General features: G+C 61.9%; 102 protein-coding genes, 1 tRNA gene and 2 pseudogenes (2 of these 105 running past the window's edge). 43 read left to right on the plus strand and 62 right to left on the minus strand.

What is annotated here, in order from left to right; translation table 11 throughout:
- The 7 genes from J7U39_RS00775 to J7U39_RS00805 form a co-directional block, all read right to left on the minus strand.
- Nucleotides 1-1157: the 5' portion of a TadE/TadG family type IV pilus assembly protein gene (locus tag J7U39_RS00775; protein WP_210629833.1), read on the minus strand. It extends 76 nt beyond the left edge of the window; only the first 1157 of its 1233 coding nucleotides appear in the window; it begins with the start codon at nucleotides 1155-1157; its stop codon lies beyond the left edge, outside the window.
- A 114-nt stretch (nucleotides 1158-1271) separates the two neighbouring features.
- Entirely contained in the window at nucleotides 1272-2159 is an 888-nt protein-coding gene (locus tag J7U39_RS00780) for a transglutaminase family protein (protein ID WP_210629834.1), read from the minus strand.
- Entirely contained in the window at nucleotides 2156-4573 is a 2418-nt protein-coding gene (locus J7U39_RS00785; RefSeq protein ID WP_210629835.1) for a circularly permuted type 2 ATP-grasp protein, read from the minus strand. Before J7U39_RS00785 ends, J7U39_RS00780 begins: the two co-directional genes overlap by 4 nt.
- A 38-nt stretch (nucleotides 4574-4611) precedes the next feature.
- Nucleotides 4612-7938: a transglutaminase family protein gene (locus J7U39_RS00790; RefSeq protein ID WP_210629836.1), complete on the minus strand. Its 3327-nt coding sequence runs from the start codon at nucleotides 7936-7938 to the stop codon at nucleotides 4612-4614.
- A gap of 105 nt (nucleotides 7939-8043) precedes the next feature.
- A complete protein-coding gene (locus tag J7U39_RS00795) occupies nucleotides 8044-9426 on the minus strand; it encodes a sensor histidine kinase (protein ID WP_210629837.1) in 1383 nt (460 codons plus the stop codon).
- Nucleotides 9423-10100: a response regulator transcription factor gene (locus J7U39_RS00800; protein WP_020922268.1), complete on the minus strand. Its 678-nt coding sequence runs from the start codon at nucleotides 10098-10100 to the stop codon at nucleotides 9423-9425. Before J7U39_RS00800 ends, J7U39_RS00795 begins: the two co-directional genes overlap by 4 nt.
- A gap of 93 nt (nucleotides 10101-10193) precedes the next feature.
- Nucleotides 10194-12062 (minus strand): tetratricopeptide repeat protein, encoded by a 1869-nt coding sequence (locus tag J7U39_RS00805; protein ID WP_210629838.1) that lies wholly within the window; start codon nucleotides 12060-12062, stop codon nucleotides 10194-10196.
- Nucleotides 12063-12403: 341 nt separating this feature from the next.
- Between J7U39_RS00805 and J7U39_RS00810 the strand changes: the two genes are divergently transcribed.
- The 5 genes from J7U39_RS00810 (at nucleotide 12404) to J7U39_RS00830 (ending at nucleotide 17107) form a co-directional block, all read left to right on the plus strand.
- On the plus strand, nucleotides 12404-13450 hold the full coding sequence (locus J7U39_RS00810) for an ABC transporter substrate-binding protein (protein ID WP_210629839.1): 1047 nt from the start codon (nucleotides 12404-12406) through the stop codon (nucleotides 13448-13450).
- Between the two features lie 291 nt (nucleotides 13451-13741).
- Nucleotides 13742-14686: a tripartite tricarboxylate transporter substrate binding protein gene (locus tag J7U39_RS00815; protein ID WP_210629840.1), complete on the plus strand. Its 945-nt coding sequence runs from the start codon at nucleotides 13742-13744 to the stop codon at nucleotides 14684-14686.
- Nucleotides 14683-15174 carry a tripartite tricarboxylate transporter TctB family protein gene (locus tag J7U39_RS00820; protein ID WP_210629841.1) on the plus strand — a complete coding sequence of 164 codons (492 nt, stop codon included), beginning with the start codon at nucleotides 14683-14685 and terminating at the stop codon, nucleotides 15172-15174. Before J7U39_RS00815 ends, J7U39_RS00820 begins: the two co-directional genes overlap by 4 nt.
- Before the next feature lie 87 nt (nucleotides 15175-15261).
- A complete protein-coding gene (locus J7U39_RS00825; RefSeq protein ID WP_210629842.1) occupies nucleotides 15262-16779 on the plus strand; it encodes a tripartite tricarboxylate transporter permease in 1518 nt (505 codons plus the stop codon).
- Nucleotides 16780-16936: 157 nt separating this feature from the next.
- Nucleotides 16937-17107, plus strand: a complete 171-nt coding sequence (locus J7U39_RS00830) for a hypothetical protein (protein ID WP_094299101.1) — start codon at nucleotides 16937-16939, stop codon at nucleotides 17105-17107.
- Nucleotides 17108-17226: 119 nt separating this feature from the next.
- Here the strand turns inward: J7U39_RS00830 and J7U39_RS00835 are convergent, their stop codons facing one another.
- Entirely contained in the window at nucleotides 17227-18318 is a 1092-nt protein-coding gene (locus tag J7U39_RS00835) for a DUF475 domain-containing protein (RefSeq protein WP_210629843.1), read from the minus strand.
- A 346-nt stretch (nucleotides 18319-18664) separates the two neighbouring features.
- Here J7U39_RS00835 and J7U39_RS00840 point away from each other — a divergent pair, with 346 nt between their 5' ends.
- The 3 genes from J7U39_RS00840 to J7U39_RS00850 all read left to right on the plus strand — a co-directional run bounded on the left by J7U39_RS00840 (nucleotide 18665) and on the right by J7U39_RS00850 (nucleotide 20007).
- Nucleotides 18665-18895, plus strand: coding sequence for a hypothetical protein (locus tag J7U39_RS00840; RefSeq protein ID WP_210629844.1), 231 nt, complete (start codon nucleotides 18665-18667; stop codon nucleotides 18893-18895).
- Nucleotides 18896-18956: 61 nt separating this feature from the next.
- Nucleotides 18957-19136 (plus strand): hypothetical protein, encoded by a 180-nt coding sequence (locus tag J7U39_RS00845; RefSeq protein ID WP_210631561.1) that lies wholly within the window; start codon nucleotides 18957-18959, stop codon nucleotides 19134-19136.
- A gap of 148 nt (nucleotides 19137-19284) precedes the next feature.
- Nucleotides 19285-20007: a hypothetical protein gene (locus tag J7U39_RS00850; protein ID WP_210629845.1), complete on the plus strand. Its 723-nt coding sequence runs from the start codon at nucleotides 19285-19287 to the stop codon at nucleotides 20005-20007.
- Between the two features lie 6 nt (nucleotides 20008-20013).
- On the opposite strand, the gene J7U39_RS00855 is transcribed toward J7U39_RS00850, so the two are convergent.
- The 5 genes from J7U39_RS00855 to cpdR1 form a co-directional block, all read right to left on the minus strand.
- Complete coding sequence (locus J7U39_RS00855; protein ID WP_210629846.1) at nucleotides 20014-20508, minus strand: hypothetical protein; 495 nt, start codon at nucleotides 20506-20508, stop codon at nucleotides 20014-20016.
- 386 nt (nucleotides 20509-20894) lie between these two features.
- Nucleotides 20895-21938 carry a porin gene (locus J7U39_RS00860; protein ID WP_210629847.1) on the minus strand — a complete coding sequence of 348 codons (1044 nt, stop codon included), beginning with the start codon at nucleotides 21936-21938 and terminating at the stop codon, nucleotides 20895-20897.
- 504 nt (nucleotides 21939-22442) lie between these two features.
- Nucleotides 22443-22637, minus strand: a complete 195-nt coding sequence (locus J7U39_RS32230) for a hypothetical protein (RefSeq protein ID WP_311043523.1) — start codon at nucleotides 22635-22637, stop codon at nucleotides 22443-22445.
- A 97-nt stretch (nucleotides 22638-22734) separates the two neighbouring features.
- Nucleotides 22735-22809, minus strand: a tRNA-Val gene (locus J7U39_RS00865).
- An 84-nt stretch (nucleotides 22810-22893) separates the two neighbouring features.
- Entirely contained in the window at nucleotides 22894-23256 is a 363-nt protein-coding gene (gene cpdR1 / locus J7U39_RS00870; RefSeq protein ID WP_003542883.1) for a response regulator CpdR1, read from the minus strand.
- A 188-nt stretch (nucleotides 23257-23444) separates the two neighbouring features.
- On the opposite strand from cpdR1, the gene J7U39_RS00875 reads away from it, so the two are divergent.
- Entirely contained in the window at nucleotides 23445-24326 is an 882-nt protein-coding gene (locus J7U39_RS00875; protein WP_210629848.1) for an N-formylglutamate amidohydrolase, read from the plus strand.
- Nucleotides 24327-24591: 265 nt separating this feature from the next.
- Complete coding sequence (gene hisN, locus J7U39_RS00880) at nucleotides 24592-25365, plus strand: histidinol-phosphatase (RefSeq protein WP_210629849.1); 774 nt, start codon at nucleotides 24592-24594, stop codon at nucleotides 25363-25365.
- Between the two features lie 70 nt (nucleotides 25366-25435).
- Here hisN and J7U39_RS00885 read toward each other — a convergent pair whose 3' ends face one another.
- Nucleotides 25436-26410 carry an alpha/beta hydrolase gene (locus J7U39_RS00885; protein WP_210629850.1) on the minus strand — a complete coding sequence of 325 codons (975 nt, stop codon included), beginning with the start codon at nucleotides 26408-26410 and terminating at the stop codon, nucleotides 25436-25438.
- Between the two features lie 399 nt (nucleotides 26411-26809).
- Here J7U39_RS00885 and J7U39_RS00890 point away from each other — a divergent pair, with 399 nt between their 5' ends.
- On the plus strand, nucleotides 26810-27280 hold the full coding sequence (locus J7U39_RS00890) for an Hsp20 family protein (protein WP_210629851.1): 471 nt from the start codon (nucleotides 26810-26812) through the stop codon (nucleotides 27278-27280).
- A gap of 76 nt (nucleotides 27281-27356) precedes the next feature.
- On the opposite strand, the gene J7U39_RS00895 is transcribed toward J7U39_RS00890, so the two are convergent.
- Nucleotides 27357-28361 carry a bile acid:sodium symporter family protein gene (locus tag J7U39_RS00895; protein WP_210629852.1) on the minus strand — a complete coding sequence of 335 codons (1005 nt, stop codon included), beginning with the start codon at nucleotides 28359-28361 and terminating at the stop codon, nucleotides 27357-27359.
- A gap of 88 nt (nucleotides 28362-28449) precedes the next feature.
- On the opposite strand from J7U39_RS00895, the gene J7U39_RS00900 reads away from it, so the two are divergent.
- Nucleotides 28450-29304 carry a LysR family transcriptional regulator gene (locus J7U39_RS00900; protein WP_210629853.1) on the plus strand — a complete coding sequence of 285 codons (855 nt, stop codon included), beginning with the start codon at nucleotides 28450-28452 and terminating at the stop codon, nucleotides 29302-29304.
- A gap of 54 nt (nucleotides 29305-29358) precedes the next feature.
- Here the strand turns inward: J7U39_RS00900 and J7U39_RS00905 are convergent, their stop codons facing one another.
- On the minus strand, nucleotides 29359-30411 hold the full coding sequence (locus J7U39_RS00905) for a low specificity L-threonine aldolase (protein ID WP_210629854.1): 1053 nt from the start codon (nucleotides 30409-30411) through the stop codon (nucleotides 29359-29361).
- Nucleotides 30412-30954: 543 nt separating this feature from the next.
- Here J7U39_RS00905 and gltB point away from each other — a divergent pair.
- From gltB to J7U39_RS00920, 3 genes are all read left to right on the plus strand, one after another.
- Nucleotides 30955-35676 carry a glutamate synthase large subunit gene (gltB, locus tag J7U39_RS00910; RefSeq protein WP_210629855.1) on the plus strand — a complete coding sequence of 1574 codons (4722 nt, stop codon included), beginning with the start codon at nucleotides 30955-30957 and terminating at the stop codon, nucleotides 35674-35676.
- 228 nt (nucleotides 35677-35904) lie between these two features.
- On the plus strand, nucleotides 35905-37359 hold the full coding sequence (locus J7U39_RS00915) for a glutamate synthase subunit beta (protein WP_210629856.1): 1455 nt from the start codon (nucleotides 35905-35907) through the stop codon (nucleotides 37357-37359).
- 213 nt (nucleotides 37360-37572) lie between these two features.
- Nucleotides 37573-38199 (plus strand): hypothetical protein, encoded by a 627-nt coding sequence (locus J7U39_RS00920; protein ID WP_210629857.1) that lies wholly within the window; start codon nucleotides 37573-37575, stop codon nucleotides 38197-38199.
- A gap of 24 nt (nucleotides 38200-38223) precedes the next feature.
- Here J7U39_RS00920 and J7U39_RS00925 read toward each other — a convergent pair whose 3' ends face one another.
- Complete coding sequence (locus J7U39_RS00925; protein WP_210629858.1) at nucleotides 38224-39468, minus strand: DUF459 domain-containing protein; 1245 nt, start codon at nucleotides 39466-39468, stop codon at nucleotides 38224-38226.
- A gap of 61 nt (nucleotides 39469-39529) precedes the next feature.
- Nucleotides 39530-40753 (minus strand): lytic murein transglycosylase, encoded by a 1224-nt coding sequence (locus J7U39_RS00930; RefSeq protein ID WP_210629859.1) that lies wholly within the window; start codon nucleotides 40751-40753, stop codon nucleotides 39530-39532.
- A 204-nt stretch (nucleotides 40754-40957) separates the two neighbouring features.
- Between J7U39_RS00930 and galU the strand changes: the two genes are divergently transcribed.
- The gene (galU, locus tag J7U39_RS00935) at nucleotides 40958-41845 is read left to right on the plus strand and encodes a UTP--glucose-1-phosphate uridylyltransferase GalU (RefSeq protein WP_210629860.1); all 888 of its coding nucleotides are present in this window, start codon (nucleotides 40958-40960) and stop codon (nucleotides 41843-41845) included.
- A gap of 57 nt (nucleotides 41846-41902) precedes the next feature.
- Here galU and J7U39_RS00940 read toward each other — a convergent pair whose 3' ends face one another.
- Nucleotides 41903-43435: an outer membrane beta-barrel protein gene (locus J7U39_RS00940; RefSeq protein ID WP_210629861.1), complete on the minus strand. Its 1533-nt coding sequence runs from the start codon at nucleotides 43433-43435 to the stop codon at nucleotides 41903-41905.
- A gap of 140 nt (nucleotides 43436-43575) precedes the next feature.
- On the opposite strand from J7U39_RS00940, the gene J7U39_RS00945 reads away from it, so the two are divergent.
- Nucleotides 43576-44571, plus strand: coding sequence for a KpsF/GutQ family sugar-phosphate isomerase (locus J7U39_RS00945; RefSeq protein WP_210629862.1), 996 nt, complete (start codon nucleotides 43576-43578; stop codon nucleotides 44569-44571).
- Here the strand turns inward: J7U39_RS00945 and J7U39_RS00950 are convergent, their stop codons facing one another.
- The 9 genes from J7U39_RS00950 to J7U39_RS00990 all read right to left on the minus strand — a co-directional run bounded on the left by J7U39_RS00950 (nucleotide 44572) and on the right by J7U39_RS00990 (nucleotide 53773).
- Nucleotides 44572-45027: an NfeD family protein gene (locus J7U39_RS00950; RefSeq protein WP_210629863.1), complete on the minus strand. Its 456-nt coding sequence runs from the start codon at nucleotides 45025-45027 to the stop codon at nucleotides 44572-44574.
- 3 nt (nucleotides 45028-45030) lie between these two features.
- Nucleotides 45031-46062 carry an SPFH domain-containing protein gene (locus tag J7U39_RS00955; RefSeq protein ID WP_210629864.1) on the minus strand — a complete coding sequence of 344 codons (1032 nt, stop codon included), beginning with the start codon at nucleotides 46060-46062 and terminating at the stop codon, nucleotides 45031-45033.
- Between the two features lie 143 nt (nucleotides 46063-46205).
- Entirely contained in the window at nucleotides 46206-47240 is a 1035-nt protein-coding gene (hemH, locus tag J7U39_RS00960; RefSeq protein WP_210629865.1) for a ferrochelatase, read from the minus strand.
- A 123-nt stretch (nucleotides 47241-47363) separates the two neighbouring features.
- Nucleotides 47364-49337, minus strand: a complete 1974-nt coding sequence (locus J7U39_RS00965; RefSeq protein WP_210629866.1) for a bifunctional metallophosphatase/5'-nucleotidase — start codon at nucleotides 49335-49337, stop codon at nucleotides 47364-47366.
- 202 nt (nucleotides 49338-49539) lie between these two features.
- Nucleotides 49540-49914 (minus strand): hypothetical protein, encoded by a 375-nt coding sequence (locus tag J7U39_RS00970; protein ID WP_210629867.1) that lies wholly within the window; start codon nucleotides 49912-49914, stop codon nucleotides 49540-49542.
- A gap of 173 nt (nucleotides 49915-50087) precedes the next feature.
- Nucleotides 50088-51539 (minus strand): homospermidine synthase, encoded by a 1452-nt coding sequence (locus tag J7U39_RS00975; RefSeq protein ID WP_210629868.1) that lies wholly within the window; start codon nucleotides 51537-51539, stop codon nucleotides 50088-50090.
- A 166-nt stretch (nucleotides 51540-51705) separates the two neighbouring features.
- A complete protein-coding gene (locus tag J7U39_RS00980; RefSeq protein WP_210629869.1) occupies nucleotides 51706-51990 on the minus strand; it encodes a YciI family protein in 285 nt (94 codons plus the stop codon).
- Nucleotides 51991-51992: 2 nt separating this feature from the next.
- Nucleotides 51993-52622 (minus strand): aminotransferase class IV family protein, encoded by a 630-nt coding sequence (locus J7U39_RS00985; protein ID WP_210629870.1) that lies wholly within the window; start codon nucleotides 52620-52622, stop codon nucleotides 51993-51995.
- Nucleotides 52619-53773: an aminodeoxychorismate synthase component I gene (locus J7U39_RS00990; protein ID WP_210629871.1), complete on the minus strand. Its 1155-nt coding sequence runs from the start codon at nucleotides 53771-53773 to the stop codon at nucleotides 52619-52621. Before J7U39_RS00990 ends, J7U39_RS00985 begins: the two co-directional genes overlap by 4 nt.
- Nucleotides 53774-53847: 74 nt before the next feature.
- Between J7U39_RS00990 and J7U39_RS31640 the strand changes: the two are divergent.
- A pseudogene (locus J7U39_RS31640) lies at nucleotides 53848-54000 on the plus strand (tRNA lysidine(34) synthetase TilS); the annotation flags it as partial.
- A 90-nt stretch (nucleotides 54001-54090) separates the two neighbouring features.
- Here J7U39_RS31640 and J7U39_RS00995 read toward each other — a convergent pair.
- Nucleotides 54091-55947 carry a M3 family oligoendopeptidase gene (locus J7U39_RS00995; RefSeq protein WP_210629872.1) on the minus strand — a complete coding sequence of 619 codons (1857 nt, stop codon included), beginning with the start codon at nucleotides 55945-55947 and terminating at the stop codon, nucleotides 54091-54093.
- A gap of 207 nt (nucleotides 55948-56154) precedes the next feature.
- On the opposite strand from J7U39_RS00995, the gene J7U39_RS01000 reads away from it, so the two are divergent.
- Together J7U39_RS01000 and J7U39_RS01005 are read left to right on the plus strand one after the other, a co-directional pair.
- Nucleotides 56155-57699 (plus strand): sigma-54 dependent transcriptional regulator, encoded by a 1545-nt coding sequence (locus J7U39_RS01000; protein WP_210629873.1) that lies wholly within the window; start codon nucleotides 56155-56157, stop codon nucleotides 57697-57699.
- 178 nt (nucleotides 57700-57877) lie between these two features.
- Nucleotides 57878-59719 (plus strand): DUF882 domain-containing protein, encoded by a 1842-nt coding sequence (locus J7U39_RS01005; RefSeq protein WP_210629874.1) that lies wholly within the window; start codon nucleotides 57878-57880, stop codon nucleotides 59717-59719.
- A 156-nt stretch (nucleotides 59720-59875) separates the two neighbouring features.
- Here J7U39_RS01005 and J7U39_RS01010 read toward each other — a convergent pair whose 3' ends face one another.
- The 3 genes from J7U39_RS01010 to J7U39_RS01020 form a co-directional block, all read right to left on the minus strand.
- Nucleotides 59876-60139, minus strand: coding sequence for a DUF2312 domain-containing protein (locus J7U39_RS01010; RefSeq protein ID WP_008533181.1), 264 nt, complete (start codon nucleotides 60137-60139; stop codon nucleotides 59876-59878).
- 91 nt (nucleotides 60140-60230) lie between these two features.
- Nucleotides 60231-60536: a DUF1244 domain-containing protein gene (locus J7U39_RS01015; protein WP_210629875.1), complete on the minus strand. Its 306-nt coding sequence runs from the start codon at nucleotides 60534-60536 to the stop codon at nucleotides 60231-60233.
- Nucleotides 60537-60563: 27 nt separating this feature from the next.
- On the minus strand, nucleotides 60564-61352 hold the full coding sequence (locus J7U39_RS01020) for an N-formylglutamate amidohydrolase (protein WP_210631562.1): 789 nt from the start codon (nucleotides 61350-61352) through the stop codon (nucleotides 60564-60566).
- Between the two features lie 199 nt (nucleotides 61353-61551).
- Here J7U39_RS01020 and J7U39_RS01025 point away from each other — a divergent pair, with 199 nt between their 5' ends.
- From J7U39_RS01025 to J7U39_RS01035, 3 genes are all read left to right on the plus strand, one after another.
- A complete protein-coding gene (locus tag J7U39_RS01025; RefSeq protein ID WP_011426762.1) occupies nucleotides 61552-62037 on the plus strand; it encodes a DUF1036 domain-containing protein in 486 nt (161 codons plus the stop codon).
- Entirely contained in the window at nucleotides 62037-63476 is a 1440-nt protein-coding gene (pyk, locus tag J7U39_RS01030) for a pyruvate kinase (RefSeq protein WP_210629876.1), read from the plus strand. Before J7U39_RS01025 ends, pyk begins: the two co-directional genes overlap by 1 nt.
- A gap of 122 nt (nucleotides 63477-63598) precedes the next feature.
- Entirely contained in the window at nucleotides 63599-64234 is a 636-nt protein-coding gene (locus J7U39_RS01035; RefSeq protein WP_210629877.1) for a LysE family translocator, read from the plus strand.
- 2 nt (nucleotides 64235-64236) lie between these two features.
- Here the strand turns inward: J7U39_RS01035 and J7U39_RS01040 are convergent, their stop codons facing one another.
- The 3 genes from J7U39_RS01040 to J7U39_RS01050 are packed head-to-tail and all read right to left on the minus strand — an operon-like array spanning nucleotide 64237 to nucleotide 65602.
- Nucleotides 64237-64788: a DUF4865 family protein gene (locus J7U39_RS01040; protein WP_210629878.1), complete on the minus strand. Its 552-nt coding sequence runs from the start codon at nucleotides 64786-64788 to the stop codon at nucleotides 64237-64239.
- On the minus strand, nucleotides 64785-65186 hold the full coding sequence (locus J7U39_RS01045) for a cupin domain-containing protein (RefSeq protein ID WP_207243468.1): 402 nt from the start codon (nucleotides 65184-65186) through the stop codon (nucleotides 64785-64787). Before J7U39_RS01045 ends, J7U39_RS01040 begins: the two co-directional genes overlap by 4 nt.
- A complete protein-coding gene (locus tag J7U39_RS01050; RefSeq protein WP_207243467.1) occupies nucleotides 65183-65602 on the minus strand; it encodes a tautomerase family protein in 420 nt (139 codons plus the stop codon). Before J7U39_RS01050 ends, J7U39_RS01045 begins: the two co-directional genes overlap by 4 nt.
- 119 nt (nucleotides 65603-65721) lie before the next feature.
- Between J7U39_RS01050 and J7U39_RS01055 the strand changes: the two genes are divergently transcribed.
- The gene (locus J7U39_RS01055; RefSeq protein WP_210629879.1) at nucleotides 65722-66618 is read left to right on the plus strand and encodes a LysR substrate-binding domain-containing protein; all 897 of its coding nucleotides are present in this window, start codon (nucleotides 65722-65724) and stop codon (nucleotides 66616-66618) included.
- 59 nt (nucleotides 66619-66677) lie between these two features.
- Here J7U39_RS01055 and J7U39_RS01060 read toward each other — a convergent pair whose 3' ends face one another.
- From J7U39_RS01060 to J7U39_RS01095, 8 genes are all read right to left on the minus strand, one after another.
- Nucleotides 66678-67652: a threonine/serine dehydratase gene (locus tag J7U39_RS01060; protein WP_210629880.1), complete on the minus strand. Its 975-nt coding sequence runs from the start codon at nucleotides 67650-67652 to the stop codon at nucleotides 66678-66680.
- 123 nt (nucleotides 67653-67775) lie between these two features.
- Nucleotides 67776-69512 (minus strand): gamma-glutamyltransferase, encoded by a 1737-nt coding sequence (gene ggt, locus J7U39_RS01065; protein WP_210629881.1) that lies wholly within the window; start codon nucleotides 69510-69512, stop codon nucleotides 67776-67778.
- A 124-nt stretch (nucleotides 69513-69636) separates the two neighbouring features.
- Nucleotides 69637-70692 (minus strand): alpha/beta hydrolase, encoded by a 1056-nt coding sequence (locus J7U39_RS01070; RefSeq protein WP_210629882.1) that lies wholly within the window; start codon nucleotides 70690-70692, stop codon nucleotides 69637-69639.
- Between the two features lie 115 nt (nucleotides 70693-70807).
- Complete coding sequence (locus J7U39_RS01075) at nucleotides 70808-71422, minus strand: hypothetical protein (RefSeq protein ID WP_210629883.1); 615 nt, start codon at nucleotides 71420-71422, stop codon at nucleotides 70808-70810.
- A gap of 108 nt (nucleotides 71423-71530) precedes the next feature.
- Nucleotides 71531-71656: a type B 50S ribosomal protein L36 gene (gene ykgO / locus J7U39_RS01080; protein ID WP_003582204.1), complete on the minus strand. Its 126-nt coding sequence runs from the start codon at nucleotides 71654-71656 to the stop codon at nucleotides 71531-71533.
- Nucleotides 71657-71820: 164 nt separating this feature from the next.
- A complete protein-coding gene (locus J7U39_RS01085) occupies nucleotides 71821-72897 on the minus strand; it encodes a 5-(carboxyamino)imidazole ribonucleotide synthase (RefSeq protein WP_210629884.1) in 1077 nt (358 codons plus the stop codon).
- Entirely contained in the window at nucleotides 72894-73388 is a 495-nt protein-coding gene (gene purE, locus J7U39_RS01090) for a 5-(carboxyamino)imidazole ribonucleotide mutase (protein ID WP_210629885.1), read from the minus strand. Before purE ends, J7U39_RS01085 begins: the two co-directional genes overlap by 4 nt.
- A 16-nt stretch (nucleotides 73389-73404) precedes the next feature.
- Nucleotides 73405-73608, minus strand: a complete 204-nt coding sequence (locus J7U39_RS01095; RefSeq protein ID WP_010028538.1) for a DUF465 domain-containing protein — start codon at nucleotides 73606-73608, stop codon at nucleotides 73405-73407.
- A 227-nt stretch (nucleotides 73609-73835) separates the two neighbouring features.
- Between J7U39_RS01095 and J7U39_RS01100 the strand changes: the two genes are divergently transcribed.
- Entirely contained in the window at nucleotides 73836-74009 is a 174-nt protein-coding gene (locus tag J7U39_RS01100; RefSeq protein ID WP_008533139.1) for a DUF465 domain-containing protein, read from the plus strand.
- A 195-nt stretch (nucleotides 74010-74204) separates the two neighbouring features.
- On the opposite strand, the gene J7U39_RS01105 is transcribed toward J7U39_RS01100, so the two are convergent.
- The gene (locus tag J7U39_RS01105) at nucleotides 74205-74465 is read right to left on the minus strand and encodes a metalloregulator ArsR/SmtB family transcription factor (RefSeq protein WP_003552646.1); all 261 of its coding nucleotides are present in this window, start codon (nucleotides 74463-74465) and stop codon (nucleotides 74205-74207) included.
- Nucleotides 74466-74532: 67 nt separating this feature from the next.
- Complete coding sequence (locus tag J7U39_RS01110; RefSeq protein ID WP_210629886.1) at nucleotides 74533-75297, minus strand: sulfite exporter TauE/SafE family protein; 765 nt, start codon at nucleotides 75295-75297, stop codon at nucleotides 74533-74535.
- Nucleotides 75298-75405: 108 nt separating this feature from the next.
- Between J7U39_RS01110 and J7U39_RS01115 the strand changes: the two genes are divergently transcribed.
- On the plus strand, nucleotides 75406-76059 hold the full coding sequence (locus J7U39_RS01115; protein ID WP_210629887.1) for a thiamine phosphate synthase: 654 nt from the start codon (nucleotides 75406-75408) through the stop codon (nucleotides 76057-76059).
- A 10-nt stretch (nucleotides 76060-76069) separates the two neighbouring features.
- The gene (locus tag J7U39_RS01120; protein ID WP_210629888.1) at nucleotides 76070-77152 is read left to right on the plus strand and encodes a tetratricopeptide repeat protein; all 1083 of its coding nucleotides are present in this window, start codon (nucleotides 76070-76072) and stop codon (nucleotides 77150-77152) included.
- 122 nt (nucleotides 77153-77274) lie between these two features.
- On the opposite strand, the gene J7U39_RS01125 is transcribed toward J7U39_RS01120, so the two are convergent.
- Nucleotides 77275-79017 (minus strand): chemotaxis protein, encoded by a 1743-nt coding sequence (locus tag J7U39_RS01125; protein WP_210629889.1) that lies wholly within the window; start codon nucleotides 79015-79017, stop codon nucleotides 77275-77277.
- Between the two features lie 340 nt (nucleotides 79018-79357).
- On the opposite strand from J7U39_RS01125, the gene J7U39_RS01130 reads away from it, so the two are divergent.
- The 13 genes from J7U39_RS01130 to J7U39_RS01190 all read left to right on the plus strand — a co-directional run bounded on the left by J7U39_RS01130 (nucleotide 79358) and on the right by J7U39_RS01190 (nucleotide 94243).
- Nucleotides 79358-79687 carry an STAS domain-containing protein gene (locus J7U39_RS01130; RefSeq protein WP_210629890.1) on the plus strand — a complete coding sequence of 110 codons (330 nt, stop codon included), beginning with the start codon at nucleotides 79358-79360 and terminating at the stop codon, nucleotides 79685-79687.
- Nucleotides 79684-80052 carry a response regulator gene (locus J7U39_RS01135; protein ID WP_210629891.1) on the plus strand — a complete coding sequence of 123 codons (369 nt, stop codon included), beginning with the start codon at nucleotides 79684-79686 and terminating at the stop codon, nucleotides 80050-80052. Before J7U39_RS01130 ends, J7U39_RS01135 begins: the two co-directional genes overlap by 4 nt.
- Nucleotides 80049-82103 carry a chemotaxis protein CheA gene (locus J7U39_RS01140; RefSeq protein WP_210629892.1) on the plus strand — a complete coding sequence of 685 codons (2055 nt, stop codon included), beginning with the start codon at nucleotides 80049-80051 and terminating at the stop codon, nucleotides 82101-82103. Before J7U39_RS01135 ends, J7U39_RS01140 begins: the two co-directional genes overlap by 4 nt.
- Complete coding sequence (locus tag J7U39_RS01145; protein WP_210629893.1) at nucleotides 82100-82609, plus strand: chemotaxis protein CheW; 510 nt, start codon at nucleotides 82100-82102, stop codon at nucleotides 82607-82609. Before J7U39_RS01140 ends, J7U39_RS01145 begins: the two co-directional genes overlap by 4 nt.
- Before the next feature lie 30 nt (nucleotides 82610-82639).
- A complete protein-coding gene (locus tag J7U39_RS01150; protein ID WP_210629894.1) occupies nucleotides 82640-84343 on the plus strand; it encodes a methyl-accepting chemotaxis protein in 1704 nt (567 codons plus the stop codon).
- A gap of 264 nt (nucleotides 84344-84607) precedes the next feature.
- Nucleotides 84608-86533: a methyl-accepting chemotaxis protein gene (locus J7U39_RS01155; protein WP_210629895.1), complete on the plus strand. Its 1926-nt coding sequence runs from the start codon at nucleotides 84608-84610 to the stop codon at nucleotides 86531-86533.
- 169 nt (nucleotides 86534-86702) lie between these two features.
- On the plus strand, nucleotides 86703-88520 hold the full coding sequence (locus J7U39_RS01160; RefSeq protein ID WP_210629896.1) for a methyl-accepting chemotaxis protein: 1818 nt from the start codon (nucleotides 86703-86705) through the stop codon (nucleotides 88518-88520).
- Nucleotides 88517-88999 (plus strand): chemotaxis protein CheW, encoded by a 483-nt coding sequence (locus tag J7U39_RS01165; protein WP_210629897.1) that lies wholly within the window; start codon nucleotides 88517-88519, stop codon nucleotides 88997-88999. The genes J7U39_RS01160 and J7U39_RS01165 overlap by 4 nt, the downstream gene beginning before the upstream one ends.
- A gap of 29 nt (nucleotides 89000-89028) precedes the next feature.
- Nucleotides 89029-89886, plus strand: a complete 858-nt coding sequence (locus J7U39_RS01170; protein ID WP_210629898.1) for a CheR family methyltransferase — start codon at nucleotides 89029-89031, stop codon at nucleotides 89884-89886.
- Between the two features lie 8 nt (nucleotides 89887-89894).
- On the plus strand, nucleotides 89895-90992 hold the full coding sequence (locus J7U39_RS01175; RefSeq protein WP_210629899.1) for a chemotaxis response regulator protein-glutamate methylesterase: 1098 nt from the start codon (nucleotides 89895-89897) through the stop codon (nucleotides 90990-90992).
- Between the two features lie 199 nt (nucleotides 90993-91191).
- A complete protein-coding gene (locus J7U39_RS01180; protein ID WP_210629900.1) occupies nucleotides 91192-91992 on the plus strand; it encodes an inositol monophosphatase family protein in 801 nt (266 codons plus the stop codon).
- A gap of 112 nt (nucleotides 91993-92104) precedes the next feature.
- A complete protein-coding gene (locus J7U39_RS01185) occupies nucleotides 92105-93208 on the plus strand; it encodes a MotA/TolQ/ExbB proton channel family protein (protein ID WP_210629901.1) in 1104 nt (367 codons plus the stop codon).
- 3 nt (nucleotides 93209-93211) lie between these two features.
- Nucleotides 93212-94243, plus strand: a complete 1032-nt coding sequence (locus J7U39_RS01190; RefSeq protein WP_210629902.1) for a peptidoglycan -binding protein — start codon at nucleotides 93212-93214, stop codon at nucleotides 94241-94243.
- A gap of 6 nt (nucleotides 94244-94249) precedes the next feature.
- Here J7U39_RS01190 and J7U39_RS01195 read toward each other — a convergent pair whose 3' ends face one another.
- The 5 genes and pseudogenes from J7U39_RS01195 to J7U39_RS01215 form a co-directional block, all read right to left on the minus strand.
- Nucleotides 94250-95494, minus strand: a complete 1245-nt coding sequence (locus tag J7U39_RS01195) for a DUF6596 domain-containing protein (protein ID WP_210629903.1) — start codon at nucleotides 95492-95494, stop codon at nucleotides 94250-94252.
- 6 nt (nucleotides 95495-95500) lie between these two features.
- Nucleotides 95501-95840: pseudogene (locus J7U39_RS01200) on the minus strand (YciI family protein).
- 247 nt (nucleotides 95841-96087) lie between these two features.
- The gene (locus J7U39_RS01205) at nucleotides 96088-96276 is read right to left on the minus strand and encodes a YegP family protein (RefSeq protein WP_064694384.1); all 189 of its coding nucleotides are present in this window, start codon (nucleotides 96274-96276) and stop codon (nucleotides 96088-96090) included.
- Between the two features lie 144 nt (nucleotides 96277-96420).
- Nucleotides 96421-97413: a tripartite tricarboxylate transporter substrate binding protein gene (locus J7U39_RS01210; RefSeq protein ID WP_210629904.1), complete on the minus strand. Its 993-nt coding sequence runs from the start codon at nucleotides 97411-97413 to the stop codon at nucleotides 96421-96423.
- 137 nt (nucleotides 97414-97550) lie between these two features.
- The gene (locus J7U39_RS01215) at nucleotides 97551-99350 is read right to left on the minus strand and encodes an ABC transporter transmembrane domain-containing protein (protein ID WP_210629905.1); all 1800 of its coding nucleotides are present in this window, start codon (nucleotides 99348-99350) and stop codon (nucleotides 97551-97553) included.
- Nucleotides 99351-99542: 192 nt separating this feature from the next.
- On the opposite strand from J7U39_RS01215, the gene rpmE reads away from it, so the two are divergent.
- A complete protein-coding gene (gene rpmE, locus J7U39_RS01220; RefSeq protein ID WP_009990270.1) occupies nucleotides 99543-99764 on the plus strand; it encodes a 50S ribosomal protein L31 in 222 nt (73 codons plus the stop codon).
- 135 nt (nucleotides 99765-99899) lie between these two features.
- Here rpmE and J7U39_RS01225 read toward each other — a convergent pair whose 3' ends face one another.
- The 3 genes from J7U39_RS01225 to J7U39_RS01235 all read right to left on the minus strand — a co-directional run bounded on the left by J7U39_RS01225 (nucleotide 99900) and on the right by J7U39_RS01235 (nucleotide 102436).
- Nucleotides 99900-100415, minus strand: a complete 516-nt coding sequence (locus tag J7U39_RS01225) for a DUF1465 family protein (protein WP_004679442.1) — start codon at nucleotides 100413-100415, stop codon at nucleotides 99900-99902.
- Between the two features lie 391 nt (nucleotides 100416-100806).
- A complete protein-coding gene (locus J7U39_RS01230; RefSeq protein ID WP_003582172.1) occupies nucleotides 100807-100998 on the minus strand; it encodes a DUF1192 domain-containing protein in 192 nt (63 codons plus the stop codon).
- A gap of 157 nt (nucleotides 100999-101155) precedes the next feature.
- Nucleotides 101156-102436 (minus strand): MFS transporter, encoded by a 1281-nt coding sequence (locus J7U39_RS01235; RefSeq protein WP_210629906.1) that lies wholly within the window; start codon nucleotides 102434-102436, stop codon nucleotides 101156-101158.
- 173 nt (nucleotides 102437-102609) lie between these two features.
- On the opposite strand from J7U39_RS01235, the gene J7U39_RS01240 reads away from it, so the two are divergent.
- Entirely contained in the window at nucleotides 102610-102774 is a 165-nt protein-coding gene (locus tag J7U39_RS01240; RefSeq protein ID WP_210629907.1) for a hypothetical protein, read from the plus strand.
- A 28-nt stretch (nucleotides 102775-102802) separates the two neighbouring features.
- On the opposite strand, the gene J7U39_RS01245 is transcribed toward J7U39_RS01240, so the two are convergent.
- The 8 genes from J7U39_RS01245 to tkt form a co-directional block, all read right to left on the minus strand.
- Complete coding sequence (locus J7U39_RS01245; RefSeq protein ID WP_210629908.1) at nucleotides 102803-103726, minus strand: PhzF family phenazine biosynthesis protein; 924 nt, start codon at nucleotides 103724-103726, stop codon at nucleotides 102803-102805.
- 262 nt (nucleotides 103727-103988) lie between these two features.
- Nucleotides 103989-105014, minus strand: coding sequence for a class I fructose-bisphosphate aldolase (locus J7U39_RS01250; RefSeq protein WP_210629909.1), 1026 nt, complete (start codon nucleotides 105012-105014; stop codon nucleotides 103989-103991).
- 223 nt (nucleotides 105015-105237) lie between these two features.
- Nucleotides 105238-106440 carry a phosphoglycerate kinase gene (locus J7U39_RS01255; RefSeq protein ID WP_210629910.1) on the minus strand — a complete coding sequence of 401 codons (1203 nt, stop codon included), beginning with the start codon at nucleotides 106438-106440 and terminating at the stop codon, nucleotides 105238-105240.
- Nucleotides 106441-106510: 70 nt separating this feature from the next.
- Nucleotides 106511-108385, minus strand: coding sequence for a potassium/proton antiporter (locus tag J7U39_RS01260; RefSeq protein ID WP_210629911.1), 1875 nt, complete (start codon nucleotides 108383-108385; stop codon nucleotides 106511-106513).
- A 326-nt stretch (nucleotides 108386-108711) separates the two neighbouring features.
- A complete protein-coding gene (locus J7U39_RS01265) occupies nucleotides 108712-108888 on the minus strand; it encodes a hypothetical protein (RefSeq protein ID WP_176439455.1) in 177 nt (58 codons plus the stop codon).
- A gap of 143 nt (nucleotides 108889-109031) precedes the next feature.
- A complete protein-coding gene (locus J7U39_RS01270) occupies nucleotides 109032-109346 on the minus strand; it encodes a hypothetical protein (RefSeq protein ID WP_210629912.1) in 315 nt (104 codons plus the stop codon).
- Nucleotides 109347-109473: 127 nt separating this feature from the next.
- Nucleotides 109474-110484 carry a type I glyceraldehyde-3-phosphate dehydrogenase gene (gene gap, locus J7U39_RS01275; RefSeq protein WP_210629913.1) on the minus strand — a complete coding sequence of 337 codons (1011 nt, stop codon included), beginning with the start codon at nucleotides 110482-110484 and terminating at the stop codon, nucleotides 109474-109476.
- An 83-nt stretch (nucleotides 110485-110567) separates the two neighbouring features.
- The gene (gene tkt, locus J7U39_RS01280; RefSeq protein WP_210629914.1) at nucleotides 110568-112541 is read right to left on the minus strand and encodes a transketolase; all 1974 of its coding nucleotides are present in this window, start codon (nucleotides 112539-112541) and stop codon (nucleotides 110568-110570) included.
- Between the two features lie 333 nt (nucleotides 112542-112874).
- On the opposite strand from tkt, the gene J7U39_RS01285 reads away from it, so the two are divergent.
- A protein-coding gene (locus J7U39_RS01285) for a DUF4164 domain-containing protein (RefSeq protein WP_184455048.1) crosses the window boundary here: on the plus strand, nucleotides 112875-113051 show its 5' portion. 99 nt of this gene lie beyond the right edge of the window; the window shows 177 of its 276 coding nt (coding positions 1-177); its start codon is at nucleotides 112875-112877; the stop codon falls past the right edge of the window.

Genomic DNA, 113051 nt, shown 5'->3' on the forward strand with positions numbered 1-113051 from the left:
TTTTCAGCTTGGAAATAATGGGAGTCGTCGGAGGCGCAATAATGCAGCAGCGTCTGTCCGCCAGCGGGTGCCATAAAGGCAATCGTATAGATTTCGATGCCCTTGGACTTCGCCGTGTCACATGTTGCCTTGGTCAGGGTGTCATATGAACGGCCGCCGCTGCTATCGTTGTTGTTGTCTCCGTCTGTCATGAAGACGATGTACTTTTTGGGTATTTGGCCAGTCTTCAGCTTATGGGCGGCGTCCTCGGCATCGTTCCCCGCGGCATTTTTTGCCGTCAGGGATGAATAGGCCGTGCTCATCGCGCCGCTCGAATTGGTGCCGCCTCCTGACTGAAGCGCATTGACGTAGCTCGATACACCGGCAGTCCCCCAGGCGAGACTACTGGGTGTATATTGAACGATATCGTAAGAGACTGCGCCAGTGCGTACGTATTGGGCGTTGGGATCGGCGCTGCTCAACTGGCCGAAGAGATTGCCGGCGGCGATCTTCAGCGCCTCTATTTTCGTATAGTAGTTCGTGCGGCTGCCCGTGCAGGTGTCGTAGATGGTCTTGCCGTGCTTGTTCAAATGAGGATTGCAGTCATAGGTGTACGATTCCGTCGGATCTTCCTCGTTAACTGTCGCGGTATCCTCTCCCATCGATCCCGATTTATCGAGCGCCAGATACATCGAGATGGAGCCCTGGGTCTGCGAATGGCCGCCAACAGTGGTGCCGGAAGCCGAGAGGTGTTGCGTGCTGAAGCCGACCGCCTGCATGAGTGGGTTGACCGTGAGGTCGTAACTCGGCGAAACCGTCACTTGGTAGGATGTCGATTTGCCCGAAGTCGTCGTTTGGACATTGACGCTCGTCGTGCTCTTGATGTCGGCACCGCTCTGCAGATAATTCGCCATCTGCCCCGCGACGAAATTCCGGGCGAAGGCTTCGGCCCCAGACGTTTGGATCGTGCCATTCGCCAGTGCGGTGGCGGTCGCAAGCGCGGCTGAGTCGGCCGCCTCCTGCAATTGCTGTTTCGAGAGGAGCATATCACCGACCTGGATCGCCATGCCGGCAGCGCCGAGAAGAACCGGCGCCAAGATCGCCGTCATGATACCGAAATTACCGCCTCGATCGCTGAACATGCGACGCAGGCAGGGATGCAAAATGGAGGTGCTCATCATGTTCACCCAACTGGAAACCCTGTGAGGTGATTTACGCACGCTGCTTCTTTACGCCGCCCTTACGGCGTCAATAGACTTTTAACGAATCGGCTGATTTTTCCAGTTTTGGGATCATTTCAGCGGGATTACGTCGACCGCCTGAACGGCACGTTGACCGCCGTAGCTTTTCAAAACGCCGATAACGGGAACCACGTCGGAATAGTCCCGGCCATAGGCGACGACGATATGATCCGTGCCGGCAGGGATGTCGTTGGTCGGGTCGAGCTCGATCCAGCCGATCGTCTCGCCGCACCAGGCCCGCACCCAGGCATGCATCGCATCTGCTCCTTCCAGCCGTTCCTTGCCGGGCGGTGGAATGGTACGCAGGAAGCCGGAGACGTAACCCGCCGGGATGCCGAGGCTTCTGAGCGCCAGAATCATGACGTGGGTGAAATCCTGGCAGACGCCGCGCTTCAGCCTGAACGCTTCGAGCGGGGTCGTGTCCACCGTCGTCGCGTCGGAATCGTAAGTGAAATCCTTATTGATGCGGGCGCAGAGCGCATGGGCGATCTGCACGACTGTCAGCCGGGGCGTGACGCAGCTTCGTGCATAATCGCCAATCTCGCGGGCCTGGGTCAGGCGCGGGCTGTCGCCGAGAAAGTGATGCGGTGAATCCGGCGCCAGTGACCAGACGCCTGATATTTCCTCCGGCAGCCCGGCAAGCAGCGGCGAGAAATCGGCGGCGATGGGCTGGCTTTCGACCTGCACACGGGCCTGCATGCGAATGTCGAGCGTCTCATGCGCCGTCCGCAGCATGAAGGAGGTGGCGGGGTGTTGAAAGAAGTCGACGAAATGCGACTGCTCGTCCGGCGTCGGCGAGACGGTGATCGAGCCGGCGACCAGGCGTTGCCGGTTGGCGAGCGACAACGGCATCAGGCGCATGATATGGCGAGCGCCGGAGGCCGGCACGTCGTAGCTGTAACCCATGCGGAGCGAGAGATCGTAAAGCACTGCCGTCACCCGAGATAGGTCTGGGCGAGCAGATCCGAAAGCTGCTCCAACTCGCGTTCGAGCCGCTGGTAGACCTCGACCCCCATGCCCTCGGGCGTCATCACCGCCAGACCGGAATGAAGCCGCATCGCCTCGCGGTAGAAGGGCGACATCTGCCCATTGATCAGGGCGTTCGGCAATTGCTCGACCTCATGATGGATCTCGTTCACCTGGAAGAGGACTGAGCGGGGGTTGAGAGGGTCGAGCGCCAACAGGTCGGTGACGGTCAGCCGCGCGGTGTTGACGTTGTAGCGGCGGCGATGGGTCATGACGCTGTCGCCGATCTCCAGCAGCATGTCCAGCGCGCCGTCGGGTGCTTCTGGTCCGGACATGTGGCCGAGCAGGCGCGTCATGTGCAGGCCGCGCTCGATATAGCGGCCGAGCGAGAGAAAACGCCAGCCCATGAAGCGGTACATGTTTTCGTGCACGAGGCCGGCAAAGCCGGCGAGCTTGCGCAAGAGAATTGTCATCGCATGACTGGCGTCATCGCCGGCAGTGACGGTGGCGTGAAAGCGGCGGGCGGTCTTGGCGAGATCGTTGAGGGCGAGCCAACCATCGGGCGAGAAGCGGTCGCGGATGTTGCTCGCCGAATAGACGGCGCTGTCGATGTTGCGCAGGAGCCTTTCGGGCACGGGCTCGGCGGTATCGATGTCGACGGCCGCGAGATAGGCGGAGACGTCGGCGAGCAGCGGCTGGCCCGGATCGGCGGCTTCGGCAAAACGCGCATGCCAGGCGCGCAGGATGCGCAGCGCCCCTTCGGCACGTTCGATGTAGCGGCCGAGCCAGAACAGGTTGTCGGCCGCCCGGCTCGGCAGGCTGCCAGGCATGTTGCGGGTGAAGCTGCCTTCTGCCGGCAGCAGCGTGTGGCGCTCGACCGGCTTGTCGCTGACGATCCAGACGTCGGCAGCTGCACCGCCAGACTGCATGGCGATCGCCGAGACGTCGGCGCCGGAGCCGATGCGGGCAAAACCGCCGGGCATGATCTGCCAGCCGTTTGCCGTGCGGGCAGCGAAAACGCGCAGCGACATCGGCCGCGGCACGAGTTTGCCATTCACCCAGGCGGGCGTCGTCGACAGCGTGACGACTTCCTGGCCGACCAGCTTCGGGCCGTCCGAATTCAGCCAGTCGGCGATGGAATCTTTGGCGGTCGCCCGCAGCGACGAGCCGAGCACGGATTCGCCGTTGTCGTCGAAGAAGGGCGCACGGGAATAGGCCGGGCCGATCACCATTTTCTCGATATTCTTGGCGACCTGCTCGCGCTCTTCCTTCTGGCCGCACCACCAGGTGGCGATCGACGGCAGTTTCAGATCCTGCCCCAGCAAATGCCGGCAGATGGTCGGCATGAAGGCTAGAAGCGCCCGGGTTTCCAGAATCCCCGTTCCGAGCGCGTTGACGATGGTGACGCTTTCAGCGCGCAGCGCCTCTACCAGACCGGGCGTGCCGATATGTGAATTCTGGTTCAGCTCCAGCGGATCGGCAAAGGCTGAATCGAGGCGGCGCCAGAGCACGCCGATCGGCTTCAGGCCGGCGACAGTGCGCACCATGACGCGGCCCTTGACGACAGCGAGATCCTCACCCTCGAGCAGCATGAAGCCGAGATAGCGGGCAATGTAGGCGTGTTCGTAATAGGTCTCGTTGGCCGGGCCTGGCGTCAACACTGCGATGCGGTCGTCGCCCGAATGTTTCATGTCCTGCAGCGCATCACGGAAGGCGCCGAAGAAGGAGGCGAGGCGGTGGACGGGCGTTTCGGCGTAGACATCCGAGAAGGCCCGGGTCGTCGCGACGCGGTTTTCAAGCGCAAAGCCCGCGCCGGAGGGAGCCTGGGTGCGGTCTGCCAGCACCCACCAGTTGCCGTCAGGGCCGCGGCCGATCTCGAAGGCGCAGAAGTGAAGATAGTGGCCGGATGCCGGCCGGATGCCGGCCAGCGGGCGCTGATATTCAGGATTGGCGGCGATCAGCGCCGGCGGCAGGAATCCTTCCTCCACCAGCCGGTTCTCGCCGTAGATATCGGCAATGATCGCCTCCAGCAGGTCGGCGCGCTGGACAAGGCCCGCCGACAGCGCCTGCCATTCGCGTTCATCGATCAGCACGGGAATATGCGAGATCGGCCAGGCCCGTTCGCCGGTGCCCTTGCTGCCATAGGCGCGATAGAAGACGCCGGCATCCCTGAGATAGCGGTCGGCGCGGGCGAAACGCTCGGCGAGATCCTTTTCCGGCATTGCGCCGAGATGCGAGAGGAAACGCTGCCAGACGGGGCGGACCGCGCCCTTATTGTCGACCATTTCGTCGGCGGAGCCGGGAAGCGTCGCATAGTCGAAGGCCGCATCCTTGCCGATGCGATCTCCAGCCTCTTCCCTGCGCTCCGCTGCCGGTCTCTTACCCATCAAAACCCAACCTCACCCTCGGCCTTTACCCCGGGGCCTCAAATGCCGGCGGGCCGCCTCAGATCCAGCGTCAGCGGGAATTCAGGCGAACCCGTCTCGGCGCGCGGAATAAACCCGCCCGCCGTATGCCCCCACGGCTCGAAGCGGGCGAGCCGCCTTGCTTCCGCCTCGTTGCCGTTGACCGGGAAGGTGTCATAGGTCCGGCCGCCCGGATGGGCAACATGATAGATGCAGCCGCCAATCGAACGCTTCGACCATGTATCATAAATGTCAAAAGTCAAAGGTGTGTTGATCGGCAACACCGGATGCAAGCCGGAGGCCGGCTGCCATGCCTTATAGCGGACGCCGGCGACCGATACGCCCGACGTGCCGGTCGGCGTCAGCGGCAGGACGCGGCCGTTGCAGGTGACGGTGTAGCGCGCGGTATTGCTGGTTTCGAAGCGTAGCTGCAGGCGTTCGACGGACGAATCGACATAGCGTACCGTGCCGCCGATCGCGCCTTGCTCACCCATGACGTGCCAGGGTTCCAGCGCCTGGCGCAGTTCCAGCTTCGAGCCCTCGTATTCGACTTCGCCGCAGAAGGGGAAGCGAAATTCGAGCTGGGCCTTGAACCATTCCGGGCTGACGTCGAAACCGTTTTGGCGAAGGTCGGCAAGCACGTCGAGGAAATCGGCCCAGACGAAATGCGGCAGCATGAAACGGTCGTGCAGGGTCGTGCCCCAGCGGACGAACTTGCCGTCGACCGGGTTGACCCAGAAGCGGGCGATCAGCGCGCGCACCAGCAACTGCTGGGCAAGCGACATGCGTGCGTTCGGCGGCATCTCGAAACCGCGGAACTCGATGAGACCCAACCTGCCGGTCGGGCCGTCGGGCGAAAACAGCTTGTCGATGCAGATCTCGGCGCGGTGGGTGTTGCCGGTGACGTCGGTCAAGAGATTGCGGAACAGCCGGTCGACGAGCCAGGGCAGCGGTGGCTGGCCGCGGCCGGGCGCGGCGATCTGCGCCATGGCGATTTCCAGCTCGTAGAGGCTGTCGTGACGGGCTTCATCGATGCGCGGCGCCTGGCTGGTCGGGCCGATGAACATGCCGGAGAAGAGGTAGGAGAGCGAGGGGTGGCGCTGCCAATGGAGGACGACGCTCTTCAAGAGATCGGGACGGCGCAGGAAGGGGCTGTTGTTCGGATTGGCGCTGCCGACGACGACATGGTTGCCGCCGCCTGTCCCGGTATGACGACCGTCGATCATGAACTTATCGGCGCCGAGCCGGGTGGCGCGCGCCTCCTCGTAGATCGCCGTGGTGATATCGACGCATTCCTTCCAGTTCGAGGCCGGATGGATATTGACCTCGATGACGCCGGGATCGGGAGCGACGCGGATGACATTGATGCGCTCGTCCTGCGGCGGCGGGTAACCTTCGATATGGACCGGAAGCTTCAGTTCGGCGGCGGCGTTTTCGGCCGCGGCGATCAGCTCAAGATAATCCTCGATGCGTTCGACCGGCGGCATGAAGACGCAGAGCCTGCCGTCGCGCGGTTCGACCGACATAGCGGTGCGCACGGCGCCGGCGATGTCGCCGAGCGTCTGTTCGATCCGGCTGCGATTGCTCTCGCCGGCTTGGAAGGAGGCTTCCGGCATGGCCCGACCGGCCGGTACAAAAACGTCCGGCAGCGGTTCACGCGGGATCGTCGGATCGGCGGGATAGATATAGGGATAACGCGCCGGGGGCACATAGGGCAGGGTGCCGAGCGGCAGACGATAGCCGATCGGACTGTCGCCTGGAACGAGGAAGATCCTGCCGCGGCGGGTGTTCCATCTCTCGCTGATCCACACACGGCTTTCAGCCGCCCTGGCGTTCCATGCCTGGACCGGAAGGACGTAACCTGTGGGGACGGTCAGGCCGCGGGCAAACACCCGGGCGATACGGTTGCGCTCCTCGGGATCCTTCAGCTTCGAATTCGCCGGATCGACGTTTTCGGGGAGGTTGCCCTCCTTGATGATCCAGTCGGCCGGATCCTCATAGGCCGGCTGCACCATGTCAGGCTTGATCGCCAATTCTTTTGCGATTGCCGTCAGAAACTTCTCGGCATCCTCTGCGGTGACGCCGGTGTCCTTGCCCTCGGCGGCGATCAGATCGAGGTTCTGCCAGACCGGTTTGCCGTCGCGGCGCCAGTAGAGCGAGAAGGTCCAGCGCGGCAGGCTTTCACCCGGATACCATTTGCCCTGGCCGTAATGCAGGAAGCCGCCGGGGGCGAAGCGTTCCTGCAGCCTGCGGATCAGGCTGTCGGCTTTTTCGCGCTTGGCCGGGCCGACGGCGGCGGTGTTCCATTCCTCGGACTGGAAATCGTCGATCGAGACGAAGGTCGGCTCGCCGCCCATCGTCAGATGCACATCCTCGGCTTCGAGGACACGGTCGACTTTCTCGCCGAGTTCGTTGAGCTCATCCCAGCTTTCATCGGAGAAGGGCTTGGTGATGCGCGGATGTTCGGCGACGCGCGAGACCTTCATATCGAAGGCGAATGCGGTTTCGGCCTCGCCGAAATAGCCGCCGGAAATCGGGGCGGCGTTGCGGTAATGCGGCGTTGCTGCAAGTGGGATATGGCTTTCGCCGGTCAGAAGGCCGGAGGTCGGATCGAGGCCGACCCAGCCGGCACCGGGCAGATAGACCTCGGCCCAGGCATGCAGGTCGGTGAAATCGACTTCGGTGCCGGAAGGGCCGTCGAGCGCCTTCAGGTCCGGGGTCAGCTGGATGAGGTAACCGGAGACGAAGCGGGCGGCAAGGCCCAGGTGGCGCAGGATCTGGACGAGCAGCCAGCTGGTGTCACGGCAGGAGCCCTTGGCGCTTTCCAGCGTCTCTTCCGGCGTCTGCACGCCGGTTTCCAGGCGGATGACATAGCCGATCTGCCGCTGCAGGCGGGCATTCAAACCGACGACCATATCGACCGTCGGCTGGCCCGGCGACCAGTCGAGAGTCGGCAGCAGCGCCTTGAGGCGCGGGCCGGCCGGCTCCGGCGTCATGTAGATCGACAGATCCTCGCGGATGGTTTCAGGATAATCGAACGGCCACCTGGTCGCCTCCTCCTCGACGAAGAAGTCGAAGGGATTATAGACCGTCATATCGGCGACGAGGTCGACCTCGATCTTAAACTCCGTCACGGGGTCCGGGAAGACGTAGCGGGCGAGGTAGTTGCCGTAGGGGTCCTGCTGCAGGTTGACGAAGTGGTTGGAGGGCGTGACCTTCAGCGAGTGGCTGAGCACGCGTGTCTTCGAATGCGAGGCCGGTTTCAACCGGATGATCTGTGGGCCGAGGCGGACCGGTTTGTCGTAGGTATAGTGCGTCAGGTGATAGATGCTGGCTTTGATCGACATATTGCTCTTTTTATCCGGCGCGCATCGTTGTGCGGCTTGCTGTTCCCGAAACCAGTGTGTGCAATGCAGCGAAAGAAAGCAAGGGCGCCCAGGACTCGGCGGCTTTTACCCCGCCTTGGCGAAGGTGACCGCCGCCTTCAGGCCCTTGCCGCCCGCACCCGGCTCCAGCGTCAGGGCGGCGTTGAAAAGATTGGCGATTTCTTCGACGATCGGCAGGCCGAGGCCGGCGCCGGGCGCGCCGGAATCATTGCCGCGCGAAAAGCGCCGGCGAACCGCCTCCAGCTTCTCGCTGGGAATACCGGGACCATTGTCCTCGACTTCGAGGCGAACCGTGTCGGCGGCTGCGATGATGCGGACGGTGACCTCAGCCCCCTTGCCGGCATAGGCGATGGCGTTGCCGGCGAGGTTGCGCAGCATCTCGCCGATCAGCAGCGGCTCGGCGCGGACCATGGCCGGGCTTTCGCCCTCGAAGCCGAGATCGATGCCGGCGACGGCGGCCGCCGGGATCTGCTCGCCGGTGATTTCCTGAGCGATTGCGGCAAGGTCGATGGCGGAGGCGGTCAGCGCCTCCTTGGCCGTGGCGGCGTCGATCTTCGCCATCAAGAGAAGCTGAGCGAGGATGCGTTCGGCATGCGCCACGGCCTGGTCTCCCTTCAGCGCCGCCGCCTGGGCTTCATCAAGCGAGCCGGCGCGGGCGGAAAGGGCAAGCTGGGTGCGGATGATCGCTAAGGGCGTGCGCAGCTGATGGCTGGCATTGCCGGTGAAATGGCGCAGCGCATCGAGGGCCGACTGCAGGCGGACCATGAAAGAGTTCACCGTATCGACCAGCGGCTCGACCTCGCTCGGCACGGTTTGTTCGATCGGATGCAGATCGTCAGGACTGCGCTCGCCGATGGCGTCGCCGAGCTTGTAGAGCGGGCGGAGCGCCACCGTGACCGATATCCAGACGATGACCGCCGCGCCCAGGATCATGAAGGCGAGACGCAGCGCCGAACGCACGAGAATCGCCTGCGTCAACTGCCGGCGGGCGATGGTGGTTTCGGCGACGGTCACGACGAACGGCACGGAGCGGATGCCCGTCGAGGCCGAGCGCTCGAGGGTGGCGATGCGGATGGGCTCGCCGCGGAAGCTGTCGTCGGCAAAGGCGGCGGCATTGCCGGGCGTCTTCTTCAGGACCGGCAGGGATTGATAGCCGGTGATGAATTGACCCGGAGGGCCGTCAACGCGGTAGAAGACCCGGTCCTGAGCCGCCGAGGTCAGCATTTCAAGGGCGACATAGGGAATGTCGACCTGCAATGTCCCGTCTTCGGCGACGACGACGCGTTCGGCAATTGCGAGAGCAGAGCCGGCGAGCACGCGGTCGGAGACGATATTCGACGTCTGGACCGCCTCGCGATAGGTATCGGCGAGTGCCAGCGTGCCGATGACGGCGGTCGAGATGAGCAGCCAGAAGAGCAGCCGCCGCCTGAGGGAATAGGCGGCTTTCATGAGGCTTCGGGCAGCTTGTCGAGATAGTAGCCGATGCCGCGGGCGGTCTTGACCGTCAGGCCGTGCGGCGAGAGGCGTTTCCTCAGCCGGCTGACATATTGCTCGATCGCGTTTGCGGAAATGTCGTCGTCGAAGGCTGTCAGCGACTGGATGATCGCCTCCTTGGCCACGACCTTGCCGGCCCGCATGAAGAGGATTTCGAGCAAGCCGAGTTCGCGGGCGGGAATATCAAGAGGAGTGTCGCCTGATGAAAAGGTGCGGGAATTAAGGTCGAAAGAAATGCCGCCGAAACCGACGGTCGCCGAACGCAGCCCGGCCTGGCGGCGCAGCAGCACGCGTACGCGGGCCTCGAACTCGGCAATATCGAAGGGTTTGATCAGATAATCGTCGGCACCGAGATCGAGACCCTTCACCCGCTCTTCCGGCGTGCCGCGCGCCGTCAGGATCAGTACGGCTGCCTGGTTCTGCCGGGCGCGCATGGCGCGCAGCACGTCGAGCCCGTCCATTTCGGGCAGGTTGAGGTCGAGTATGACCAGGTCGAAATTTTCCGCCGCGATAACCGCATTGGCGGATGCGCCGTCGTGGACGACATCGACGGCATGGCCGGTGCCGCGCAGGATCGCCGACAGACCGTCGGCCAACGCGATATTGTCTTCTGTGAGCAGGATGCGCACGAATGTTCCCTCTGTTTTCAAAGGAGATTACAGAGGTGGCGGAGCGATGTCATAGCGATTTTCAAAATTCGATGAATGGCCGGGGACGAGGTTTCAGCTCCCGGTCCTCTCGATCCGTTCACGTTCCGTCATTGCGATCGCCAACAATTTCCGGAAGCGCGGATCGTCGCGGATGTTGTCGAGGTCGGAATCATTGTTGAACCATTTGATGTGATAGACGGAGCTGTGCGGCAGCAGCTTCTCGAGCAGGTCGATTGCTTGGTCGGTATCGCCGAGGACGGAATAGACGCAGGCAAGATTATACTGGGCGACAATGTCGTCGGGATCGATGGCGATCGCACGGGCGGCCCAGTCGCGGGCCCGCGTCGCATCGCCGAGATGGGCAAGCGCCAGCGCGCCGCGATGGGCCGGGCCGGAGTTTTCGGGATTGAGATTGAGCGCACGTTCGGCGCGCAGCAGGCCGAGTCGTGCCCAGTTTTCTGTATCCACCGGACGGCCGAGCGAGCGATAGGCCGACATCAGATGGATCGGCGAGACGTAGTCGTCAGGGCGGATTTCAGCGGCGCGGGTGAAATATTGAACGGATTCGGCAAAGTTGCCGCGCATGAAGAAGAAACGGGCGTAATGAAAATTCGCCTCGAAGAGGTTCGGGTCGAGCGTGAGGGCACGTTCGAAGGCGGCCGCCGCCCGATCATCGAGGCCGCTCTGATGCAGGGCCAAGCCATGCGAGGCATGGGCCTCGGGAAGATCGGGATCGAGCTGAAGAGCCCGGGCGCTCATGTCGAGGAGGCGCCTCAGCGGCACATCGTCGGGCGCCCAGTCGCGGATCGCAGCGTCGCAATCGGCGATGCCGGCATAAGCCCGGGCATAATCAGGATCGAGTTCCACCGCCTTGCAAAACATGCGTCTTGCGAGTTGCAGGTAGGATTTCGTCCAGCTGTGCGAGAGCTGGCGGCCCCTGAGGTAATAGGTGTAGGCCTCGACATTGGCCGTCGGTTCGTTGGCGATCGCCTTCTTTTCCTCCGGCAGCAGGCGCACCTTCAGCTGGCTGACGATCGCCTGTGTGATCTCGTCCTGGATGGCAAAGATGTCGGTGAGGTCGCGGTCGTAACGCTCGGCCCAGAGGTGGTCGCCATTGGCAGTGTCGATCAGCTGGCCGGAGATGCGTACGCGCTTGTCGAAGATGCGCACGCTTCCTTCGAGCACATAGCGCACACCGAGTTCCTGGGCGAGGCGCTTCAACTTCACCGATATGCCCTTGTAGGTAAAGATCGTGTTGCGCGGCACGACGTGCAGGCTCGAGATCTTCGAGAGATCGGTAATGATGTCTTCGGTGATGCCGTCGGAAAAATAATCCTGATCGGCGTCGCCGCTCATATTTGTGAAGGGCAGCACGGCAATGAAGCAGGTATTGCGGTTCTCAGCGACCAGCCTGGTGGAGGAGGGCGGCGCCAAGGTGACGGTGTAGACCTGAACGGGCTGCCTGATATTCTTCAGCATGTGCTCGCCGATGAATTCGAAGCCGAGATTAAGGCGCGAGCCGATCTGGTCGCGCACGGAGGCCGACACGGCGATGCCGCCCGGTGCTGCGATACGCTCTAGCCTTGCGGCAAGATTGACGCCGTCGCCGAAAATGTCGCCGTTCTCGACCACGACATCGCCGAGATTGATGCCGATGCGGAATTCAACGCGCTCGTCCTTCGGCACGTTCTCGTTGCGGGCGGCCATGCTCCGCTGTATTTCGGCGGCGCAGGCCACGGCATTCACCACGCTCTGGAATTCGGCAAGGATGCCATCGCCGGTGAGTTTGACGATCCGGCCCTTGTAGTCCGAAATACGAACGTCAACCAGCTCGCAGCGATGGCGGTTCAGCGCCTGCAAGGTGCCTGACTCATCAATGCCCATCAGTCGGCTGTAGCCGACGACATCCGCAGCGAGAATAGCGCTCAGTCGTCGTTCCATGACCCCTCCCATGGATCACCCGGAGTATTCTAGTTTTTTATAGAGTTTTTGTTGCGCAGAGTCGTCCCCCGAATAGAAAATTCGGACGGCTTCGACGTTTTCACGCGGCAGCGCACCGTATATCGTCGCCAATCTTCTTCAATACTCTAAAGGGGCGAAGGACGAGATGAAAGCATAATCATTTATGGCTAAAACGTGTCGCCAGGCTCGTAACTACGCTATTGCTGCGCCATGCCAATACTTGCGTCGGGACAATTCACTCGCGGCCGCTGTCCGAATCCGGCGCCCTTGCTCCTCCAGGCATGCTCGGGCATTGTTGCGGTATGAGGAGTATTTTCATTTTGCTGCTGGCGTTCTGGCCGGGTTGCGTCCTGGCCGACCAAGCGTTCTATCCGGCGAAGTCGGGCGATGTCGCCGCACCGGTGCTGACGGTCTATTCTTCGCTCGACGAGCCCTTGGCACAGCCGATAATCCGGGGGTTCCAGGAGGCCAATCCTGATGTCGCAGTCAGATATGAGGACATGCTGACCGGTGAAATCTACGACCGGATCGTCAGGGAAACGGATGCCGGCGGCAAAACGGCGGATTTTGCCTTTTCCTCGGCGATGGACTTGCAGGTCAAGCTTTCCAACGACGGCTATGCGCAGGTCAGCAATCTCCCGATGAGTGCTGCCTGGCCGAAATGGGCGAATTGGCGCAATACCGCCTATGCGCTGACCTTCGAGCCGGCGGTGTTCGTCTATCACAAACCGAGCTTCGCGCACGAGCCGGTGCCGAGCTCGCGGGCCGAACTCGTCGACTATCTGAAGCGCAAGGGCAATGTGGTCTATGGCCGGATCAGCACTTACGATATCGAGCGCTCCGGTGTCGGCTTTCTCTTCATGGCGCGCGACCAGGAGCAATTCGGCGACATCTGGTCGGTGATCGGCGCGATGGGCGCGGCCGGCGTCAAACTTTACTCGACGAGCTCGGCAATTCTCGAACGCGTGGCCGACGGGCGTTTCGTGCTCGGCTATAATATTCTCGGCTCCTACGCCGCTGACTGGGCTTCGCGGCACCCCGATGTCGGCATCGTGCTGCCGAAGGACTACACGGTGGTGATGTCGCGCATCGGACTGGTGCCGCAGGCTGCGGCCGAGCCGGAACTCGGGCGCCGCTATCTTGCCTTTTTCATGTCGAAGGTGGGCCAGACGATCATGGCGCGCGAGCTGCAGATCCCGGCCGTCAGCCCGGAGGTGGCGGGGGAAAACACTGCCAATACCTTGCAGGAACTGCTCGGCGCCCAACTTCGGCCGGTGCCGGTCAGTCCCGGGCTGATGGTCTATCTCGACCAGGTAAAGCGTGCGCGGCTGATCGCGCACTGGAACGAGGTTCTGCGGGCGCAGTGAAGAAGGCCAGCCTTTGGCCGGTTCATGACCTCGATACCTGCTACACCTCGGCGGGCTGCTAGCCCAATTACGGCAAAAAAGCGGCTTCTCCTTCTGGATATCTTGCCGATGTCAGCTAGATGACAGGTTGTTGTGGTGGCTTTGGCTACTTCTTCTCCGTGGAGGCGGAGAATTGAAGCCTTGGGAGGCATTCCGCTCGTCATTCAGGACAACTGCGTCCATTGGCCGGCCCCCTCCCGATTCATTCGAGAATAACAGGCGGTTCGCTCAGCCGCCCACGGAGGACACATCGTGAAGCATACGTTCATCGCAACCATTCTCGCAGCCGCCATCGCGCTGCCGGCCTATGCGGCCGACTACACCATCATCGCGCCGGCCGCTCCCGGCGGCGGCTGGGACCAGACGGCCCGTTCGCTGCAGGCTGCGCTGCAGCAGGAGAAGATCGCCGGCAACGTGCAGGTCCAGAACGTTCCCGGCGCCGGCGGCACCATCGGCCTTGCACAGTTCAGCAGCCAGGCCGCCGGCAATCCGAATTCGCTGATCGTCGGCGGCTACGTCATGGTCGGCGCCATCCTCACCAACAAGTCGCCTGTGACGCTGAAGGACGTGACGCCGATTGCCCGTCTGACCGGCGAATATGAAGCCGTCGTCGTTCCTGCCTCGTCCGATATCAAGACGATGGCCGATCTGGTCGCGGCGCTGAAGAAGGATCCGGGTTCGGTTTCCTGGGGCGGCGGCTCGGCCGGCGGCACCGATCACATCACCGCAGGCCTGATCGCCAAGGCTTCCGGCGTCGACCCGACGAAGATCAACTATGTCGCCTTCTCCGGCGGCGGTGAAGCGCTCGCAGCCATTCTCGGCAACCAGGTCACAGCGGGCATTTCGAGCTACAGCGAGTTCGAATCGCAGGTGAAAGCAGGCATGCTCCGTCTCCTCGCCGTCTCCAGCGACAAGCGTATCGACGGCGTCGATGCCCCGACGCTGAAGGAAGCCGGTACCGACGTCAGCATCCAGAACTGGCGCATGGTCGCCGCAGCCCCTGGCCTGTCGGACGACGAGGTCGCCAAGATCACCGCCGACTTCGAGAAGCTGCACGGCTCTGCCACCTGGCAGGAAACGCTGAAGACCAAGGGCTGGGCCGACACCTATCTGTCCGGGGATGCCTTCAAGGCGCAGCTCGAAAAGGACGTCTCCGCCACCGAGGGCATTCTCAAAGAGATCGGACTTGTTCAATGAGCGAGGATAAGACCTCCTCGGCAACCGAGCGCCGCCCTGATCGGGCGGCGTTCATCATTGCCGTTTTCCTCTTCGCCATCGCGGGTGTGATGGCCTGGGATGCAACGCATCTGAAGGCGATCGCACAGTATGCCCGCATCGGTCCGGCAACGGTTCCGGAGGTAGTGGCGTTCGGGCTTTTCTGTCTTGGCGTCTGGACAGTCGCCGAAGCCTGGCGCGGCGAGTTCCCGGAACGAGACAAGCAAGAAGTGGCGCCCGTGATCTGGATCGTCGCCGGTCTTGTCTGCCAGATGCTGCTTCTGCGCATTGCCGGCTTCTCGATTGCGACCGGTATTCTGTTTGCGTTGACGGCACGCGGCTTCGGCAAACACAAGCTCTGGATCTCGCTGCCGATCGGCATCGTTTTCAGCTTCGTCGTCTGGGCGATCTTCTCGCAGCTCCTACAGCTGACGCTGCCGGCCGGCCCGCTCGAACATCTGTTCTTCTGACTGCGCGGGACGTGCTGTCAGCTCTTTTGATTTTTCGCGGCGACCGATTGCGAAGGCACGGACGGGAACGCCGCCTGGGACACCAAGATGAGCACATTCGAATTCCTATGGCAGGGTATCCTGGTTGCGATGCAGCCGATGAACCTGGTTTATGCGCTGGTCGGCGTGACGCTCGGCACTGCCGTCGGCGTCTTGCCCGGCATCGGCCCGGCGCTCACCGTGGCGCTGCTGTTGCCGGCCACCTACAAGCTCGATCCGGGCGGCTCGCTGATCATGTTCGCCGGCATCTATTACGGCGGCATGTATGGCGGTTCGACGACGTCGATCCTGCTCAACACGCCGGGTGAAAGCGCCTCGATCGTCACCGCGCTCGAGGGCAACAAGATGGCGCGGGCCGGGCGCGGCGGACCGGCACTGGCGACGGCGGCGATCGGCTCCTTCGTCGCCGGCCTTATCGCGACGCTCGGGCTCGCCTTCATCGCGCCCTATATCGTCAAGCTGGCGCTGGTCTTCGGGCCGCGTGAATATTTCGCGCTGATGGTGCTCGCCTTCGTCACCGTCTCCTCCGCCTTTGGGGATTCGGCGCTGCGAGGACTGACCGCGCTGTTCATCGGTTTCGCCCTTGCCATGGTCGGCATCGACCAGCAGACGGGCCAGGCCAGGCTTTCCTTCGGCATTCCCGACCTGCTCGACGGCGTCGAAGTGACGACGCTGGCAGTGGCGATGTTCGCGATCGGCGAGACGCTCTATATCGCAGCGCAGGGCAACCGAGCCGCGGAGCAAGTAGAGGCGGTCAAGGGTTCGCTCTGGATGAACGCACAGGACTGGTCGCGCTCCTGGAAGCCCTGGCTGCGCGGCACGCTGATCGGTTTCCCGATCGGAGCGATGCCGGCGGGCGGCGCTGAAATCGGCACCTTCCTGTCCTACTCGACCGAAAAGCGGCTGGCCAAGAACCCGGAAGAATTCGGCAATGGCGCGATCGAAGGCGTGGCCGGTCCAGAGGCGGCGAACAATGCGTCAGCCGCCGGCACGCTGGTGCCGCTCCTGACCCTCGGCCTGCCGACGACGGCGACAGCGGCGATCATGCTCGCCGGCTTCCAGCAATACGGGCTGCAGCCGGGGCCGCTCCTGTTTGCCACCAATCCGCAGCTCGTCTGGGGTCTGATCGCCAGCCTGCTCATAGCCAACGCGATGCTGCTCGTCCTCAACCTGCCGATGATCGGGCTCTGGGTGCGGCTGCTGACCATTCCGAAGCCGTGGCTTTATGCCGGCATCCTGCTATTTGCGACGCTCGGAACGATCGGCGCCAACCCTTCGGTGTTCGAACTCGGCATGCTGCTCGCCTTCGGCCTGCTCGGCTATGTGATGCGGCTCTTCGGCTATCCGATCGCGCCTGCCGTCGTCGGCCTGATCCTCGGGCCGCTGGCCGAGCAGCAGCTGCGCCGCGCGCTGGCGATCAGCCAGGGCGACGTGACGACACTGGTGATGTCACCGATCGCGGCAGGCCTGCTCATCGTTGCGGCGGCTGCCTTCCTGATCCCGCTGATCCTGCGCATTCGCGGTCGGGGCCAGGTGCTGTCGCAACTGGCGGCAAACGAAGACTAGAAGAAAAAGACAACCTTACCCCTGCCTCGAGGCCGGCCATGGAAACATGCGCCGGCCGCTTCTTTTTGCATGGCTGCGGTGATTTTCCGTGCATTGTCGATTCGCCGGCGCGCCGCCATCTATGAGTGGTCAATCATAGAGCAAGAGGAACAGGATAATGTCCGCCATCCGCAATTCAGTCCACGCCGGCTTCCTGGGCCGCGCATTCGCTGCGCTGAGCGCCGCCAACGCCGTCAGCGCCGCTGTCGAGGCCGGCCGTCGTCCGCGCGCCCGCGACCTCAAGGAGCTTGGCATCGACCCGGCCTCCTTCGGTCAGGTCATCCGCTAAGCCCTTCAAGGCATGCACGAATGAAATAGCCCGCAACCGGATGGTCGCGGGCTTTATTTTTTTGTCGGAGCAATAGCCGCAACGCTGAAGCGCGTTGCGACCTTCCATCGCCTGCCACGTCAGGCGTGCAGTTCTTCCCGCCGGTCGGCGTGATCATCCGCCCTCTCGCGCCTGTTGTGGCGAATGGACGACCAGAGCGACAGACCGATCAAGACCGCGCCGCCGAGGCCGGTGATAACCTCGGGAATGTGCACCAGGGTCTGCGCATACATGATCACCGAGAGGATCAGGATGGCGTAGAAGGCGCCATGTTCGAGGTAGCGGTATTCTGCAAGCGTTCCCTTCTCCACCAGCATGATGGTCATCGAGCGCACATACATGGCGCCGATGCCGAGGCCGATCGCGATGACGAAGAGATTCTGCGTCAAGGCGAAGGCGCCGATGACGCCGTCGAACGAGAAGCTGGCATCCAGCACCTCCAGATAGACGAAGGCGCCGAGGCCGCCCTTGGCGGCTGCGCTCATCGTCTGCTGCGACGCATCGAGTAACTCGCCGACGACCTCGACCGCGAGGAAGGTGAGCAAGCCGTAAATGGCGCAATGGACGAAGACGCTGGCGTCCTCGCCGCCGATCAGCCAGGAGAATACAAGCATCAGCGCCAGCACGAAGGCGATTTCGATGCCCCTGATGGTGGCCGAGCGCGCCATCACCTTTTCCAGGCCGCGAAGCCAATGGATCGTCTTCTCTTGGTCGAAGAAATAGCTGAGGCCGACCATCATCAGAAAGGTGCCGCCGAAGGCTGCGATCGGCAGATGCGCATCGTTCATGATGCGGGCATATTCCTCGGGTTCGCGGGAGGCGAGCACCAGAGCGTCCCAGGGGCCGATGCGTGCGGCGATGGCGACGATCGCCAGCGGAAAGACAATACGCATGCCGAAGACGGCAATGATGATGCCCCAGGTGAGGAATCGTTTCTGCCAGACCGGCGTCATCTCCTTCAGCTTGTTGGCATTGACGATGGCATTGTCGAAGGAGAGCGAGATCTCCAGCACCGCAAGCACGGTGCAGATGAAGAAGACGGTCGCCATGCCGCCGATCGTGCCGGTGGTCTGCCAACCGAGCACGGCGCCGAGAATGAGCCCGAGGGCCGTGACGATGAAAGCCCAGCGGAAATAGCCGAGCGAGGATTTATTGGTCTGGGACTGGTTCATGGCCGCACCTCGCGGCCGCAAAGCTTGGAGGGGATGGAGGTATTATAAAAACGCGGCATACCACAACGGGCATGCTGACGAGGCATGGTGAGCTTTTTCATCGATGAAAAATCCGCCGGCTGAGCTGCAGGCGGTACCGACATCACGAGAGCGCCGTAAAAACTCTCGCCAGAGGGGCCCGGCACCAATGTTCCCCGTAGCCGATGTCTGGAAGGCTGCGGGATAGGCCCTAGGTAATCTACTTCCCCAACCAGTCAAGGCCAAACGCGCCACAGAAAACGGCAAATTTTCGGGAACCATTGGGGGCCTCCGCTCGTTAAACCCTGGTTGAGCTGAAAGGAGGCCGATGATGCACACTTCGACCCATGTTCCCGACAAGCGCACGGAGGCATCCGACCGCATGAAGCGGGCGAGACCAAATCGCATGCAGAAGGCACAGGTACTGCCTCCGCATCATGTCGACCTGACGCTGACGCCCGGCGTCATCCACGACATTCACGTGCCGGCGCATGTGACCGGCGCGGACCTTTCCAAAGGGGGGCCTGACATCAAAGCTCATACGAACACGAAGAAATAACGGCTCTTCCGAAGGCCTCTTCGGCGTGCTGACGGTCGATCTGAAACAGGGTGAGAAACATATGGCAATGAACTTTGTGGCCCGGGATATTGTGATCCGGCACGAAAATGAATGGCAGGCCATCCGCGAGGGGGCCGACAAGCGCATCGAGATCGGCAAACGCAAACAGTCGATCGCTTCGCCCAGCAGCGGCGCTGCATCGGCGGGGAAAAACGAGCCTTCGGCCCAACGTCCGGACTAGGCGAAAGACAAACCTGTGGAGATAGGCGCCCGGCGATGCCGGGCGTTTTGCTGTCCAGAGTATCGGCCCACGTCAAAGATAACGGCCCGCGCCAACCTTTCGGAAAGGATTGGGCAGCGATAATCCCGGCCTCACGGGATTCGGACAGATGGCCAAGACAGCGACACGCGGCCGCCGCAAGGCGCCGGCGAGAGGAAAGAGCAGAGCGCGCGGCGGCGGGTTGCTGCCCTGGGCGGTGATCGGCATTGCCGCGATCGGCGGCATCGTCGCTCACGACAATTGGAAGAGCCTTCAGCCTATGCTTGAACGGCACTCGGCGCCGATCGCAACGGAAATGGCGGAGCCGAGACCTGTCACCAGGAAGGATGTGCCGCCGAAGCAGGTGGCGCTTGTCGCACCGACGCCGAGAGCCGCGCCGCCGACGCTGCAGGCGCAGCCGCTGCCGCCGGCTGCAATCCCGACGCCGGCCATCCAGCCGGTCAAGGCGGTGCCGGCCCCGGCCTCTCCCGGGGCTCAGCAGACGGCAACGGGCGCCTTCGGCTATTGCGGGCAGGGCGCGCACATCAATTGCGTCGGCGACGGCGGCGTCTTCTGGTACAAGGGCGAAAAGATCGTCATTGCCGATATGGCAAGCCCGGTGGCCGACCAGGCGCGCTGCGATGACGAACGCAGAGTGGCCTTTGCCGCGAAGCTGCGCCTGCTGGCGCTTCTGAACGCCGGCCCCTTCGCCATCGACGCGGCTGGAACGACCGAGCCCTCAGGCGCGCAGCGGATCGTCTCGCGCGACGGGCGCTCTTTTGGCGCGCAGCTGATCAAGGAAGGGCTGGCGCGCAAGCCAGGGGCGGCCGGCGGCGCGTGGTGCGCCGCCTGACGGGAGCTATTTTCCCTTTTTCACCAGCTGGCCGCCGGTGCGGAAGCTGCCGGTGAAGGAGGAGTCCTTGCTTTCGGCGGTGCATTCGATCGCAATCGGCTTGCCGGCGTAGGGATTGCCGAAGGTGCAGAAGCCGGCGACCTTGACCTGGCCGGTCATCTTGTTGCCGACGCCCGTCGTTACCAGGCTCAACGGCAGGCGAGCATTGCCGTTGGAGGCTGGCTTGATGCCGCTGCCATCGCCCTGGAAGCCGAGCGCTTTTCCGTCTGAAGTGAAGATGAAGGTCACCGAACCGTTGGCCAGCGTGACGCTGGCAAGCTCGTTTTTGCAGCCCTTGGTGGCGTCGAATTTGGCGACGACCAGTCTGGCGCATTTGCCGGAAAGCGTAATGACGCCGGGAGCGCCGGGAAATGTCTCCGGCGGGGAGGCCGGCGCGGCAGAGGCTGGCAAGGCGAGGACGGCGGCAACAAAGCCGGCGGCTGCAAGCGCGGATAACTTCATTTCAATCTCAAATCCCATGTCCTGGCGAGGCGAATCACCGCTTCACCTTCGATTGGCCATGGCACGGCTCTGTGTCCGAAATTTGGTTCCATGTAGCATAAAGATTCTGCCGTTCGCCGGGCCAGCCCGCGGAAGGGCGGAACGTCGGTTTGGCTTGCCGGTTAAAAGGTCCGGCAACGGCATGATCTTCCGGACATCGGCAAGGTTCGTGCGTCCGATAGGACGCACGACGATCTAATGGCCGTGCTCGTCGAGCGCCTGCCGTCTGGACGCACTTCTGGTCAAGGCGGAATGGGCCTAGGCAGGGAAGTCCAGGCCCATTCTTTCCCGATCGGAGGTCAGTCAGATCAGGAATTTATAGCTGCCGGTCTGGCCGGCAGCCTTGATCAGAACGCGCGCTGCAGGCGGAAGTAACCCGAGGTTACGTCGTCGGCATTGTCCGGATCGAGGTACTGAACCGAGACCTTTGCGGAGAAGTTGTCGACGATCTGATAGTCGATCGTTACGCCAGCCTTCCAGGCGCTGACGTCGTCGTTGAACTCGCCGGCAGTGATGCCGTAGTTGTCGTAGTACTGAACGGCCGGAGTGATCTTCAGCTTGTCAGTCGCCTTGATGGCGTATTCGGCAGCGATCGCCCATTCAGCCTTGTTGTAGTAGGCGTTCGGGTTGGATGCGTAGACGACTGCGAGGCCTAGCGTGCCGGGCCCGACGGCAACCGTACCCATGGCGCGGACGGCGCCTTCTTCGTTGTCAGTGTCGTAACCCGCAGTGATCTGGTAGCTGAAGATACCGGCCTTGCCGCCGAGACCGACGGCAACGCCGACGTTGTTGGCGGTTTCGCCGTTGTAGAACGGGCTGTCTTCCAGCTCGTCGACGCTGATGCCAGCATAGAAGGCGTCGGTTTCGTATTGATAACGCAGCGAGTTATGCAGCGTTACCGGAGAACCGATATCGTCGGTTTCGCCGGAGAGGCCGTCGTCCCACCAGGAGTAGAACAGACCAGCACGGAAGCCTGCGATGTCGATGTAAGCGGAGTCGAGCTGGGCCTTCTGGGCCGAAGCATTGTCAGCATTGAACTGCATGACGATAACACCGGTCAGCGGACCATATTCGGTGTCGCTCTTGGCGGTGAACTGAACCTGGCCGCGGGTGCGGGCGTCCCAGTCCGAGTCGTTGGCGACGGAACCGCCGCCGCCGGCGCCGATCGAGCTGGCGTTCGGAGCAACGTCAACCTGGAAACGGACGTAGCCGTTGATCTTCAGGCAGGTCTCGGTGCCGGGGATGTAGAAGTAGCCGGTGCCGTAAGCGTCGCAGACGCGAACATAGTCAACCGGTTCCGGTTCGGCGGCGACGATAGCGTCAGCGGCCTGAGCACCGGATACTGCTGCGAGAGCAGCAGCGGAGCCGAGAAGAAGGCTCTTGATGTTCATGGAATAACCTCCAGTTCAGATGCGAGAGGATGAAGACCGTTGCCATCGGCAGTCCCTACGTGTCTTCACCCCGTGTGATCGAAGCGGCACCTTTTTAGCTCGGTGTCTGCCTCGCCGCGGAAGTTACATAAGGGATGTTGGACCGCAACGTCGTTGTCGATCATGACAGCAGGCTACACCGGCTATGTTGCTGAAATAACACGCATTTTGTCACAAGCTTGTCATCTGCTTGTCACAAAAATCATACTTCTGAATTCCGAGCAACGAGGGGCTGAGCACTCAGCAATGGTATGCAATTGACGCTCGAATGAGCGCCTCCTCATATGAGGGCGGCCATAACTGCAATCTACGCGAGTCGGCGCAAGGCCAGGCGACCGGATTGCCTGGACACCGATCAATCGGAGCAAGGGACGGATCTCAATGACTGCGACATCCTCAAGCGGAGACAGAAATCGCCTCGCTCGCTAAAGCACATCGCATGAACCAGCTTTGATGCGACGTGCTTTAAGGACTTTTGAAGTCGTCCCAGAGGATCGCTACCCCAGCCGCGAATATCGTGATCGGAATCAGCCAAAACTTGATGCTGATCGGTTCAACGACATGAAACTGCATGTAACCGAAACCGAAGAGGCCAACACCAGCCAGGGCGAGGCCCAGAATTATGGATATCGCTTTACGTGTCCGCGTCCTTTGCGTCATACGCCCCCTGCGCCAGAGGTCGGATTCGGGCGTACGCCGGTCTTGATAAATAAAATCCCCGAGTCGGAGATCTGTCAATGATGTCAGGGAGATCGGATGGTGGGCGTGACAGGGATTGAACCTGTGACCCCTACGATGTCAACGTAGTGCTCTCCCGCTGAGCTACACGCCCATCCGATGGCGGCGCATAGATCACAAAACCTTCGGAGCCGTCAATAGGCTTTTTTCAGTTTTGTGACGCGCCGCCCGACAAGCCTTACGCGGCAAGCATTTTATTGACCTCGTCGACGAGGTCGCGCAGGTGGAAAGGCTTGGAAAGGACCTTGGCATCCTTCGGCGCCTTCGAATCGGGGTTCAGCGCCACGGCGGCAAAACCGGTGATGAACATCACCTTCAGATCCGGATCGAGTTCGGTGGCCCGGCGCGCCAGCTCGATGCCATCCATTTCGGGCATGACGATATCAGTCAGCAGCAGGGAAAATGGCTCCTCGCGCAGCCGGTCATAGGCGCTGGCGCCATTGTCGTAAGAAAGGACCTTGTAGCCGGCCTTTTCGAGCGCTTTCACCAGGAAACGGCGCATGTCGTTGTCGTCTTCGGCGAGAAGTATCTTCTGAGTCATCAATCCAGACCGCTAATCAATAGGTTTTGGGTGGGCTGCCAGCCGTCTACACTAGTCTTTGCCCGGTAAACAACCGGTGAATTGCCTGTGCGTGATGGTCATCCCTTCTACATAGTATGGACTTGAGGGCGGGCAACTGGCAACATGAACAAAGCAGTCAGTTCATGACATGGTAAAGAGGGCCGAAAGTGCCGGAAATCCGCGAATACGAGCTTTTTGAGGTCCATGAGCCCGTGTCGCAGACCATTCCCTTCGTCTACAACTCCCCCCATAGCGGCCGAATTTATCCACCGGAATTCATCGCCCAATCGAGGCTGGAAGGCATAGCGATCCGCCGTTCGGAGGACCACTATGTCGACGAGCTGTTCGGCTCGGCCGTCGAACTGGGCGCGCCACTGCTCGCCGCCAATTTTCCGCGGGCCTATCTCGACGTCAATCGTGAGCCCTACGAGCTCGATCCCAGGATGTTCGACGGGCTGCTGCCGCCCTATGCCAACATCAATTCCCTGAGGGTTGCCGGCGGACTCGGGACCATTCCGCGCATCGTTGCCGAGAACATGGAGATCTACGCACGGCGGCTGCCGGTGCAGGAGGGGCTCGATCGGGTCGAGGCAGTCTACAAACCCTACCACGCGGCGCTGCGCCGGCTGATCGCCCGCACCCATGTGCAGTTCGGCTTCGGCGTTCTGATCGACTGCCACTCGATGCCCGGCAATGTGCGGGTCGCGGGCTGCACCACGCGGCCCGATTTCATCGTCGGCGACCGGTACGGCACCAGCGCTTCGGCCGAACTTTCACGCGCCGCCATCGCCATCCTCGAGGAAATGGGGTTCGCGGCGATCCGTAACAAGCCTTATGCCGGCGGCTTCATCACCGAGCATTACGGCCGCCCCTCGCGCGGTCTGCACGCGCTGCAGATCGAAGTGAACCGGGCGATCTATGTCGACGAGGTGACGCTGGAGAAGCGCGAGGATTTCGCCGCGGTGGCCGACGCCGTCGCGGCCTTCATGCGGCAGATGGCGGATTATGTCGAAAAATTCGCCGGCGATCGAGCGCTGGCCGCCGAGTAAACTGCTTTCCTGATTCTCGACCTGCCTCCCCAGGTCAAAAAAAACCGCGCTTGTCAGCGCGGCTAAGTCTAGGGAGGAAACACCCAAGGAGGGTATTTACAGTCAGAAGACTGTAACGACGACGCTACTATTGCATTGCACAAACGTCAAGCAATATATTGCGCTGCGATATCTTTGGGCAATTCGCCTCACGTTGCCCGCTTCGTTTGCATTCCCGCTCGTTTTCGCTATGAAAGCGCATTCCCGCCAGCCAAACGGTGTCACAATGCTTCCTGACCGTTCATTCTTCAATCGTCTGGCGGAGGTCGCCCGCGCCGAGACGCTGCCGCGCTTCCGCTCCGGCCTTGATGTCACGAATAAACTTTCTTCCGGCTTCGATCCGGTGACGGAAGGCGATCGGGCGGCCGAGTTCGCCATCCGGGCGCTGATCGAGGAGAATTTCCCCGACCACGGCATTCTCGGCGAGGAGCACGGCGATGTCGGGCTCGACCGGGACTATGTCTGGGTGATCGATCCGATCGACGGCACGCGCGCCTTCATATCGGGCGTGCCGGTCTGGGGAACGCTGATCGGCCTGCAGAAGGAAGGCCGGGCCATCATGGGCATGATAGAGCAGCCCTTTACCGGAGAACGTTATTTCGCCGACGAGAACGGCTCGATCTATACCGGGCCGGAGGGTGAGCGGCGGCTGGTGACCCGCCAGTGCGAGGCGCTTTCGAGCGCCATTCTGTTCACGACCTCGCCACATCTCTTCGCCGGCGGGGAGATTGAGAAGTATCGGGAGATCGAGGGGCAGGTGCGGCTCTTCCGCTATGGATGCGACTGTTATGCCTATGCGCTGCTTGCCGCCGGCCATATCGATCTCGTCATCGAAAACGGGCTGAAGCCCTATGACGTCGGCGGCATCATTCCCGTCATCGAGGGGGCGGGCGGCATCATCACCACCTGGGACGGCGAACGGCCGGAAAACGGCGGCTCGATCATCGCCGCCGGCAGCCGCGCGGTCTACGAGCAGGCAATCGCCATCCTGCAGCGCTGAACCCGGGCTCGGCAAAGCCGATGCCCCAGGCCGGCAAGGCCGATTCCACTGGCGGCTCGGTTGATCCGGCTCACGTGCCGAGGGCGGCGACATCATGATTTTCCTCGGCATCGCTGCCGGGGATGAAGGCGTGGAAGGCCGCCAGCGCCGCGGCGCGATAAATATCCCGTTCCTGGAAGATCTCATGGCGGGCGCCGTTGATCGGCACCAGCTGGCCGGCGCGGAAATAACGCGAGAGCCGCTCCTGTGCCGTGTAGGGCACGACGCCATCACGTGTCGGGGCGATGACGATGGTCGGGATGGTAATCGAGAAGAGATGGTTGGGCGAGGTGACCCGGTCCATGGTCCGGAAGGCTTCGGTCAGCCAGCGGGCCGTCGGCGGCCCGAGCGTCAGTTCCGGATGGGCCTTCATCATCGCAATATTGCGCTCGAAGCGGGTTTCGTCTGAGGTCAACGGATTGTCGCGGAATTCCGACTCCTTCAGCTTCGAGGTCAGCGGCATGAAGCCGAGGCCGGCGGCCGTCAGCGCGCCGGCGAGGGTGCGGATGACGCGGGGCGAGGCCGACTGGCCGGTCAGGCCGATGAAGGGAGCCGATAGCACCATGCGGTCGATGCGGGTGGTGAGATAGGGGGCGGCCGACAGCGCGATCAGTCCGCCGGTGGAATGGCCGAGCAGGTAGAACGGCAGGCGGGTATCCGGCAGCACTATCTTTTCGAGGAAGGTGTCGAGATCGCGCTCGTAATCGGAAAAGCGGCGGATATGGCCGTGATTGCGGCGCTTCAGGAGCCGCGACGAACCGCCCTGGCCACGTAGGTCGAAGGTCGCGACCCAGAGGCCTTTGCCTGTCAGGTCGCGGATCGTCTCGAAATATTTTTCGATATATTCGTTGCGGCCATGGATGATGACGACCGTGCCCTTGGCGACCTGGGCGCCAGAACGGAAAACGGCGTAACGCAGCCGGTGACCGTCATGGGTTTCGAAGAACCCTTCGGTGCGGTTTTCCGGGGCAGGATTGTCGGGCGTCGAATAGAGAACCTGATCCATCACTTACCTATGCGCCGCTGCTGAATGCTTCCCTATCAGGGATAGCGCATGGCGCCCAGCTTGGAAAGCGGGGGAAAAAGGGCCGGCGGGAGCGTGAGGGCGCTCGCGGCCGGCCCAAGTTTAGACTGAAGAAGAAGGGACGATGCACTTCAGTCATCGGGGCCAGTGTCACCCGACATCGTCATTTCTAGGCAGGCATGTCTGAACGCCTTCCGAACCGGCCGTTCACGCGCGGTTCACGGCCGGCCGAGGGGGCCTCGAAAAGGTCTTGAACTCCTCGAATCGCGTCACCATCTCCATCCTGCGGGTGCCAAAGGGGCCCGCGCAACCGTCCCGAGACCGCCAAGATGGGGTTTCAGGGCACCTTATCGCAACACGTCGCTTCCCTAGGAGGACATCATGCGTCACGTAGACTTCTCTCCCCTCTATCGTTCGACGGTCGGTTTCGACCGCCTCTTCACCATGCTCGACAGCCTTGCTCAGCCGGAGCAGGCGCAGACCTATCCGCCCTATAATATCGAGCGCACCGGTGAAAACACCTATCGCATCACCATGGCGGTCGCCGGCTTCGACGAGACCGAGCTTTCGATCGAAGCTCATGCCCATGTGCTGTCCGTGAAGGGTGAAAAGAACGAGGAAACCGCTGAAGGCGGCGAATTCCTCTATCGCGGCATTGCCAAGCGCGCCTTCGAGCGCCGCTTCCAGCTTGCCGATCACGTCGAGGTGTCAGCCGCTTCGCTGAAGAATGGCCTGCTTCACATCGATCTTCTGCGCAACATTCCCGAGGCCATGAAGCCCCGCAAGATCACGATTGCCGCCGAGCCGGTCGAGGCTCCGAAGGCGATCGAGGCGCAGGTCGTCAACGGTTAACAGCTGTCCTTCAGGGACAATGGACGGCGCTCCGATCGGGGCGCCGTTTTTTTATTGCCGAACATCTTATTGGCGTTCAGGCCGGGCTGGCGGCGTCCTTCATTTGCTGTTCCGTTACGCGCCGGGCTGCTGCTGCGGCATATTTCTGGGCGATGACGGCGCAGACCATCAGCTGAATCTGGTGGAAGAGCATCAGCGGAAGCACGATCGCCCCAATCGATTGGCCGGCGAAGATGACGTTTGCCATCGGAACGCCGCTTGCCAAGCTCTTTTTCGAGCCGCAGAAGGTGATGGTGATCTCGTCAGCCTTGTCGAATCCCAGCCAGCGGCTGCCAAACATCGTCAAGACAAGAACAAACGCCAGAAGCACGACGTCGGCGACGACGACAACGGCGATGTCGGCAATCGAGAAAGTGTGCCACAGTCCTTCGACGATCGCCGTCGAGAAGGCGAGATAGACCACCATCAGGATCGAGCCGCGGTCGACCGGCATGAGAATCTTCTTCTTGGCGCGAATCCAATCGCCGATCCAGGGCTGCAGGATCTGGCCAACGATGAAAGGCGCAAGCAGCTGCAGCAGGATCTGCCGAAGCGCGTCGAAGGAGAAGCCGCCATGGCCGCCGACGGAAAAGAGCAGGCCGACCAGCAGCGGCGTCAGGAACATGCCGAAAATGTTCGAGGCCGAGGCCGAGCAGATCGCGGCGGGCACATTGCCGCCCGCCATCGAGGTGAAGGCGATCGACGACTGCACCGTCGACGGCAGCACGCAAAGGAAGAGGATGCCGAGGTAAAGCGGCCGTGGCAGGATCGCGTCGGGGATGAAGCCGAGTCCGAGCCCGAGCAGCGGGAAGATGCCGAACGTCGTCAGCAGGATGACGAGATGCAGCCGCCAGTGCAGCAGACCAGCAATGACGACGTCACGGGAAAGGCGCGCGCCGTGCAGGAAAAACAGCGCCGCGATGGCCATATCGGTGGCGACGCCGAAATAATCCGCAAAACTGCCGCTCGCCGGAAACAGGGAGGCGAGAATGACGGTGCAGACGAGCAGGATCGTGAACGTATCTGGCAGAAAGCGGCGCATGACGGTCTCGCAGCAATAAAGTAACCGTTGTTCTGTCGTCCATTATGATCCAGGATGCAAGAAATAACAGTTATCGAGATGCTGGATTATGCTGGACCTCGCGCAGTTGCGCAGTTTCGTTACCGTCGAACAGATGGGCAGTTTCACGCTTGCTGCGGAAAGACTGGGCCTCGGGCAATCGACGGTCAGCCAGCATATCCAGCGGCTGGAGGCGGCGCTCGGACGCAAGCTGCTCGCGCGCGACACCCACAAGGTGATGCTCACCGGTGACGGCGAGGCGCTGCTTTCGCATGCGCGCGCCATGCTTTCGATCGAGGGGCAAGTGCAGGCGCTGTTCAAGAGCAACAGCCTGCGCGGCAGCCTCCGGCTCGGCGTGTCGGAGGATTTCGTCACCAGCCAGCTGCCAGCAGTGCTGGAGGATTTCGTTCGCTCGCACCCGTCCGTCGACCTGGAACTGACGGTGGCGCTTTCAGGCGTGCTTTATGAGATGCAGGATAATGGCGAAATCGATCTGGTGCTCGCCAAGCGCCGGCTTGGCGATGCGCGCGGAAAACTGGTTTATCGCGAGCCGCTCGTCTGGCTGGCGCGCGATCCTGAACGAGTGCTCGCCTCCGGTCCATTACCGCTGATCGCTTTCCCACCGCCGAGCGTGACACGGGCGATCGCCCTGGAAGCACTTGGGCGCAATGGCGTGCCGTGGCGGATCGTCTGCACTTGCGGCAGCCTGAGCGGGCTGACGGCAGCGGCGCGAGCCGGAATGGGCATGCTGGTGCAGCCGCGCAGTATGGCTCCGTCCGGGCTGAAAGAAGTTGCTGCGGGAAAATTGCCGGTGCTCGAGGATGTGGAATTCGTATTGGTGCCGCGCAAGGGTGCGGATCAGGCGCTGGTCTCGGCACTGTCCGACGATATTCTCCAAAAGGTCAGGGGGCTGAGGTCCGCATGACCCACAGCCGTCACGGGGAAACCTGACCGGCAGGCAGGCTCGTCCGGTCGTCGATCAGGCGGCCAGGCACCTCAGGAAGCCATCCACGTCTGCTTCCGTGGTTGCGAAGCTGGTGACGAGGCGGATCAAGCTCTCGCTTTCAGAAACGAGTTCGGGTGCTGCCGCAGGCGCCGGCCATTCATAAAATTTCGCGCCTTTTTCCTCTGCTGTTCTTGCAGCAATCTTGCTGATGACGGCAAAGACCTCGTTGGTCGCGGTCCGCCAGGCGAGGCGCCCGGCGCTGCTGGCGGCAATACCGGCGCGCAGCCTGTCGGCCATGGCGTTCGAATGGCGGGCGAGATCGAGCCAGAGGACATTTTCGAAATAGGCGTCGAACTGGGCTGCGATGAAGCGCGACTTGGAGAAGTGCTGGGCAGCGCGCTTGCGGATGAAGGGCATTTCCTTTGCCTGATCCGGATTGAAGAAGACGATCGCCTCCGCGCACCAACAGCCGTTCTTGGTGCCGCCGAAGGACAGCATGTCGACGCCGCGCTTCCAGGTCATCTCCGCAGGGGTGGCATCGAGTGCGATCAGCGCGTTGGCGAAGCGGGCGCCATCCATGTGGAGCGGCAGGTTGCGCTTCCTCGAGATGGCGGCGATCTCGCCGATCTCCGGCAGTGAATAGACGGTGCCGATCTCGGTCGACTGGGTGATGGTCACAGCGCTGGCGCGGCCATGACGGAGGGCATCCTCGGGAAAGTGCGCGATTTTTGCCGAAAGCTTTGCCGGATCGATCTTGCCGGCTTCGCCGTCGACGGCCATGAGGCGGGCGGAGCCGGAGAAGAATTCCGGCGCGCCGCATTCATCTTCGATCACATGGGCTTCCGAATGGCAGAAGGTAATCCCGCCGGGGCGCTGGACGCTCGCCAGCGCCAGGGAGTTGGCGGCCGTGCCGGTGGCGACGAAGAAAACGGAAACCTCACGCTCGAAGATCTCGCAGAAGCGGGCCTCGACCTTTTTGTCGAGATCACCGGCGCCATAGGCCGGAGCAAAGCCGGCCGATTCCGCAAGCAGGCGTTCGGCAATGGAACGGTGGGCGCCGGCCCAATTATCGGAAGCAAAGAACATGGCTAAGACCGTGGGGGAGTGGACGGAGAGTTGGGAGGTTTCGAAGCGGACCTTACGCCAAAGCTTCACGGGATCAAGGCTATCGCCCCTGATGCATCACGAAAATTGAATTACGCAATCAATAAAAAGAATGACGCGTCGGTGCGTAATTTTATTTCTCTAATGGGGTTTATCTGGCAATCTTCCTTCGCAAAATCACGTTTTTTAACGTAACGCTCTTGCGGACCGGGATCGTTTCTGGCATAGAACTGGTGAATTAGGACAGTGTTGCTGTCCTATTTTGGCCCCTGGGGCCGAAGAGGCGCCGAAAACCCTGGCAGCGACGGGCTTTCACGCTATAGTTCTTCCAAGCGTCAAGCCCCAGGCGGCGCGCGGAGGCGAATGGCAGGCGCGGAACGCGGCGGTTTGCTTTCCCTTAAAGCAGATGTCTGCGGCCGATCTTCACAATGCAACAGCGCTGTCATGCGACGGGCCTATTTTCGGGTTGCGGCGCGAGACGAAGAGCCGCCCGCGGCCCCGCGGGCTTCGACAGGAGGAAAGACGATGACGAAGACGCCATCCATGGAATTTGACCGGTTTGCTGCTGCAGAGGTGCGCGCGACGGCCAAGACGTCCAAATCCGCGTCCGGCCTGCCGAAGAAGCAGGGGCTTTACGATCCTGCCAACGAGCATGACGCTTGCGGCGTTGGCTTCGTCGCCCATCTGAAGGGCGAGAAGTCGCACCAGATCGTCAAGGACGGCCTGTTCATCCTCGAAAACCTGACGCATCGCGGCGCCGTCGGCGCCGATCCCCTGATGGGTGACGGCGCCGGCGTCCTGGTGCAGATCCCCGACCGTTTCTTCCGCGAGGAGATGGCGGCGCAGGGCATTACCTTGCCGCCGGTTGGCGAATATGGCGTCGGCCATATCTTCATGCCGCGCGACCAAAAGCAGATCGAGCACTTCAAGAAGGTGATCAAGGACGTCATCGTCGAGGAAGGCCAGGTCTTCATCGGCTTCCGCGACGTGCCGGTCGACAATTCCTCGCTTTCCAAGGCGCCTGATATTGCCGCGACCGAGCCGCATCATGTGCAGGTCTTCATCGGCGCTGGGGAAGATGCCGAAAACAACGACGAATTCGAACGGCGGCTGTTCACGCTGCGAAAGGTCATCTCCAACCGGATCTATGACGAGTTCGAGGGTGAGGAGAGCAATTTCTACCCGGTGTCGCTGTCGTCGGCGACGGTGGTATACAAGGGCATGTTCCTGGCCTATCAGGTCGGCGCCTATTATAAGGACCTGTCGGATCCGCGTTTCGAAAGCGCGGTCGCTCTCGTGCATCAGCGCTTCTCGACCAACACCTTCCCGTCGTGGAAGCTCGCCCACCCCTATCGTATGGTCGCCCATAACGGCGAGATCAACACGCTGCGCGGCAACGTCAACTGGATGGCGGCGCGCCAGGCCTCGGTCTCTTCGCCGCTGTTCGGCGAGGACATCTCCAAGCTCTGGCCGATTTCCTACGAGGGACAGTCGGACACGGCCTGTTTCGACAATGCGCTGGAATTCCTGGTGCGCGGCGGCTACTCGCTCGCCCATGCCGTCATGATGCTGATCCCGGAAGCTTGGGCCGGCAACCAGTCGATGGCGGCCGAACGCAAGGCATTTTACGAATATCACGCCGCGCTGATGGAGCCGTGGGACGGACCGGCGGCGGTCGCCTTCACCGACGGCCGGCAGATCGGCGCCACGCTTGACCGCAACGGCCTCAGGCCGGCGCGCTACCTCGTCACCGATGACGACCGTGTCATCATGGCGTCCGAGGCCGGCGTGCTGCCGGTTCCGGAAGAAAAGATCATCCAGAAGTGGCGCCTGCAGCCGGGCAAGATGCTGCTGATCGACATGGAAGAGGGCCGCATCATCTCCGATGACGAGGTGAAGTCGCAGCTTGCGACGGCGCATCCCTATCGCAGCTGGCTCGACCGCACCCAACTCATCCTCGAAGACCTGAAGCCGGTGGAACCGCGGGCGCTGCGCCGCGATGTATCGCTGCTCGACCGCCAGCAGGCCTTTGGCTATACGACCGAGGATACCAAGATCCTGATGTCGCCGATGGCGACGACCGGTCAGGAAGCGATCGGTTCGATGGGCACCGATACGCCGATCTCGGCGATGTCAGAAAAGCCCAAGCTGCTCTACACCTATTTCAAGCAGAACTTTGCGCAAGTGACGAACCCGCCGATCGATCCGATCCGCGAAGAGCTCGTCATGAGCCTCGTCTCCTTCATCGGCCCGCGTCCGAACATTCTCGACCATGAGGGTATGGCGAATGCCAAGCGCCTGGAAGTGCGTCAGCCGATCCTGACCAATGGCGATCTCGAAAAGATCCGCTCGATCGGCCATACGGAAGACCGTTTCGATACCAAGACGCTCGATTTCACCTATGATATCGAACGCGGCGCTGCCGGCATGCCGGAGATGCTCGACCGACTCTGCGAACGCGCGGAAGCGGCCGTCAAGGGCGGCTACAACATCATCGTGCTTTCCGATCGCCAGATCGGACCTGATAGAATCGCCATTCCGGCGCTGCTCGCAACGGCTGCCGTCCACCATCACCTGATCCGCAAGGGGCTTCGCACGTCGGTCGGCCTCGTCGTCGAAACCGGTGAGCCGCGCGAAGTGCATCATTTCTGCCTGCTCGCCGGCTACGGCGCCGAGGCGATCAACCCCTATCTCGCCTTCGACACGCTGCTCGACATGCATGCCAAGGGCGAGTTCCCGAAGGAAGTGGATGCCTCCGAAATCGTCTACCGCTACATCAAGGCGGTCGGCAAAGGCATCCTCAAGGTCATGTCGAAGATGGGCATCTCGACTTACCAGTCCTATTGCGGCGCGCAGATCTTCGACGCCATCGGCCTCTCGTCCGACCTGGTCGACAAGTATTTCTTCGGAACGGCGACGATGATCGAAGGCATCGGCCTCGAAGCGATCGCCGAAGAGACCGTCGCGCGCCATACCGCAGCCTTCGGCAAGGATCCGTTGCTGGCGACAACGCTCGATATCGGCGGCGAATATGCCTACCGCATGCGCGGCGAAAGCCATGCCTGGACGCCGGATGCGGTTGCAGCTCTTCAGCATGCCGTGCGCGGCAATGCCGAGGATCGCTACCGCGAATTCGCCGAGATGGTCAACAATTCGGCGCTGCGCATGAACACGATCCGCGGGCTCTTCAGGATCAAGAGCGCCGAGGCGCTCGGCCGTAAGCCGGTCTCGATCGATGAGGTCGAGCCGGCCGCCGATATCGTCAAGCGGTTCTCGACGGGGGCAATGTCCTTCGGCTCGATCTCCCGCGAGGCGCATACGACGCTGGCGATAGCCATGAACCGGATCGGCGGCAAGTCGAACACCGGCGAGGGCGGCGAGGAGTCCGACCGCTACATGCCGCTCTCCGATGGTTCGATGAACCCGGAGCGTTCGGCGATCAAGCAGATCGCCTCGGGCCGCTTCGGCGTCACCACCGAATATCTGGTCAATGCCGACGTGCTGCAGATCAAGGTGGCGCAGGGCGCCAAGCCCGGCGAAGGCGGTCAGCTGCCGGGCCACAAGGTCGACGCGACGGTCGCCAAGACCCGTCATTCGACGCCGGGTGTGGGCCTGATCTCACCGCCGCCGCATCACGACATCTATTCAATCGAGGATCTGGCGCAGCTGATCTACGATCTGAAGAACGTCAATCCGACGTCCGACGTGTCGGTCAAGCTGGTCTCCGAAGTCGGTGTCGGCACGGTTGCGGCGGGTGTCGCCAAGGCGCGCGCCGACCACATCACCGTCGCCGGCTTCGACGGCGGCACCGGTGCCTCGCCGCTGACCTCGCTCAAGCATGCCGGCAGCCCCTGGGAGATCGGCCTTGCCGAAACCCAGCAGACGCTGGTGCTGAACGGCCTGCGGTCGCGTGTCGCACTGCAGGTGGACGGCGGCCTCAAGACCGGCCGCGACGTCATCGTCGGGGCGCTGCTCGGCGCAGACGAGTTCGGTTTCGCCACCGCGCCGCTGATCGCGGCCGGCTGCATCATGATGCGCAAGTGCCATCTCAACACCTGTCCGGTCGGCGTAGCGACGCAGGATCCGGTGCTGCGCAAGCGCTTCAAGGGCACGCCGGAGCACGTCATCAACTACTTCTTCTTCGTCGCCAACGAAGTGCGCGAAATTCTCGCCTCGCTCGGGTTCACCCGGCTTGACGACATCATCGGCGCATCCGAGCTGCTGGAGAAGGATGAGATGCTGGCGCACTGGAAGGCCAGGGGCCTCGATTTTAGCCGCATCTTCCACAAGGTCGATGCCGCCAAGGAAGAGACTTTCTGGACGAGCCGGCAACAGCATCCGATCGACGATATTCTCGACCGCGTTCTGATCGACCAGGCACAGCCGGCGCTGACGGACAAGACGCCCGTCGCCTTCGAGGTCGGCATCAAGAACGTCGACCGTTCGGCGGGCGCGATGCTGTCGGGCGAAGTCGCCAAGCGTTACCGCCATCGCGGGCTGAAGGAAGATACGATCAACGTGACGCTTCGCGGTACGGCGGGGCAGAGCTTCGGCGCCTTCCTGGCGCGCGGCGTCACCTTCAACCTGATCGGCGACGGCAACGACTATGTCGGCAAGGGACTTTCGGGCGGCAAGATCATCATTCGGCCGCCGGAGAACTCGCGGATCGTCGCCGAAAATTCGATCATCGTCGGCAACACCGTGCTTTATGGCGCGACCGAGGGCGAATGCTATTTCCGCGGCGTCGCCGGCGAGCGTTTTGCCGTGCGCAACTCCGGTGCGATCGCCATTGTCGAGGGGGTCGGCGACCATGGCTGCGAATACATGACCGGCGGCGTTGTCGTCGTGCTCGGCGCCACGGGCCGCAACTTTGCGGCCGGCATGTCCGGCGGCGTCGCCTATGTGCTCGATGAAGCCGGCGATTTCGCCAGCCGCTGCAACATGGCGATGGTCGAACTCGAGCCAGTGCCGGAGGAGGACGACATGCTGGAGAAGCTGCATCATCACGGCGGCGATCTCATGCACAAGGGACGTGTCGACGTCTCAGGTGACATGACGCGCCACGATGAGGAGCGGCTCTACCAGCTGATCTCCAATCATCTGCACTATACGGGCTCCGCCCGCGCCAAGCAGATCCTCGACAGCTGGGCCGACTACCGCCCGAAGTTCCGCAAGGTCATGCCGGTCGAATACCGTCGTGCGCTCGAGGAAATGGAGCGCAGCCGGATGGGCATCGCCGCGGAATGATTTGAACCGGAGCATCCGCCACCTGCCGATCCGCAGGTGGCGGATGACGGAAACATCTCGATGACTCGTGATGATCATGACGACGGCGGAAAGCCGTCCCAATCGCGCGGCGTCCTTCAGGAGATCTGTTCCAATGACGGTCAAGAGAAGCAACCCGCCCGGATTGCCGGGGACTGACGACAGACAACTGGCCGCAGTGAGGCGGTCATGAGGGTAAGGGACGAAGAAATGGGTAAGGTTACAGGATTTCTGGAAATCGACCGGCAGGTGGCGAAGTACCAGCCGGCGTCGGATCGCATCCGGCATTTCCGCGAGTTCACGATCCCGATGTCGGACCCGGAAGTGCAAAAACAGGCCGCGCGCTGCATGGACTGTGGCATTCCCTATTGTCACGGGCCGACCGGCTGCCCGGTTCACAACCAGATTCCGGATTGGAACGACCTCGTCTACAACAACAACTGGGAAGCGGCGATCCAGAACCTGCATTCGACCAACAACTTCCCGGAATTCACCGGCCGCGTCTGCCCGGCTCCCTGCGAGGAAGCCTGCACTTTGAATCTCGAGGATGCGCCGGTCGCCATCAAGACGGTCGAGCAGGCGGTCGCCGACAAGGCCTATGAACTCGGCTTCATCAGGCCGCAGCCGGCCACGGTCCATACCGGCAAGAAGGTCGCCGTCGTCGGCTCCGGCCCCGCCGGCATGGCGGCTGCCCAGCAGCTCGGCCGCGCCGGCCACGAGGTGCATGTCTATGAGCGCGAGACCAAGCCGGGCGGCCTGCTGCGCTACGGCATTCCCGATTTCAAGATGGAGAAGAACTTCATCGACCGCCGCGTCGAGCAGATGAAGGGCGAGGGCGTGACCTTCCATTGCGGCGTCAATGTCGGCGTCGACGTCAAGGTCGAACAGTTGCTGGCCGACCACGAGGCCGTCCTTTATTGCGGCGGCTCCGAGACGCCGCGCGAGGCGGGCATTCCGGGCGCCGACCTCGCAGGCGTGCATGATGCGATGCCCTATCTGGTGCAGCAGAACCGCCGTGTCGGGCGCGAGAATATCGACAGTGTCGGCTGGCCGTCGGACCCGATCCTGGCCGGCGCCAAACATGTTGTCGTCGTCGGCGGTGGCGATACGGCTTCGGATTGTGTCGGCACGGCCTTCCGCCAGGGGGCGGTCAAGGTCACCCAGCTCGACATTCGGCCGCAGCCGCCGGAAAAGGAAGACAAGCTCGCTGTCTGGCCCTTCTGGGCGACGAAGATGCGCACCTCCTCCTCGCAGGCCGAGGGCGCCGTGCGCGAGTTCCAGGTCGCGACGCTCGAATTCATCGGCGAAGACGGCGTGCTGACGGGCGTCAAGTGCTGCGAGGTCGACGAGCGCCGGCGGCCGGTTGCCGGCACGGAATTCGTCATCCGCGCCGATCTCGCCTTCATCGCCATCGGTTTCCGCGGCCCGTTCACGACAAGCGTGCTGAAGGAGCTCGAAGGCAAGCTGACGCTGAACACCGACAAGCGCGGCTCGACCAATGTCGTCGCCAACGACCGCGACTACAAGACCTCGGTCGACAAGCTCTGGACGGCGGGCGATGTGCGCCGTGGCCAGTCGCTGGTGGTCTGGGCGATCCGCGAAGGTCGCCAGGCGGCACGCGCCATCGACGAGGCGTTGATGGGCTCGACCGTCCTGCCGAACTGATCGCGCCTCAGATAGCTGATGAAGAGACGAACTCCGCCCCTTCCGGCGGAGTTTTTTATTGTGCGCGGCGCGTCCGGCGGGACCTCCTTTGCCGGTGCGACCGCTTGACGCGGCGGAATGCGACGCAAGCCTTGAGCAATGCCGGAGGGTGAAGCTTAAGCCGGACGCGGGCTCAGGAGGAGCCGCCGCGAATGATCGACAAGGATTATTCAAATGGTTTCTGCACTCGATAATACCAGGATGGTTTCGGCTCAATACGCCTTGAAGAATCTTCGGAGCTCCGATGAAAGCTCGGAGGATACGCGGAGTTCGTCGGCCGCCAGCATTCTGAGCAGCTACGGACTCGATTCGAGCTCAGCGTCGCTTCTTTCCAATCAGGCGCTGTCGGGGCTGCTCGACACGCTTTCCTCCAAAAGCGATACTTCCGACGAGACCGACACGACCGACGACCGCGCCGATGTGACCAGCGCCTCCTTCATGTCGATGCTGAAGCACCAGTTGCAGGAAGCGGCCGCGGCCGAAGGCGAAAGCGGCAAGGCTCATGACATGCTGGCTGCGCTCGAAACAGGCACGCTCTCCATCTCCGATCCGAAGCAGGGCGTGTCGATCCGCGCCTGGGACGTCGATGATCCGGATGAGGCCGACACGGAAAGCGAGGCCGGCAAGGCGATCAATGTCAGCGGCTGGAGCGATTTCCTCGATGCGCATCTGGAGCGCGGCTCCGACGGCGCCTTTGTCAAGGAGAACGGCAGCTATGTCGATCAGACGAACGACAGCAATGCCTTCTTCGGGCTGATCGGCTCGAACTACTATTATCTGAGTTGGCCAAAGGCGGCGTAAGAAAGCCGCCTCGCGTAGCCTTTTTCATTTCACCGAGACTTCGGCCGGCGTCTTGGCCGCCGGCATGCGGTAGTCGTCGACGCGACCGACAGGTGCCGGCGTCATCTCGCCCTGCTCGACCAGGAGATCGCGCGGCGATTTCGTCAGCGTCACCGGTGGCGGTCTTGCGCCAAGGAGCTCGGCGCCGCCATCGAGATTGGGATCGGAGAGGCTGATCGGCACGGTGTGCTCGACCGGATTGGTGGGAAGGCCGAGACCCGGCAAATTGCTTTCATCGAGGCGCACCAGATCAGGGCTTGCCTGGGTGCCGAGAATCCGGCGGGCGGGCTTTTCCACATAGAAGGCAAGTTTGCGCCGGCCGGCCTGCGTGAGGTTGATGCCGTCGGAGGTGCGCAAGCGCACCTGCTGCCCCTTCACGTCGGAACCGGTGACGATGAAGGTGCCGTTTTCATCGACAAAACCATCCCAGATATCGACGAATTCACCGCCGATGCTCTCGACCTGGTTACGATAGAGCTGGTTCATCTGGACGGCATCGGCCGTCATCTGATCGGATTCGAAGGCGGGAAGACCGACCCAGAGCAGCGGTATCTTGCGGCTGGTGACTTCCTTGCCGAAAGAAAGGACACGGCGGCGATATTCGGCAAACCAGCCGTCGGTGCGGAACTTCTCCTTGGCAGTGTCGGTCACCATCTGCTGGCGGTCATTGGCGCCGATCATGACGACGACCATTGCCGGCTTCAGCTCGTCGATCATCTTCGGTAACTGTTCCGGCCAGTCATAATAATCATCGCGGACAAGACCCGAGGAAACATTGCCGCGGGCTTCGACGATGACGCCCGGCGATGTCTCGAAGGCGGCGGTCAGGCCGTCGCCGAGGCCGCTAGCGAGAAAATCACCGACGATCAGGATCTTGCGGGCGTCGGGGAGCTTCTGCACGACAGGCTCTTCTTCCCGTACCGGAGCGCGGACCGGCGGCGTGGTGCGGGGATTGACCACGGCTTTCTGCGCCGGCGGCGGGCGCTTGCGCTGCTGGCGTCTCGGCTCCGGGACATCAGGAGCCTGTGGGCTGTCGTCGAGATAGCGCCGGCCGAGGAAGAAATCCAAGATGGACCGGCGCTGATAGCGCTGCTCCTGGGCTTGGGCGACAGCCACCGGCGCAAGAGCGCCAAGGCACACCGAAGCCGCCATCAAGGCGAGCATGAGCCAGCGGATTTGAGGGGTCCGGTGAGTTTTCTTCATCATGGGCAGTTCCGCATCTGCCGGCATCTTGCACTGGTGGCAGGCCAGCGTCTACTCCCGCTTTATGTAGGTCATCGTAGGGCCACTTCTAGCGGCGAAGTGCGTTCAAAAGCGGCAGCGAGGGCTCGCCGTCGGGCTGCATGCCGATGCGCTCCTGCACCGCCGATATCGCCGCTTTCGAACCCGAGCCGAAATTGCCGTCAACCTCACCATTGTAATAGCCGAGCGTCTTGAGACGGGTTTGCAGCTCGAATTTCTCGGTGATGTCGAGCGCGCCGTCGGGGCGCGGCCAGCGCTGCTGAATGCCGCCATAGCCGGCGATCTGGTCGGCCAGCAGGCCAACGGCGAGCGCGTAGCTGTCCGACGCATTGTAGTTCTTGATGGTGAAGAAGTTTGCCGTCATCAGGAAGCCGGGACCGCCGGCTCCGGCAGGCATTTTCAGCACGGCTTTGGTGCCGCCGTCGCGGAAGGCCTTGCCGTTCGGCCGTTTCAGGCCGAGCTCCGCCCATTGGGCGAGCGTATGGGTCTTGCCGGCCTGCTTGGCGGCTGCGGCGGGAACGACGACCTCGTAGCCCCAGGTCTTGCCGGCATCCCAGCCGTTCTTCATTAGCAGATTGGCCGAGGTCGCCAGCGCGTCCGGCACCGAATTCCAGATATCGCGATGGCCGTTGCCGTCGGCATCGACAGCGTAGAGCAGATAGCTTGTCGGGATGAACTGAGTGTGGCCCATGGCGCCCGCCCAGGAGCCGGTCATCTGACGTGCCGGCACATCCCCATTCTGCAGGATTTTCAACGCGGCAACCAGTTGCTTCTTGGCGAATTTGGCCCGACTCGGATCGGCGTAAGCAAGGGTTGCCAGTGCGCGCGGCACATAGTGCAGCCGGTCGTCCTTGTCGAGAATCGCGCCGTAATTCGATTCCATCGACCAGATCGCGAGCAGAATCGTCTTGTCGACGCCGAAGCGCTGCTCGATCGCATTGAGCGTCCGCGCATGCTTGACGGCCATCTCGCGGCCGATCCTGACCGTGTAGGGGTTAACGCGGGAATCAATGTAGTCCCAAATCTTCGAGGTGAATTCCGGTTGATAGGCCGCCTTTTCGAGCACCGTCGGGTCGGGTTCGCTCACCCCGGAAAAGGCCTTTTGATAGGTTGCCTTACTGATGCCACTCTCAGCGGCTGTTTGGTAAAAGTCCGCGATCCATTTCTGGAACCGGGAATCGGCTTTCGCGTTGTCGGGGGCCAGCCCTACCTGGGCGGCGACAACGAGGGCGAGAGCAAGACCACGAAGGGAGTTTTTGTGATTCTGGATCATCGACAGTCGTATCCGTCATCTTCAGTTTTCGGTGCAGCAGGGGGCATCATGTCCGCCCAGACCCGAGACTACAGGAACGGAGTCAACAAATTCTTTACCATGGCGACCCGCGGCGGTCACCATTGCAAAACAGTCGCAATTCTATACTAGTCAGACGTGAACGGCTTTATTTAAAAGGCGATTTAGTCAAAGCAGGAGGCCTGTGTGGCGCATCACAATAAAGTTCGTAAGGCAGTTTTTCCGGTGGCAGGGTTGGGAACGCGTTTCCTGCCGGCAACGAAGGCTGTTCCGAAGGAAATGTTGACCGTTGTCGACAAGCCTATCATTCAATACGTCGTCGATGAGGCGTTGGAAGCAGGGATCGAGCATCTGGTCTTCGTCACCGGACGCAACAAGCACATTATCGAAGACTATTTCGACATTCATTTCGAGCTGGAACAGACGCTGCGCGAACGCGCCAAGGAGGCCGAGATAACCCTTCTTGCCGAGCAACTGCCAAAGGCCGGAACGGTAAGCTTCACCCGTCAGCAGGAACCGCTCGGTCTCGGTCATGCCGTCTGGTGCGCCCGCGAAATCGTCGGCGACGAACCTTTCGCGCTGCTGCTGCCTGATATGATCATGAAGGGCGACAAGGGCTGCATGAAGGGCATGATCGAGCTCTACGGCCAGAGCGGCGGCAACATTATCGCCGTTGAGGAATGTGCCCCCGATCAGGCCCATAAATACGGCATCGTCGGCGTCGGCGAAGCGATCGGCGAAGGCTTCCGCATCACCGGCATGGTGGAAAAGCCTGCCAAGGGAACGGCGCCCTCGAATTTCTTCATCAACGGCCGCTACATCCTGCAGCCGGAGATCTTCAAGATCCTCGAAACCCAGGAGCGCGGCGCCGGCAATGAAATCCAGCTCACTGACGGCATGCTGAAGCTGCTGAAGGAACAGGATTTCGCCGGCTACCACTTCCGTGGCACGACCTACGACTGCGGCGCCAAGGATGGCTTCATCCTGGCCAACGTCGCCTACGCCCTCGAACGCGCCGATATCCGTCCGTCGGTCGAAGGCGGTTTCAAGGAACTGCTTGCCGGCCTGAATTAAGGTTTGCGCACAGCTATGAATGATCAAGCGCCGCGCCTCGCACCGGAGGCGCGGCGTTTAGCGTTTCAGCTTCAGGCCGACGCCGGCGCGCCATTGCTGCGAGTCATCGCCGTCCTTGCGCGTCGTCAACTCGTAGCCGAGCGTGCTGGTGAGATCGAGATAGCGGTTGATGTTCCAGGTCAGGCCGGTCGCCGCAGTATAGACGAGCTCGTCGTTGATTGTGCTGTCGGTGGGATAGTCGCGCCATATGACGCCGCCGATCATGGTTCCGACCAGGTTGTCGCGCAGCTGGTGGGTGACCGTCGTCGTCAGCGCATGCGAAACGTAGCCGCTCTCGCCGGCGGTGGTCGAGGGCTGGATGCTAGTCTGCAGGTCTAGATTGACGTCGGTGCCGCGGATCGGCGACCAAAGCAGGCTCGCATCGAGCGTGGCTGTATCGATCGAGGCGAGCCGGCTGTCCTCGAAATCCGCCCTTTCGTAGCCTACCCCGACTTCACCCTTCAGCTTTTCGCCGAGGTCGACCTCGACGCCGGCCTTGGCGCCATAGCTATGGCCTGAGCGCTCGTAACCGGCGGAGTCGCGTGTTTCGTCATAGAGGGTACGGCCGATCGTGGCCTCGATGAAGGGGATGAGCGCGGGCGACAGCTCGTAGCCGACGCGACCGCGCAGCGTACCGGTCGTCTGGTTGCGATCGTTCAACTCCACGGTCGTGCCGTTCGCAAGCGTGGCGTCGGAATAGATCGAACGGCTCAGCGCCAGCGCCGTCGTGCCGCGCAGGATGCCGAAATCGCGTTGGACGGAGGCGCCGGCAGTGAACTCCTGCACATCTGACTGCTGTGTGGCATCGGCGATGGCGTCGGGATCGTCCGTATCCTCGCGGTAGAAATTATAACCGGCCGTGAGGTGCGCCACCGTGTCGTCGGCAAGATCCAGGCGGAGATCGCTATTGACTTTGAAAGACGGCTGCTCCTCGCCTTCGCCGCTGATATTTCGTTGCCAGGCGCCTTCCGACGTGACGGTCAGCTGGTGCCGTCCCCAGTCGGAGGTGAGCGTCGCGGCTGCATCCGTTTCGAGGAAGGCGCGCCGTTGCCTGGTATTGCCGTCCTTGGTGGTCTCGGTGTTGATGCTTTGGGTCACGCTCGGACGGAGCACGAAGGTACCGATCGGAATACCGGGTGTTTCTGCCATCGAGGCACTTTCGCCAGCCCTGCGCACCGGCGGTGTCTCGTCGATCCGCGCTTCACGGGTGTTCAGTCGGCGCATGTCCTCATCGAGGATTGAGCCGGTAATCTCGTCACCGGGTTGCGCGTCCGGTGTGACGGGCCTCTGCTGGGCGTCGTCCGGGTTTCCCGCCGCACCCGTTGCCACAGGAGCGGTAGAAACGTCGATTTCATCACCGAAACCGGCCGCGGCATTGTTCGTGGTGCGACTGTCCTGGCTGGCGGCGTGGCTAGCGACAGGCTGCTGTGAGATGGACTGTGCGAATGCCGCAGTCTGGCCGACCAGCAGGGTGCCGAACGCAGTAAAGCAGACGACACGCCTCATCGCGCGGAGCGGCGTCACACTGCTCGTCTGTTTTGGCTGCCCCATTCACTCGCCTGACATGCTTTCGGTTCTTACTCAAAGGTAAAGCGTTGTGGTTAATCATTCGTTGCCGCCGGCGGGCGCTGTTCACAATTCGGAAATGGTGCGGGGTGGACTTGGAAAGTGAAAAGGTCTAACGCATCTCCATGAACAGAAGAGCGATCAAACTCGTTGAAAACAGCGTGCTCGAATCGGCAAAACGCACGATAGAGACCGAGAAACGCGGTCTTGAAGCGCTCGAACGGGCCTTTGACAACGGACTGGCCGGTCCTTTCACCCGCGCCGTCGAGATCATCGGCGACATCTCCGGCCGGGTCATCGTTACCGGCGTCGGCAAGAGCGGCCATATCGGTACCAAGCTCGCGGCGACATTCGCCTCGACCGGCACCCCAGCCTTTTTCGTGCATGCGGCCGAAGCCAATCATGGCGATCTCGGCATGATAGCGCGCGATGACGTCGTCTTGGCGATTTCCAAAGGCGGCGAGAGCGCCGAACTCAAGAGTATCATTTCCTTCACGCGGCGCTTCTCGATCCCCTTGATCGCGATTACTTGCAGCGAAGCTTCCTCGCTTGCGACGGCCGCCGACATCGTGCTTCTGGTGCCGAACGAACAGGAAGCCTGCCCCAATGGGCTGGCGCCGACGACCTCGACGCTGATGCAGCTTGCACTCGGCGATGCCTTGGCGGTCGCACTCCTGGAGGCGCGGGGCTTTAGCGCCACCGATTTCCACGTTTTTCATCCCGGCGGCAAGCTGGGTGCGAGCTTGATGCATGTCGCCGATATCATGCATACCGGCGAGAAGCTGCCGCTCGTTACCAAGGGCACGCCGATGCCGGAGGCGATCACCGTGCTGTCGCGCAAGCATTTCGGCTGCGTCGGCGTGCTCGACCGGGATGGGCGGCTCTGCGGCATCGTCACCGAAGGCGACATGGCTCGGAATCTGAGCCGCAACCTTGCCGAGCTTGCCGTCGACGACATCATGACGAAGACGCCGAAGACGGTGAAACCGACGATGCTTGCGACGGCCGCCCTGGCGCTGCTCAACCAGCACCACATCGGGGCCCTGATCGTCATCGACGAGGACAGCCGGCCGATCGGGCTGGTGCACTTCCATGACCTTCTGCGGATCGGCGTCGCCTGATCAGACCGGTTCGACCCGCAGGTCGCGGCCGTGACACGAGATCACCTTCACCTGTGTTCCCACAGGCAAATCAGGCCCCATTACCTGCCATAGCGTATCGTCGAGGCGGATGCGGCCGCGGCCTTCGCGGATCGGTTCCTGCAGCGTCGCCGTACGGCCAACGAGGCTCGCACCGCGCTGATTGAGGAAGGGCTCGTCGGTCTCGGCGTTGCGCAGCGTCAGCCGGCGGCCGGCAACGGTCGTGGCGACGGCCAGAAGCGCAAAAAGGATCGCTTGCAGTTCCCAGACCCAGAAGGCGCTGTCCCAGAAGAGCAGCGACAGTGCGCCGACGATCAAGGCCGCGAGGCCGATCCAGACCAGGAAGAAACCGGGCACGATCATTTCGGCGGCGAGCAGCACGAGGCCTGCAACCCACCAGTTCCATGGACCGAGTTCCGCGATGATCTTCGCCAGCATGGCTTATCGCTCCGGATCCGGATTGAAGGGATTGGGGGCCGGCGGATTGATCGGCGGCGTAGAGCGGATCGGCGCGGGACGCGGACGCGGCGGGGGCGGCGGCGGCGGATTGCCGGCGTCACCGAAGACTTCGCGGGCGATGGCGCCAATGCCGCCGAGCGAGCTCAGGATGGAAGAGGCTTCCATCGGCATCAGCACGATCTTGGAATTGGGCGCCGAGCCGACCGAGGCGAGCGCTTCGGTGTATTTCTGGGCGACGAAATAGTTGATCGCCTGAACGTCACCGGCGGCAATCGCCTCGGAGACCATCTTCGTCGCCTTGGCTTCGGCCTCGGCCAGTCGCTCGCGGGCTTCGGCGTTGCGGAAGGCGGCTTCGCGCTGGCCTTCGGCCTGGAGGATCGCGGATTGCTTGGCGCCTTCGGCCCTGAGGATCTGCGCATTGCGCGCGCCTTCGGCCTCGAGCACCTGGGCGCGCTTCTCGCGCTCGGCCTTCATCTGGCGGGCCATCGCATCGACGAGGTCGCGCGGCGGCTGGATGTCCTTGATTTCGACGCGGGTGACCTTGATGCCCCATGGCTGCACCGCCTCGTCGACGACGCGCAGCAGCCGGTCATTGATCGCGTCGCGGTTGGAAAGCAGTTCGTCGAGATCCATGGAGCCCATGACCGAGCGGATGTTTGTCATGGTGAGATTGAGGATGGCATTTTCGAGGTGGGAAACCTGGTAGGCGGCCTGGGCAGCATTCAGAACCTGAAAGAATGCGACGGCATCGGCTGAAACCGAGGCATTGTCTTTGGTAATCACTTCCTGGGTCGGCACGTTCAGCACCTGCTCCATCACGTTCATCCGCGCTCCGACGCGCTCGATGAAGGGAGTGATGAGGTTGAGGCCCGGCTCCAGCGTGCGGGTATAACGGCCAAAGCGCTCAATAGTGTAGCGATAGCCCTGCGGTACGGTCTTGATCCCGGCAAAGAGGACCAGAATGACGAAGATGACCAGCACGATTACGACGATGTCGAAGCCGCCGAACAGCATGAAAATTTCCTCCCATCGGCGCATGCGCAAGCGCCTCACAACTGATGTGGTGAATTAGCATGTTCTTTGCGAGGAAGAAATGACACGCGGATGCACCACCTCCAGCTGAAAAGGAGGCTCTAGGAAAGGTCTTTATCTTCTTCTCAGACCCAACCCTGCAATTCGCGGCGGACCACCTTTTCCAGCACCTTCATGCCGTCTTCGCTGTCGTTGAGGCAGGGGATATGGGTGAACTTGTCGCCGCCGTTCTCGTGGAACGAATGCGCGGCTTGTTCGGCGATTTCTTCCAGCGTTTCCAGGCAGTCGGAGACGAAGCCGGGATTGATGACGGCGATGCGCTTGACGCCGTCCTGGGCAAGCTTCTCCACCGTCTTGTCTGTATAGGGCTGCAGCCATTCTTCCGGCCCGAAGCGGGACTGGAAGGTGACCATGAAGTTTTCCTTGGTGAGCCCGAGCCGCTCGCGCAACAAGCGGCCGGTCTTTTGACATTGACAGTAATAGGGATCGCCCTGCTTGAAATAGGACATCGGAATGCCATGGAAGGAGGCGAGCAGCATCTCCGGCTTCCAGTCGAGCGTGGAAATATGTCTTTCGACGGATTGGGCGAGGGCTTCGATGTAGGTCTCGTTATCGTGATAATCGGGCACGGTGCGCAGAGCCGGTTGCCAGCGCATCGTGAGCAGCTTCTGGAAGGCCTTGTCGTTGACGGTTGCGGTCGTTGCCGCCGCATATTGAGGGTAGAGCGGGAAGAGCACGATACGATCGCAGCCTTCTTGCTTCAGCGCATCGATGCGCGAAGCGATCGACGGCGTGCCGTAGCGCATCGCCCAGTCGACCTTGACATTGTCGAGATCCCGTAGGCGCTCGGTCATCAGTTCCGACTGGTTGCGCGTGTAGGTGCGGAGATAACTTTCGTTCTTCTCCTTGTTCCAGATCAGCTCGTAGGCCTTGCCGACCTTCTGCGGGCGTCTGTTGAGCACGATACCAAAGAGGATCGGATACCACTTCCAGGGCGACCATTCGATGACGCGGCGATCGGTCAGGAATTCCTTGAGATAGCGGCGCATCGAGGTGTAGTCGGTGCCGTCGGGCGTGCCGAGATTGACCAGCAGCACGCCGATCTTGCCTGAATTGACGGCCGGATGGTCCGCCGGGCGAAGTGAAATATCTGCTGTCATTCTAGCCCCAACGCTCGTTGTCTCATCGGCTGATACGCAGCTTCGAGAACATGGTTCACCCTATAGAAAGAAAAGCCGGCCCGGGAAACCCCGAGCCGGCCGATGGTGTCGAGACAAATCGTCTTATTTTGCAGGAACCTGGATCTCCTTGCCAACCGTCAGGTGGTGCGGATTCGGCTTGCCGTTGGCCTCCGAAAGCTTCCGCCACAGCGTCCCATCGCCATAGAAGCTGACGGCGAGATCCCAAAAGGTGTCGCCGGCCGCGATAACGTGGGTGGAAGGCGTTGTTGCGGCGGGGGCGGAGGCCGCCGGAGCTGGTTCCGCCGCGGGCGCGGGAGCTGCCGGTGTTGCCGGGGCTGGCGCGGCCGGGGCAGGCTCGATGGCTGGTGCGGGTGCGGCCGGGGCCGCAGGGGCAGGAGCGGGCTCAGTGGCCGGCGCAGGTGCCGCCGGCGCGGGAGCCGCCGGTTCGGCAGCTGGCGCCTGTGCCACGGTCGCGCCGATTTCGGTGACGCGGCCATCGGTATAGGGCTTATAGGGCGAATGCGCGGCGACGTAGTCGGCGGTCACGTCGGCGAGATCCGGGCCGTAATCATAGGCGTTCTTGCCTTGCTTGAAGATCGAATAGCCGTCGCCGCCGGCTCGCATGAAGTTGTTGGTGGCGATCTTGTAGGTCTTGGCCGGGTTGATCGGCGCGAAGTTGTCGCCCTCCTTCACCTGGACATCGCTGACGCGGCTGCCGACTGGCTTCGACTGGTCGAACGAGAATTTCAGGCCGGCGACCTGCGGGAATCGGCCGGCGCCCTGATCGACCTGACTGACGCCGTTTTCGAGCGCCTTGACGACGTCCGCGCCGGTTGCTTCAAAAGTGGCGAGGGTATTCTGGAAGGGCAGGACAGTGATGACTTCGCCCTGGGTGATATCGCCGCCGTCGATCGAGGCGCGCAGGCCGCCGCCGTTCTGGAAGGCGATGGTGACGCCCTGGTTCTTGGTGCGATCGAGAATGGCATCGGCCACTAGATTGCCCATCGAGCATTCCTTGACGCGGCAGACCTTCCGGTCGCCCTCGATTGGGCTTTCGGAGGAGCCAATCACCTTTTTGCGCAGTTCCTCGATCGGTTTTGCCAATTCGGCGACGCGGGTGACGACGGCCGGATCGGGTGTGAAGGACGCGTCGATCAGGATCGGATCGCCCTTGGCTTCCTTGACGACGCCGTTATCGTCGAAATTGACGACGACGTCGCCGAGATATTTGCTGTAGGAGGCGGCCTGGACGACCGGCACCTTGTAGCCGCCCGGATTGTCGACCATCGTCGGATACGGGCCTTCAGCCTTCGGGTCGGTGTTGGAAAGCAGGCTGTGGGAGTGGCCGCCGACGACGACATCGACGTCCGGGATCTTGGCGATGAAAGCCAGGTCGCGGGGATAACCGACATGGGTCAGCGCGATGATTTTGTTGACCCCCTGGCTTTTCAGGTCCTGCACGGCTGATGTGATCGTCTGAACGTCATCTTCGATCGTGACATTCGGGCCGGGGGAGGAGAGCTCTGCCGTATCGTTGGTGACGGCGCCGACGATGCCGATCTTCTGGCCGCCGACATCGAGCACCAGCGAGGGCTTGATGCGGTCGCCGAGCTTGGAGGCGGCGCTCGCCTTGACATTCGCCGTCACGACGGGGAATTGCACCTTGTCGAGGAAGGTCGCAAGCCCGTCCTCGCTGTCGTCAAATTCATGATTGCCGACGGTCATGGCGTCGAACTTCATCAGGTTCAGGAATTCGGCTTCGGCCGCGCCCTTATAGGTGGTGTAGAAGAGCGAACCCTGGAAATTGTCGCCGGCATTCAGGAGAAGCACATTCTTGCCCGATAACGCCTGGCGGCGCTGGTCGATCGCGGTCTTCAGGCGGGCGGCGCCGCCGAAGCATTCCTTCTTGCCTTCCTCCTCGGCCGAGCAGGTGGAATCGAACTTGTTGATCGATTCGATGCGTGAATGGAAATCGTTGATGTGAAGAATATTGAGTTCGTAATCGGCAAAGGCGGCGCCCGCGCTCAGCGCCAGCATGGACGCGGTCAAAAGACCGAAGCTGAAAGACTTCGTCATCCTTGTTCTCCTGATTGAGGCGAGAGATCCCCCTGATCCTCGCCGATCCCTATAATGGTGTCAGGCGGTTTCCCGCGTGCCGATGTTTCAACAAACGACGCCTAGTCGCAAGAGGGAAGCTGGGTTTGCGGCGGCGCTTTCCAAGATGCCGCAAAACAAAAAAGCTCCCGAATGGGAGCTTTTGCAGGGTGATATTGAAGCATTACAAACGACGTGTAAGCGTGAACTGCGAATTCGTTGCAGTCGTACAATTCAGCTGGCTCGTGCCGCTCATGGCGCAATTAACCAGGGAAGTCGTCCGCTTAACATTCGAGTAAAGGTTTATCTGAATGATCCCATCGGGGGTTGTTGTATATGTTCCGGATGCCATCTGCGTGTTCGTTCCGTCGCTGGTGCGGGTTACGAATTGTCCATTCGTGAAGGCGGAGGTCAAGCCGTTGGCATCCGTCCATTCGCCTTCAACAGAATTTGTTGCAGGCGGCGCGACTGCGATCGGTCGCTGTTGCGGTCCTGATGAAACGCAGGCGGCAAGAGTGGCCGCTGCACCGACAAGAACAAGACCAGTTCTGATTTTCATAAGGCTTCTCCCGGCGATTCGGCGTGGCGGTCACCCGCCAACTTCGGGCAAAACATGACGTGCGCTCGCCATGATGGCAAGGCTTGGAGCGGCGGCGGAGCCATTTATACAGCCAGCGTTACAAAAATGCCCGCCTTGCGGCGGGCATTGTCAAAATCCTGTGAGGGCGATTTTCAGCGAACGAGGACGTTCCTGAATTGCCACGGGTCCTTGGTGTCGATGTCCTCGGGGAAGAGACCGGGACGACCGTCGAGCGGGGTCCAGTCGGTGTAGTGTCCTTCGACCGGGCCGAGATAGGGCATCTGCACGTCGAGGCAGCGCTTGTAATCGATCTCATCCGCTTCGACGATGCCGGCCTTCGGGTTTTCCAGCGCCCAGACCATGCCGGCGAGAACGGCAGAGGTCACCTGCAGGCCGGTGGCGTTCTGGTAGGGCGCTATGCGGCGGGTTTCTTCCAGCGACAGGCGCGAACCATACCAGTAGGCATTCTTCTCATGGCCGTAGAGCAGGACGCCGAGCTCGTCGATGCCGTTCTCCAGCTCGTCCTCGTCGAGTACGTGGTGGACCGGCTGCGGGGTGCCGCCGTTGCCGAACATCTCATGCAGCGAGAGCACGGCGTCGTTGGCCGGATGGTAGGCATAGTGGCAGGTCGGACGGAATGTGACTTCGCCGTCCTTGTCGCGGACCGTGAAATAATCGGCGATCGAGATCGACTCGTTATGGGTAACGAGGAAGCCGTATTGAGGGCCGGGCGTCGGGCACCATGTGCGCACGCGGGTGTTGGCGCCCGGCTGCTCCAGGTAGATCGCCGCCTTGTTGCCCTTCTTGTGCTTCTTGGCGTTCTTCGGCATCCACTGCTCGTGCGTGCCCCAGCCGAGTTCGGCCGGCTGCATGCCTTCGGAGATGAAGCCTTCGACGGACCAGGTGTTCCAGAAGACGTTGAGCGGCTTCGGATGCTTGGTGCGCTGGGTGTCGCGCTCGGCGATGTGGACGCCCTTGACGCCGACCTTCTTCATCAGCTTGGCCCAGCCTTCGCGATCGTGCTGGTCCGGTTCCTCGAATTTAACGCCGATATCATTGGCGAGGTTGACGAGCGCCTGCTTGACGAACCAGGAGACCATGCCCGGATTGGCGCCGCATGTGGAGACGGCGGTGGCGCCGCCGGGGTTTTTCGCCTTTTCCCTGCGCACCGTCTCGCGCAGCGCATAGTTGGTGCGGTCGGCATTGCTCATGCCCTTGTCGAAATAGAAGCCGAGCCAGGGCTCGACAACCGTATCGATATAGAGAACATCGAGCTTGCGGCAGAGCTTGATGATGTCGAGCGAGGAGGTGTCGACCGAGAGGTTGACGCAGAAGCCCTGGCCTTCGCCTTTCGTCAGCAGGGGCTTCAGCAGCTCCTTGTAATTGTCCTTGGTGACATATTCCTGAATGTGGCGAACGCCGTGTTTCTTCAGGATCTCCATGTCGGAGGGTTCTTCACGCGGGTCGATGACGACCATCCGGCTCTTGTCGAATTTGAAGTGGCGCTCGATCAGGGGCAGGGTGCCGCGGCCGATGGAGCCAAAGCCGATCATCACGATCGGACCGGTAATTTCGGCATATACCGGATAGTTCTGTTCCGTCATTCTTTTCTCCTGTGGAAGGGGACGAAGGCGTTCAGCCTGAAGAATTCTTGTGAGATTGCCGCAGAAATTGCGAAGTGACCGGCTCTAACCACAAAACGCCGTCACAATAAAGAGCGTTGACGGGGAAAGGGCAAATATCGGGGCGACGAGATCCTCTGAACGAAAATCATCGCTTCAGGATTTCCAGTCCTTCAACCGCCGTCGTTATCGCAAGTTCGGTGATTTCGTATTCGGCGACGTCGTGGATAGTGAAGGGATCGGCGGCGACATAGGCTTCGATTGCGGCACGGTCGCCGATGGCGAGGATCGCGCCGCCGGTGCGCGGCACCTTGCGGCCGGAGGCGAGAAACCAGCCTTTGGCGTAACCCTCCTTCACCCAGGCCATGTGCGGCCCCATGTGCCTGTCGGCCTCGTCGTTGGATTTGCGATAGGTAAGGGAGAGGATGAACATGATCATTTCCTGAGAAGGTTTGCGCGGATCAGTCCGCGCAGCGAGTTGCCGACATACAGCGTGCCGGCGTCAAGATCGGCAAGTGTGAGACGGCCGACGCGGGCCTTGCGCCCGCAGATGAGTTCGGTGCGCAGCACGCCGGCGAGCAGGCCGCAGGAGATCGGCGGGGTGCGCAGAATGCCGCTTCCGTCGTCGAGAAAGATGGAGGTGATGGTGCCCTCGCAGACTTCGTCGTGCTCGTTCAAGAGGATGACCTCGTCGGCTTCCGCCTGAGCATATTCGGCGCGGGCGGTCTCGTAGACGGTGCGCCGTGTGGTTTTGACGCGCAGCAGGCTGTCGGCGGAGTGGAGGCGGGTCTTGGCGATACGGACACTCCAAACGGACTGTGGCGCCAGCGGGATGAAGGGCGCGCTCGTCACCTCGATCTCGCCTTGCGGGTCGAAGGTCAGCCGGACGCGCAGCGGGCCGCCAGCGCCGGCAACGGCTGCTTCGAGCTTTGTTTGCACATCGGTCGGCGGCGGAAAACCGAGGCGACGGGCGGAGCGGGAAAGCCGGGCCAGATGCAGGCGCTGACGGATGAAGCCTTCGCCGGGCTGCCAGCGCAACGTCTCGATCAGCGAAAAATCGGTCATCGCGCGATCCACTGGTCGCCGACCGCGAAGCGGGCCTTGAGCAGGCATTCCTCATATTCGGCCTCGGCGGTGGAATCGAAGACGATGCCGCCGCCGACATTGAAGATAGCTTTGCCGCCGTCGAAAAGCGTGACGGTGCGGATGGCGACGGAAAAACGCATGGCGCCGGTCGGCGAGATCATGCCGATTGCGCCGCAATAGGCGTCACGCGGGGTATCTTCGAGCACGTGGAGAATCTCCATCGCCCGGATCTTCGGTGCGCCGGTGATCGACCCACAGGGGAAGAGGGCGGCAAAGATGTCGCGGATCGATAGTCCGGGTCGAAGTCTGGCCTGCACATGGCTGACCATCTGGTGGACGGTCGGATAGGTCTCGACGTCGAAGAGCTTCGGGACATTGAGCGTGCCGACCTCGGTGATGCGGGAGATGTCGTTGCGCAGGAGGTCGACGATCATGCGGTTTTCGGCCTGGGTCTTGATATCTGCCCGCATGGCCGCGATGATTTCGGCATCCTCGGCGGCAGTCGTGCCGCGTTTTGCCGTGCCCTTCATCGGGTGGGTTTCGATCCAGCCTTGCTCATCCGTGCGGAAGAAGAGTTCGGGTGAACGCGACAGGATGAGCGGACCGCCGAGATCGACCAGTGCGCCGTATTTCACCGGCTGGCGTTCGATCAGCGACCAGAAGGCGGCACGGGGATCGCCGCTCCAGCGAGCTTCAACCGGCATGGTGAGGTTCGCCTGATAGGCGTCGCCGAGCCGCAGGTGCTGGTGAAGACGGTCGAAACGCTCTTTATATATAGGGAAATCCCAGGCGGCCTTCGGGGCGGTGAGGAATTCCTCGTTTTCGAGACGCTGTTTCGGCTGGGCAAGTGGATGCGTGTCCGGCTGCGGTGCGTCGAAGACGCCGAAATAGAGGAGCGGCGTTTCGCGACCTTCTCCGGCAAAGGAAGCGAGTTTTTCTTCGAAGAGATATCCGGCCTCGTATGCCATGTAGCCCGCAAGCCATTTGCCCTCGGCCTTGGCCTCTTCCATGCGGGCGAGACCTGCGAAGAATTCGGCGCGCGTCCTGGCAAGGATGATCTCGGCGGGCTCGGCGAAAAGCATCACTTGGCCTGAAGTGTCGTCGCGGAAGAGAATATAGCGATCAGGCATGGTTGCGCCGCATCTTGCTTGGTCACCCGACGCTGGCGATGGTCTTGCTGCGGTAGGCCGGGACCGCGGCTACATCCACCCTCATTCCTGTGCTCGTCACAGGAATCCAGCCACGGCGCGTCTGCGCCGCGAATGACACAATTCCGGCACCTGAAGAGTCTCCCGCGTCCAAGGACTTGGGCGCGCTGGATTCCTGTGACGAGCACAGGAATGAGGGAGGGGGGGGTGCCGTCATGGTTCCTCGTGGACGTTGCAGAATGCGGCTGGCTGATCAACAGCCCGCCATGAGGTTCGCTCTTTCTGGCCTTAGCCGAGACTTACGCCCTATCTAGCGCTTCCAGCTCGTCAATCAGCCCTTCGATCATCGACAGGCCCTGGCTCCAGAACGACGGATCGGTTGCGTCGAGGCCGAAAGGCTTCAAGAGCTCGGAATGATGCTTGGTGCCGCCGGCCTTCAAGAGTTCGAAATACTTCTCCTGGAAGCCCTTCTCGGCCTTCCGGTAGACGGCATAAAGCGAATTGACCAGGCAGTCGCCGAAGGCATAGGCGTAGACATAGAAGGGCGAATGGACGAAGTGGGGGATATAGGCCCAATAGGTCTCGTAGCCCTCTGAAATATTGATCGCCGGCCCGAGGCTTTCCGACTGGACGGAGAGCCAGAGCTCGCCGATGTCGTCGGCGGTGAGTTCGCCTGCCTTGCGGGCGGTGTGCAGCTTGCGCTCGAATTCGTAGAAGGCGATCTGGCGCACGACCGTGTTAATCATGTCCTCGACCTTTTGGGCAAGCATCGCCTTGCGCTCGCGCTTGTCGGTGGTCTTTTCGAGGAGCGCGCGGAAGGTCAGCATCTCGCCGAAGACGGATGCGGTCTCGGCCAGTGTCAGCGGCGTCTGGCACATCAGCGCGCCCTGCGCGCCGGCAAGAACCTGATGGACGCCGTGGCCGAGTTCGTGGGCAAGCGTCATAACGTCGCGCGGCTTGCCCATATAATTGACGAGCACGTAGGGGTGAGCCGAGGGAACCGTCGGATGAGCGAAGGCGCCGGGCGCCTTGCCTGGGCGAACCGGGGCATCGATCCATTGCTCGTCGAAGAAGCGTCTGGCGATATCGGCCATCTCGGGGGCGAAATTGCCGTAAGCCGAGAGCACCGTGTCCTTCGCGTCCGCCCAGGAGATCACGGCGCTCGACGTTTCCGGAAGGGGCGCGTTGCGGTCCCAGAAATTCATCTGCTCCATGCCGAGCCATTTCGCCTTCATCTTATAATAGCGGTGCGAAAGGCGGGGATAGGCTTCCCGGACGGCTGCGGCCAAGGCGTCGACAACCTCGCGCTCGACGCGGTTTGCCAGATGTCTGGAGTCGGCGATATCCTCGAAGCCGCGCCAGCGGTCGGAGATATCCTTGTCCTTAGCAAGCGTATTCGTGATCAGCGTGAAGATGCGGATATTCGCCTTGAAGGTTTCGGCGAGAGCCATGGCCGCCTTGCGGCGCACTTCCGGATCCTTCTCCTGCAGCATGTTCAGCGCCACCTCGAGCGGCACTTTCTCGCCATCGATCTCATAACGAAGTTCCGCCATGGTTTCGTCGAAGAGGCGATTGAAGGCGGAGGCCGATGTCATCGACTTCTCAAGGAAGAGCTGCTCCAGCCTGTCGTCGAGCTGATAGGGCTTATCTTTACGCAGGTCGATCAGCCAGGGGCGATAATGGCCGGCATCGGGGTCCTTCGCCATGCAAGCGTCGATGACGGCGTCGTCGATCCGGTTCAGCTCGAGCGCGAAGAACAGGAGATGGCCGGAGAATTCGGTGACCTTGGCCTGGACGTCGCCGTAGAGCTTGCCGTTGGCCGGATTGGTGGTGTCGGAGAAATAGGTGAGGCCGGCAAAGGAGCCGAGGCGGCCCATGATATCGTCAAGCGCCTCATATTCCTTCAGCGCCGCGCCGATGCCTTCGGTGCCGGTCTTCACTGCTGCTTCGGCGAGTTTGCCCTTCCACTTTTCTTCGAAAGCGATCGCGGCCTTGCCGGCCTTTTCCATGTCGGCGACGAAGGCGGTGGACGTGGCGGAGGGATAAAGATCCTGCAGTTTCCAGACCGGCAGGTCGCCGAGCGCCGGATCGGCCGCCGCCCCGGCTGGCGTTGCTGGCGAGAAAAAAAAGCCGGCGTGCAGGGGCTCGATTTTCATGGGCGCAATTCCTCTCCACTTTATAACAGGTCTGTTTGAATAAGCGCGAGAAGGCACCGCATCAAGGGCCTTTCGGCGCATAAAAGGCCTCGCTTCGGCACGAAATCGGGTCTTCGCAATCGTTAAAATGCAATTATTTCTCAAAACTGGATGTTCAAGCCTTTCTGCCAGAGTGCGCTTCATGGTTTCGCATGAAGTGGAGCGACAATGACCGGTTACAATGAGCTCAAGGGAGCAGGGCAAATCCTCGTGGTCGAGGACGACCCGGTGCAGCGCCGTCTGCTCAAGAACGCAATCGAGCGTCACGGCCATGTCGTGCACCAGGCAGAAAACGGCCGCATCGGCCTGGAAATGGTCAAACGCGACAGCGGCCTTTTCAATGTCATCGTGCTCGACCTGATGATGCCCGAGATGACCGGCCTCGAATTTCTCGACGCGCTTCACGAATTCGGCACGCAGATCCCGGTTATCGTGCAGACGGGCCAGGGCGGTATCGAGACCGTGGTGCAGGCGATGCGCGCCGGCGCCTTCGATTTCGTCGTCAAGCCGGTCTCACCCGAACGGATCGCCACCTCGATCGCGAATGCGATGAAGCTGGACCAGCGCGAGGTGAAGGCGCGGGCGGGACGCCGGTCGCGCTCGGGCTCGGTCGGCTTCGACGATATCGTTTCGGCCAGCCCGGCGATGATCCGCGTCATCGATCTCGCCCAGCGGGCGGCTCAGTCCAACATTCCCGTCGTGCTCGAAGGCGAATCCGGCGTCGGCAAGGAGCTGGTGGCGCGCGCTATCCAGTCCGGCGGCGACCGCTCGAACAAGCCGTTCGTCACCGTCAATTGCGGGGCGATCCCGCATAATCTTGTCGAGAGCATTCTCTTCGGTCACGAGAAGGGCGCGTTTACCGGCGCGACCGAACGTCACATCGGCAAATTCATGGAAGCCGATGGCGGCACCATCTTCCTCGACGAGATCGGCGACTTGCCGCTCGAGGTGCAGGTGAAACTCCTGCGCGCCGTGCAGCAGGGCGAAATCGAGACGGTCGGCGCGCGCACCGCGCACAAGGTCAATGTCCGGCTGATCTCGGCGACCAACAAGGATTTGATCGAAGAGGTCAAGAACGGCCATTTCCGCGAGGACCTCTATTATCGCCTCAACGTCTTCCCGATCACCATTCCGGCGCTACGCAAGCGCAAGGAAGACATCCCGCACCTGGTGCGCGTCTTTACCGACCGCTTCTCCAGCGAGCAGAAGAACGGCCGCCGCATGACTGTCAATTCAGGCGCGCTGGCACTGCTGACCGCCTATGATTGGCCAGGCAATATTCGCCAGCTCGAAAATGCGATCTTCCGTGCGGTCGTTCTCGCCGAAGGGCCGGAGCTGACGGAGGCGGATTTCCCGCAGATCGCCGCCCAGCTTCCGGAATATGAAGTGGTGGACCACCTGGCGCTCGTTGCCGACAATACCGGCCTCGACCCGGATGAAGCCTACGGCGAGGAATACCGGGCGCCGATACCGGGTGAGGTGCACCACCGCCTGCCGGAGACTTCCGAAAACGCCATTGCCAGCGTCAATCCCTCCGGAGACGTGCGCAAACTCGCCGACGTCGAGGAGGAACTCATCCGATTCGCACTCAAATTCTATCGTGGGCAGATGAGTCAAGTAGCGCGCAAACTTGGCATCGGCCGGTCCACACTTTATCGCAAGCTCAAAGATTACGGCATAGATCCCGATAATCCCCAGAAAGATGCGGCTTAAGCCCCATTTATTAAGACTCGGGCAACCACGATTTGTTACTGATCATAAACCACTTGTTAGTGGCTCGTTCACTATGTAAAGAAAAGGTTGATCATGTGTGGCATTTTTGCCATCGTGTGACCGCATTTGACAGTCATCTGAGACAGTACGGGACATTGTCTGTCTGACGGGGATCGAGTTGCCGAATCTGAATGGGAATTCCAAGCCTTCGCGCTTGAGCTGGCGTTCTTTGTGCGCCGACATCTGCGGAAAGGCAGTGAGGACGGCGGCGGCCGCCCTTCTTGCGCTTGCGGTTTCCTCACCGGTATTCGTCAGTACACCTTCTCAGGCAGCGGGCGAAACCCGCAGCCTCAAGCTCTATTTCATCCATACCGGCGAAAAAGCCGTCATCACCTACAAGCGTAACGGCAAGTTCGACCCGAAGGGTCTGGAGCAGCTGAACCGCTTCCTGCGCGACTGGCGCAAGAACCAGCCGACGAAGATGGATCCGCGCCTGTTCGACCTGATCTGGGAAGTCTACCGCCAGAGCGGTTCGCGGGACTACATCAACGTCGTCTGCGGTTTCCGTTCGCCGGCGACCAACGAGATGCTGCGCGGTCGCTCGCGCAATTCCGGCGTCGCCGAAAAGAGCCAGCACATGCTCGGCAAGGCGATGGACTTCTTCATTCCCGACGTCAAGCTTGCGGCGCTGCGGGCCATCGGCATGAAGATGCAGATCGGCGGCGTCGGCTTCTATCCGAAATCCGGTTCACCCTTCGTGCATATGGATGTCGGCGGGGTTCGCGCCTGGCCGCGCATGAGCCGCGACGAGCTTGTCCGGCTTTTCCCGAACGGCAACACCATTCACATTCCGGCCGACGGCAAGCCGCTGCCCGGCTATCAGCAGGCGATGGCCGATTACAAGCGCCGCGTCAACGGCACCCAGATCGAGATCGCCAGTGCGTCCGAATCGGCGCCGAAACACAAGACGCTGTTTGCAGCGCTGTTTGGCGGCGGGGCGGATGAACAGGAAGATGACACAGACGATTCGGCTCCCGTTGCTGTCGCCAAGGCGACGCCGCCGAAGGTCGAGCCTGCTCCTGCCGAGCCGCAGCAGACAGAGGTCGCAGCCCTGAACGCGCCGGTGCCGCAGGTTCGCCCGGCCTTCAGCAACCAGCCGGCCGGCAGCGAAATGGCCAGCGCGCTGGTGGCGCCGTCTTCGGGTAACGCCGCGCAGCAGGCCCTTGCCGCGGCGCTTCCTGCCGATCAGGCCCAGCCGCAGCAATTCGCCGATCTCAGCGCCTACAGCATTCCCGTTCCCTCGCTTCTCGGTCAGCGCCGCGCGCCTGGTGACGCCGAGGTCGCGTCGGTCGATCCGAACATGCAGAGCGGACTGCCGGTTCCCACTCCTGTCGAGCGCCCTGCCGTTGCCGAAAATCTGCTTGCTGCGGCGGATGCTGATCCGGAAGCGGAGGCAGACGAAGCCGATCAGGATGGCGGCCTGTCTCCTGCCATCGCCGACGCGCTCGAGCAGCAGAACAAGGATACGGAAAGCCAAGTCGCCTCGCATGAGCCCGGCATGAGCGTGGAGCAGGCAATCGCCGCCGCGATGCCGCAAAAGGCGCCCGCCGAAAAGCCGTCATTGCAGCTCGCTGCCTTGGCGCCGGCGACCAAATCGGCAAGCTTCGGTGATGCTTTCGACGCGCCGGCTGCCGAGAGCCCCGCGCCGCAGCCCCTCCCGGTCAAAGGCGGCCGTCCGACGCAGAAAGAAGCCGCCGCAGCCGATGCCAGCCGCGCGACGGTGCGTACCGAGCCGAAGCTGACGCAGAAGATGATCTCGCAGTGGGCGCTGACCAATGCCCGTCTCGAAATGGCGTCCAAGCAGGTCAAGGCGCCGCGCTTCGTCAGCCAGACGATGCGCGCCCAGCCGACCGCTGTCTATGCCGAGGGCTTCAACGTCAAGACCGCCTCGGTCGATCCGGCCCGTTTCAGTGGCACGGCCGTCAACTTCATGGAAGTGCGCAAGTTCAACACGAACTGAGCCTGCCGATCTCGTCAGACCGAAAAACCGGCAGAGTGATCCGGCGGTTTTTCTTCTGACTGTTCGAACGTTTGAACAGTTGGTCGGCAGCAGGATCCGGCGCAAAAGAAAAGCCGCCGGAGGCGGCGGCTTTCGATAGCAGCGATGTCGGCGAAATCAGCCTTCCGGCGGCGCTTCGATCATGCCGAGCGCATGCAGATAGGTGTCGAGGATTGCTTCCTCCTCCATGCGCTCCTGCTCGTCCTTTTTGCGCAGCGCCACGACCTTCTTCAGAATCTTGGTATCGAAGCCCATTCCCTTGGCCTCGCCATAGACGTCCTTGATGTCGTCGGCGATGGTCTTCTTTTCTTCTTCCAGCCGTTCAATGCGCTCGATGAAAGCGCGAAGCTGATCGCGGGCGACGCCATGAGCATCAGACATCGTGTTCTCCTGATTTTTCGGTGATCAATTTTGGATGCACGTGACTGCCGCGAAGCGGCGTCACGGTCAAGCCCGTTAAAGGCCAAGCGGACTATTTGTGTGGCTTGTTCAGCTCAAATGCCGCCTTTTGCACAGGTGAGGCCTCCTTCTGGTGGAGGTTCTTCCAGTCCTCATAGGGCATGCCGTAGATCATCTCGCGCGATTCGTCCCGGCTGATCGGAACACCTTGGGCCCCGGCGGCCTCGCGATACCAGTTCGACAGGCAGTTGCGGCAGAAGCCGGCCAGGTTCATCAGATCGATGTTCTGGACGTCGCTGCGGTCACGAAGATGTGCGATCAGACGGCGGAAGGCGGCGGCTTCGAATTCGGTCTGTTGTTCCTTGCTGAGCGCGGTCATCTCGCTCTCCTTTCATTCCATGGGCCCTCAATAGGGGCCGGTGCGCGACTGGTGGACGTCGTATTCGTGCAGGGCCGGATCGGCATTCATCGCCGCAAAAATCGGCGCCAGGCGCTCGGCCCATGCCGATATGCCGGCTTCATCAGCGATCAAATCCTGACGCACTTCGAGCAGGGCATGCGGAATGCCTGTCACCATGCAATGGCGGTACATGGTATCGCCCTTCAAAGCGCCGTCATAGGGTTCGTTGTCGCCGACGACGAGATCGGGATCGGCGCGAAGCATATCGAGCAGCGGGCCGACGGCGCGCCGGTCACTGTCCCAGAGAACGGCGGCGTGCCAGGGTCGGGGAATGCTCTTCCACGCTGGCGTGAAAGAGTGCAGCGACAGTACCAGCGGTGCCTTGCCGGTGCTATTCGCCACGGTGTCGATCGTGCCTGCCACGGCATCGTGGTAGGGCCGATGAAAGGCTTCGATCCGGTAATTCCATTCCTGCGGCGTGATTGGGTGATTGCCTGATATCACGGCGCCGTCCGAGATCTTCATGATCAGCGTCGGGTCGTCCTCCCCGCGGTTCGGGTCGATCAGCAGGCGCGAGAAACCGCCGAGCACTGCCGGTACGCCGAGCTTCGCTGAAAGCTGTCGCGTCAGGCCCTCGATGCCGATGTCGTAGGCAATGTGGCGGGCAAAGGCCGACCCAGGCAGGCCGAGCCTCTCATACCGGGCGGGAAGACGGTTCATCGCGTGATCGGCGATGATCACCATGCCTTTATCATGTTTTCCGGGTAGAATTTCGAAGGATTGAAAGTCGTCCATGAAGGAATTGCCGTTGATCATTGCGCAGTCGTGCCCAGTGATTGCATGCGCCCGCGACCGGTTCAAGCGTGACAGGCGGCGAGAGCGGATATGAACCTCCGCAGCCAGCTATGAAAGGGAATATAATCGATTAGCATTGCGTTGACTTTCGGATGAGGGCGGCGCAAGAAGACACGGATACGAATAACCGTGGAGCTATTTGGGAGCCGTGTTGATTCAAGCCGCGCCAAGTTTCCTCACGCGGTCCGGACCGTTGGTCCGACTCGCCCTGTTTGCTCTTGCAGCCGCCATGCCGTTCTTCATCGCAGATGCCGCACGCGCCGATTTTCGCGTCTGCAACGGAACGCAAAATCTGGTCGGGGTGGCAATCGGATACAGGGCCAAGGACGGCTGGATCACGGAGGGTTGGTGGCAGGTGCCGGCAACGACTTGCGCCACGCTGATCGAGGGAGAATTGCAGTCGCGCTATTATTACCTCTACGCAGAGGACGCCGCCCGGGGAGGACGGTGGACGGGGGACGTGCAGATGTGCGTGGCGGAAAACGAATTCAAGATTTCGGGCGTGCAAGATTGTTATGCCCGGGGTTACCAGAAGATGGGATTCAAGGAATATGACACGGGCCGCCAGGGCAGCTGGATGGTTCAACTCTCCGACACCCCAGGGACGCAAGAAAGTCAGAATTGATGAAGCGTAATCGCAAAGTTAAAATCCTCGCCACCCTCGGGCCCGCCTCCGCCGAGGAATCGATGATCGAGAAGCTGCACCAGGCCGGTGCCGACGTCTTCCGCATCAATATGAGCCATGCGAGCCACGACCTGATGCGAACGCTCATCCAGCGCATCCGCTCGGTCGAGGCGCGCTCTGGCCGGCCGATCGGCATTCTCGCCGATCTGCAGGGACCGAAGCTGCGCGTCGGCAAGTTTACCGACAGCAAGGTCGACCTGAAACCCGGCCAGACCTTCACGCTCGACAACAATGAAGCGCTTGGCGACGCCACGCGCGTCTACCTGCCGCATCCCGAGATCCTGGAATCGGTGCAGCCTGGCCACCGTCTGCTGATAGACGACGGCAAGCTCGCCCTGCGCGCAGAAAAATGCGACGGCAAGAGCATCGTCACGACGGTGATCTCCGGCACGCGCATTTCCGACCGCAAGGGAGTCAGCCTTCCCGACACGCTGCTTGGCGTCGGTGCGCTGACCGACAAGGACCGTTCCGATCTCGATGCCGTGCTCGCCACCGACGATGTCGACTGGGTGGCGCTTTCCTTCGTCCAGCGCCCGGACGATCTTGCCGAGGTGCGCAAGATCGCCCGCGGCCGCGTTGGTCTGATGTCGAAGATCGAAAAACCGCAGGCTCTCGAGCGGATCGAAGAGATCATCGAGCTTTCCGATGCCTTGATGGTCGCCCGCGGCGATCTCGGCGTCGAAATGCCGCTCGAATCGGTTCCCGGCATTCAGAAGCAGCTGATCCGCGCCTGCCGCCGGTCGGGCAAGCCGGTGGTCGTCGCCACGCAGATGCTGGAATCGATGATCTCGGCGCCGGTTCCGACGCGCGCCGAAGTTTCCGACGTCGCGACCGCCGTCTTCGAAGGCGCCGATGCCGTCATGCTCTCGGCCGAATCGGCCTCGGGCGACTATCCCGTCGAGGCCGTCTCGACCATGGCGTCAATTGCCGGCGCCATCGAGCGCGAGCCGCATTATCCCGGCATCATCTATGCCCAGCGCGCCCAGCCGGAAGCGACCGGCGCCGATGCGATCTCGCTTGCCGCCCGCCAGATCGCCGAGACGCTGAAGCTGTCGGCGATCGTCTGCTACACCTCCTCCGGCACGACGGGCCTGCGCGCCTCGCGCGAGCGCCCGCAGGTGCCGATCCTGGCATTGTCGCCGATCATCAAGACGGCGCGCCGGCTTGCCGTCGTCTGGGGCCTGCATTGCGTCGTCACCCATGATGCGACCGATCTCGACGACATGGTCAACCGCGCCTGCCGCATCGTCGCCGACGAAGGGTTCGGCAAGCCAGGCGATCGCATCATCATCTCGGCCGGCGTGCCGCTCGGCACGCCCGGCGCCACCAACATGCTGCGCATTGCCTATATCGGATCGGACGGCCAAAGCGGCATCTGATCCGATCGCACCCCTGATGAAGCCCGCTGCCTGACGAGGCGGCGGGCTTTTTTGTTGCTGGGTCCGGCATTGCCAAGGGTTGCGGCGCGTGCAAGTCTCGGTCCAGGTTTGGAGGGATCACAATGGATGTCGTCACGCTTATCGCTTTTGCAGCCGTTTCCTTCGTCGGCATCGCGACACCGGGGCCAACGGTGCTGCTGGCGCTGACCAACGGTTCAAGGCATGGCCTGCGCCGCGCGGTCGCCGGCATGATCGGCGCGGTGCTTTCCGATTTCGTGCTGATCGGCGCCGTGGCGGTCGGGCTCGGGGCGCTGCTTGCGGCATCGGAATTCTGGTTCTCGATGCTGAAATGGGCGGGTGCGGCCTATCTCGCCTTTCTCGGCATCATGCTGCTGCGCTCGAAAGGCACCATCGATGCGGCGTTGAAATCTGGCGAGGCGCCAGGCGGGCGATCGGCCTTTTCGATCGGCCTGAAGAGCTTCATGGTCGCGGCGACCAATCCGAAAGGCTACCTGTTCTTCTCGGCCTTCCTGCCGCAGTTCATCGATCCCACCCAGCCACAGCCGGGGCAGTATGCGCTTCTGGCGCTCATTTTTGCCGCGATCGATTTTATTATTATGTTCGGCTACGCCTTCTTCGGCTCGCAGGCGGTACGCTTTCTGAAGACCTCTGGCGCCTTATGGCTGGAGCGGGCATGCGGCGGAGCGCTGCTCGCCCTTGCCGGGTCGCTTGCCTTCTATCGCCGGGCAACAACTTGATCTCAGCGAGGCAGGGACAGGTGGCCAACACGAAAGGCTTGCGTGTGCCCACCGATCTCGGGCATCTCTTTCCATAGCCTGAAGCGCACGCGCGTCCAGGTCGTCGGTTCGAAGCCGGAGACGGAGGCGAGCGCGCCTGCTTCCAGATCGGCTACGGCTTCTGCGCTTTCGGCCCGGCGGGTATCGGCGAGCGGCGAGTAGGGTTCCGTCTGCATGATATCGCGGGTGGCAAAGGCCGCTGCTGCGATATCGGGAGAGACGGCCGCCTGCCAGACAATCCATGTCCTCACCTGAGGCCAGCCGAAGGCGCCGGTGAGCGCTTCGAAGCCCGGCCCGCAGAGGAACTCGTTTGCTCCTTCGGGCTTCTGCCAGAGATAGAAGGGTGCGTAGAGGTTGTCGCGGCCGCCGAATTCGTTCCTGCGTGCGCTGAGATAGGCCTTGAAGCCGAGATTGGGGAAGCCGTCGAGTAATGGTCCCTTTTCGCGGATGCGGCGGTCGATGATCGACATGTCGTAGTCGGCCGGCAGGGTGAAGCTGTATTGCATGCCGATCATGGCCGTGCGTCCACCGGATCCAGCCATTCGACGAAGCTGCCATTGTCCGCCGGCTGGATGCTGATATAGCTGAACGGGCTGTCATCGGCAGCGCCATGCCAGTGGCGTTCGCCGGGCGCAAACCAGACCGCATCCCCGGCACGCAATTCTTCGACCGGGCCGCCCTCGTTCTGAGCCAGGCCTTGTCCCGAAAGGACATAGAGCAACTGCCCCCTGGGATGGGTGTGCCAGCGGGTGATAGTGCCGGGATCGAGGGTTGCGCGCATCGCAGTGTTTTCACCGTCGGCGCCTTCGAGCAGCATCTCGACCCAGAAGGGCGCGGTTGCCACGCCTTCGGGCGAGCGGACCACCTTGCCGGGACGGCTGACGGTCATCGTTTTCGGGTTCGAAGCGCTCATTGCCGGCCTCCTGCTACCCGCAGTCGCCAGTCCGGATCGGTCATCTGGGCGATGCCGTTGCCGAAGGACCAGTCATCAGGCGCGCTGGTGCTGATGACGATCATGATGTCCTCGGGCCGAAGGCCGGGCGACACTGCCAGGAGATCCGCGAGCCGCCGGTAGAGTGCGGCCTTCATCTCGGCCGTGCGGGGTCTGCCGATGGTGATCGAGATGTAGACGAAATCGCCGGAGCGCGGACCTGCGAGATAGCTGCGATCGAAGATCAGCTCGTTCTCGTCATGCTGGTGGATGGCCTGGAAGCGGTCGTTTTCGGGCACGTCGAAAGTCTCGACTAGCGCGCGCTGAATATTGTCCGCGAGCGCCGCGAGATAGTCTGGCGACTTGCCTTTGCGAAGGGAAATTCGAACGAAGGGCATTGGGGTTCTCCATGGTTCTGGCCGGTTCCCCGGCCTTGACAATGAAACCATCTCACAGCACGATGATGCTGAAAATCAGAATTTTATGGATTAATGATCCCAAAAACCAGGACTATATGATGCGACGGACGATCTTTGATCTCGATGTGCTTCGGACCTTTTCGACCGGCATGGAGCTCGGCAATTTCGCCAAAGCGGCAGAAAAGCTCGGGCGTTCGACGTCAGCGATCAGTGCGCAGTTGAAGAAGCTGGAGGAACAGGCGGGCACGCCGATCTTCCGCAAGGCGGGCCGCGGACTGGCGCTGACCGATGCCGGCGAAACGATGCTCGGTTACGCCAGACGGCTGCTGGAGCTCAACGATGAGGCGGCGGCGGCCGTACACAGCGTTGAGCTGGAAGGGTGGGTGCGGCTCGGTCTGCAGGAGGATTTCGGCGAGACCTTGTTGCCTGAGGTGCTCGGCCGTTTCGCGCGCGCCCACCCGAAAGTCCGCATCGAGGCGCGGGTGGTGCGCAATGCCGAACTTCTCGAGCGGGTCACCTCAGGCAAGCTCGATCTGGCGCTTGCCTGGAGCGACGGGACGCTGTCGGCGTATTGCGAGCGCATCGGCGAAGTGCCGATGTGCTGGATCGGCCCTGCCGAGGGACAGCCCGGCTGGCATGTGGCAAGCGGCGAGCCGATGCCGCTTGCGTCGCTGGAGGCGCCGTGCCTGTTGCGCAGTGCGGCGACCAGGGCGCTCGATGCGGCGGGAATCTCCTGGCGGCTCGCATTCGTCAGTCCCAGTCTAGGCGGCCTCTGGGCAGCGACGGCGGCCGGCCTCGGTTTGTCCATCCGCACGCCGATCGGCCTGCCGGTGAAGGTCCGGGCGCTCGCGCCAGAGGCAATCGGCCTGCCTGAGCTGCCGAAGCTCGGTCTGGTACTGCATCGAGCGGAAGCCGAGCTGCAACCGGCTGCGGCGCGGCTTGGCGAGCTCGTTCTACAGTCCGTGCATGGCATGCTGCACGGGAGGGCAGGCTGAGATCTCGGATTAACCCCTTGATCGCAGGGTTTTGGCCGATCACGAAGCCGGCCGATAGCTCAGCCGAAGCGTTCCAACGCCATGGCGAAGATGTCGGCATCGACATTGCCGCCGGAGGTGACGGCGACGACTGTATCGCTTTCCAGCGCCTCACCATGGAAAAGAGCGGCAGCCAGCGCCACGGCGCCGCCCGGCTCAACGACGATCTTCAATCTGACGAAGGCGAGCGCCATGGCGCGGAGCGCCTCCTCGTCGGTGACGACGATGCCGGCGCCGGCGAGGCGCTTCAAGATCGGGAAGGTGATCTTGCCCGGCTCCGGTGTGACGATCGCATCGCAGATCGAACCCGACATCGCGGCATTGCGTTCGATCCTGCCGGAGGCGAGCGATCGGGTGGTGTCGTCGAAATTCTCCGGCTCGCAGGGACGGACGCGAAAGCCGGGGGCGCTGGCCTCGAGGGCGAGCGCGATGCCTGACGTCAGTCCGCCGCCGCCGCAGGGAACGAGCACCTCGGCTTCCGTCACACCTTCTTCTTCCGCCTGTTCGGAGATTTCGAGGCCAGTCGTGCCCTGGCCGGCGATGACAAGCGGTTCGTCGAAAGGCTTGATCAGCGTCAGGCCGCGATCGGCGGAGAGCCGCGCGCCGATTTCATCGCGATCCTCGTTGGCGCGGTCGTAGAGCACGACTTCGGCACCGAAGGCGCGGGTGTTGGCGATCTTCAGCTTCGGCGCATCGCTCGGCATGATGATGACGGCGGGCACGCCGTGCAGCTTGGCGGCAAGGGCGACGCCCTGCGCATGGTTGCCCGAGGAGAAGGCGATGACGCCGCGCGTGCGTACGGCCGGGTCAAGGCCGGAAACCGCAGACCAGCCGCCGCGAAACTTGAAGGAACCCGAATGCTGCAGGCATTCCGCCTTCACGAACAGCCGCCGGCCGGCGATCTCGTTCAGGAAGGGGGAGGAGAGAAGCGGCGTGCGGCGCGCGCGACCGCGCAGTCGAGCGCGGGCGGCAACAATCATTTCAATGCTGACCATTCGGGAATCGTCCTGCTTGCGGGAGTCGCTCATGCATAAGACGGGGCAAACGGTTTGTGAACGGTGACTTTGTCACCGTGACATGAATGACCATTGCGCCTATGCCCGGCGGCTCGCCGACCGTCAATAGCCGCCTGCTGAGCCTTCCGTCGCGCGGGCGTCCATGGCGCCGTTGTAACGAGCGCCGCTGCCTTTTTCGATGGCGGCAAGGCTTTTGCCGCCGACGAGGATACCAGCGGCCTGGCCCCAGAGCGGGGCGTCGTTGCCGCCGTCGAAGCTATAGCCCATTGCGGCAAGCGTCTTTTCCGTATCCGGTGAAAGCGCATAGGGCTCGAGATAGACCTTGTCGGGCTGCCATTGGTGATGGAAACGTGGCGCGTTGACAGCCTGGCTGATATCCATGCCGAAATCGACGACATTCAAAATCGCCTCCAACGTGATGGTGATGATGCGCGAGCCGCCGGGGCTGCCGATCACCATGAAGGGCTTGCCGTCACGGGTGACGATCGTCGGGCTCATCGAGGAGAGCGGCGTCTTCTTCGGGGCGATGGCATTGGCTTCGCCCTGAACGAGACCATAAAGGTTCGGCACACCCGGCTTTGAGGTAAAATCGTCCATCTCGTTGTTGAGCAGAACGCCGGTTCCGGGCGCGACGACGGCCGCGCCGAAGGAGCCGTTCAGCGTATAGGTGACGGCAACCGCATTGCCCTCGTCGTCAATGATCGAATAATGGGTCGTCTCGTTGCTTTCCTTGCCGCCGAGCGGTTTCAGGTTGGCCGAATTCCCGGCCCTGTAGGAATCGATCTTTGCTGCGATCTCCTTGGCGTAGCTCTTGTCGAGCATTTTCTCGACCGGGTTCTCGACGAAATCGGGATCGCCGAGCGCCGCGTTGCGGTCGACATAGGCGTAGCGCATCGCCTCGACCATCACGTGCACGGTTTCAGCCGAGGCGTAGCCGAGATAGGAGAGCGGATAACCTTCGAGGACGTTGAGGATCTCGCAGATGATGACGCCGCCGGAGGAAGGTGGCGGTGAGGAGATGATGTCGTATCCGCGGTAATTGCACTCGATTGGCTTCAGTTCGCGCACGGTGTATTGCTCGAAATCCTCCTTGGCAAGGATACCGCCCTTGGCCTGGCTCGCTTTGACGATCGCCTCGGCGGGGGCGGCCTTGTAGAAGGCGTCGGGTCCTTTTTCCGAGATGGCTGCCAGAACCGCGGCGAGGTCGGGCTGCGCAAGCTTTTCGCCGGACGCATAGGGCTTGCCGTCCTGTTTCAGGAAAATCTTCGCCGCCGTCTCGTCCTTGGCAAGGCGCTTGGCGCCGCCGGCGAGAATCGCGGCATCGCCCTGTTCCAGCGTGTAGCCTTCCTTGGCGAAGCGGAGCGCCGGTGCGATCAGATCCTGGCGTGAGCGGGTGCCGTATTTCTCCCGCGCCGTCTCGAAGCCCTTGACCGAACCGGGAACGCCGACGGCGAGGTAGCCGTCAAGGCTGGCGCGCGGCACGATATCGCCCTTGCTATCGAGATACATGGTCTTTGTCGCGGCGAGCGGCGCGCGCTCGCGGAAATCGAGGAAGGTCTTGCTGCCGTCTTTCAGGCGAATGGTCATGAAGCCGCCGCCGCCGAGATTGCCGGCCGAGGGATAGACGACCGCCAGTGCATAACCGACGGCGACCGCCGCATCGACGGCGTTGCCGCCGCTCTTCAGCACCTCGACGCCGACATCGGTCGCCAGATGCTGGGCGGTGACGACCATCCCGTGTTCGGCTTCAACCGGTGCGGGCGACGCCGCGAAAGCCGTCGTCAGAGTTAGCGACAAGGCCGATATGACGGAGATCGTCCCGATATGCAGGCGGCCCATGATTTCCCCTCCTATGGACAACAACGGAAAGACATATGGGGCTGCTGCGGTCCGCGGCAATGCGAGGAGCAGGCTTTGTGCGAGGAAGCCGGCCGAATGTCCGACAGGGACACCGCCGGAGAGATCAAACGCCGTGGAGAGCGCCCGGCATCCGCGACGGCTGGATTTGGATCGCTTGATCGCGGTGAGAGGCGGCGAGCCGCTCTTCGGCACGGCGGGCGGCCGCCTGGAGGTCGCGGGGCTCGCCGGCGATCTTTTCCATGGCGGCGATAGCGACGTCGGTGGCCAGATAATCCGGCTTATGGCCGACGCCGCCGACCGTAACGAGTTCGGAACCTGGTATATCGCGGGCGAGGCCGCGCGAATGCAGGTGTTCCCAGACGATCTTGTCGCGGTCGCCCGTGATGATAACGGTCGGCGCGGTGATCTGCGAGTAGAGCGGCGACTGCTCCTTCACATAGGCGAGCAGTCTTTTGAAATCGGCGGCATTGTTGTGGAAGGTGCGCGGGCGCAGCACCAGCGACGGGCCGGTTTTTTCGATGTAGTCGGCAGGCCGTGGATTGGGACGGAAAACGTTCAATGTGCCGCGCTCCAGCCGGCTCAGTCCAAGCGGAACGACGATGGCGTGGTTGAAGAGCCAACCGATGACCGGCACGGTCGCCACGTGGTAATACCAGTCGATGCCGCCGGGCCACGGATGGGTGGCGGGTGCGAGGAAGAGCAGACCAGCGGTCTTATCCGGATGGCGCAGTCCGAAGGCGGCGGTGATCGCGCCTCCGAAGGAATGGCCAACAATGATCGCCTTCTCGATGCCGCGCTTTTCCATCAGTCGAGCGATTGCATCGGCCTGGCCCGAGGGTACGGCGTTCTCAGGGCCGCCGCGCTCGGAATAGCCGTGACCGGGACGATCGACGAACAGCATTTCCGCCCGGCCTTCGAGCGGGGCGCGAAAGGCGACGAACTGATCGAGCAGATTGCCGCTGGCGCCGTGAATGAAGACGAGCGCCGGCAGGTCCGCATTTTGGGGACGCTCGACATGGACGGCGTTCATGCGGTAGCCGCCGACATCCGTCAATTCACCGATATTCGGATAGGTCCGTTCGAATTGCCGCGCCTTATAAGAAGAGTAACCGATGGCGGCGGCGAGCGGGGCAAGAAGGGCGGAAACTTCGGCAAGCATGATCTTAACGGCGACAGTCGATGGATTTTGCGAGGGGCGGCGGTCGCGTCAAATTGCCCTCGACAGGTTCTAAAATTGCGCGCTCCGGCCGAAGGTCAAGCTTGATCGGCCGGCTTCAGGTGCGATTGCCGGCGAGTTTTTCCGCAAGCATGTTGACCTGCTCCTGCGCAGTGCGATCGGCGGGATAGATATCGAGGAACCGTTCCCAGGCCTTCAGGGTCAATTGATCGTTGCCGGAATTGCTGAGGATCGCGGCCATGCCGGAGAGCGCGCCGAAATGGCGCGGCTCGATATCCAGCACATGCTCGATGTCGGACATCGACTTGCGGTAATTGCCCATGACGAAATTCAGCGTGGCGCGGCGATTCCAGCTCTCGGCATAATCGGGCTTGAGGGCAATCGCCTCGTCGAGGAAATCGAGAGCGGCGGGATTGCGCTTTTCCTCAATCGCCTTGTCGGCCCATTGCATCAGTAGGTTCACGGTCGCGCTGCCGGAATCATTCCATTCCAGACGAATTTCGTTGGCAATGCTGCTGGCCTTGTCAGGATCACGCTCGCGCTTCAGCTGGCTGAAGAGCTGGTCGAGACGCTGCTTCGGCGAACTATTGGCATCCCTCCGCTCGACAATGAAGTTGTTTTCCGCCGCGGTGGCCGGGAACGGGGAGGTGGAGAGGATGAAGGCGAGCGGCAGCACCGCTGACGTCAAAGCAAAAAAGCGCATGGCGGACATATTAGCCCGCCAGCGCCGAAGATCAAACAAATTAGACGTGATCACCGCAGCGACCCACCGGATGTCCGTCGGCGCAATCTGCGCGGCGCACAATCCGGATTCGCGCAATCAGCCCTGACGAGCCTTGTAGCGCGGGTTCAGCTTGTTGATGATGTAGATGCGGCCCTTGCGACGAACCAGACGGTTGTCACGGTGACGAGCCTTGAGCGACTTGAGCGAATTCTTGATCTTCATTTTTCTGATCCGCGATCTCTATGGGGGAATTCACATTCGCCCGTAACTTTAACAATCAAAAGCGCGCCGTCGGGGCGCGCTCTTTAGGTGGGGGTGCAGATACCTCGTCACCTCCAGCGTGTCAACCACGTGACGGTGTTTTTCCCAAGCCGCAGGACCGTTTCTCACCGCGAAACCGGCAATTTCGGCGCCAATGTCGTGACATGACCCATCTTGCGGCCGGGGCGCCACTCGCTCTTGCCATAGAGGTGAACCAGCGTGTCGGGACGTTGCAGCCAGTCGCGGACGGCAAGGATATCGTCACCGACCAAATTCTGCATGACGCAGTCGGAGTGGCGCTCGCCATTGCCGAGCGGCAGGCCGGCGACAGCGCGGATATGTTGCTCGAACTGGCTGACGACGCAGGCGGCTTCCGTCCAATGACCGGAATTGTGGACGCGCGGCGCCATCTCGTTGGCGATCAGGCCGCCATCGGCAAGCACGAAGAATTCGATGCCGATCACGCCGACATAGTTCAACGCGGCGAGAATCTTTTCGGCCGATCGACGAGCGGCCTCCGCTGTCGTCGCCGAGATTGCGGCCGGAACGGTCGAGGTATGGAGGATGCCGTTGCGGTGGACATTCTCGGCGGGATCGAAGCAGACGACCGTCCCATCCGCGGCACGCGCGGCGATGATCGAGACCTCGCGCTCGAAGGCGACGAAGCTTTCGAGGATGAGCGGCACGGCCCCGAGCGCGGCATAGGCACCGTCAGGATTGTCGGCGGGCGAGCGGAAAACCTTCTGCCCCTTGCCGTCATAACCGAGGCGGCGGGTCTTCAGCACGCCCTGGCCGTCGAAATCTTTCAGCGCGGTTTCGAGATCTGCCTGGCTGTCGACCGCATGAAAGCGAGCGGTTGAGATGCCGCAGCCGTTGAGGAAGCGTTTTTCGACGAGCCGATCCTGGGCGGCCTCAAGCGCCTTGGCAGGCGGATAGACGGCGATGCTTGCCGAGAGCGCTTCGGCGGCTGCGACGGGCACGTTTTCGAATTCGTAGGTGACGACGTCGCAGGCGTCTGCCAGTTCGGCCAGTGCCGCCGGATCGTCATAGGCGGCAACGATCTGCCGGTTCGCCAGTTGGGCGGCGGGGCAGTCGAGCTGCGGCTCGAGGATGACAGTGCGGAAATTCAATCTGGCGGCGGCGATGGCCAGCATGCGGCCGAGCTGGCCGCCGCCGACTATGCCGATTGTTCCTATGGTCATTGGTTGTCCATTGGATATTCGGCGACGGCAGCACTCTGGCGCTCGCGCCATTCGTCGAGCCTGTCGGCAATCTCTTCGTCGGAAAGGGCCAGCACGGCGGCGGCGAGAAGAGCGGCGTTGACCGCACCCGCCTTGCCTATGGCGAGGGTCCCAACCGGAATGCCGGCCGGCATCTGCACGATGGAAAGAAGGCTGTCCTGGCCGGACATGGTCTTCGACTGGACCGGCACGCCGAAGACCGGCAACGGCGTCATCGATGCGGTCATGCCCGGCAGATGCGCCGCACCGCCAGCACCGGCGATGATGACCTTGAAGCCTTCCGCACGGGCGCCCTTGGCGAAATTCATCATGCGCTCGGGCGTACGATGCGCTGAGATGATGCGCGCATCATAAGCGATTTCCAGCGCTTCCAGCGTGTCGGCCGCGTTCTTCATGGTCTCCCAATCGGATTGGCTGCCCATGATGATGGCGACGAGTGGTCTATCTGTCATCCTGCGGCGGTTCCTTTCAGGCAATGATGTCGGGAACGATCTGGTCTTCCAGCTTGGAGAGCTTGTCCTTGATGACGAGCTTTTTCTTCTTCATGCGCTGGATTCGCAGAGCGTCGCATCCGGTCTCGATCATGGCGTTGATCGCAGCGTCGAAATCCTCGTGCTCCTGGCGCAGACGCGCCACCATGAGCCTGATTTCCGCCTGTTCCTGATCGGCCATATGCATTCCCCGTTATCGTCCTCGGACCTTGTCCGATCTGCCGATGATTTCCGCAAGCTCCTATCACCAAATACGGGTAACGGCTAGTTAGTCGTGATCATGAATTTGCCATCGCATCTTCATCTTTTGGCCTTCGACAAGCCTTCAAAAATATGTCACAGTCCGCCCGTTGACACCTTGATCCCCGACGACGATGGTCGGGGAGGGTAAGAGGAAGGAAGGGTCAAATGACAGTTGAAGCTCATCTTGAATCACTCCAGAAAAAGCATGTTGCTCTCGAGGAGGAGTTGCATGCACTCAGAACAGCTCCTTCTATCTCCGATACAGAAATTGCCGAATGCAAGCGCCGCAAGCTGCGCATCAAGGACGAGATTCAGCGTCTCAAGTCATCCGTCCATTAATCTTCCCAAGGGTCGCCGGGCGATCATCTTGCGCAAGAGGTAAATCCATCCATTCCGCCTAAAATTTGCAAGAACCGGTGATCACACCAGAATTGCGCCAGCCCGATGCTTGTGACGTCGCGGCTGGCGCGTTTGCGTCTGCTTGCAGCAAAAGGGCGTTTTCATGATGCGTCAGGGGTGTGATCGGAGGCGCGGTCAGGCCCAGAACTGATCCAGCCACAGATTGAGCTTGTCAAAGCCGCGGTTGTTGACCGCGTAGATGCGTTTCGTACCTTCCGAGGTCACGGAGACAAGATTGCTGTCGAGCAGTGCCTTCAGGTGCTGCGAGACAGCGGGCCGACTGATCGGCAGGCCCTCGGCAAGCTCGTTGACCGTGCGCGGCGCGCGCCGCAATTCCTCCAGCAGAAAGCGCCGGTTCGGGTCGGCAATCGCAGAGAAGGGGTCCGTGTTCGACATGGCAGAAACGCTACGTCAAACCGGCCGTTGCAGCAAGGAAATTGTGCATTGCAGCGTACTGCCGCCCTTACCAGCCGAGGCCCTCGCGTATGATCAGAAAGGCCGCGATCAGCGCCATCGCATACATGAAAGGATAAAAGATCTGCGGCTTCATGCGGCGCACGCACCAGGCCCCGGCAAGGGTGGCGAGCGGCGCGAAAGGCAAGAGCGTGGCGGAGGTCGCAAGGTTCTGCGTGTCGAGCTGGCCGAGGGCAAAGTAGGGAATGAGCTTGATGGCGTTGAGGATTGCGAAGAAGCGCACGCTGGTGCCGGTATATTCGCGCGGCTCCAGTTTGAGCGGCAGGGCATAGATCTGAAACGGCGCGCCGCCGGCATGGGCGACGAAGCTGCCATATCCGGAAAACGTTCCCCAGAGGGCGGCAGCGACCGGCCGCTGTCCGTGCGGCGGGATCGTCTTGCTGGCGCCGGGGCCGAAATTGTTCCAGAAATAGCGCAGGCAGAAGAGGATCGTCACCGCGCCGATGACGACGCGCAGGACATTGCCGGGAACAAGCGCCGAGGTCGCCCAGCCGAGGGCAATGCCGAGAATTGCGCCCGGCAGCATGATCTTCAGCGTCGCCCAATCGCCATGCCTGCGCCAGATGACAAGCGAGATCATGTCCATGAAGACCAGGATCGGCAGCAGGATTGCCGCCGCCTCGAGCGGCGAGACGACCAGGGCGAGAAAGGGCAGGCCGATCAGCGACAAAGCGTCGCCCATGCCGCCTTTTGCGAGACCAACAAGCAGAACCGCGGGCACGGCGGCGTAGTAGAATGACAAGTCCTGCGGCATGCTTTCGACGTCCTCCTCTTGCAAGCCTCCTCTAACGGAACTACTCACACAAAACGAGTGCGGATCCGTCTTTTCGAGAAGGGAATTCGCAGGAAACGGAAAGACCTCATGACCGAACCCGAAAACCGCTGCCGCCTGGTGCTCATCGTCCCTGATATTGCCGACGCCGATGAACAGGCAAGGATCGTCACCGATGCGCTGAAGGGCGGCGATGTCGCCTCCGTCATCGTGCCGCAATACGGGCTCGACGACGGCGCCTTCCAGAAACATGCCGAAAAGCTGGTGCCGGTGATTCAGGATGCGGGGGCCGCCGCGCTAATTGCAGGCGACAGCCGCGTGGCGGGACGGGCGAAGGCCGATGGCCTGCATATAACCAGCAACGCGCAGGCACTGTCGGAGGCGATCGACAAACACGCTCCGAAGCTGATCGTCGGCGGCGGCAATGCCAGCGACCGGCACAATGCGCTGGAGATCGGCGAAGTCAGGCCGGATTATATCTTCTTCGGCAAGCTTGATGGGGATATCAAGCCGGAGGCGCATCCCAAGAACCTCGCGCTCGGCGAATGGTGGGCCTCAATGATCGAAATCCCCTGCATCGTCATGGGCGGCACCGATCCCGTGTCGGCTCTTGCCGTTGCCGAGACCGGAGCAGAGTTCGTGGCGCTGCGGCTGGCGGTGTTCGGGGAGCCCGGCCGAGCGCCATCCATCGTTGCCGAGATCAATGCTCTGCTTGACGAAAAAGCGCCACGGTTTGAGGATTGAAATCCCGCTCATGCCGATCCTGCCCGCCCGCCCTTTGAAATATCTGCTTGCCAGCATAGTCGCCCTCACTGCGGGCGGGTCTGATATCGCCGTGGCGCAGGCACCGGACAGCGTCATCAGCCAGCCCGGCGCTGCGCCGGCGTCAAGCTTTCGTACCGACCGGCACACCAACGGGGATGTGAAGCCCTCGGACGGTGTCGGCGTTTTTGATCGCATGGGCGCGAAGCTGCCCGACCTCCCGCCCGAGAAAGATTACAAAGGTCCGATCGACGAGGCGTACGGCGCCTATCAGCGCGGCTATTATCTGGCGGCGATGGACAAGGCGCTGCCGCGCGCGCAGCTCGGCGATCCGGCGGCGCAGACGCTGATCGGCGAAATCCTCTCGCAAGGCCTCGGCGTCAAGAAGGACGTGAAAGGCGCTGCCTTCTGGTACGGCAAGGCGGCCGAAGGCGGCGATCCTGCGGCGATGTTCAAATATGCGCTCATGCTGATGGAAGGCCAAGGTGTGCCGCGCGACAAGGTCAAAGCCGACGACTATATGCGCAAGGCGGCCGAAGCCGGCAATCCTTCGGCCGAATTCAACTGGGCGCAGATTGTTGTCGCCGACAATCCCGGCGAAAAGGGGCTGAAGCTCGCGCTACCGTTTTACGAGAAATCGGCCGAGCAGGGCATTGCGGATTCGCAATATGCCGTGGCGCAGATCTATGCGACGCTGAAGGATCTGCCGGAGGAAAAGAAGCAGCTCGCCCGCGAGTGGATGGCGCGCGCCGCGCGCGCCGGCTTCGACACAGCCGAGCTCGATCTCGGCATCTGGCTCGTCAACGGCGTCGGTGGTCCCAGGGATTACGTCAAGGGTTTCGAATGGCTGAAACTTGCCGCCAATGGCGGCAATGTCGTTGCCCAGAACAAGCTTGCGCATCTCTACATCAACGCCATCGGCACGCCGCCGAATCCGATCGAGGCGGCGAAGTGGTATGTGCTGTCGCGCCGTGCCGGGCTTGCCGATCCGGCGCTGGAAGATTTTTATCTCGGGATCGAGGACGATCAACAGAAGGCGGCGATCGATGCCGCCAACAAATTCCGGCGGCGATAGCCGCCGCGTGTTTCATTCTCTAAAGCATGTCGTGATCCTTCAGATTCGCTTATCATGCTCTCGGTCTTTGGTTTTCCGCATGTCTTTATCGCAAACCGCTGCACAGTTTTGCGAGACATGCGCTAGAAAAGCGCGTCGGCGAAAAGATCCACGTCATTTTCGGTTTTGGCGGTCTCGGCGGGCGCTGTAATGTTTTCATTGCTTGCCGGGATGATGTCGCGATGAATGTTTCGCTCCTGGACCATCGTGTAGAGCTTGAAGATCTTGCGGTCGAGCGGTGCGATGGCCTCCGCGAGATCAGAAATATCGGCGACATCGATGCCGGCGACGCCTTTGAGCACATCGGCGCAGCGGGCAAGGACATCGCCGAGTTCGTGCTGGAAGTCGAGCTTGCCGATCAGCAGGCCGATCTTGGCGGCAACCTCGCGGCCGTTTTCGGCGAGCACCTTCAGCTCGTTTTCCATGACATTGGCCGCGGAACGGATGTTGCCGACAGCCGAGGTCAGGCTCTCGTCCAGTCCGCCGGCCGCAGCGTCCGTGGCGGGAGCCACGCGCCCGGCAGCGGCTTCGAGCGCCGGCAGGCCGTTGACGATGGCGTCGGCGGATTCATCGAGCTTGCCGGCGAAGATGCGCAGCTCGGCGGTGACGACATTGATCGACTTGCCTTCCTCGCCAAGCCGGCTGCAGCGCAGATTGGTGTTCAGAGCCATGTAATGGATGTCGGTCCTGACAACGCGGATGTTGACGATGGCTTCGGAAAGCTTGGCGGCCGTGCCGATCGTCGAATGGCTTACCTGGTCAGCCTGCCGGCTTGCCGTGTCAACCTGTTTGACGATCTCGTGGGCGGCGGAAACGCTGGATTCCAGCGCGCGCATGAAATTGCCGCCGGCTTCGCCGCTTTCGGTGCCCATTTGATCGCGCAGTTTGAGGATTTCCCGCATGTCGTGGTCGAAACTCGCAATCGTCTTGACGACGTTTTCCGAATCCCGCTGGAAATTGATCCACATGTCGTTGATCTGCGCCGCGGTCAGATGGTGAACGACATTCTGAAGACGCTGGCGCGCACCGGCGTCGAGCCTGGCGCCATCTTCGCCCGCGAGGAAATCTTCAAGCATCGAAAAGGTTGCCTGTACATGTTCGATGCGCTGACGGGTGATGTCGCCGATCTGCAGGGCCGATAGAGTCGAGCTGACCTTGCTCTGGACGCCGCGTGCGATCGCGCCGACCTCGCGGGCGAGGACACCGAGGTTTTTGCGGTGTTCGGCGATCTTGGCGGCATCGTCGCGCAGGGCTCCGGCGACGGCCGGAACGGTATCGGCGTAACTCCTGGAAACGTTGGCTCCGAAGGAGGCGGCGAACTTGACCTCTTTCTCAAGGCTGTCGAGATGGGCGGCGAAACGATTGACCTCATCGGTGCCCGAATAGATTCGCTCCAGAATCTCCTGAGCAAAGCCGGCGAATTCGGCGAGGCCGGCGCCAGTGATCTTGACAGTCACGGCAAAGGTTCTGAGATAGCGCATCGTCTCCTGCATGTCGGCGACGTGTTTGCGCAGATCCCTGCCGGTGTGCGCCAGCGAGATGAGCGCCTGCTGGCGATTTTCTTCGGTGACCGGCAATGCAGTCAGGATTTCCACGGTGGCGCGGAGATCGGCGCCGGTATCGCTCGCCTCCTTGTCATCGAGTACCTTGGCGACACTTTCGAGCGAGTTCAGCAGACGGTTGAGGACATCCATCACCGACAGCAGCACCGCTCCGCCCTCGAGAAATCGCTCCTCGACTTGGCTGCGGGCGGATTCCAGGATCTGACTGATCTCCCGCCCCGATGTGTAGGCTGCAGCGTTGGATGTTACCAGAGCGTGTGCCACATTTATTACCTTTTCTTAAAACGCAGGCCATTTGACTCTATTTCTACGGGCAGGATGGAAATGTCCGGTAAACGCCCCAGACTCGCCTGCGTTGTGATTAATGAAAGGTGTGAGACGAGGCGGCCGGTGCACCGCATGCCGAAAGAGATCATTTAAGGTTCTGTTTTTACTTAATTTATCTCTAAACATTGAGAGAGCGGTACAACTTATCCTGGATAAGAATTGGGAGTCGCGGACCGCGTTGTACGTCGGTTTTATACAACCCCTGTTTACGCTGCATTAACGCTGTCGTGAGAGTCCTCTTAGGGTCACAAGTATTTCTCGGGCCCAGGAGGCTGCATTGGATACTCAGAGCCAATATTGTGAATCTATAAATTTACCGGGCGTGCTAAGCATCCGCCATGTGGCCGAGCTACATTCGAAGCTTAGTGACGAGTTTAACAGTAAAGACGACATTGTCGTTAGCGTTATCGCTGATGCTGAAGCTGACCTCAGTTTCATACAGCTTATCGAGGCCGCGCGTCGCCAAGCAAAGTCTGACGGAAAGACGTTCAGGCTTTTTTCTCCCGCCAGCGGCTCAGTGCTGAACGTACTTGAGCGTGCCGGTTTCATCGAATCCTTCGATCAAGAAGACTTAAAGTTCTGGTTGCATAAAGAGGTGACATTATGAGTGCCAACATTCTGACGGTAGACGATTCCGCTAGCATCCGTCTGACAACAAAGGTCACCCTGACCAATGCCGGTTACAGCGTCACCGAAGCGGTGAACGGGGCTGAAGGTCTTATGGCGGCCAAGGCCAGCAGCTTCGATCTGATCGTAACCGATCTCAACATGCCTGTTATGGACGGGCTGACGATGATCGAAGAACTGCGCAAGCTGCCGGCGCAGGCCGGTGTTCCGATTATCTTTCTAACGACGGAATCTGACGCCGATCTCAAGGCACGTGCCAAGGCCGCCGGCGCGACCGGCTGGCTGACCAAGCCGTTCGACCCGGAAAGTCTCGTGAAGATCGTGAAGAAGGTCCTCGGCAGATGAGTACGCTCGACCCCGTCGCCGTATTCCGCATGGAGGCTGCCGAATGCCTCGAAGCGATCGAGGCCGGTCTTCTCGACCTCACTCACCAACTCGACAATAAGGATCTCGTCGATGCGGTATTCCGCGGGCTTCATACGCTCAAGGGATCGGGCGCGATGTTCGGTTTCGAGGCGCTGGCGGCCTTCACCCACCATTGTGAAACCGCTTTCGACCGCGTCCGAAAAGGCGAGGTCGCGGCGACCAGCGAGCTTGTCGCCGCCGTTCTCGCCGCCCAGGACCATATGCGTGCCCTCGTCGACCAGCCCGACGCCGATTACGGCGATACCGGGCATAAGCTTCTGGCACAACTGCAGTCCGCGGTCGGCGCCAAGGCTGCGGCACCCGCCACAGCGACAGCCGCCGTCGCAGCGCCCGTGCAAGGAGCGTCGGCGAACAAGACGAAGAACAGCTGGCGCATCCGATTCAGCCTGCCGGCCAATGCGATGGCCAACGGCACCAATCCGCTCGGTCTGCTGGACGAACTGCGCGATCTCGGCGAATGTACCGTACGCGCCGACACGTCGGCCATTCCGCCTCTCGACGAGCTCACTTCGACGGAACTCTACATTTCCTGGGATGTGACGCTGATGAGCGAACAGGACCGTTCGGCGATCGACGATGTCTTCATCTTCGTGCTCGACGACATGGAACTCAGCGTCGAGGAGATCGGCAGTGCAGCAGCGGCAACGGCCGCTCCGGCTGTAGCAAGGCCGGCGCCTGCCGCTGCCGCCTCAGTATCGCCACCACCTGTCCCGGCGGCTGGTGTGCCGGAATTCCGTCCCGTCGAAGCGGTTCCCGTCAGGCGTGAGGCGCCCGCTGCCGTCAGCCAGGCGAAGGCTGCCGAGAACGTGCGCGTCCCGGCAGAGCGCTTGGACGAACTGATGGACCGTGTCGGTGAGCTCGTGATCGCGCAATCGCGCCTCAGCCAGCTCGCCAGCGCCAGCACCGATATCGCATTGCGCTCCGTCTCGGAAGAAATCGAACGTCTGTCCGGCGAATTGCGCGACACGATGATGGTGCTGCGCATGGTGCCCGTTGCGACCCTCTTCTCCCGCTTCCGCCGCCTTGTGCACGATCTTGCCCGCGAGACCGGCAAGGTGATCGAGCTGGTGATGGAGGGCGAGAGCACCGAGGTCGACAAAACGGTGATCGAGCGGCTGGCCGATCCGCTGGTGCACCTGGTGCGCAACTCGATCGATCACGGCCTCGAAGTACCCGCCGACCGCCTTGCGGCCGGCAAGGCCAAGGCCGGCACGATCACGCTTTCGGCCCGTCAGGCCGGTGGCGAGGTGATCATCTCGATCAAGGACGACGGCCGCGGAATCAACCGTGAACGGGTCCGCGCCAAGGCGGAATCCTCCGGCCTCATCCATCCGGGCCAACCGCTTTCGGACCCCGAGCTCTTGCAACTGATCTTTGCTCCCGGCTTTTCGACGGCCACCGCGATCACCAATCTGTCCGGCCGCGGCGTCGGCATGGACGTGGTCAAGAAGACGGTTGAAGAGCTTCGCGGCGCAATCGATATCGTCAGTGTGCCCGGACAGGGTTCGGAAGTGTCGCTGCGCATTCCGCTGACGCTTGCCATTATCGACGGCCTGCTGGTGCGTGTCGGCTCGGGCCGTTACGTCATCCCGCTTTCGGCCGTCGAGGAATGCCTCGAACTGTCGCTCGAGGAGGATCTGCGCTCGCGCGGCCGTAGCTTCATCTCGTTGCGCGACAGCCTGGTGCCGTTCCTACGCCTACGCGATCTTTTCCGCACCGGCACGAAACCCGATGTGCACCAGAAGGTCGTGGTCATCTCGACCGGAACCGAGCGCGTCGGCCTCGTCGTCGACCAGATCATCGGCGACCACCAGACGGTCATCAAGTCGATGTCGAAACTGCACAATGACGTGGCGACCTTTTCGGGCGCCACCATTCTCGGCGACGGCAGCGTCGCACTCATTCTCGACGTCGGGCACCTGGTTGCCGCGGGTCAGCAACAGGAGGCGCAATTGCGGGTAGCAGGATGAGTGCAACAGCAGCAGCCGAACGTTTCGACAATCATTGGAGCTATGCCGAGGAAGTCGAGGTCCTGACATTCGATCTCAACGGCGAGACCTTCGCGCTGGAAGCGGTCATCGTCCAGGAAATCCTGGACCTGCTTCCGGAGACCGCGGTGCCGGGCAGTCAGCCCTTCGTCGCCAGCGTCATCAACTTCCGCGGCAAGGTCATACCGCTCGCCGACCTGCGTCTCGCCTTCGGGATGGAGGCGGAGGAGGCAACGATCGATAGCCGTTTCATCGTCATCGAGATCGATCTCCAGGGCGAGCCGACGCTCGTCGGCCTCAGAACCGATAAAGTGAACGAGGTGACGACGCTCGCAAAAAACGCGAGCGAGGCGCCGCCGAGCGTCGGGATGCGCTGGCGCGCCGACTACATCAACTGCCTGGTGAAGAGGGGCGGAGAGTTCATCATTCTCCCGAATCTGCAGGCGATTTTTTCATCCAGGCATGATGCGGCGGGAGCCGGCAATTGACGCAGATGGATTCAACTTGGGGTTAAACCGATGCGACTGACAATCAAGACGAAGCTGGTGACCGCGTTCACCTTCATCATCCTCATGCTCTTGGGCACCGCCGCTTACGGTATCTTCAGCCTCGGGTCGCTGAATGATACGATTGGCAATCTCCTCGCCGGCCCGGCAGCCCGCCTCGATCTTGCGCAGCAGATCAACATCGCGCAGCTCGAAGCGATCCGCCAGCAGAAGAACCTGCTTAATGCCCGTGGCGCCGATGAAGCGGCCGCGGCGATCGACAAGGGCAATCAGGCCCGCAAGGACTTCAGTGATGCCTTCAATCAAGCGTTGGCGCTTGCCACGGAGGAAGGCAAGGCGCGTTGGGCTCGTATTGCCGAGTTTTCGAAGTCCTTCAACGCAGCTGACGACCAGATCCGTGACTCCGTGAAGACCGGCAACGTGGAAGGTGCAAACACCGTCTCGATCACGACCGCGCGCGCTGCCGCCAACGGGATCGACTCGACGCTCGCCGAAATTCTGGCGCTTGAGAAGCAGCGCATGAAGGCCGCCGACGCCGGTGCCGACGCGCAGTATGAGACGACACGCACGACGATGGTCGCCGTCGCTGCCGTGGCACTACTGATTGCCGCGATAACCGCCTTCTGGATCGCCAGCACGATCAGCAAGGGCCTCAGCCGCGCCAACACCGTGGTTCGCGAAGTGTCTGAAGGCGACCTGACGAAAATGGCCGATATTACGAGCCATGACGAAATCGGCGAGCTTCTGGGTAATGTCAACGTCATGATCGAACGCCTGCGGGGCGTCGTCGCCGACGCGATCTCGGCCGCCGAGAACGTCTCGTCCGGCAGCCAGCAGCTTTCGGCAAGTTCCGAACAGGTGTCGCAGGGCGCGAGCGAACAGGCGGCTTCTGCCGAAGAGGCGTCCGCCTCAATGGAAGAGATGGCCGCCAATATCAAGCAGAACGCCGACAATGCCGCCCAGACGGAGAAGATCGCCCGTCAATCCGCCAAGGATGCGGAAGCCAGCGGCGAAGCGGTAACCCGTGCTGTCGACGCCATGCGCACGATTGCCGAGAAGATCGGCATCGTGCAGGAAATCGCCCGTCAGACCGATCTCCTGGCCCTCAATGCCGCCGTCGAAGCGGCACGCGCCGGCGAACACGGCAAGGGTTTTGCGGTCGTGGCCTCGGAAGTGCGCAAACTTGCCGAGCGTAGCCAGTCGGCAGCAGCCGAAATCAGCTCGATGTCGAGCGATACCGTCAAGGCCGCCGCCGATGCCGGTGAGATGCTCGGCCGCCTGGTGCCCGACATCCGCAAGACGGCGGAACTCGTTTCCGAGATCAGCGCCGCCTGCCGCGAGCAGGATATCGGCGCCTCTCAGATCAATGAGGCGATCCAGCAGCTCGACAAGGTGACGCAGCAGAATGCCGGCGCCTCGGAGCAGATGTCGGCAACGTCCGAGGAACTCGCCGCTCAGGCGGAAGAATTGCAGACGTCGATCGCCTTCTTCAAGGTCGATACGACGGGCAGCACGCGGCCCGGCGCCCAGAAGATGCCGTCGAAAGGCCCAACCAAGGTGGCCAAGGCCCCGGCCCGCAAGCCTGCACAGCAGGCCCAAAGCCAGGGCCGCGGTCAGACGGTTTCGGCTCAGCAGCAGCGTCTCAAAGGCTTTGCTCTCGATATGTCGATGGGCGGTCCGGACGCCAGTGACGATGATTTTCGGGAAAGCGCGTAGGCGTTCCTGGGGACGCGCATAGCGTTCCCGGCGAGGCACCTGAGCGCCTTCGCCCTCATCGGATATCTCGGGCCACTCCCGTGGCCCGAGGTGGAAATATCCCCAACGCGTGTAGGCGTTGGCGCTGCGACCGATCGATGTCCGGCTGCCGGGAAGTGAATGCAGTCGCTTTCCCTCTTTCAGACACATCACTCTGAAGTTCGGCGTTCCCAGACCGGAACGTCTCTCTATCCAATCGTTTTGGCGCATAAAACGGGGTATCACATGCGTTTCACTATCAAACTGAAATTGGGTCTCGCTTTCGGGATCATGACGCTGCTGCTGATCGGCATTGCAGTTTATGGAAGCTTTAGCCTCGGCACATTGAACGAGGCGAGCGGCAACATGATCGACGGCCCGATGCGCCGGCTGGAACTGGCGCTGAACGCCAACATCGCCGAAGTCAACGCCATTCGGGCTCAGAAGAACGCGCTGCTTTCCACCGATCCGGACACGGCCGCCGGCTTCTACAAAGAGGCCGACCAGAACCTGCAGGCCATGTTCGACGCTGTCGACGCCGGCTTGGCCATCGCCTCTCCGGAAGGCAAGCCGCATTGGGAGAAGCTGCGGAGCGTTGGCGGGAAATTCCGCGAGAAGTCCGCCGAGCTGCAGCAACTCGATGCCAGGGGTGATAAGGCATCCGCGCTCGCGCTTTCACTTGGCGATCTCCGGGCGATGACCGGGGACATGGGCGATGCGATTGCCGCCCTCACGGAGATCCAGCGCAAAGGCATGCAAGCGACCGATCAGTCGAACAGCGATCTTTACAATTCGACCAAGCTCATCCTCACCACAGCATCCGGAATCGCCGTGCTTGTGGCCCTCGGCGCCGCATTGTGGATCACGCTCGGCATCAACAATGGTCTGAGAAAGATCACGAGCGTCGCAAACGCCGTGGCAATCGGCGATCTCAATCAGAAAGTCGACGTCAGGACCAATGACGAGATCAAGGACCTCATCGATACGGTCAACACCATGACCGCCAATCTGCGATCGACCGCCGCCCTTGCCGACCAGATCGCCATGGGCGATCTGACCACCGATGCCAAGCCTCTCTCGGACAAGGACGCGCTCGGGATTGCGATGCAGAGCATGATCGCCAATCTGAGGACCACGGCGGGGATTGCCAACCAGATCGCCAATGGCGATCTCACTGTGTCTCCGAAGCCGCTCTCCGACAAGGATGCACTGGGCCTTGCGCTGGAGCAGATGGTTGAGCGGTTGCGCGGCGTGGTCGCAGACGCGATTTCGGCCGCCGAAAATGTTTCGGCCGGCAGCCAGGAGCTTTCGGCAAGTTCCGAACAGGTGTCGCAAGGCGCCACCGAGCAGGCCGCGTCGGCCGAAGAGGCGTCGGCCTCGATGGAAGAGATGGCCTCGAACATCAAGCAGAATGCCGACAATGCCGCGCAGACGGAAAAGATCGCCCGGCAGTCTGCAAAGGATGCGGAAGCCAGCGGCGAGGCGGTGACGCGCGCCGTCGACGCCATGCGCACGATCGCCCAGAAGATCGGCATCGTGCAGGAAATCGCCCGTCAGACCGATCTGCTTGCCCTTAATGCGGCGGTGGAAGCAGCACGCGCCGGCGAACACGGCAAGGGTTTTGCGGTGGTGGCCTCGGAGGTGCGCAAGCTTGCCGAACGCAGCCAGTCGGCCGCCGCCGAAATCAGCGCCATGTCGAGCGATACCGTGACAGCCGCTCAGGAGGCCGGCGAAATGCTGGGCCGCCTGGTGCCCGACATCCGCAAGACGGCGGAACTCGTTTCCGAGATCAGTGCTGCCTGCCGTGAACAGGATATCGGTGCGGCCCAGATCAACGAGGCGATCCAGCAGCTCGACAAGGTCACGCAGCAGAACGCCGGCGCCTCCGAACAGATGTCTGCAACTTCAGAGGAGCTCGCCGCGCAGGCGGAAGAACTGCAGACGTCGATCGCCTTCTTCAAGGTCGATACGGCAGGCAACCGCCAGTCCCGCACGCCGGCCGTCAAGATGACGGTTCGGGGTGCAGCTCCCACCGCTGCGCGCAAGCCTGCGGCCAAGAAACCGGCTGCCGGCAGCGTGGCCGCCCAACAGGCTCGTGCGAAGGGGTTTGCTCTCGACATGTCGATGGGCGGACCAGATATTGCGGACGAAGAATTCCGCGAGAGCGCGTAGTGCTCTTCGGACACAGGACTGGGGCCGCGGCGACAGCGGCCCCAGCATCGAACCGGTGCATGGACGCACTTGGTCATGCCGGCTCTGCCGGCAACGCATGAAGCGTTTTCACGACGGCACTATGTGCGATTTCGCGGAATACCCGCTGCGGTACTAACGAGGGCTTGAAATGCGCTTCACAATCAAACTCAAACTAAGCTTGGTATTCGGTTTTATCGTTCTACTCACGTGCGGCATGGCGGGTCTTGCGATCTATACTCTTTCGGCGTTGAACAGTGAGATATCGATCATGGTCGCCGGTCCGGTCGCCAACCTGCGCGATTCGGGCGATCTTTCCGATGCCGTCATGCGCTCTATCCGCGCCGAAAAGGACGCGATCATCAATACGGATCCGGTCAAGATTACAGGCTATGTCGAGGAAATTGCGCAACAGCACGAAGTCATCAAGACACTGCAGGGCCGTCTCGCCGCCTCGAACGATGCGGAGATCAAGAAGGAGATGGCCAAGTTCGGTGATCTCTATAGTAAATGGACCACGTTGCAGGATCGCATCGCCGGTCTCGCCACCGAGAATACGACGGAATCAAATGCTCAAGCCGGCGTCATCTCAATGGGCGAAGGGCAGCAGGCGACGGCCCAGCTGCTCGGTATTCTCACCAAGCTGAACGACACCGTGACAGCCAATCTCGCGGAAACGGATGCGGCCACCAACGAGCAGTATGCCCAATCCCGTAATCTGCTTGTCATGATGACGGTGGGTTTGATCTTTGTCTCGTCGGCGGCCGCGATCTGGATCCTGCTTAACATCTCCCGCGGCCTCAAGCGCGCCGTCAACCTCGCCGACGCGGTCAGCATCGGGGATCTCGAGCAGAAGATAGAGCATAAGAGCAATGACGAAATCCGCGATCTCGTCGATTCGATGAGCAGGATGACGGCAAATCTGCGCAACACCGCGACGATCGCCAACCAGATTTCGAACGGCGACCTCATGGTATCCCCGAAGCCCCTTTCAGAGAAGGATACGCTCGGCATTGCGCTCGAACAGATGGTCGAGCGGCTGCGCGGCGTCGTCGCCGACGCGATCTCGGCAGCCGAGAACGTCTCGTCCGGCAGCCAGCAGCTTTCGGCAAGTTCCGAACAGGTGTCGCAGGGCGCGAGCGAACAGGCGGCTTCGGCCGAAGAGGCGTCGGCCTCGATGGAGGAGATGGCCGCCAATATCAAGCAGAACGCCGACAATGCCGCCCAAACGGAGAAGATCGCGCGGCAGTCGGCCAAGGACGCGGAAGCGAGCGGTGATGCGGTGACGCGTGCCGTGCAGGCGATGCGGACTATTGCCGAGAAGATCAGCATCGTTCAGGAAATCGCTCGTCAGACGGATCTTCTCGCTCTCAATGCCGCTGTGGAGGCGGCGCGTGCCGGCGAACACGGCAAGGGCTTTGCAGTGGTCGCGTCGGAAGTGCGCAAGCTTGCCGAACGCAGCCAGTCGGCCGCGGCCGAAATCAGCGCCATGTCGGGCGATACGGTCAAGGCCGCCCAAGAAGCCGGCGACATGCTCGGCCGCCTGGTGCCCGACATCCGCAAGACGGCGGAACTCGTTGCCGAAATCAGCGCGGCCTGCCGCGAGCAGGATGTCGGTGCGGCCCAGATCAACGAGGCGATCCAACAGCTCGACAAGGTGACTCAGCAGAATGCCGGCGCCTCCGAACAGATGTCGGCGACCTCGGAAGAACTTGCCTCCCAGGCGGAAGAACTGCAGACCTCGATTGCCTTCTTCAGGGTCGATACGGCAGGCAACCGCCTGTCACGCGCGCCGGCCGTCAAGATGACGGCCCGCAGCCCGGCTCCCAGCGCCGCCCGCAAACCGGCGATCAAGAAACCGGCGGCCGGCAGTGTCGCCGGCCAGCAGGCGCGGGTGAAAGGTTTCGCACTCGATCTCTCCATGGGCGGTCCCGATGATGGCGACGCCGAATTCAAGGAAAGTGCATGATCATGGCAACGACATCTCTGGAAGCGCAATTCGTGACCTTCAGCCTCGGTGAGGAAATTTTTGCCGTGCCGGTCGAGGTCGTGCGGGAAATCCTCGACTATGCGGAAGCGTTCAAGATTCCGAATGGTCCCGACTATCTGCTCGGCCTGCGCGACGTGCGTGGGCAGGGCGTGCCGACCATCGATCTTCGATTGAAGCTCGGCATGACGAAGACGGTGCCGACGCCACATACGCGGGTGCTCGTGCTCGACGTGCCGATGGAAAGCCGGCTGCTAACGCTCGGCCTCGTCGCCGACCGCGTCTTCGAAGTTACACCGTTCCGGCGTGACCAGATCGAGGCGGCGCCTGACATCGGTGTGCGCTGGCGCTCGGACTATATCGCCGGCGTCGTTCGCCGTGAAAAAGGCTTTGTCGTCATCATCGATCTCGCACGTCTCTTGTCGCGCGAGGATGCTTCTGCACTGCAATCGGCGGCATGATCGCGCGTCAACCCGGAGTAATGCGTTCCATGAGTATGGCAGCAGCGGTGGAAACCCAATTGCCGGGGGACCGGATCAGCAAGCGGAATTTCGAAAAGCTTGCCCGGTTCATCTACGACTATAGCGGCATCAAGATGCCGCCGACCAAGCTGACGATGCTCGAAGGGCGGCTGAGACGCCGCCTTCGTGCGACCAATCATTCGACCTTCGACGATTATTGCGACTTCCTGTTCAATCATGATGGGCTTGCCCAGGAAACCGTCTACCTGATCGACGTGGTGACGACCAACAAGACCGACTTCTTCCGGGAAGCCAAGCATTTCGATTACCTGCAGACCGTGGCGCTGCCGGCGATCGCCAATAGCGGGGTGCGCACCATTCGTACCTGGAGCTCGGCCTGTTCGACGGGGGCCGAACCCTATACGATGGCGATGGTGCTGGCTGAATTCGCGGAAGGCCGCAATGACGTTTCCTATAGCGTGCTTGCCACCGATCTTTCCACCGACGTGCTGCAGACGGCGCGCCGGGGCATCTATCCGGAAGACCTGATCGCACCCGTGCCGCGCGACCTGCAGCGCAAATATGTGCTGGTCGCCAAGCAGCCGGGCCGCAAGGAGGTGCGCATAAGCCCTAAACTGCGCAGCAGGGTGGGGTTTGCACGGATGAACCTGATGGACGACAAATATCCGGTCGGCGACTTGATGAACATCATCTTCTGCCGCAACGTGCTGATCTACTTCGACAAGCAGACGCAGGCGGGCGTGCTCAACCGCCTCTGCAATTGCCTGGCGAAGGGCGGCTACATGTTCATCGGCCACTCCGAGTCGATCACCGGTTTCGACCTGCCGCTGAAACAGGTTTCGAACACGGTGTTTCAGCGTATCTAGAGGCGGTTATGCGCAAGAAAATCCGCGTTCTCATTATCGACGATTCCGCCAGCGTCCGACAGACGCTGGCCCATGTGCTTGAGCAGGATCCCGACATCGAGATCATGGCGGTGGCGTCTGATCCCTTCGTCGCGGCGCGCAGGCTGCTGGACGAGATCCCCGATGTCATCACGCTCGACGTGGAGATGCCGCGCATGGACGGCATCACCTTCCTGCGCAAGCTGATGGCACAGCGGCCGATCCCGGTCGTGATGTGCTCGTCGCTGACGGAGGCGGGTTCGGAAACGTTGATTCAGGCTTTGGAGGCGGGCGCCGTCGACGTCATCCTGAAATCGAAGATCGGCGCCGCCGACAGCCTTGCCGATGACGCCATGCGGATTCGCGAAGTTGTCAAGAGCGCTTCGCAGGCGCGGCTTTCGACCGTGCGCCGCGCCGCGGGAACCATTCGTTCCGCTTCCGCCGAGGGGCCGGCCAAGAAGCTGACGGCGGATGCCATGCTGCCGCCGCCGACGGGGCGGGCGATGGCGAAGACGACGGAGATGGTTGTCTGCGTGGGTGCCTCCACCGGCGGCACCGAGGCGCTGCGCGAATTCCTGGAGGAACTGCCGGCCAATGCGCCCGGCATGGTGATCGTCCAGCATATGCCGGAGAAATTCACTGCCGCCTTCGCCAAACGTCTGAACGGGCTCTGCGAGGTCGAGGTCAAGGAGGCCGCCGACGGCGATCCGGTGCTGCGCGGCCATGTGCTGATCGCGCCTGGTGACAGGCACATGCTGCTCGAACGCCAGGGTGCGCGCTATCATGTCAGTGTGAAGAGCGGGCCGTTGGTTTCCCGCCACCGGCCTTCCGTCGACGTGCTCTTCCGTTCGGCGGCGCGCTCGGCCGGCTCGAACGCCATGGGGATCATTATGACGGGCATGGGCGACGACGGTGCGCGCGGCATGTTGGAGATGCATGAAGCCGGCGCCTACACGGTGGCGCAGGACGAGGCGAGCTCCGTTGTCTTCGGCATGCCGAAGGAGGCGATTGCCAAAGGCGGGGTCGACCGCATTCTGCCGCTCGATCAGATCGCCCGCGAAGTCCTGATAACGCAGCAGAAGTTCTAAGGCCGGTTCCGGGTTCCGATGGAAAATAAGGCGGCGCTTTTCAGGCCTGCGGGCAGCCATGTGTGCCTCCCCTTGAAATTTCCGCGATTTTGTGGTCTTGAGGCCGCCAATCTTTGCAGCGCTGCCTGTCATGCATGTTCAGGGACATTTCCCGCCCCTGGCAGCGCGCGTCCCGTATCAGTCCCAAGGAAATGCGCCGATGGCCCGTTCAGCTCTTCTCAATGTCATGGTTCAGGCTGCCCTCAAGGCAGGAAAATCGCTGGGGCGTGATTTCGGCGAAGTGCAGAACCTGCAGGTTTCGGTGAAGGGACCGGGCGATTTCGTTTCCGCTGCCGACCGCAAGGCCGAGAAGATCGTCAGGGAAGAGCTGCTAAAGGCGCGGCCGACCTATGGCTTTCTCGGCGAGGAAACCGAAGAGATCAAGGGCACCGACGGAGCACATCGCTGGATCGTCGATCCGCTCGACGGCACGACGAACTTCCTCCACGGCATCCCGGCCTTCGCCGTCTCGATCGCACTCGAACGCAACGGCGAGATCGTGGCCGCCGTCGTCTTCAATCCTGCGACCGACGAGCTCTATACCGCCGAGCGCGGCGGCGGCGCCTTCCTCAACGACCGGCGCCTGCGCGTCGCTGCGCGCCGCGTGCTGTCGGATTGCGTCATCGGCTGCGGTGTGCCCGCGCTCGGCAAGCGCAATCACGGCAAGTTCCTGGTCGAACTGCGCCACGTGATGGGCGAAGTGGCCGGCATCCGCCGCCTGGGCGCGCCGACCCTCGATCTCGCCCATGTCGCCGCCGGACGTTTCGACGGCTTCTGGGAGGCGGAGCTTGCACCCTGGGACATGGCGGCCGGTATCCTGCTCATCCGTGAAGCCGGCGGCTTCGCCACCGATTGGGATGGCGGAGCGGCCATTCTGGAGGGCGGTGCGATCGTCGCCGGCAACGAACACATCCATAAGGCGTTGATCGAGGTCATCAAGCGGCCGATTCCCGCCAAGTGAGCGCATGAAAAACCGGCTGTTGTAAAGTCACGGTTTTCGCCCCGGGATACTTCAATTCGGCACAATGTTGCTCTAGTCTCCGCCAGCAATGAGTTCGGAGGCTGCTGAACCTATGGAAAATGTGAATGTGGCGGAGATCGGCTCCACCGAAAAGACGGCCGGCGGTTATACCTACAGGCTCTCGAGCCCCATGCCCTTCCTCTGGACGATGCTGCTTTTTCTCGTCATTGTCGGGTTCATTGCCGCGATCCTCTTTCGGCAGACGCAGACCGCCTTCATGCACAATCCGGGCCTCAACGGCCTGATCCTCGGCGTTCTCGCAGTCGGAATCGTCCTTGTTTTCAATCACGTGCTGGCGCTTCGCCCCGAAGTGCGCTGGTTCAATTCCTTCCGCGCTGCCGGCAGCGCGGATAAGGTCAACCGTAACCCACGGCTGCTTGCGCCGATGCGGGCGCTGATCGGCAGCCGCAAGGCGTCGGTGGCGCTGTCGACGACCGCGCTGCGTTCGATTCTCGATTCGATCGCCACCCGCCTCGACGAATCGCGTGACGTTTCGCGCTACCTGATCGGCCTCCTGGTCTTCCTTGGCCTGCTCGGCACGTTCTGGGGTCTCATTGGCACGATCGGCTCGATCAGCACCGTTATCCAGTCACTCGATCCCGGTTCGAACGGCACGGCGGACGTGCTCTCTGCACTGAAGGAGGGGCTGTCGACGCCGCTTTCAGGCATGGGGCAGGCCTTCTCGTCGTCGCTGCTCGGCCTTTCCGGTTCGCTCATTCTCGGCTTCCTCGACCTACAGGCCGGTCGCGCGCAGAATCGCTTCTACACGGAACTGGAAAACTGGCTCTCCTCGGTCACCGATGTCGGCTCCGATCTTGCGCCGGCGCTCGATGCCGTTGCCGGGTCTTCCTCGGACGACATGCGCGCACTCTCCGAGTATCTGCGCAAGGTCTCCGAAGAAGGCGGTGTCGGAAGCCAGCGCTCTGTCGCCGCCATGGCAAGCCTTGCCGAAGGCATTCAGGGTCTGGTCAAGAATATGCGCAACGAGCAGCAGATGCTGCGTGACTGGATCGAGGCACAGCAGGACGAGGCGAAAGCCATGCGCCGCACGCTCGATCGGTTGGCCGAGCGCATCGGCCTGCAGGAGCGGGGCGGCGAGCGGGCCGAGCGCCTGCGCGAGCGCACGAGCCATGCAGAAAAGAGCGAGGGCAAATAAGCCATGGCACTTGCCCGCAACCGCCGCCGCGAACGCACGGTGGATTACTGGCCGGGCTTCGTCGATGCGTTGTCGACGCTGCTCATTTCGATCATGTTCCTGCTGACGGTCTTCGTCGTCGGGCAGTTCATCCTCAGCCGCGAAATCACTGGGCGCGACGAGGTGCTCAATCGTCTCAATAGCCAGATCAACGAGTTGACGCAGCTTCTGGCGCTCGAAAAGGGCAGCAATCAGGATCTCCAGGATTCAGTCGCCAACCTACAAGCCTCGCTCGCGACTGCTGAAAGCGACCGGTCGCGGCTTCAGGCGTTGCTGAACGCCGGCTCGGGCGGCCAGGATGCGGCTCAGAAGCGGATCGGCGCAATGACGCAGGAGCTCGACGAGCAGAAGCAGGTGAGCGAACGGGCGCTGAGCCAGGTCGAACTCTTGAATCAGCAGATTGCCGCACTTCGCAGCCAAATCGCCGCGGTCGAAGCGGCACTGCAGGCATCCGAGGAGAAGGACCGGGTCTCGCAGACCAAGATCGCCGATCTCGGCAGTCGCCTCAACGTGGCGCTGGCGGCGCGCGTGCAGGAACTGAACCGTTACCGTTCCGACTTCTTCGGCCGGTTGCGCGAGATCCTATCGGATCGCGAGAATATCCGCATCGTCGGCGACCGGTTCGTCTTCCAGTCGGAAGTGCTGTTTCCCTCGGGCGGCGCGGATCTCAATCCGGACGGGCAGACGGAAATGGCGAAGCTCGCCGCCGCTCTCCTTGATCTCGCCAAGGAAATTCCCCCGGAGATCAACTGGGTGCTGCGTGTCGACGGCCATACCGATAATGTGCCGCTTGCCGGGACCGGCCGCTATCGCGACAACTGGGAACTCTCCTCAGAGCGCGCCATTTCGGTCGTCAAGTTCCTGATTGGCCAGGGCGTCCCTGCCGACCGACTCGTCGCCGCCGGCTTCGGTGAGTTCCAACCGATCGCGCCGGGCGATACGCCGGATGCGCGCGCCACCAACCGCCGCATCGAGCTGAAGCTGACCGAGAAATGATCAGCTTCATGTTGTCCGCCGCGCTTCGGCGAGCCGGTCGGCAAGAAAGGCGCGGACCGAGGGGCTGTCGCTGAGGCCGAGCGCCGTCATGTAGGCGTCGGCCGCGGCAGCATCGTTGCCGGCTCGCGCCAGAAGAAAAGCACGTACAGCCCAGTAGGGCTGATAGGCTGCAATCACGCGGGGATCAACCTTGTCGAGCAGGGTCAGGCCCTCGGCGGGGCTTAAAGCCCGGCCAATCACCGCCGCTTGGGCGACGCGCGCGCCGAGCGTCGGCTTCATCGTCAGCAACGCGGCATAGAGCGTCGTCAGTGCCTGCCAGTCGGTCGTCCCCGAGAGGCGGCGCGCCGTATGTACCGATTGAATCGCCGCCTGACACTGATAGGGGCCGAAACGGTTGAGGCCTCCTGCGTTGCGCAGCAGCGCGTCTGCCTCCGCGATCATGGTGGCGTCCCAGCTGGCCGGGTCCTGCTCGTCCAGCGGCACATAGCGACCGGCGCGGTCACGACGGGCGCTGCGGCGGGCTTCGCAGTAAAGCATCAGCGAGACGAGGCCGATCGCTTCCGGCTCATCCGGCAGCACCGTCAGAAGCGCCCGGCCGAGCCAGATCGCTTCGCCGGCAAGCGAATGGTGCGCTTCCTCGCCATCGAGACCGTCCCATCCGAGGCCGTAGGCGGCGTAGATCGCCGAAAGCACGGCGGCAAGCCGACCAGGCAGCGCGGGCCGAGGCGGTATGGTGAAGGGAATGCCGGCCTCGCGGATCTTCACCTTGGCCCGCACCAGCCGCTGGCTCATAGCTTCCGGTGACACGACGAAGGCCCGCGCGATGGTCCTCGCTTCGATGCCGAGAACCGTCTGCAGCATCAGCGCCGTATGCACCGAGCTGTCGATGGCGGGATGGGCGCAGGCGAAGAGCAGCTTCAGCCGTTCATCGGGAAAGACGGAATTGCCGGCTTCGTTCATCCGTTCTTCGGCTTCCTCCAGGGCGACCGATATCGTCGTTTGTGCGTTGGCCTCGACGGCGCGGTGGCGGGCCGCCTGCATCAGGTTGCGGCGGGCGGCCACCAGCAGCCAGGCTTCCGGATTGGCAGGAACGCCGCGCTCCGGCCAGACCCGCAGGGCTGACGCCAGTGCTTCCGACAATGAGTCCTCTGCCGCCGGCACGTCGCGCGAACGGGCCGCAAGAAAGGCGATCAGCTTGCCATAGGACTGTCGCGCCACCTGCTCGGCGGCGCGTCCTGCATCGGGTGACATCCTTCCTCACATCTGCAGGCGAGGGCGCACTTCGACGGAACCCTTGTCGGAAATCGGAATGCGCGTCGCCCATTCGAGCGCGGCGTCCAAATCGGGAACCTCGATCAGATAGAAGCCGCCCAGTTGTTCCTTGCCTTCCGGATAGGGACCGTCCTGGACATCGTGATCCTCGCCTTTGCGGCGTATGACCGTGCCGGTCTCGGGCGCTGTCAGCCCGGCGCCGCCGGTCATGATTCCCCGCCTGGACAAGCGCCTGCGTGTAGGCGACCCAGCCATCGCGATAGGCTGGATCGCTACGGCGGGCGAAATCCTCCGGCGCTTCGCGAATGATGAGGGCATATTGCATGGAAAACTCCTGATCTCGTTGTTGGCTTTGATCCAGGCCGCCGACGAAAGCCGGTCTAGCCTGGTGGAGCGGCTCAGCCGTTCCAAGACAATGAGGCGCGATCGCCGGTCGTTTCGACATGGCTCTGAAGAAATATTTGAAAAACAGCGCCGGAAATCACCAGCAGGCGCGCCGGTCTCAAAGACACCCGCGCCGCTCGAGGGCGCAAAAAAAGCAGGGCGGCATCGATGCCGCCCGGCCATGCCGCTCAGGCTTCGGCCTTCGTCTGGTCGACGATCTCGGCGCCGGAGGTATTCTTCTTGATGGATTCGATGGCGTTCAGGGCGGACGCTTTCGCCTTGTAGCCCTCGGAACTGAACATTGTTTCCCCGTTCGATGCCTTGAAGCGGAAACGGAATTCGCCTGATTTATCCTTGTAGACTTCGAATTTGTACATGGATGTCTCCCGAAACGCTGAATTGCACGATCAGCGTCGAGGAGGCTAGATCAAAATGGCGAGCTTTTCCACTACCTTAATGAGAATCGTAGTGCGGTCGTTTCCATCGGACGCAGGCACGGGAGACAGACGAACGTCTTCGCATCACTCCATCTGAATGTTCGCGCCCTTGACGACCGGCCCCCATTTGGCGAGCTCGGATTTTACATGGACGGCGAGTTCTTCCGGTGTCGAGCCGACGATGGTGGCGCTGAACTCCTTCATCCGTTCGGCAACGGCGGGGTCAGTGAGCGCCTTTCTGGCCGAGGCGTTGAGGCGCGTGACCGCCTCGCTCGGCGTTTTTGCCGGAGCGAAGAGCGCGTTCCAAGTATAGGTCTCATAGCCTGGAATGCCTGACTCGGCGATCGTCGGCACGTCGGGGAAGGAGGGTGCGCGCTCGGCCGTCGTCACCGCCAGCGCCCGCAGCGTGCCTGCCTTGATATGGCTGGACGATGAGGGCAGGTTATCGAACATGATCGGCACCTGGTTGCCGATGACGTCGTTCAATGCAGGCCCCGCGCCCTTGTACGGGATGTGCTGCATGCTGACGCCGGCCATCGACTTGAAAAGTTCGCCGGAAAGATGCAGCGGCGTGCCGTTGCCCGACGAGGCGTAACTGTATTTATCGGGCTCGGCCTTCAAGAGCGCGATCAGCTCCTGCACCGTCTTTGCCGGCAATTCCGGATTGACGACCAGCACGTTCGGCACGACGACGAGCAGCGAGACCGGCGCGAAATCCTTCTCGGGATCGTAGGGGGTCGATTTGAGGATCAGCGGGTTGAGGGCGTGGGTCGCGACCGTGCCCATCAGAATGGTGTAGCCGTCGGGCTCAGCGCGGGCGACGTTGCCGGCGCCGAGGTTACCGCCGGCGCCTGCGACGTTCTGGACGATCACCTGCTGGCCGAGATCCTCCGACATCTTCTGCGCGACGATGCGCGCGACGACATCGGTTGAGCCGCCGGCGGCGAAAGGCACGACCATGGTGATCGCGCGATCGGGAAAATCCGTGGCAACGGCAGGCCTGCCAAGCGCCAGCATTGCAGTGAGGCCAAGAGCGAGCGCGAGGCCCGTGCGTCGCGTGATGTTGGAAAGCGCCATTCCTATCTCCTCCCATGAATTCAACAGCAATCCCCACCCAGGGCATGAAGAGGGTAGGGCAGGGGGCGGGAAAGACAACCGCGGGAAGGCGCAGCGAAGTCCGACTTTAGTAGCGTGCGGCCAAGGGCGCCTGCCGGCTATTTGGCCGCGAGCACATCCTCCTTGGCGGCGTCGAATTGCAGCCGGGCGAGGCGGGCATAGATGCCCCCGTGGCGGATCAGAGTTTGATGCGTGCCTTCCTCGACGACGCGCCCCTGATCCATGACGAGGATGCGGTCGGCCTTCAGCACGGTTGCCAGGCGATGGGCGATGACGAGCGTCGTGCGGCCATCCATTAAGCCGTCGAGCGCCTTCTGCACCAGGGTCTCGCTTTCGGCGTCAAGCGCGGAGGTCGCCTCGTCGAGCAGCAGCACGGGCGCGTTCTTCAGAATGGCGCGGGCAATGGCGATGCGCTGTCGCTGGCCGCCGGAGAGGGTGACGCCACGTTCGCCGACCTCCGTCTCATAGCCGTTCTCCAGTCGGGCGATGAATTCGTCGGCCTGGGAGGCAAGCGCTGCAGCGCGGACTTCCTCACGCGATGCACCAGGGCGGCCGAAGGCGATGTTGTCATGGATCGATGCGGCGAAGATCGTGACGTCCTGCGGCACGATGGCGATGCGCTGGCGCAACTCGTCGGGCGTCGTCAGCCGGGCATCGACACCGTCAATCGTCACGCTGCCCTGCTGCGGATCGTAGAAGCGCAGCAGCAACGAAAAGACTGTGCTTTTGCCGGCGCCGGAGGGGCCGACGATGGCGACGGTTTCGCCTGGAGCAACGGCGAAGCTCAAGCCATGCAGGGCCGATTTTCCGGGGCGCGAGGGATAGGCGAAATGCACGTCGGAAAACTCGACGCGGCCGCGGCTCGGCGAAGGGAGGGCCTCGGGGTTGGTGGGGGCTGATATCGGCGACACCTCGTCAAGAAGTTCGGTCAACCGGTCGGCGGCGCCGGCCGCCTGCGAGAGTTCGCCCCAGACCTCCGACAGCGCGCCGAGCGATCCCGCGGAGATCACGGCGTAGAGCAGGAACTGGCCGAGCGTGCCGGCAGACAGCGTGCCGGCCAGCACGCTGTGGGCGCCGACCCAGAGTACGGCGACGACGCTGCCGAAGATTAGGGTGATGGCGATGCCCGTCAAGAGTGCGCGTGAGCGGATGGCGGCGCGGGCGGCTTCGTAGGCGGATTCGACGGCGCCGGCGTATCGCGTCGCCGCGGCATCCTCGCCGTTGAAGGCCTGTACCGTACGGGTCGCGGCGATCGTCTCATTGGCGAAGGCGGACGCTTCGGCAAGCGTATCCTGAGCGGCGCGAGATCGCCTGCGCACCGAGCGGCCAAAGGCGACGAGTGGGAAGACGATCAGCGGGATCGCTCCGATGACGAGGCTCGAAAGTTTCGGCGAGGTGACGACCATCATGCCCATGGCGCCGAGACAGAGAATGAGGTTCCTGAGCGCCACCGAGGCGGTGGCGCCGACGGCGGACTTGATCTGCGTCGTATCGGCGGTCAGACGCGAGACGATCTCGCCGGACTGGTTGACGTCAAAGAAGGAGGGAGACAGCCGCGTCACATGGCTAAAGACGTCGCGGCGAAGATCGGCGACGATGCGTTCGCCGATGGTGATAACGAAATAATAGCGCAGCGCGCTGGCGACCGCGAGCACGATGGCCATGACCATCAGCATGGCGAAGTAGCTGTTGATGAAGCTGCCGTCAGACTGGTTGAAGCCATGATCGATCATGCGGCGCACGGCGAGCGGCAGGGCCAGCGAGGTCATGGCGGCAAGCGCCAACGAAATCAGCGCGCCAGCCACCAGCCCGCGATAGCGCATGACATAAGGCGTCAGCCTGCCGAGCGGCCGCAGCGACCGTCTCTTGTTTTCCTCAGCCTGTGCCTGATCTGCCAAATCGTCTCCATTCGCCCGCAGGACCACGCAATGCGGCCTGTTGGCTCTTGTTATCCCGGCGTCCTTCATGTATAGGCACCGCATCCTAATGGGAAGCCGTAGCCATCACGACTGCGGCTTCATTTATTCAATCGGTTCGGTGGCCGCAACTGCATGCGGCAAATTGAACTCCGGTATCGCAGGAAGATTGTTATGAAGGCAGGCATCCATCCCGACTATCACACGATCAAGGTAGTCATGACCGATGGCACCGAATACGAAACCCGCTCGACCTGGGGTTCGGAAGGCGCTGTCATGAACCTCGAAATCGATTCCAAGTCGCATCCGGCCTGGACGGGCGGCAACCAGCAGCTCATGGACCGCGGTGGCCGCGTTTCCAAGTTCAATAAGCGTTTCGGCGGCCTCGGTCTCTAATCGCTTCTGCTTGACGACGTTTCGCAAGGAGCCCGGTTCTGCCGGGCTTTTTTGCGTTTGCAGAACGGTGCGCAGCGGCAACAAAAAACCGGCCGCGCACTGCGCAGCCGGCCCAAATGAATTTAGCAGGTTTGGTCAGTTGTTGCCGAAGGCGGTCTGCAGCAGGGAAAGCTGCGCCTGGACGCTGTTCTGATTGTCATGAACGATCACGGCTTCAGCCGGACGATAGATTTCGCGATCCAGCAGCGCGATGCGGTTCTGCAGGCGCAAGGAGCGCTCGACGAGGTCGCGGAAGGATTCCGGCAGGTCGCCCCAGCCGGGTGCCGCGCGGTCGACGTTGAAGCCGTCGAGGCGGACCTTGTTCTTCTCGGCCAGCACCTGGTCACGCGACATCTCACCATTGTTGACGGCGCGCTGCAGCAGCAGCCACGAGGCCATCTGCATCAGGCGGGTGGTCAGCCGCATCGATTCCGCGGCGTAGAGGACGGATGCCATGCGCGGCAGAACCTTGGAGGCTGCGCGGCCTTGGCCATCGAGATAGGCGGCGGTCTCTTCGACCAGTGACATGCCTTCGGCATAGAGTGCCTTGAACTGTGAGGATGCAGCCGCGCGGCCCGCAAAACTGATCGTGTTCAATCCAACTTCCGACATCGCAATAGTCCCTGTTGCACGCAGCTACTTATGGTCAGGTAACGCCGGGCTTAACGGAAAAGTTTCCGCGTCCGGTCTTTATGACTTTAAGATGGTATCATTAGCGCAAATGCGCAAGCCGTTTCTTAAGAAAGGGTTAATCTCCACAGTTTCATGGAAATGCGCCGGCCGCAGCAAAAAGAAGAGCCGCAAAAGCGGCTCTCAAGGTAAAACAGGGAGAAAAATCAGACCAATTCACCGCTTGGAAAACTGTCTGAGATCCAGAGAAAGCCTGGATGAGTACAGTAATACGTTATAAAGCTTAATAATTTATTAACATTGTGCCGAATGAAGACTTGAGGTTGGCTCATTTTTCCTGCCTATGGCCTTGTTTTTGGAGGCTTTTAGCGGTTCACGAACGGAAGAAGCTTTCGGCGGCCTGTCGCCCGGACGCCTTGCGGGCGGCTTCGGCTTCGAGCCGGGCGATCTCGGTTTTCAGCAATTCCACTCGCGCCTTCAGCTCATCCACCGAAAGCATGGAGAGATCGGCGCCGATCTCGTGGGCGGTTTTCTTCTGCGGCCGGTCGTCATCGATAAAGCTCATCGGTTCTCCTCCTTTTGCTGCCGGCAGCATAATGCCGAAAAATGCGGCCGATACGGAATCGGAATTTAGGCCGATCCGGCCCAAATCCAGTCTCGCCTCCCCATTTTTCGTTTTTCGCGAACCACGGAGAAAACCGCAGTGCGGTTTGCAGGAAGGCCTAACCGAATTTTACAGCAGGATCGCTGCTTTCGGGAGATTTGCCGGTGCCACGATCGGCCAGCGACATGCTCTGGGGTGTCAGCATCGGCGACGTGCCGGTCGGGATCGTCGTATAGGCGTCGCGGTCGCTGGCCGGGACGGCGGCGCGGATGCGGCTTCTGATAATCGCATAAACGGTGATCAACACATGGGCGACGGCGGTGACCAGGAAAAGCGCGTGCGGGGTGATTGCCGACATGACGGGGCCGCCGAGCGTCGGGCCGATGACTGTGCCGATGCCGTAGAGCAGCAGCAGGCCGCCGGAGACTTTGACGAAATCCTCCGACGCCGCGAAGTCGTTCGCGTGAGCGACAGCGATCGGGTAGAGCGTATTGGCAACCGCGCCGTAAAGGACAACGAGCCCGATCAGCAAGCCCGGTGATGTCGGGTGAAGCAGAAAGATGAGCAAGCCGGCGATCGCGGCAATGGCCGACAAGGCGGCGAGCACGTAGCGTCGGTCGATGCGATCAGAAAGCCGGCCGGCCGGGAGCTGCATCATGGCGCCGGCGAAGATGGTGGCGCTCATCATGACGGCGATACTGGTGTCGGAAAGGCCGGCGCCGGCGCCGAAGACGGCCCCCAGCGTGCCGTAAGCGCCGTTGGCAATGCCGACGAGCAGAATGCCGAGGCAGGAAACGGGCGAATTGCGGTATAGCGCCGGCAGGTCGAGGCGCACGGCCTTCAGCGGCTGCGGTGACGCCGCGGTCGATAGCGTCGTCGGCAGCATGGCGATGCAATAAAAGATGCCGCAGATCATGAACAGCACAGGCGTGCGTACATCCTCGAGCGGGATCATCATCTGGCCGCCGACGACACCGAGCAGGGTGATGCCGATATAGAGCGAGAAGATCGCACCGCGGCTCTCGTTGCTGGCGCGCTCGTTCAGCCAGCTTTCGATGATCATCGACGTGCCGGCGGTGGAGAAGCCGGTCACCGCGCGCAGGATCACCCACCAGAACGGATCGATGATTATGCCGCTGACCAACGCGATAATGGCGATGATCGAGATGAAGCCGGAGAAGGCTCTGACATGGCCGACGCGGCGCACCAGTTTCGGCGCCACCAGGCAGCCGATGACGAAGCCGCCAGCCCACGAGGTGCCAAGCAGGCCCAGCGTCGTCGTGGCGTAGCCTTCGAGATTGCCGCGCACGGGAAGCAGGATACCCTGCAAACCATTGCCCATGAAAAGGAAGAGCGTGCCAAAGAGCAGCGCGGCGACGGACAGCAGATTTCTCTTCATTTCCCCAGACTCGGTCTCAAGCGATTATGAACGGACATAAGGCAAGACCTGCGCCTGCCCAGCCTCAAGATGATTGATTGTGCCCCGGAATGCCTTTACGGCGTGTGTGAACCTCTTGTTCGCGCGGAAAAATGTCCGTCCTGTGACATTCCGAAAAACGGAAAAAATAAAGCATGACAAAGTTGATAGCCTTGCTGCTCATCCTTGCCATGGCGATACAGGTGATCAAGCCGCTCGAGCTTCCCGGCCTCAGGCGGCGGATGGATTTCTGGAAAATCGCGCTGATCGCCTTCGCCATATGGGCAATGGCGCTGCTGTCGCGCGACTTCGTGATGTAAGCTTCGGATTCAAGCCTCGATGTGGCCGTCAGTCCTGCAGGATGGTTTCGCCGCGCATTACGGCAACACAGCTTCCCGAGATGATGACATCGGTGACGATACCGCCGGATTTTGCCACGTCGAGGGTGATGACGCTGCGCCGCCCCATTTCAATGCCCTGTTCGATGGTGATGCGGACGTTCATATCGGCCTCCGGCGTCAGCGTGACGAGATAGGCGCCGAGAGCGGCCGAAGCGCTGCCGGTCGCGGGGTCCTCAGGCACGTTGTCCAGCGGCGCGAACATGCGGGCGCGGATAGCCCACGGATTTTCGGGTGTCCTGGCATAGACGAAGAGGGAGAAGTCGTGGCCGCTCGTCGTCTGCCGGCCGGCAGCGGCCTGGAAGCCGGTAAGATTCGGACGGGCGGCGGAGAGCGCCTTGAGCCCGTTCAACTCGGCAATGGCGAAGTTCAGGCCGACCGAGGCAAAGACCGGGGCGTGGGCGGTTTTGACGATGGCGCCGGGTTCGAGCCCGATGCAGCGGGCGATGATTTCTTCGGCAATGGTATCGCCGACCGTCAGTGGCTGCGGTGCGCGGATGGCGGCGGCCGCGACCTTTCCGCCGCTGCGTCTCAGGTCGACCTCGACGATGCCGGCTTCTTCCTCGAAGCGCAGCTTCTCGCCGACCTGCTTACCGAAGATCTCCGCCTGCTGGCCGAGCACGTAGGCGGTGCCGACATTCGGATGGCCGGCAAAGGGGATCTCCATAGTCGGGGTGAAGATGCGCACGCGGGCGGAATTCTCGGGGTCTTCAGGTGGCAGGACGAAGGTCACTTCGGAATAGTTGAACTCGGTGGCGATCTTCTGCATCGCCGCATCGCTCAGACCGCGGGCATCCGATATGACGGCAAGCGGATTGCCCTCGAAACGGGTGGACGTGAAGACATCGACGGTGACGTAGGAGAGGGTGTTCATGGCGGCTCCTGTTGTGGCAGGTCGCTATGAGTAATCACGGTATTCGACGGAACGAAGCGGTTTCTTGTCGCCATGACAATGACGGGGCTGTCTCGCGTCGAGCTGATTTCTTACGAAACCTTGCTGGCGATTCGTCGGATGCGAAGGACGGCGCCTCTCCGAACTCCCTCATTCCTGTGACGAGCACAGGAATGAGGGAGGAGAGATTGGGCTAGAGCAGCAACGTTGCGGTTGCTGCCCGCCAAATTTCAAGCGCTAAAACTCAGGCCGCCTTTTCCAGGTCTTTCTTCCAGCTGCCCTTGGCGGCGAGGCTGTTCATCTCGGCGCGGTGGGTGAATTCACGCTGGCCGGCGGCGACGTTTTCCGGCTTGCCGTTCCAGGCCTTGAGCGCGCTGTCCTGCAGGGCGCGACCGTAGGAGAAGGTGACGAACCAGGGCAGGCCGGCCGTGGCATTGATCGCCGAAAGGTGCGCGGTCGCCTCTTCGGTCGACTGGCCGCCGGAGAGGAAGGCGATGCCGGGAACCGCAGAGGGAACCGTGCGCTTCAGCACCTGCACGGTGCGTTCGGCGACTTCGGCGACCGAGGCCTTGCGGGCGTTCTTGCCGTCGATGACCATGTTCGGCTTCAGGATCATGCCTTCGAGGCTGACGCGGGCATCGGCCAGCTCCTCAAAAACGATGCGCAGGGTGGATTCGGTGACTTCGGCGCAGCGGTCGATATTATGGTCGCCCGGCTTGCCGTCCATTAGGCATTCCGGCTCGACGATCGGAACGATTTTGGCTTCCTGGCAGAGGGCCGCGTAGCGGGCAAGCGCCTGAGCGTTGGCGCGAACCGAGCCGCGGGTCGGCAGCGTCGAGGAGATCGCGATGACGCCGCGCCACTTGGCGAAACGGGCGCCGGCTTCATAATATCGAGCCAGACGTTCGCCGAGGCCATCGAGGCCTTCGGTGATGGTTTCGCCTGGAAATTTGGCCATCGGCTTGGCGCCGGTATCGACCTTGATGCCGGGAATTGAACCAGCGGCGCGGATGATGTCGACGAAAGGCGTGCCGTCGGCGGCCTTCTGGAAAAGCGTCTCTTCGTAGAGGATGACGCCGGAAATATACTTCTTCATCGCCTCGTCGGAGCGGAAGAGCATTTCGCGGTAATCGCGACGGCTGATTTCGGTCGATTCGAGATTGATCGTGTCGAAACGCTTCTTGATGGTGGAGGTCGATTCATCGGCCGCAAGCAGTCCCCGGCCGCCTGCAACCATCTGCACTGCAATGTCTTCCAGTCGTTCGCTCATTCGTTCTCTCCACAGCATGAAACATCGGCGGTTTAAGAATATAGGACGGCGATAACAGAAGTTTATAGGGAGGAAAATGGAAGGCTAAATCGTTGAAACGATTGAAATCGTTTCAATCGTTTGAAAAACTGGGATTTTTTCCGGCGCTTGAGCAAAAGACCGCGCAAGGCTACTCGCCGCCGCGGTCTATCCCCATATAAAACCTGTCAAATCCGCTTAGCAGTCATTTGCCGGCATTGAGGACGGCGACGCCGGGCAACTCCTTGCCTTCCATCCATTCGAGAAAAGCGCCGCCGGCAGTGGAGACATAGGTGAAGTCGTCGGCAACGCCGGCATGGTTCAGTGCTGAGACGGTGTCGCCGCCGCCGGCAACGGAGGTCAGCTTGCCGGTCGCTGTGCGCTCGGCGGCGTATTTCGCGGCAGCTACCGTTGCGGTATCGAAGGGCTCGATCTCGAAGGCGCCGAGCGGACCGTTCCAGACGAGCGTCGAGGCACGCTCGATCCAGGCATTGATGGCCTGAATGGATTTCGGCCCGACGTCGAGCACCATGGCATCGGCGGGAATGGCGTTGATATCGACCGTCTCATTGGCGGCGCCCGCCTTGAACTCGCGGGCGACGACGCCGTCTTCCGGCAGGATGATGGCGCAGCCTGATGTCGCGGCCTCGATCATGATCTGCTTGGCGGTTTCAGCAAGATCATGCTCGCAGAGCGACTTGCCGACACTGGTGCCACGCGCGGCGATGAAAGTATTGGCCATGCCGCCGCCGATGACGAGTGCATCGACCTTCTTCACAAGATTCATCAAAAGGTCAATCTTGGTCGAGACCTTGGCGCCGCCGACGATGGCGACGACGGGACGGGCAGGATTACCGAGACCTTTTTCCAGCGCTTCCAGCTCGGCCTGCATGGTGCGGCCGGCATAGGCCGGCAGGTGGTGGGCAAGGCCTTCGGTGGAAGCATGGGCGCGGTGGGCGGCGGAGAAGGCGTCGTTGACATAGATATCGCCGTTGGCGGCGAGCGCCTTGGTGAAGTCGGGATCGTTCTTTTCCTCGCCCTTGTGAAAGCGGGTGTTTTCCAGCAGCAGAATATCGCCATTATTCATTCCGGCTACGGCGGAGGCGGCGGCCTCGCCGATACAGTCGGAGGCCGTCAGCACCGCATGATCGAGCACCTCCTCGACGGAAGGGGCGATCAGCGACAGCGACAGATCCGGCGACGGACCGTCCTTCGGCCGGCCGAAATGGGCAAGCAGGATCACTTTGGCGCCCTTGCCCGATAGTTCGAGGATCGTCGGCGTCACGCGCTCGATGCGCGTCGTATCGGTGACCTTGCCGTCCTTGACCGGGACGTTGAGGTCGACGCGGATGAGCACGCGCTTGCCGCTGATGTCGGAGAGATCGTCAAGGGTCTTGAAAGAAGGCATGGGGAAGATCCAGTCTTGGTTGGCGGAAGTCGCGCCGACCATAGCAAGGATCATTCGAGACGCAAGGCGTTCAACGGCCGTTTTCGCGCCTGGCTTCGTCGCCTCCGGCCGATGCTTTCGGCATGGTTTCGGAGGCCGCCGCTTCGCGGTTGCGACGTCCGTTCAACCTGTCGCGGATGCGCTGGATAATGTCCTTGAGATTGATGAAGATCGGCAGCGTTGTGGCCGGTTCGACCGCTTCGAGCGACATGCCGACGGAGGTGACGTGGTCGTGCTCGTCGAGATCACGGACGATGAGGATGATCGACCCGAGACGGACGCGATCGGCATAATCGGCCTTGCCGCCGAGGCGCTGCCGCATCAGTTCGGCGATCGTCAGGCCTTTCTCGGATTCGTTGAGCAGGCCGGGCCCATAGGCGGCATCGAGATCGGCCGCGGGACGGGCGGGTGAGAGCGCGAAGGCGCCGAAGAATTCGGCATCATCCTCGTCCACCGGCGCACGACTGGCGAAGAGCCGGTCGAGCAGCCGGGAATAACTCGGCACGATGAAGAGATAGACTAGATCGTTTTCGCGCAGCCGCCCGGCATACTGGTAGCGCATCGATTTACCGTCGCGGATGACGAGCGAGGGGGTTGCCCAGCGCGGAATGCGCTCGCCGCGCAGCACCGGACTATCCTTGATCACGCGATAGGAGAGCAGTTCGTGGTTGGCGGCACCCGGCAGGTCGACCTCGACCTTATCGACGGCGCCGATGCGTGGCGGAATGATCAGGCCGAGCTTCTTGGCGACGGGTTTGATCGTCCAGCCCTGCACCAGCAGGGAGACCAGCACGATAATGAAGGCGGTGTTGAAAAAGATCTGGCCGTTTTCCAGCCGGCCGAGGATCGGCATGATGGCAAGCAGGATGGAGACGGCACCGCGCAGACCGACCCAGGCGACGAAGCCGATTTCCTGCTGGGTGTAATCGAATGGGAGCAGCGACAGCCAGATCGCCAGCGGCCGGGCGACGAAGATCAGGAAGAGGGCAAGCAGGATCGCTGGCACGATGATGACGGGGAATTGCGACGGTGTCGCGAGCAGGCCGAGCACCAGAAACATGATGATCTGCGCCAGCCAGGTCATGCCGTCCTGGAAGCGTTTGATGGTGCCGATCGCCTGCATCTTGCGATTTCCGGCATAGATGCCGGCGACATAGACGGCGAGAAAGCCGCTGCCCCCGACCGTGCCGGCAAAGGAGAAGACGAGAAGGGCAAGCGCCAGCACGAAGATCGGCGTCAGGCCGCGATCGGTGTCGAGCCTGCTGACGATCAGCACGATCATCATGCCGCCCAGCAAGCCGAGGATGACGCCGAGCCCCATCTGCTGCACGAACATGGCGAACATGCCGATATTGATGCCAGCATAACGCTCGCCGCTCGCCAGGACCTCTACAAGGGCGATGGTGAGGAAGATCGCCATCGGATCGTTGGTGCCGGATTCGACTTCCAGCGTCGAGCGCACCTTATCGCGGATGTTGATGCCGCCGATGCGCAGCAGGAAGAAGACGGCGGCGGCATCCGTCGAGGCGACGATCGAGCCGAGCAGCAGGCCTTCGAGCCAGGTGAAGTCCAGCAGCCACATGGCGGCGACGGCAAAGAGCGAGGCGGTGATCAGCACGCCGACCGAGGCGAGCGTGAGGGAGGGAACGGCTGCCAGCCGGAAGGCCTGCATCGGCGTGCCGAAGCCGGAATCGAACAGGATGACGGCAAGGGCAATGGAGCCGAGGATGTAGGCCAGATAATTGTTGCTGAATTCGATGCCGAGGCCGTCGACGCCGGCGGCGAGGCCGATCATCAGGAAGAGCAGCAGCAGCGGGGCGCCGAAGCGGAAGGCGAGCAGGCTTGAAAAAGCGGCAAGAAGCACGAGCGCCGTCGCGACCAGCACCACGATATAGAACGCTTCCATGCCCACCCCTTTTCATCGACTGCCTTGCGGATGCGGCCACCCCTAGCCGATCCGTCTATTCCAACCCTCCACCACGCGCGTCGATTCATCAGTAAACGGCAAAACGACAGAGAAGGGTAGGCCTTGCGGCTTAACCTCGTCTCGTGCTGCATCATGCTGCTGAACGGCTGCCGGACGGCCACCGACACGGAAATGCTACGGGAGAAACTCTCTACAAAGAATGTATAAGAAAATCAGGCAAGAGCAGGGCGAACGGCAGGAAAATCGATTTTTCTGCGGGTATTCGCAAACCGCAGCAGGATAGACATATTCCTACATGCGGCCCGTCAGAACACTGCCTGAAGTATGATGACGGCGAGGAACGAAAGACCGATGAACGCTGCAACCCGAATGGCCAGACGATTAGCCTTTGCCAACACGGCGGGTTTGACGTCCCGCTTGGGATGAAACCGCTGCCGCCGCTTGAGGGTGGTTTGGGACAAGCGTTTTTGCGCCTCTGCCATTTATCGCCTCCACTTGGATCATCTCAGCCATTGTGCAGCTTTATTGCATTTCCTCAGTTTATCACGCTTGGCCAGCGGATTGCCAACCGTGATTCCGTCCTTGCGGCTGCACCGAACCCGTCGATTCGAAATGGCTTTCACTGTCAGTTTTCGGTGTCCTCGCCCTCGTCAGTCAGGTCTTCGACCGGGACCAGGAAAACCACGAACTCGTCGTCGATGGTCCGTTCGGGATCGTCGTCGAATTCATAGGCGTGCTCGACTTCGCTGGCTTCCTCAGCCGTCGCCTTGCGCAGGCTGAGCGTCGCCTTGCGGTCCCAAAGCGGCTTGCCTTCGGACTCGAGAATGGTCAGGTCGTCGCGAAAATCTTCCGCCTCGAAGAAATGCGTCGCTTCCTCATGGTTCTTCGAGCGAAAGCTGGCGATGGCGCGGCCGGCGATTTCAACGGTAAAGTAATCCATCCATCCCTCTTTATCTTCCCGGTGCGACGGTGCTCCGGGTTGTCAACAATGCCACGACCGGCTTCAGACGCCTATAACAAAACGGCCCGGTTTCCCGGGCCGCCTGCGATATTCGGTGGTCGAGCCCTCAGATGAGCTTGGCGAAGGCCACGGCCGTGTCCGACATGCGGCTGGAGAAGCCCCACTCGTTGTCGTACCAGGACAGGACGCGCACGAAATTGCCTTCCATGACCTTGGTCTGATCGGTTGCGAAGATCGAGGAGTGGCTGTCGTGGTTGAAGTCGCGGGAGACGAGCGGCTCGTCGGTGTAGCCGAGGATGCCCTTCAGCTTGCCGTTGGAGGCAGCCTTGATGGCTTCGTTGATCTCGCCGACCGTCGTGCCCTTCTTGGAAACGAACTTGAAGTCGACGACCGAGACGTTCGGCGTGGGAACGCGGATCGAGGTGCCGTCGAGCTTGCCCTTGAGGTGGGGCAGCACGAGGCCGACGGCCTTGGCGGCGCCCGTCGAGGTCGGGATCATGGAGAGAGCGGCAGCGCGGGCGCGATACAGATCCTTATGCATTGTGTCGAGCGTCGGCTGGTCGCCGGTGTAGGAGTGGATCGTCGTCATAAAGCCGTGGTCGATGCCGACGGCGTCGTCGAGAACCTTGACGACCGGCACCAAGCAGTTGGTGGTGCAGGAGGCGTTGGAGATGACCATGTGCTCCTTGGTGAGCTGGTCATGGTTGACGCCGAACACGACCGTCAGGTCAGCGCCGTCGGCGGGAGCCGAGACGATAACGCGCTTGGCGCCGGCCGTCAGATGGGCAGCGGCCTTGTCGCGGGCGGTGAAGATGCCGGTGCATTCCATGGCGATGTCAACGCCGAGCTCGCGGTGTGGCAGCGTTGCCGGGTCCTTGATCGCGGTGACCTTGATCGGCTTGCCGCCGCCAACGATGATCGTGTCGCCTTCGACCTTCACTTCGGCCGGGAACTTGCCGTGGATCGAGTCGTAACGCAGGAGATGGGCATTGGTCTCGACCGGGCCGAGGTCGTTGATGGCGACGACCTCGATATCGGTGCGGCCGGATTCGACGATAGCGCGGAGGACGTTACGGCCGATGCGACCGAAACCATTGATGGCAACCTTGACTGTCATGTTCATTCACTCCCGATAGAATAGGGCCCGATAGGCGGGCGGCCTGGAATTGAGGAGATGGAGAGCGCCTCAAGGCGCCCTCTTTAAAGCTTTGCTTCGGCAGCCGCAACGACGGCGTCGGCGGTGATGCCGAAATGCTTGTAGACGTCCTTGACCGGGCCGGACGCGCCAAAGCCCTTCATGCCGATGAAGCTGCCTTCCGGTCCGATAAAGGCGTCCCAGCCTTCGCGGACGGCGGCTTCGACGGCGATCTTGACCGGCGAGTTGCCGAGCACGTCCCTGCGGTAGGCCTCCGGCTGCTCGAAGAACAGTTCGGTGCAGGGCACCGATACGACACGCACCGAAACGCCCCTGGCTTCCAGAGTTGCGCGGGCGGCAACGGCGATTTCGACCTCGGAGCCCGAAGCGAAGATCGTCACCCTGGCATCGGCATTGCCGGAGAGCGTATAGGCGCCGAGTTCGCAGAGGTTCTTCGCATTATACTCGGTGCGGACGGTGGTCAGGTTCTGGCGGGTGAGAGCCAGGGCAGACGGACGATTTGTACTCTTCATGGCGATCTGCCAGCATTCCGCCGTTTCGACGGCGTCGGCCGGGCGGAAGACCTGCAGGTTCGGGACGGCGCGCAGGCCGGCGATCTGCTCGACCGGTTGATGTGTCGGGCCATCTTCGCCAACGCCGATCGAATCATGCGTCAGGACGTGGATGACACGAATGCCCATCAGAGCCGAGAGGCGGATCGGCGGGCGGCAATAATCCGAGAAGATCATGAAGCCGCCGCCATAGGGGATGAGGCCGCCGTGCAGCGAGATGCCGTTCATGGCAGACGCCATGCCGTGCTCTCGGATGCCCCAGTGCATGTAGCGGCCCTTGAAATCCGTCGGGGTGATGGAGATCATCTGGCTGGTCTTGGTATTGTTCGACGGGGTCAGGTCGGCAGAGCCGCCGAGCGTTTCCGGCACGAAACCGTTGATTATTTCGAGTGCGTCTTCGGATGCCTTGCGTGTCGCAACCGTCGGCTTGGTCTCGGCGAGCTTCTTCTTGTAATCATCGATCGCCTTGTCGAAGCCTTCAGGCAGATCGCCTGAAAAACGCCGAGTGAACTCGGCCTTGGCAGCAGACTTGGCAAGGGTTTCCTCCCAGGCTCTGACGATATCTTCGGAGCGGGTGCCGGCTGCGCGCCATGCATCGAGAATATCCGAGGGAACGACGAAGGGCTCGTAATCCCAGTTCAGCGCCTTACGGGTGGCGGCGATCTCGTCGGCGCCGAGCGGGCTGCCGTGAACCTTGTGGCTGCCGGCCTTGTTCGGGGCGCCGAAGCCGATCACCGTCTTGCAGGCGATGAAGGTCGGGCGATCAGACTTGTGGGCGGCTTCGATCGCATCGGCGATGGCGGCCTGATCGTGGCCATCGATCTCAATCGTGTTCCAGTGAACGGCCTTGAAGCGGGCAATCTGATCCGTCGAATCCGACAGCGAAACGGCGCCGTCGATGGTGATCGAGTTGTTATCCCAGAAAAGGATCAGCTTGTTGAGCTTCAGGTGGCCGGCAAGGGCGATGGCTTCATGGCTGATGCCTTCCATCAGGCAGCCGTCGCCATTGATGACATAGGTGTAGTGGTCCTGGAGGTCCGCACCGAATTCCTCGCGCAGCTTGCGTTCGGCGATCGCCATGCCGACCGCATTGGCGATACCCTGACCTAGCGGGCCGGTGGTGGTCTCGATGCCGGTTGCGTGGCCGTATTCAGGGTGGCCGGCGGTCTTGGAGCCGACCTGACGGAACTGCTTCAGGTCCTCGATCGTCATATCGGGATAACCGGTCAGATACAGCAGCGAATAGAGCAGCATCGAGCCATGGCCGGCCGACAGCACGAAGCGGTCGCGGTTCGGCCAATGCGGCTTCTTGGGGTCGAAGCGCAGATATTTGGTGAACAGGACCGTCGCCACGTCAGCCATGCCCATCGGCATACCAGGGTGGCCGGAATTCGCCTTTTCAACGGCGTCCATGGCGAGGAAACGGATCGCGTTCGCCATCCGGTCGTTTTGTTGGAGAGAGGTCATAGCTTTTCTGCAAGCTCCGGGTGTCGGGGGATGGCCTCGAGCCTCCAAGACCATCGAGTGAAAGCGGCTGACACATAGCAGTTGGGGCTGGCGAGTCAATAAATGGCGGGGCAAATCCCAGCGGCCTGCGGCAATTTTTTGACATTTGATCGCTTGACTATACAAAAGACCAAACTGGCGCGGCGGGCCTGTCCAAAACGTTCATCCACAGATAGGCAGGCTGCCGGGTGACGGGATTTATTGACGGGCCGTTGGCGAGCTGCATATCCTCTTGAAATCACAAGATCGGCAGATGTGGCCGATTCGCAGGTCCTGCACGGGAATCGGAAAGGCATGATGCCCACAGGCAAAACCATGGAAGCAGCGCTCGACGAATTGAGACAGGCGATTTCGAGCCTCGAAAACGCCGTCGACATGCGTGTCGAGCGGCAGCGCGAGCAGGGGGAGATCGAGGGCGAGGTGCGACGTGTGCATGCCGACCGCTCCCGTCTGGCCCAGGAGCTCGACCAG

This window comes from Rhizobium sp. NLR16a (genome assembly GCF_017948245.1).
Taxonomy (GTDB): Bacteria; Pseudomonadota; Alphaproteobacteria; order Rhizobiales; family Rhizobiaceae; genus Rhizobium.

Bases quoted from the DNA above. Each gene is read 5' to 3' on its own strand.
- J7U39_RS00785 (WP_210629835.1), bottom strand. From the start codon at position 4,573: ATGGGTAAGAGACCGGCAGCGGAGCGCAGGGAAGAGGCTGGAGATCGC.
- J7U39_RS00790 (WP_210629836.1), bottom strand. From the start codon at position 7,938: ATGTCGATCAAAGCCAGCATCTATCACCTGACGCACTATACCTACGAC.
- J7U39_RS00795 (WP_210629837.1), bottom strand. From the start codon at position 9,426: ATGAAAGCCGCCTATTCCCTCAGGCGGCGGCTGCTCTTCTGGCTGCTC.
- J7U39_RS00805 (WP_210629838.1), bottom strand. From the start codon at position 12,062: ATGGAACGACGACTGAGCGCTATTCTCGCTGCGGATGTCGTCGGCTAC.
- J7U39_RS00820 (WP_210629841.1), top strand. From the start codon at position 14,683: ATGAGCGAGGATAAGACCTCCTCGGCAACCGAGCGCCGCCCTGATCGG.
- J7U39_RS00825 (WP_210629842.1), top strand. From the start codon at position 15,262: ATGAGCACATTCGAATTCCTATGGCAGGGTATCCTGGTTGCGATGCAG.
- J7U39_RS00830 (WP_094299101.1), top strand. From the start codon at position 16,937: ATGTCCGCCATCCGCAATTCAGTCCACGCCGGCTTCCTGGGCCGCGCA.
- J7U39_RS00835 (WP_210629843.1), bottom strand. From the start codon at position 18,318: ATGAACCAGTCCCAGACCAATAAATCCTCGCTCGGCTATTTCCGCTGG.
- J7U39_RS00840 (WP_210629844.1), top strand. From the start codon at position 18,665: ATGATGCACACTTCGACCCATGTTCCCGACAAGCGCACGGAGGCATCC.
- J7U39_RS00845 (WP_210631561.1), top strand. From the start codon at position 18,957: ATGGCAATGAACTTTGTGGCCCGGGATATTGTGATCCGGCACGAAAAT.
- J7U39_RS00850 (WP_210629845.1), top strand. From the start codon at position 19,285: ATGGCCAAGACAGCGACACGCGGCCGCCGCAAGGCGCCGGCGAGAGGA.
- J7U39_RS00855 (WP_210629846.1), bottom strand. From the start codon at position 20,508: ATGAAGTTATCCGCGCTTGCAGCCGCCGGCTTTGTTGCCGCCGTCCTC.
- J7U39_RS00860 (WP_210629847.1), bottom strand. From the start codon at position 21,938: ATGAACATCAAGAGCCTTCTTCTCGGCTCCGCTGCTGCTCTCGCAGCA.
- J7U39_RS32230 (WP_311043523.1), bottom strand. From the start codon at position 22,637: ATGACGCAAAGGACGCGGACACGTAAAGCGATATCCATAATTCTGGGC.
- cpdR1 (WP_003542883.1), bottom strand. From the start codon at position 23,256: ATGACTCAGAAGATACTTCTCGCCGAAGACGACAACGACATGCGCCGT.
- hisN (WP_210629849.1), top strand. From the start codon at position 24,592: ATGCTTCCTGACCGTTCATTCTTCAATCGTCTGGCGGAGGTCGCCCGC.
- J7U39_RS00885 (WP_210629850.1), bottom strand. From the start codon at position 26,410: ATGGATCAGGTTCTCTATTCGACGCCCGACAATCCTGCCCCGGAAAAC.
- J7U39_RS00890 (WP_210629851.1), top strand. From the start codon at position 26,810: ATGCGTCACGTAGACTTCTCTCCCCTCTATCGTTCGACGGTCGGTTTC.
- J7U39_RS00895 (WP_210629852.1), bottom strand. From the start codon at position 28,361: ATGCGCCGCTTTCTGCCAGATACGTTCACGATCCTGCTCGTCTGCACC.
- J7U39_RS00900 (WP_210629853.1), top strand. From the start codon at position 28,450: ATGCTGGACCTCGCGCAGTTGCGCAGTTTCGTTACCGTCGAACAGATG.
- J7U39_RS00905 (WP_210629854.1), bottom strand. From the start codon at position 30,411: ATGTTCTTTGCTTCCGATAATTGGGCCGGCGCCCACCGTTCCATTGCC.
- gltB (WP_210629855.1), top strand. From the start codon at position 30,955: ATGACGAAGACGCCATCCATGGAATTTGACCGGTTTGCTGCTGCAGAG.
- J7U39_RS00915 (WP_210629856.1), top strand. From the start codon at position 35,905: ATGGGTAAGGTTACAGGATTTCTGGAAATCGACCGGCAGGTGGCGAAG.
- J7U39_RS00920 (WP_210629857.1), top strand. From the start codon at position 37,573: ATGGTTTCTGCACTCGATAATACCAGGATGGTTTCGGCTCAATACGCC.
- J7U39_RS00925 (WP_210629858.1), bottom strand. From the start codon at position 39,468: ATGCCGGCAGATGCGGAACTGCCCATGATGAAGAAAACTCACCGGACC.
- J7U39_RS00930 (WP_210629859.1), bottom strand. From the start codon at position 40,753: ATGATCCAGAATCACAAAAACTCCCTTCGTGGTCTTGCTCTCGCCCTC.
- J7U39_RS00940 (WP_210629861.1), bottom strand. From the start codon at position 43,435: ATGGGGCAGCCAAAACAGACGAGCAGTGTGACGCCGCTCCGCGCGATG.
- J7U39_RS00945 (WP_210629862.1), top strand. From the start codon at position 43,576: ATGAACAGAAGAGCGATCAAACTCGTTGAAAACAGCGTGCTCGAATCG.
- J7U39_RS00950 (WP_210629863.1), bottom strand. From the start codon at position 45,027: ATGCTGGCGAAGATCATCGCGGAACTCGGTCCATGGAACTGGTGGGTT.
- J7U39_RS00955 (WP_210629864.1), bottom strand. From the start codon at position 46,062: ATGCTGTTCGGCGGCTTCGACATCGTCGTAATCGTGCTGGTCATCTTC.
- hemH (WP_210629865.1), bottom strand. From the start codon at position 47,240: ATGACAGCAGATATTTCACTTCGCCCGGCGGACCATCCGGCCGTCAAT.
- J7U39_RS00965 (WP_210629866.1), bottom strand. From the start codon at position 49,337: ATGACGAAGTCTTTCAGCTTCGGTCTTTTGACCGCGTCCATGCTGGCG.
- J7U39_RS00970 (WP_210629867.1), bottom strand. From the start codon at position 49,914: ATGAAAATCAGAACTGGTCTTGTTCTTGTCGGTGCAGCGGCCACTCTT.
- J7U39_RS00975 (WP_210629868.1), bottom strand. From the start codon at position 51,539: ATGACGGAACAGAACTATCCGGTATATGCCGAAATTACCGGTCCGATC.
- J7U39_RS00980 (WP_210629869.1), bottom strand. From the start codon at position 51,990: ATGTTCATCCTCTCCCTTACCTATCGCAAATCCAACGACGAGGCCGAC.
- J7U39_RS00985 (WP_210629870.1), bottom strand. From the start codon at position 52,622: ATGACCGATTTTTCGCTGATCGAGACGTTGCGCTGGCAGCCCGGCGAA.
- J7U39_RS00990 (WP_210629871.1), bottom strand. From the start codon at position 53,773: ATGCCTGATCGCTATATTCTCTTCCGCGACGACACTTCAGGCCAAGTG.
- J7U39_RS00995 (WP_210629872.1), bottom strand. From the start codon at position 55,947: ATGAAAATCGAGCCCCTGCACGCCGGCTTTTTTTTCTCGCCAGCAACG.
- J7U39_RS01000 (WP_210629873.1), top strand. From the start codon at position 56,155: ATGACCGGTTACAATGAGCTCAAGGGAGCAGGGCAAATCCTCGTGGTC.
- J7U39_RS01010 (WP_008533181.1), bottom strand. From the start codon at position 60,139: ATGTCTGATGCTCATGGCGTCGCCCGCGATCAGCTTCGCGCTTTCATC.
- J7U39_RS01015 (WP_210629875.1), bottom strand. From the start codon at position 60,536: ATGACCGCGCTCAGCAAGGAACAACAGACCGAATTCGAAGCCGCCGCC.
- J7U39_RS01020 (WP_210631562.1), bottom strand. From the start codon at position 61,352: ATGGACGACTTTCAATCCTTCGAAATTCTACCCGGAAAACATGATAAA.
- pyk (WP_210629876.1), top strand. From the start codon at position 62,037: ATGAAGCGTAATCGCAAAGTTAAAATCCTCGCCACCCTCGGGCCCGCC.
- J7U39_RS01035 (WP_210629877.1), top strand. From the start codon at position 63,599: ATGGATGTCGTCACGCTTATCGCTTTTGCAGCCGTTTCCTTCGTCGGC.
- J7U39_RS01040 (WP_210629878.1), bottom strand. From the start codon at position 64,788: ATGATCGGCATGCAATACAGCTTCACCCTGCCGGCCGACTACGACATG.
- J7U39_RS01045 (WP_207243468.1), bottom strand. From the start codon at position 65,186: ATGAGCGCTTCGAACCCGAAAACGATGACCGTCAGCCGTCCCGGCAAG.
- J7U39_RS01050 (WP_207243467.1), bottom strand. From the start codon at position 65,602: ATGCCCTTCGTTCGAATTTCCCTTCGCAAAGGCAAGTCGCCAGACTAT.
- J7U39_RS01055 (WP_210629879.1), top strand. From the start codon at position 65,722: ATGCGACGGACGATCTTTGATCTCGATGTGCTTCGGACCTTTTCGACC.
- J7U39_RS01060 (WP_210629880.1), bottom strand. From the start codon at position 67,652: ATGGTCAGCATTGAAATGATTGTTGCCGCCCGCGCTCGACTGCGCGGT.
- ggt (WP_210629881.1), bottom strand. From the start codon at position 69,512: ATGGGCCGCCTGCATATCGGGACGATCTCCGTCATATCGGCCTTGTCG.
- J7U39_RS01070 (WP_210629882.1), bottom strand. From the start codon at position 70,692: ATGCTTGCCGAAGTTTCCGCCCTTCTTGCCCCGCTCGCCGCCGCCATC.
- J7U39_RS01075 (WP_210629883.1), bottom strand. From the start codon at position 71,422: ATGTCCGCCATGCGCTTTTTTGCTTTGACGTCAGCGGTGCTGCCGCTC.
- ykgO (WP_003582204.1), bottom strand. From the start codon at position 71,656: ATGAAGATCAAGAATTCGCTCAAGTCGCTCAAGGCTCGTCACCGTGAC.
- J7U39_RS01085 (WP_210629884.1), bottom strand. From the start codon at position 72,897: ATGACCATAGGAACAATCGGCATAGTCGGCGGCGGCCAGCTCGGCCGC.
- purE (WP_210629885.1), bottom strand. From the start codon at position 73,388: ATGACAGATAGACCACTCGTCGCCATCATCATGGGCAGCCAATCCGAT.
- J7U39_RS01095 (WP_010028538.1), bottom strand. From the start codon at position 73,608: ATGGCCGATCAGGAACAGGCGGAAATCAGGCTCATGGTGGCGCGTCTG.
- J7U39_RS01100 (WP_008533139.1), top strand. From the start codon at position 73,836: ATGACAGTTGAAGCTCATCTTGAATCACTCCAGAAAAAGCATGTTGCT.
- J7U39_RS01105 (WP_003552646.1), bottom strand. From the start codon at position 74,465: ATGTCGAACACGGACCCCTTCTCTGCGATTGCCGACCCGAACCGGCGC.
- J7U39_RS01110 (WP_210629886.1), bottom strand. From the start codon at position 75,297: ATGCCGCAGGACTTGTCATTCTACTACGCCGCCGTGCCCGCGGTTCTG.
- J7U39_RS01115 (WP_210629887.1), top strand. From the start codon at position 75,406: ATGACCGAACCCGAAAACCGCTGCCGCCTGGTGCTCATCGTCCCTGAT.
- J7U39_RS01120 (WP_210629888.1), top strand. From the start codon at position 76,070: ATGCCGATCCTGCCCGCCCGCCCTTTGAAATATCTGCTTGCCAGCATA.
- J7U39_RS01135 (WP_210629891.1), top strand. From the start codon at position 79,684: ATGAGTGCCAACATTCTGACGGTAGACGATTCCGCTAGCATCCGTCTG.
- J7U39_RS01140 (WP_210629892.1), top strand. From the start codon at position 80,049: ATGAGTACGCTCGACCCCGTCGCCGTATTCCGCATGGAGGCTGCCGAA.
- J7U39_RS01145 (WP_210629893.1), top strand. From the start codon at position 82,100: ATGAGTGCAACAGCAGCAGCCGAACGTTTCGACAATCATTGGAGCTAT.
- J7U39_RS01150 (WP_210629894.1), top strand. From the start codon at position 82,640: ATGCGACTGACAATCAAGACGAAGCTGGTGACCGCGTTCACCTTCATC.
- J7U39_RS01155 (WP_210629895.1), top strand. From the start codon at position 84,608: ATGCGTTTCACTATCAAACTGAAATTGGGTCTCGCTTTCGGGATCATG.
- J7U39_RS01160 (WP_210629896.1), top strand. From the start codon at position 86,703: ATGCGCTTCACAATCAAACTCAAACTAAGCTTGGTATTCGGTTTTATC.
- J7U39_RS01165 (WP_210629897.1), top strand. From the start codon at position 88,517: ATGATCATGGCAACGACATCTCTGGAAGCGCAATTCGTGACCTTCAGC.
- J7U39_RS01170 (WP_210629898.1), top strand. From the start codon at position 89,029: ATGAGTATGGCAGCAGCGGTGGAAACCCAATTGCCGGGGGACCGGATC.
- J7U39_RS01175 (WP_210629899.1), top strand. From the start codon at position 89,895: ATGCGCAAGAAAATCCGCGTTCTCATTATCGACGATTCCGCCAGCGTC.
- J7U39_RS01180 (WP_210629900.1), top strand. From the start codon at position 91,192: ATGGCCCGTTCAGCTCTTCTCAATGTCATGGTTCAGGCTGCCCTCAAG.
- J7U39_RS01185 (WP_210629901.1), top strand. From the start codon at position 92,105: ATGGAAAATGTGAATGTGGCGGAGATCGGCTCCACCGAAAAGACGGCC.
- J7U39_RS01190 (WP_210629902.1), top strand. From the start codon at position 93,212: ATGGCACTTGCCCGCAACCGCCGCCGCGAACGCACGGTGGATTACTGG.
- J7U39_RS01195 (WP_210629903.1), bottom strand. From the start codon at position 95,494: ATGTCACCCGATGCAGGACGCGCCGCCGAGCAGGTGGCGCGACAGTCC.
- J7U39_RS01205 (WP_064694384.1), bottom strand. From the start codon at position 96,276: ATGTACAAATTCGAAGTCTACAAGGATAAATCAGGCGAATTCCGTTTC.
- J7U39_RS01210 (WP_210629904.1), bottom strand. From the start codon at position 97,413: ATGGCGCTTTCCAACATCACGCGACGCACGGGCCTCGCGCTCGCTCTT.
- rpmE (WP_009990270.1), top strand. From the start codon at position 99,543: ATGAAGGCAGGCATCCATCCCGACTATCACACGATCAAGGTAGTCATG.
- J7U39_RS01225 (WP_004679442.1), bottom strand. From the start codon at position 100,415: ATGTCGGAAGTTGGATTGAACACGATCAGTTTTGCGGGCCGCGCGGCT.
- J7U39_RS01230 (WP_003582172.1), bottom strand. From the start codon at position 100,998: ATGAGCTTTATCGATGACGACCGGCCGCAGAAGAAAACCGCCCACGAG.
- J7U39_RS01235 (WP_210629906.1), bottom strand. From the start codon at position 102,436: ATGAAGAGAAATCTGCTGTCCGTCGCCGCGCTGCTCTTTGGCACGCTC.
- J7U39_RS01240 (WP_210629907.1), top strand. From the start codon at position 102,610: ATGACAAAGTTGATAGCCTTGCTGCTCATCCTTGCCATGGCGATACAG.
- J7U39_RS01245 (WP_210629908.1), bottom strand. From the start codon at position 103,726: ATGAACACCCTCTCCTACGTCACCGTCGATGTCTTCACGTCCACCCGT.
- J7U39_RS01250 (WP_210629909.1), bottom strand. From the start codon at position 105,014: ATGAGCGAACGACTGGAAGACATTGCAGTGCAGATGGTTGCAGGCGGC.
- J7U39_RS01255 (WP_210629910.1), bottom strand. From the start codon at position 106,440: ATGCCTTCTTTCAAGACCCTTGACGATCTCTCCGACATCAGCGGCAAG.
- J7U39_RS01260 (WP_210629911.1), bottom strand. From the start codon at position 108,385: ATGGAAGCGTTCTATATCGTGGTGCTGGTCGCGACGGCGCTCGTGCTT.
- J7U39_RS01265 (WP_176439455.1), bottom strand. From the start codon at position 108,888: ATGGCAGAGGCGCAAAAACGCTTGTCCCAAACCACCCTCAAGCGGCGG.
- J7U39_RS01270 (WP_210629912.1), bottom strand. From the start codon at position 109,346: ATGGATTACTTTACCGTTGAAATCGCCGGCCGCGCCATCGCCAGCTTT.
- gap (WP_210629913.1), bottom strand. From the start codon at position 110,484: ATGACAGTCAAGGTTGCCATCAATGGTTTCGGTCGCATCGGCCGTAAC.
- tkt (WP_210629914.1), bottom strand. From the start codon at position 112,541: ATGACCTCTCTCCAACAAAACGACCGGATGGCGAACGCGATCCGTTTC.